General features: G+C 63.7%; 74 protein-coding genes and 2 tRNA genes. 47 read left to right on the plus strand and 29 right to left on the minus strand.

Annotated features, from left to right (window positions below):
• Positions 1 to 980: 980 nt before the first annotated feature.
• On the plus strand, positions 981 to 1319 hold the full coding sequence (locus JHD59_RS06910; protein ID WP_233163927.1) for a YbaB/EbfC family nucleoid-associated protein: 339 nt from the start codon (positions 981 to 983) through the stop codon (positions 1317 to 1319).
• A 273-nt stretch (positions 1320 to 1592) separates the two neighbouring features.
• Positions 1593 to 2192, plus strand: a complete 600-nt coding sequence (gene recR / locus JHD59_RS06915; RefSeq protein WP_103318772.1) for a recombination mediator RecR — start codon at positions 1593 to 1595, stop codon at positions 2190 to 2192.
• A gap of 105 nt (positions 2193 to 2297) precedes the next feature.
• On the opposite strand, the gene JHD59_RS06920 is transcribed toward recR, so the two are convergent.
• The 5 genes from JHD59_RS06920 to JHD59_RS06940 all read right to left on the minus strand — a co-directional run bounded on the left by JHD59_RS06920 (position 2298) and on the right by JHD59_RS06940 (position 8615).
• Positions 2298 to 3311, minus strand: a complete 1014-nt coding sequence (locus JHD59_RS06920) for a diguanylate cyclase (protein ID WP_199153709.1) — start codon at positions 3309 to 3311, stop codon at positions 2298 to 2300.
• Positions 3301 to 3723 (minus strand): response regulator, encoded by a 423-nt coding sequence (locus tag JHD59_RS06925; protein ID WP_199153710.1) that lies wholly within the window; start codon positions 3721 to 3723, stop codon positions 3301 to 3303. Before JHD59_RS06925 ends, JHD59_RS06920 begins: the two co-directional genes overlap by 11 nt.
• The gene (locus JHD59_RS06930) at positions 3720 to 6086 is read right to left on the minus strand and encodes an ATP-binding protein (RefSeq protein ID WP_199153711.1); all 2367 of its coding nucleotides are present in this window, start codon (positions 6084 to 6086) and stop codon (positions 3720 to 3722) included. The genes JHD59_RS06925 and JHD59_RS06930 overlap by 4 nt, the downstream gene beginning before the upstream one ends.
• A 185-nt stretch (positions 6087 to 6271) precedes the next feature.
• Positions 6272 to 6892, minus strand: a complete 621-nt coding sequence (gene lolA, locus JHD59_RS06935) for an outer membrane lipoprotein chaperone LolA (protein ID WP_199153712.1) — start codon at positions 6890 to 6892, stop codon at positions 6272 to 6274.
• A 130-nt stretch (positions 6893 to 7022) separates the two neighbouring features.
• The gene (locus JHD59_RS06940; RefSeq protein WP_199153713.1) at positions 7023 to 8615 is read right to left on the minus strand and encodes an NAD+ synthase; all 1593 of its coding nucleotides are present in this window, start codon (positions 8613 to 8615) and stop codon (positions 7023 to 7025) included.
• Positions 8616 to 8685: 70 nt separating this feature from the next.
• Between JHD59_RS06940 and JHD59_RS06945 the strand changes: the two genes are divergently transcribed.
• From JHD59_RS06945 to JHD59_RS06955, 3 genes are all read left to right on the plus strand, one after another.
• Positions 8686 to 9813, plus strand: coding sequence for a GNAT family N-acetyltransferase (locus tag JHD59_RS06945; RefSeq protein ID WP_199153714.1), 1128 nt, complete (start codon positions 8686 to 8688; stop codon positions 9811 to 9813).
• 61 nt (positions 9814 to 9874) lie between these two features.
• A tRNA-Ser gene (locus JHD59_RS06950) sits at positions 9875 to 9965 on the plus strand.
• 52 nt (positions 9966 to 10017) lie between these two features.
• A tRNA-Ser gene (locus JHD59_RS06955) sits at positions 10018 to 10108 on the plus strand.
• Between the two features lie 115 nt (positions 10109 to 10223).
• On the opposite strand, the gene JHD59_RS06960 is transcribed toward JHD59_RS06955, so the two are convergent.
• The gene (locus JHD59_RS06960; protein ID WP_103318782.1) at positions 10224 to 10673 is read right to left on the minus strand and encodes a hypothetical protein; all 450 of its coding nucleotides are present in this window, start codon (positions 10671 to 10673) and stop codon (positions 10224 to 10226) included.
• A 343-nt stretch (positions 10674 to 11016) separates the two neighbouring features.
• Between JHD59_RS06960 and JHD59_RS06965 the strand changes: the two genes are divergently transcribed.
• Positions 11017 to 13452, plus strand: a complete 2436-nt coding sequence (locus JHD59_RS06965; RefSeq protein WP_103318784.1) for an EAL domain-containing protein — start codon at positions 11017 to 11019, stop codon at positions 13450 to 13452.
• Between the two features lie 38 nt (positions 13453 to 13490).
• On the opposite strand, the gene JHD59_RS06970 is transcribed toward JHD59_RS06965, so the two are convergent.
• The gene (locus JHD59_RS06970; RefSeq protein WP_199153715.1) at positions 13491 to 15794 is read right to left on the minus strand and encodes an FdhF/YdeP family oxidoreductase; all 2304 of its coding nucleotides are present in this window, start codon (positions 15792 to 15794) and stop codon (positions 13491 to 13493) included.
• 190 nt (positions 15795 to 15984) lie between these two features.
• A complete protein-coding gene (locus JHD59_RS06975) occupies positions 15985 to 16272 on the minus strand; it encodes a hypothetical protein (protein WP_199153716.1) in 288 nt (95 codons plus the stop codon).
• 83 nt (positions 16273 to 16355) lie between these two features.
• Between JHD59_RS06975 and fdhD the strand changes: the two genes are divergently transcribed.
• Positions 16356 to 17156 carry a formate dehydrogenase accessory sulfurtransferase FdhD gene (fdhD, locus tag JHD59_RS06980; protein WP_199153757.1) on the plus strand — a complete coding sequence of 267 codons (801 nt, stop codon included), beginning with the start codon at positions 16356 to 16358 and terminating at the stop codon, positions 17154 to 17156.
• 85 nt (positions 17157 to 17241) lie between these two features.
• On the opposite strand, the gene mobA is transcribed toward fdhD, so the two are convergent.
• The 8 genes from mobA to JHD59_RS07020 all read right to left on the minus strand — a co-directional run bounded on the left by mobA (position 17242) and on the right by JHD59_RS07020 (position 26948).
• Positions 17242 to 17838: a molybdenum cofactor guanylyltransferase MobA gene (mobA, locus tag JHD59_RS06985; RefSeq protein ID WP_199153717.1), complete on the minus strand. Its 597-nt coding sequence runs from the start codon at positions 17836 to 17838 to the stop codon at positions 17242 to 17244.
• Positions 17839 to 17913: 75 nt separating this feature from the next.
• Positions 17914 to 20976 carry an efflux RND transporter permease subunit gene (locus tag JHD59_RS06990; RefSeq protein WP_199153718.1) on the minus strand — a complete coding sequence of 1021 codons (3063 nt, stop codon included), beginning with the start codon at positions 20974 to 20976 and terminating at the stop codon, positions 17914 to 17916.
• An 8-nt stretch (positions 20977 to 20984) separates the two neighbouring features.
• Entirely contained in the window at positions 20985 to 22091 is a 1107-nt protein-coding gene (locus JHD59_RS06995; protein WP_199153719.1) for an efflux RND transporter periplasmic adaptor subunit, read from the minus strand.
• Positions 22092 to 22164: 73 nt separating this feature from the next.
• The gene (locus JHD59_RS07000; RefSeq protein ID WP_368671541.1) at positions 22165 to 23679 is read right to left on the minus strand and encodes an efflux transporter outer membrane subunit; all 1515 of its coding nucleotides are present in this window, start codon (positions 23677 to 23679) and stop codon (positions 22165 to 22167) included.
• 209 nt (positions 23680 to 23888) lie between these two features.
• A complete protein-coding gene (locus JHD59_RS07005; RefSeq protein WP_233163928.1) occupies positions 23889 to 24653 on the minus strand; it encodes a glycine betaine ABC transporter substrate-binding protein in 765 nt (254 codons plus the stop codon).
• Positions 24650 to 25612 carry an alpha/beta hydrolase gene (locus JHD59_RS07010; RefSeq protein ID WP_199153720.1) on the minus strand — a complete coding sequence of 321 codons (963 nt, stop codon included), beginning with the start codon at positions 25610 to 25612 and terminating at the stop codon, positions 24650 to 24652. Before JHD59_RS07010 ends, JHD59_RS07005 begins: the two co-directional genes overlap by 4 nt.
• A complete protein-coding gene (locus tag JHD59_RS07015; RefSeq protein WP_103321041.1) occupies positions 25609 to 25905 on the minus strand; it encodes an antibiotic biosynthesis monooxygenase in 297 nt (98 codons plus the stop codon). The genes JHD59_RS07010 and JHD59_RS07015 overlap by 4 nt, the downstream gene beginning before the upstream one ends.
• 29 nt (positions 25906 to 25934) lie before the next feature.
• Complete coding sequence (locus JHD59_RS07020; RefSeq protein WP_199153721.1) at positions 25935 to 26948, minus strand: zinc-binding alcohol dehydrogenase family protein; 1014 nt, start codon at positions 26946 to 26948, stop codon at positions 25935 to 25937.
• A gap of 109 nt (positions 26949 to 27057) precedes the next feature.
• Here JHD59_RS07020 and JHD59_RS07025 point away from each other — a divergent pair, with 109 nt between their 5' ends.
• From JHD59_RS07025 to JHD59_RS07070, 10 genes are all read left to right on the plus strand, one after another.
• The gene (locus tag JHD59_RS07025; protein ID WP_233163929.1) at positions 27058 to 27963 is read left to right on the plus strand and encodes a LysR family transcriptional regulator; all 906 of its coding nucleotides are present in this window, start codon (positions 27058 to 27060) and stop codon (positions 27961 to 27963) included.
• A 146-nt stretch (positions 27964 to 28109) separates the two neighbouring features.
• The gene (gene pcnB / locus JHD59_RS07030) at positions 28110 to 29477 is read left to right on the plus strand and encodes a polynucleotide adenylyltransferase PcnB (RefSeq protein WP_199153722.1); all 1368 of its coding nucleotides are present in this window, start codon (positions 28110 to 28112) and stop codon (positions 29475 to 29477) included.
• The gene (gene folK, locus JHD59_RS07035; protein ID WP_199153723.1) at positions 29474 to 29962 is read left to right on the plus strand and encodes a 2-amino-4-hydroxy-6-hydroxymethyldihydropteridine diphosphokinase; all 489 of its coding nucleotides are present in this window, start codon (positions 29474 to 29476) and stop codon (positions 29960 to 29962) included. The genes pcnB and folK overlap by 4 nt, the downstream gene beginning before the upstream one ends.
• A gap of 23 nt (positions 29963 to 29985) precedes the next feature.
• Positions 29986 to 30621 (plus strand): deoxynucleoside kinase, encoded by a 636-nt coding sequence (locus JHD59_RS07040; RefSeq protein ID WP_103321037.1) that lies wholly within the window; start codon positions 29986 to 29988, stop codon positions 30619 to 30621.
• A 49-nt stretch (positions 30622 to 30670) separates the two neighbouring features.
• A complete protein-coding gene (panB, locus tag JHD59_RS07045; RefSeq protein ID WP_103321036.1) occupies positions 30671 to 31459 on the plus strand; it encodes a 3-methyl-2-oxobutanoate hydroxymethyltransferase in 789 nt (262 codons plus the stop codon).
• A 19-nt stretch (positions 31460 to 31478) separates the two neighbouring features.
• Entirely contained in the window at positions 31479 to 32312 is an 834-nt protein-coding gene (gene panC, locus JHD59_RS07050) for a pantoate--beta-alanine ligase (protein WP_103321035.1), read from the plus strand.
• A gap of 25 nt (positions 32313 to 32337) precedes the next feature.
• Complete coding sequence (gene panD, locus JHD59_RS07055; RefSeq protein ID WP_199153724.1) at positions 32338 to 32718, plus strand: aspartate 1-decarboxylase; 381 nt, start codon at positions 32338 to 32340, stop codon at positions 32716 to 32718.
• Between the two features lie 236 nt (positions 32719 to 32954).
• Positions 32955 to 34949 carry a bifunctional 2',3'-cyclic-nucleotide 2'-phosphodiesterase/3'-nucleotidase gene (locus JHD59_RS07060; protein ID WP_199153725.1) on the plus strand — a complete coding sequence of 665 codons (1995 nt, stop codon included), beginning with the start codon at positions 32955 to 32957 and terminating at the stop codon, positions 34947 to 34949.
• Between the two features lie 41 nt (positions 34950 to 34990).
• The gene (locus tag JHD59_RS07065) at positions 34991 to 35707 is read left to right on the plus strand and encodes a tetratricopeptide repeat protein (protein WP_199153726.1); all 717 of its coding nucleotides are present in this window, start codon (positions 34991 to 34993) and stop codon (positions 35705 to 35707) included.
• A 272-nt stretch (positions 35708 to 35979) separates the two neighbouring features.
• Entirely contained in the window at positions 35980 to 36327 is a 348-nt protein-coding gene (locus JHD59_RS07070) for a GFA family protein (RefSeq protein WP_233163930.1), read from the plus strand.
• Here the strand turns inward: JHD59_RS07070 and rraA are convergent.
• Positions 36324 to 36809 carry a ribonuclease E activity regulator RraA gene (gene rraA, locus JHD59_RS07075; protein ID WP_199153727.1) on the minus strand — a complete coding sequence of 162 codons (486 nt, stop codon included), beginning with the start codon at positions 36807 to 36809 and terminating at the stop codon, positions 36324 to 36326. The two genes, JHD59_RS07070 and rraA, sit on opposite strands and share 4 nt — an antisense overlap.
• Before the next feature lie 100 nt (positions 36810 to 36909).
• Positions 36910 to 38208, minus strand: coding sequence for an isocitrate lyase (gene aceA / locus JHD59_RS07080; RefSeq protein WP_103321030.1), 1299 nt, complete (start codon positions 38206 to 38208; stop codon positions 36910 to 36912).
• Between the two features lie 444 nt (positions 38209 to 38652).
• Between aceA and grpE the strand changes: the two genes are divergently transcribed.
• The 3 genes from grpE to dnaJ all read left to right on the plus strand — a co-directional run bounded on the left by grpE (position 38653) and on the right by dnaJ (position 42495).
• Positions 38653 to 39198, plus strand: a complete 546-nt coding sequence (gene grpE, locus JHD59_RS07085) for a nucleotide exchange factor GrpE (RefSeq protein ID WP_233163931.1) — start codon at positions 38653 to 38655, stop codon at positions 39196 to 39198.
• Between the two features lie 122 nt (positions 39199 to 39320).
• Positions 39321 to 41246 (plus strand): molecular chaperone DnaK, encoded by a 1926-nt coding sequence (dnaK, locus tag JHD59_RS07090; protein WP_199153729.1) that lies wholly within the window; start codon positions 39321 to 39323, stop codon positions 41244 to 41246.
• A 127-nt stretch (positions 41247 to 41373) separates the two neighbouring features.
• On the plus strand, positions 41374 to 42495 hold the full coding sequence (gene dnaJ / locus JHD59_RS07095; RefSeq protein WP_103319715.1) for a molecular chaperone DnaJ: 1122 nt from the start codon (positions 41374 to 41376) through the stop codon (positions 42493 to 42495).
• 121 nt (positions 42496 to 42616) lie between these two features.
• Here the strand turns inward: dnaJ and JHD59_RS07100 are convergent, their stop codons facing one another.
• Entirely contained in the window at positions 42617 to 43723 is a 1107-nt protein-coding gene (locus JHD59_RS07100) for a porin (RefSeq protein ID WP_199153730.1), read from the minus strand.
• A gap of 486 nt (positions 43724 to 44209) precedes the next feature.
• Between JHD59_RS07100 and hemB the strand changes: the two genes are divergently transcribed.
• The 13 genes from hemB to JHD59_RS07165 all read left to right on the plus strand — a co-directional run bounded on the left by hemB (position 44210) and on the right by JHD59_RS07165 (position 57226).
• Positions 44210 to 45214, plus strand: coding sequence for a porphobilinogen synthase (hemB, locus tag JHD59_RS07105; protein ID WP_199153731.1), 1005 nt, complete (start codon positions 44210 to 44212; stop codon positions 45212 to 45214).
• Positions 45215 to 45283: 69 nt separating this feature from the next.
• Entirely contained in the window at positions 45284 to 45496 is a 213-nt protein-coding gene (locus JHD59_RS07110; protein ID WP_199153732.1) for a hypothetical protein, read from the plus strand.
• Between the two features lie 132 nt (positions 45497 to 45628).
• Positions 45629 to 46828: a glycine C-acetyltransferase gene (locus JHD59_RS07115; RefSeq protein WP_199153733.1), complete on the plus strand. Its 1200-nt coding sequence runs from the start codon at positions 45629 to 45631 to the stop codon at positions 46826 to 46828.
• 169 nt (positions 46829 to 46997) lie between these two features.
• A complete protein-coding gene (gene tdh, locus JHD59_RS07120; RefSeq protein WP_103319725.1) occupies positions 46998 to 48023 on the plus strand; it encodes an L-threonine 3-dehydrogenase in 1026 nt (341 codons plus the stop codon).
• Between the two features lie 180 nt (positions 48024 to 48203).
• Positions 48204 to 49520, plus strand: coding sequence for a protoporphyrinogen oxidase (gene hemG / locus JHD59_RS07125; RefSeq protein WP_199153734.1), 1317 nt, complete (start codon positions 48204 to 48206; stop codon positions 49518 to 49520).
• Between the two features lie 56 nt (positions 49521 to 49576).
• Positions 49577 to 50467: a glycine--tRNA ligase subunit alpha gene (gene glyQ / locus JHD59_RS07130; protein ID WP_043621275.1), complete on the plus strand. Its 891-nt coding sequence runs from the start codon at positions 49577 to 49579 to the stop codon at positions 50465 to 50467.
• A gap of 73 nt (positions 50468 to 50540) precedes the next feature.
• Complete coding sequence (locus JHD59_RS07135) at positions 50541 to 50963, plus strand: surface-adhesin E family protein (RefSeq protein WP_103319730.1); 423 nt, start codon at positions 50541 to 50543, stop codon at positions 50961 to 50963.
• Between the two features lie 15 nt (positions 50964 to 50978).
• Entirely contained in the window at positions 50979 to 53039 is a 2061-nt protein-coding gene (gene glyS, locus JHD59_RS07140; protein ID WP_199153735.1) for a glycine--tRNA ligase subunit beta, read from the plus strand.
• A 111-nt stretch (positions 53040 to 53150) separates the two neighbouring features.
• Complete coding sequence (gene gmhB / locus JHD59_RS07145) at positions 53151 to 53690, plus strand: D-glycero-beta-D-manno-heptose 1,7-bisphosphate 7-phosphatase (protein ID WP_043621266.1); 540 nt, start codon at positions 53151 to 53153, stop codon at positions 53688 to 53690.
• Between the two features lie 16 nt (positions 53691 to 53706).
• Positions 53707 to 54483 (plus strand): 1-acyl-sn-glycerol-3-phosphate acyltransferase, encoded by a 777-nt coding sequence (locus tag JHD59_RS07150; RefSeq protein ID WP_199153736.1) that lies wholly within the window; start codon positions 53707 to 53709, stop codon positions 54481 to 54483.
• Complete coding sequence (locus tag JHD59_RS07155) at positions 54443 to 55153, plus strand: M48 family metallopeptidase (RefSeq protein WP_233163932.1); 711 nt, start codon at positions 54443 to 54445, stop codon at positions 55151 to 55153. Before JHD59_RS07150 ends, JHD59_RS07155 begins: the two co-directional genes overlap by 41 nt.
• A gap of 16 nt (positions 55154 to 55169) precedes the next feature.
• A complete protein-coding gene (gene gloA, locus JHD59_RS07160; protein WP_043621258.1) occupies positions 55170 to 55559 on the plus strand; it encodes a lactoylglutathione lyase in 390 nt (129 codons plus the stop codon).
• A 257-nt stretch (positions 55560 to 55816) separates the two neighbouring features.
• Positions 55817 to 57226: a sodium:proton antiporter gene (locus JHD59_RS07165; protein ID WP_199153737.1), complete on the plus strand. Its 1410-nt coding sequence runs from the start codon at positions 55817 to 55819 to the stop codon at positions 57224 to 57226.
• 68 nt (positions 57227 to 57294) lie between these two features.
• Here JHD59_RS07165 and JHD59_RS07170 read toward each other — a convergent pair whose 3' ends face one another.
• The 3 genes from JHD59_RS07170 to JHD59_RS07180 form a co-directional block, all read right to left on the minus strand.
• On the minus strand, positions 57295 to 59103 hold the full coding sequence (locus JHD59_RS07170; protein WP_103319741.1) for a carbon starvation protein A: 1809 nt from the start codon (positions 59101 to 59103) through the stop codon (positions 57295 to 57297).
• A gap of 131 nt (positions 59104 to 59234) precedes the next feature.
• Positions 59235 to 59954, minus strand: a complete 720-nt coding sequence (btsR, locus tag JHD59_RS07175; protein WP_199153738.1) for a two-component system response regulator BtsR — start codon at positions 59952 to 59954, stop codon at positions 59235 to 59237.
• On the minus strand, positions 59948 to 61648 hold the full coding sequence (locus JHD59_RS07180) for a sensor histidine kinase (protein ID WP_199153739.1): 1701 nt from the start codon (positions 61646 to 61648) through the stop codon (positions 59948 to 59950). Before JHD59_RS07180 ends, btsR begins: the two co-directional genes overlap by 7 nt.
• A 176-nt stretch (positions 61649 to 61824) precedes the next feature.
• On the opposite strand from JHD59_RS07180, the gene mpl reads away from it, so the two are divergent.
• Complete coding sequence (mpl, locus tag JHD59_RS07185; RefSeq protein WP_199153740.1) at positions 61825 to 63195, plus strand: UDP-N-acetylmuramate:L-alanyl-gamma-D-glutamyl-meso-diaminopimelate ligase; 1371 nt, start codon at positions 61825 to 61827, stop codon at positions 63193 to 63195.
• Positions 63196 to 63269: 74 nt separating this feature from the next.
• On the opposite strand, the gene JHD59_RS07190 is transcribed toward mpl, so the two are convergent.
• Entirely contained in the window at positions 63270 to 64205 is a 936-nt protein-coding gene (locus JHD59_RS07190; RefSeq protein ID WP_199153741.1) for a PAS domain-containing protein, read from the minus strand.
• Between the two features lie 531 nt (positions 64206 to 64736).
• On the opposite strand from JHD59_RS07190, the gene JHD59_RS07195 reads away from it, so the two are divergent.
• The 13 genes from JHD59_RS07195 to JHD59_RS07255 all read left to right on the plus strand — a co-directional run bounded on the left by JHD59_RS07195 (position 64737) and on the right by JHD59_RS07255 (position 79325).
• The gene (locus JHD59_RS07195; RefSeq protein ID WP_199153742.1) at positions 64737 to 66056 is read left to right on the plus strand and encodes a sodium-dependent transporter; all 1320 of its coding nucleotides are present in this window, start codon (positions 64737 to 64739) and stop codon (positions 66054 to 66056) included.
• A 90-nt stretch (positions 66057 to 66146) separates the two neighbouring features.
• Positions 66147 to 66848: an ABC transporter substrate-binding protein gene (locus JHD59_RS07200; protein WP_103319753.1), complete on the plus strand. Its 702-nt coding sequence runs from the start codon at positions 66147 to 66149 to the stop codon at positions 66846 to 66848.
• Positions 66849 to 66908: 60 nt separating this feature from the next.
• Positions 66909 to 68144 carry a DUF1615 domain-containing protein gene (locus JHD59_RS07205; RefSeq protein ID WP_199153743.1) on the plus strand — a complete coding sequence of 412 codons (1236 nt, stop codon included), beginning with the start codon at positions 66909 to 66911 and terminating at the stop codon, positions 68142 to 68144.
• Between the two features lie 71 nt (positions 68145 to 68215).
• A complete protein-coding gene (locus JHD59_RS07210; protein ID WP_199153744.1) occupies positions 68216 to 70033 on the plus strand; it encodes a DUF1302 family protein in 1818 nt (605 codons plus the stop codon).
• 122 nt (positions 70034 to 70155) lie between these two features.
• Positions 70156 to 70608 carry a (2Fe-2S)-binding protein gene (locus JHD59_RS07215; RefSeq protein WP_071109402.1) on the plus strand — a complete coding sequence of 151 codons (453 nt, stop codon included), beginning with the start codon at positions 70156 to 70158 and terminating at the stop codon, positions 70606 to 70608.
• 10 nt (positions 70609 to 70618) lie between these two features.
• Positions 70619 to 72787, plus strand: coding sequence for a xanthine dehydrogenase family protein molybdopterin-binding subunit (locus JHD59_RS07220; protein WP_199153745.1), 2169 nt, complete (start codon positions 70619 to 70621; stop codon positions 72785 to 72787).
• 10 nt (positions 72788 to 72797) lie between these two features.
• Positions 72798 to 73343 (plus strand): hypothetical protein, encoded by a 546-nt coding sequence (locus JHD59_RS07225; protein WP_199153746.1) that lies wholly within the window; start codon positions 72798 to 72800, stop codon positions 73341 to 73343.
• A 7-nt stretch (positions 73344 to 73350) separates the two neighbouring features.
• Positions 73351 to 74343 carry an XdhC family protein gene (locus JHD59_RS07230; protein ID WP_199153747.1) on the plus strand — a complete coding sequence of 331 codons (993 nt, stop codon included), beginning with the start codon at positions 73351 to 73353 and terminating at the stop codon, positions 74341 to 74343.
• Positions 74340 to 74909: an NTP transferase domain-containing protein gene (locus tag JHD59_RS07235; protein WP_233163938.1), complete on the plus strand. Its 570-nt coding sequence runs from the start codon at positions 74340 to 74342 to the stop codon at positions 74907 to 74909. Before JHD59_RS07230 ends, JHD59_RS07235 begins: the two co-directional genes overlap by 4 nt.
• A gap of 651 nt (positions 74910 to 75560) precedes the next feature.
• Complete coding sequence (locus JHD59_RS07240) at positions 75561 to 76277, plus strand: ABC transporter permease (RefSeq protein ID WP_199153749.1); 717 nt, start codon at positions 75561 to 75563, stop codon at positions 76275 to 76277.
• A gap of 320 nt (positions 76278 to 76597) precedes the next feature.
• Positions 76598 to 77524: a glycine betaine ABC transporter substrate-binding protein gene (locus tag JHD59_RS07245; protein WP_199153750.1), complete on the plus strand. Its 927-nt coding sequence runs from the start codon at positions 76598 to 76600 to the stop codon at positions 77522 to 77524.
• Between the two features lie 11 nt (positions 77525 to 77535).
• Positions 77536 to 78183 carry an ABC transporter permease gene (locus tag JHD59_RS07250; protein ID WP_199153762.1) on the plus strand — a complete coding sequence of 216 codons (648 nt, stop codon included), beginning with the start codon at positions 77536 to 77538 and terminating at the stop codon, positions 78181 to 78183.
• On the plus strand, positions 78183 to 79325 hold the full coding sequence (locus JHD59_RS07255) for a betaine/proline/choline family ABC transporter ATP-binding protein (RefSeq protein WP_199153751.1): 1143 nt from the start codon (positions 78183 to 78185) through the stop codon (positions 79323 to 79325). The genes JHD59_RS07250 and JHD59_RS07255 overlap by 1 nt, the downstream gene beginning before the upstream one ends.
• A 101-nt stretch (positions 79326 to 79426) precedes the next feature.
• Here JHD59_RS07255 and JHD59_RS07260 read toward each other — a convergent pair whose 3' ends face one another.
• From JHD59_RS07260 to JHD59_RS23300, 6 genes are all read right to left on the minus strand, one after another.
• Positions 79427 to 79885 (minus strand): BON domain-containing protein, encoded by a 459-nt coding sequence (locus tag JHD59_RS07260; protein ID WP_199153752.1) that lies wholly within the window; start codon positions 79883 to 79885, stop codon positions 79427 to 79429.
• Positions 79886 to 80093: 208 nt separating this feature from the next.
• Positions 80094 to 81710 (minus strand): chaperonin GroEL, encoded by a 1617-nt coding sequence (groL, locus tag JHD59_RS07265; RefSeq protein WP_199153753.1) that lies wholly within the window; start codon positions 81708 to 81710, stop codon positions 80094 to 80096.
• Positions 81711 to 81739: 29 nt separating this feature from the next.
• Positions 81740 to 82057 (minus strand): co-chaperone GroES, encoded by a 318-nt coding sequence (groES, locus tag JHD59_RS07270; RefSeq protein WP_043621205.1) that lies wholly within the window; start codon positions 82055 to 82057, stop codon positions 81740 to 81742.
• Between the two features lie 169 nt (positions 82058 to 82226).
• Entirely contained in the window at positions 82227 to 82853 is a 627-nt protein-coding gene (locus tag JHD59_RS07275) for a diguanylate cyclase (protein WP_103317362.1), read from the minus strand.
• A 254-nt stretch (positions 82854 to 83107) separates the two neighbouring features.
• Positions 83108 to 84637: a cryptochrome/photolyase family protein gene (locus tag JHD59_RS07280; protein ID WP_199153754.1), complete on the minus strand. Its 1530-nt coding sequence runs from the start codon at positions 84635 to 84637 to the stop codon at positions 83108 to 83110.
• On the minus strand, positions 84637 to 84795 hold the full coding sequence (locus JHD59_RS23300) for a DUF2256 domain-containing protein (RefSeq protein WP_368671544.1): 159 nt from the start codon (positions 84793 to 84795) through the stop codon (positions 84637 to 84639). Before JHD59_RS23300 ends, JHD59_RS07280 begins: the two co-directional genes overlap by 1 nt.
• Between the last annotated feature and the right edge of the window lie 1141 nt (positions 84796 to 85936).

Here is an 85936-nt window from a genome sequence, read left to right on the forward strand (position 1 = left end):
CCCCCCCCCCCCCCCCCCCCCCCCCCCCCCCCCCCCCCCCCCCCCCCCCCCCCCCCCCCCCCCCCCCCCCCCCCCCCCCCCCCCCCCCCCCCCCTTTTCCCGCCCCCCCCCCCCCCCGCCCCCTCCACCTCCGTGCTGTCGTCGGCAGCGTCAGATGTGTATAAGAGACAGGCGCCGCAGCCCGCATCGCGTCCGGCAGCGGCCGCCGCGTCCGTGACCGCCAGCGCTTCGGTGCCGGTCGCGCGGGGCGTCTCGCCAGCCGCTCGCGCCTTGCAGGCAGCCGGTCTCAGCAGCCCGGCCAAGCCGGCGCCGCGGCAGGAACCGAGCGAACCCGCGGCCCCGGCTGTCGAGCCGGAGCCCGAGCCTGCGCCCCGGCCACAGCCGGTAGCGGTAGCGCCGGCTGCGCCAGCCAAGGTCGAAGCCCGGCCGCAGCCGCCTGTTGCGCCCGTCGTCGTGGCGCCTGAGCCGCAGGACGAGGCCGATGAGCGCGACGAGGAAGAAATCGTCGACGCGCCGTGGTCCGACGACGACGCGATGCCGGCTTACATGCAGCAACCGCCGCTGGAGGACGAGGCGGCGAGTTATCGCTTCGATGGCGACTGGCAGCGGCTGGTGGCCGATTTGGGCGCCAAGCTCGGCGCGGCGCGCATGCTGGCGCATAATGCAGTGCTGAAGAGCTGGAGTCAGAGCCGGCTGGAGCTGGCGGTGCCGGAGAGCTTCCGCCACATGAGCGGCCGCGATTACCAGGATAAATTGAAAGCCGCCTTGGCCGACCGCTTCGGCCATCCGGTGGAGTTGCTGGTGACGGTGGAGGAGCTGGGGATGGAAACCCCGGCCATGACCGATGCCAGGCTGCGGCAGGAACAGCTGGCCGTCGCCCGCGAATGCATGCAAAACGATCCGGTGGTGCAACAGATGGTGCGCGAGTTCGGCGCCACGCTGCTCATCGAGACCATTCAACCCGTACAGGAGTGACCGTAATGTTCGGTAAAGCTGGAATCGCTGGCCTGATGAAACAGGCCCAGCAAATGCAGGAAAACATGAAGAAGGCCCAGGAAGAACTGGCCAAGGTGGAAGTGGAAGGCCAATCCGGCGCCGGCATGGTGAAGGTGGTGATGACCTGCTCCCACGACGTCAAGCGCGTCGCCATCGACGACAGCGTGCTGGAAGACGCCAAGGAAGACAAGGACATGCTGGAAGACCTGATCGCCGCCGCGGTCAACGACGCCGTGCGCAAGGTGGACGCCACCACCCAGGAGCGCATGTCCGGCTTTACCAACGGCCTGAATCTGCCGGCCGGGATGAAGCTCCCGTTCTGACCCCAGGCCCGGCGACGGGCCTTTTTGTTCGGCGCGACATCCAGGCTCTGGCTGCGCTTTCCGTAATATGTGGGGCGCGCAAGCGCTTGAGTAAGCTGAAACCATTTCAGCCACGAAATCCACGAGAAACACGAACCTGACTGGCCGGGCCGGAGTGAGTCGCCGTCGATCGGGCAGCCGGCGCCTGTTGTTTTTCGTGTGGTTTCGTGGATTTCGTGGCAGAAATCCGGTTATTTCTTATCCGTACGATTTCGTGGTGTATGAGGTTTTGGGATGAAAAATCCTCCCGCGCTGGAACAATTGATCGCCGCTCTGAAGGTGTTGCCCGGGGTGGGGCCGAAGACTGCCCAGCGCATGGCTTTTCACTTGCTGCAGCGCGACAAGAAGGGCGCGGACAAGCTGGCGCGCGCGCTGGACAAGGCGCTGACTCAGCTGACCCATTGCCAGCGTTGCAACACCTTCAGCGAGACTGAACTGTGTCCGATCTGCGCCGACGAGGCGCGACGGCAGGATCAGCTGTGCATCGTGGAGATGCCGGCGGACTTGATGATGCTGGAACAGGCCAAGTGTTTCGAAGGCCTGTATTTCGTGCTGATGGGGCGGATTTCGCCGCTGGATAATATCGGCCCCAAGGACTTGAACCTGGACAAGCTGCTGCCGCGAGCCTTGGACGGGCGGGTGAGCGAGGTGGTGATCGCCACCAATTTCACCGCCGAGGGCGAGGTTACCGCCCATATGCTGAGCGAGCTGTTCAAGGACCGCGGCCTGGCGGTCACCCGCATCGCCCGCGGCATGCCGGTGGGCGGCGAGTTGGAGTACGTCGATCTGGGCACGCTGGCCCAGGCGGTGTACGAGCGCCGGGGGGTGTCCTAGGCGCTAGGGCGCAAGCTTTGCCTCGTGTTGGCCAGCTGTCTGGCGACCTTGAATTCCATCTGAGCGGACAATCCGCAATCGCGCCCGCCTGCTGTTCGCGGCGGTTCAGCCCTCCACCCGGTTTCTGCCGCCGCGTTTGGCTGCGTAAAGCGCCCGGTCGGCGCGTTCCATCATGCTGTGGATGTCGTCATGCTCCTGATAGGCGGATACGCCGAAGCTGGCGGTGCAGCGCTCTACGATGGGGAAATCATGGCGTTCGACAGCCTGGCGCAGCTTCTCCGCCAGGATGCGCGCGCCGGGTAGGTGGGTGTCGCTGCAAATGATCAGAAACTCCTCGCCGCCCCAGCGTACGGTGATGTCGCAGGCGCGGATATTGTCGAGGATGATCTTGGCTATGGTTTTCAGCACTTCGTCGCCGGCCTGGTGGCCATAACGGTCGTTGATCTGCTTGAAGTGGTCGATGTCCAGCATGATGAAGGAAAACGGGTTGGAAAAGCGTTTGGCCACCGCAAACTCATGCGGCAGCATCTTTTCCAGAAACAGGCGGTTGTACAGCCCAGTTAGCCGGTCTGTGGTGGCGAGCCGGTTCAGCTCTTCATTTTTTTGTTCCAGCTCGCGGGTGCGGCTTTTGACGATTTCCTCCAGCTCGTCGTTCATCTTTTGCAGCTTGATGATGTAGGAACGGAGCTCTTGGTCCAGCGCATAGGCCTTGATCGCGGACTGCAGGGTCAGAATCAGGTCCTCGTTCTGCCACGGTTTTTCCATGAAGCGGAACAGGCTGGCCTCGTTGATGGCGCGCTTGACCCCCTGCATGTCGCTCTGGCCGGTCAGCATGATCGTGATGGCCGACGGCTGGCTCATGTGCACCCGCACCAGCAATTCATCCCCTTTCATGCCGGGCATGATGTAGTCGGCCACGATGATGGTCAGCGGCATGCCTTCCTGTTGCAGTTCTTCTATCAGGTCCAGCGCTTCTTCCGCGCTTTCGGCGATTTCGATCACGACATCATTGTCAAAATGCTGCGACAACGCATTGCGCAAGGCGTTAAGCACGCCGATATCGTCGTCTACGCAAAGCACGACTTTGTTGGCGGGGCCGTTCTGCCTGTCAGCTGGCATGGTTGTTCCCCATCTTGCGCCAGAAGTCCGCCAGTCCCGCATCAATGCATTGAATCAGCTCCGCCGCGTCCCAGGGTTTGGAAAAGAAATGATTGGCCGATCCGGAGGCCAGCGCCGAATGAACCGAGGCTTCATTGCTCTGTCCGGACAGAATAACGGTGATGATGTGCGGAAAATGGATTCTGGCCTGGCAGAGAAACTCATCGCCATTCATGCCGGGCATGATGAAATCGGAAATGACGACCAGCGGAATCAACCCCTCGGCTGAAAGCTCGTTCAGAATATCCAGGCCTTCCGCTGCGCTTTCGGCGATTTCCACTAGATGGGCGGGATAATTTTTCCTCAATTGATCGCGCAGGGCGATGAGTACGCTGGGCTCGTCGTCCACACATAAGATGACGCCTTTTTTCATCTCGCCTCCTGCTGATAGGGCAAGAAAACCTTGAAGGTCGTTCCGATGCCAAGCTCGCTGAAAACTTCTATTTTCCCTTTGTGCCGTTCAATGATTTTCTTGACGATGTCCAAGCCCAGACCTGTGCCTTCGCCTCTGGGTTTGGTGGTGAAAAAGGGCTCGAAAATGCGTTCTTTTATTACATCGGAGATGCCGCAGCCGGTGTCGCTGATGGACACTACAGCATAGTCACCTTGCTTTTGGATGCCAAGTCGCAGGGTGCCGTGATAATCCATGGCCTGCAGTGAATTGGATATTAAATTGGTCCAGACCTGGTTTAATTGATCAGGCTGGCATTTTATATTGGGTATGTCTTGGTAATTTCTGATGACTTCGACGTTTTGCTTGGTTTTGTTCTGGTAAATGGTTAAAACGGTTTCGATGCTTTCCGATAAACAATGCTCATGCATCTCGCCATCGATATCGAAACGGGAGAAGGTTTTCAGCGCGAAAATGATTTTGCCTACGCGATCCACCGCCATATTGATATTGGATGCGTTCATGATGATGGATGAAATATTATAGGCGGCATTCAAAATGGCAGGGCTGTCGGGATGAACAAGTAGCGGCAGATAGTCCTGATACTGATCATGGGCTTTCAATTGCACCAGCATGGTGGCTTTGACGCGGGCGTCGTCTACCCCATGCTGCGTCAGCTGCTCAGCCAACTGGCGGGAGATGGCCCGTTCCTCCCGGCTGTTGAAGGCCGCCGGTTGCGCCTTGCTGCCGTCCAGCAGGCGTTTGAACAGCTCCAGATGGCTGGCGTCGAGTTGCATCAAGATGGAGGGCAGGCTGGAGAGCGCCAGCTCCAGCGCATCCAGAATATTGTTGCTGCTGGACTTGATCGCGCCGATCGGCGTATTGATTTCGTGGGCGACGCCGGCGACCAGTTGTCCCAGCACCGCCATTTTTTCGGACTGGATCAGTTGCCCCTGCGCGCGCCGCAGGTCTTGCAAGGTTTTGTCGGCATGCTGGCGCGCCGTCTTGATCATGTCGTAGGAAATCGCATTGGTGAGCGCGATGGCGGCATAGGCGGCGATGGAGCGGAAGATTTCCAGCTCGCGCTGCTGGAATGCGTCTGACGCATGGCTCAGCGCCATGGCGATGCCGATGCAGTTGCGGCCGGCGGTCAGCTGATGGATGACGCCCTGCCGCATGGCTGCTTTGGTAGTGTCGCAGCTCGCCGCATCCAGCTGGGCGATGCTGTGTTCGTCCAGCAACTGGACCTCTTCCATCGCCAAGAAGGCATTGACCATAAAGGAATCGGTCTGCTCCAGCGGCAGCAGCACGGATGGTTTTTCCTGGCCGTCGTCGATGCAGTAAATCAGCTCCAGGGCGTTGGCGTCGAATTTCAGCAGCGCGACGGCGAAGCCATCAATCGGCATTAGCTCGCGCAAGTGCTGGTACAGGGCGACGCATATGGCCTTGCTGTCCAGGCTGGCGGTCAGCGCCTTGCCGATGTCGCCCAGCTGCCGCAGGGTTTCGGCCGAGCTTGCCAGGGCCATGTTCGCTTGGTGCAGGTCGGCGGTGCGTTGATGCACGAGGTCGCTCAGATGGTCGCGGTGGGTGGACAGCTCCTCCTCGTATTTGTTTTTCTGTTGCAGGTATTCGGAAAGATTCTGCTGCATGGTGTTGATGCCATGCACCAGCTTGTCCAGCTCATCCTGATAGGTTCGCCGCCGCTCCAGGTGGATCTGTTGATGCAGGGTTTCCGGCGAGAATCGATCCAGGTGCAGCGCAATCTTGCGGATATGCGTGGTGACGTAGCGATTGACGATCAGCATCAGAAATCCGGCCAGCAGCAAGGAATAGATCGCCTGGGTGCTGATGATGTTGACGATTTCGCTTTTCAGTTCGGCGATGAGGATGCGGCTGTCGCCTTCAATTTCCAGGCTGCCTATGGTTTCCGTGGTGCCGGCGGTATGGTCGTGGTGTTTCAGCAGGGAAAAGATTTTTGGCGTCCAGGACGTGTTTTGCCATCCAGATTTGGACAGGCTGAAGGATTCCGCTTCGTAGTATTTCTGGGATTCGCCATTGAGGTTTATCAGCTTGATGGTGACCCTGCCGACGGCCGGCACTTGAAAGCTGCTGCGCAGATGTTCCTCTATCGAGGTGCGGTCCAGATCCCAGATTGCCTTGTTCAGCGTCTGCTGATAGATGCCATTGATCAGGTTAAGCTGATTTTGCATGGTCTGGACGTGGTTGTTCCAGGTCAGCCAGGTTTTGACGATGACGGTGGCGAAGGTGAAGGCTAGGCAGAATAACAGCGTGGCCAGTACTAGGCGGCCTGCTAATGATCTTATGCCGGTCTCGCCATTTTCCATTTTCCCTATCCCGACTTGCGCGTCCTCGCGCCGGATACTTCATTTTTGTAGCGGGCCAGAGGGGGGATTGCAATGCGGCGATGGCGGGGCGGTGAATGCGCTGGCGAGTCCTGGGTCATGCCTGCGCAGGCCGCGCGCCGCAATGGTTTGCGGCCCGGCTGCGCGAGGCCTTGAGTCAGCCGCGATCAGTCGCCATTGACCACATCCACCCCCTTGGGCGGCGTGAAGGCGAAGCGGCTGACCGGCAGATTGACGTTCTGCTGCGGTTGGCTGAAACGGATGCGGGTGTCGTTGCCGAAGCTGTCGGTCAGCTCCATTTCCACCAGCATATTGTTGCGGAAGCCCATGCGGATGGCGCTGAAAGTGTTGTCCTGCTTCTTGGGGCTGGCGGCCAGCCATTCCAGGTCGCCCTGTTTGCCGGCTTCGTTCAGCTTGTAGCTGCGCTCGATTTCATTGCTGCCGGCCAGCAAGGCGGCCGGGCTGGAGCCCAGCGCCGCGCCCTGCGCCTTGCGCGTCACTTGGGCCAGGTCCGGGTCGTAGATCCATAGCGTCTTGCCGTCGCCGACGATCAATTGGGCATACGGCTTGGTGTATTCCCAGCGGAATTTGCCGGGGCGGGAGATTTCCAGTCGGCCGCTGGCTTCCTCGCGTTTGCTCTTGTTGCTGACCGTTTGGGTGAAGTCCGCGCTCAGCGTTTTGCTGCCGGCGACGAAGGCCTTCAGTTGGCCGATGGCGGAGGCGTGGGCGGGCACGGCTAGGCTGCAGGCCAGCGCGGCGGCGCTCAGCAGGGAAAAAGACGGTTTCATCGGATGGATTCCTCAGGGCAGCCTGGCTGCGGTGAAAATGCTATGACTGCCGACGTTGGCGGCGGTTCGGCGCGTTGCGGGCGGAATAGCTTGCGGAATGTCGCATGCAGCCATGGCCGCCCGCGCCGGATCAGCTGAACCGATTGGTGATCGGGTAGCGCCAGTCCTTGCCGAAGCCGCGCTGGGTGACGCGCGGACCCACCGGCGCCTGGCGGCGCTTGTACTCGTTGATCTTGAGCAAGCGCACCACGCGCTTGACGTCGGCCTCGGCGTAGCCGGCGGCGATGATGTAGGCGGCGGATTCGTTGCCCTCGACATAGCGCGCCATGATGGCGTCCAGGATTTCATAAGGCGGCAGACTGTCCTGATCCTTCTGGTCCGGGCGCAGCTCCGCCGACGGCGGCCGGGTGATGATGCGTTCCGGAATCACGTCGGACACGGTATTGCGCCAGCGGCACAGCTCGAACACCAGGGTCTTGGCCACGTCTTTCAGCACGGCGAAGCCGCCGGCCATGTCGCCGTACAGCGTGCAGTAGCCGGTGGTCATTTCGGACTTGTTGCCGGTGGTCAGCACCAGCTTGCCGGACTTGTTGGACAGCGCCATCAGCAGCGTGCCGCGGATGCGCGCCTGCAGGTTTTCCTCAGTGGTGTCCATCTCCAGGCCGGCGAACGACGGGGCCAGCGCGGCCATGAAGCTCTCGTACATCGGCCAGATTTCGATCTCGTCGTACTTCACGCCCAGGCGGCCTATCATGTCGCGGCTGTCGGTGACGGAAATGTCCGCGGTGTAGCGCGACGGCATCATCACGGCGTGCACCTTGTCCGCGCCCAGCGCATCGACGGCCACCGCCAGCGTCAGCGCGGAGTCGATGCCGCCGGACAGGCCCAATAGCGCGCCGGGGAAGCCGTTTTTGCAAATGTAATCGCGCACGCCGACCACCAGGGTGCGATAGACGCTTTCCAGCGGGCCGGGCAGGGCGGCTTGGCGGCCAGCCTGGAAATCGCCGTCGGCGTAGTCCACCAGCAGCAGTTCGTCGTCGAAGGCGGCGGCCTGCGCGGCCACTTCGCCGGCCTGGTTCAGCGCGAAGGAGGCACCGTCGAACACCAGTTCGTCCTGGCCGCCGACGAGGTTGACATAGGCCAGCGGCAGGCCGGTTTCCTCCACGCGGTAGCGCATGACCTCATGCCGTGTTTCAACCTTGTCGCGGTGGAACGGGGAGGCGTTCAGGCTCAGCAGCAACTCAGCGCCTGCGTCGGCCGCCTCGGCCGCCGGCTCCAGTTGCCAGGCGTCCTCGCAGATCAGCACGCCGACTTTGACGCCGTTCTGTTCGAATACCAGCGGCGCGGCGCCGGGGGTGAAGTAGCGGCATTCGTCGAACACTTCATAGTTGGGCAACAGCATCTTGTGATACTGGCCCAGACGGTTGCCGTCGCGCAGCACGGTGGCGGCGTTGAAGCGCTCGTTGCCGATTTTCGCCGGATGGCCGACGATGACCGTGATGCCGTCCAGTTGCTCGATAATGTCCAGGCCCTTGGCCACTTCGCGGTAGAAGCTGTCGCGCAGCAGCAGGTCTTCGGGGCTGTAGCCGGTCAGCGCCAGCTCCGGCGTCAGCAGGATGTCGGCGCCCTGGGCTATGGCTCGCTGCGCGAGATCGACGATTTTCTGGGCATTGCCGGCGATGTCGCCGACCACGGGGTTGAACTGGGCGAGTGCGATACGCATCTTGAGAGAACACCGATGTTTCTTGATCCACACATTTTACCTGAAGACGGCGGCCCCGAAAGGAAAAGCATTGCGTCTGCAACTGTATGACGGCGTGAGCGCCGTTCCGCAACCGGCCTGGCCGGAGGGGGAGGGCGGCGGCGTGTTTGTCGGCCTCGAGTGGCTGGTTGCGCTGGAGGAAACCGGCTGCGTCGGCGGCGCCACCGGCTGGCAGCCCTTGCCGCTGGCGCTGGAGCGCCATGGCCGGGCTGAGGCGCTGGCGCCGGCTTATCTGAAGCAGCATAACCGTGGCGAGTACGTGTTCGACTGGGCTTGGGCCGAAGCCTATGCCCGCGCCGGACAGGATTACTATCCCAAGCTGGTGGTGTCTTCGCCGTTCAGTCCAGTCACTGGCAGCCGGCTGCTGGGGCGGGGCGATGATTCAAGACGGCTGATCGCTGGGCTGCAGCAGGTGGTGGACGACAACCGCCTGTCGTCGGCCCATGTATTGTTTCCGACGCTGGAAGAGGCGGAATGGCTGGCCGCCGCGGGCTGGCTGCTGCGCGACGGCGTGCAGTTCCATTGGAACAACCAGGGCTATGCCGATTTCGAGGCCTTCCTCGCCAGCTTGAGCCGGGACAAGCGCAAGAAGATACGCCAGGAACGGCGCAGGGTGGCGGACGCCGGCGTGCAGGTGCGCGCGCTGGATGCGGGGCAGATAGGCGATGCCGACTGGCGTTTGTTTTATCGCTGTTATCGCCAGACCTATCTTGAGCATCGCTCGGCGCCTTATCTGAATCTGGACTTCTTCCGGCGGATAGGCGAGCGGCTGCCCGGCCATTGCGTGATGTTCGTCGCCCGCCGCGACGGCGAAGATATTGCCGCCAGCCTGTGCATACGCGATGGCGCGGTGTTGTATGGGCGTTATTGGGGCGCGCTGGAGGAGGTGTCTTGCCTCCACTTCGAGCTGTGTTATTACCAGGGCCTGGAATATGCCATCGCTAAAGGACTGCAATGCTTCGAAGGCGGCGCGCAGGGCGAACACAAGCTGGCGCGTGGTTTCGAACCGGTGCGCACGGTATCCGCCCATTACATTGCCGACCCGCGCTTTAGAGAAGCGATCGCCGGCTGGCTGGCGCGCGAGCGCGCCGGCGTGACTGATTATGTGGACCAGTTATTTGCGCATTCCGCTTATAAAACACTTGCGCAAGAAGAATAGGGCTTATATACTGCGCAGCCTCTGTGGCCGAAACGCCGAAGGCGCTTCAGTACAGGGTTCTGGAGAGGTGGATGAGTGGTTTAAGTCGCACGCCTGGAAAGCGTGTTTAGGGTAATACCCTAACGGGGGTTCGAATCCCCCCCTCTCCGCCAGAATTCAATATCGAACCGCATCGCGGTTCCGACAATTTAGCAAGACACCTCCGGAGAGGTGGATGAGTGGTTTAAGTCGCACGCCTGGAAAGCGTGTTTAGGGTAATACCCTAACGGGGGTTCGAATCCCCCCCTCTCCGCCAAATAAAAAGCCCCGATTTTATCGGGGCTTTTTGCATTGCGCGTTCGTTCGCGCAGCCGTTATTGGCTTTGCGATCGCATGGATGGCGGCCGGCGAATTCCTCATCGCCGATTGCCTCAGGTCGCTCGCAGGAAGAATGTGGTCTGCGGCACGGCATTGCCGCCCATCACGCGGCGCGGGTAGGGACATAGCGATTGGCTGTCCGCTACCTCCGGTTCGGCCTGATCGCCGGCGTTGACGACCAGGTACATGTGGTTGTGGCATGTGCTGATCAGCACGCCGATGTCGCCGCTGCTCAGCAGATCATTGCCCGATTCCGCCGTGTCCGGCGTGCGGATCACATCCCAGCCGCGCCGCCGCAGTTCGCAGGTCAGCTCCAGCACGTCATTGATCACCCCGACATTGATTTGCGCCATGTCCAGCAGCAGGCTCAGCGTGGCGGCGCACAGGTTTTCGTCGCCGCGGCGCGCGTGACCGACAATGCCGCCGGCAGCCAGCCGGGCGACGCCCAGACAATTGGGGTTGCTGGCGTAATTGATCAGCAGGGGAATTTGTTGTCTATCCATAGGCCTCCTCATCCTTCCGCCGGCGCGCCGCCGCATGGAGCCATGCCCTTGTCGAGAAAAGACCGCCGAACCGTGCGACAGGCCCGGCGGCGGTTTGGATACCTCTTTTTAATCAGCGATGCTGCTGATTCCACCTAGTACAAACACTTATCTGGAGGCATGGGATGGCGCTGGCCTGCCGCAGCGCAGGCAATACGCAGTTTTGCGAGTGGGCTTGCCTATGGCGCCGTCGGCCAGCTATTCCTGAATGTAGTTTCTGAGCATGGCGGGTGGTGGCGGGCGAGGACCAGGTCTCTTTAATTCAGTTGGTGGCCTGTCTTCTAGGTTGGTGCAGGGAGGGCGAATGTTCAATGAGCGGCTGCGGGAGCCGGAGCGGATTCTGATCATCGACGACTCGCCGAGCAATGCGCGCGTGGTGGCCGAGGCGCTGCGCGGGCAGGCCGAAGTGCATCATGCTTCGGGTGAGCGGGCGGCGCTCGGCATGGCCAGAAGCCTGAAGCCGGATTTGATCTTGCTGGACATCGCCGTGCCTGACCGGGATGGCCGCGCCGTTTACCATGCGCTCAAGGCCATGCCGCAATTGCGGGATGTGCCGATCATCTGCATCACGGGCCAAGACGCGGACGACGAGCAATTGCAAGCCTTGGGCATGGACGGCGCCGACTTCCTGCGCCAGCCTTTGAGCGTGCAGGAGACCCGCGCTCGCATCCAGACGCACTTGACCCTGCAGCGCAAGGCGCGGCTGCTGGAGAGGGCGGCGCAGGACATGTCCGATATGCGGCGTTATTTTCCGGTGTTCATCGCTTACTGGAACGCCGACTTGCGCAATATTTCCTGCAATGACGCGGAAGGCTGCTGGTTTGGGCTGCCGGCGGCGGACATGGCCGGCTTGCACGCGCGCGACGCGCTTGGCGCAGACAATTATCGGGCGATGGCAGAACCGCTGCGGCAAGCGCTGGCCGGCAGCGACGCCTTGTTCGAATCGCGTTTTTCACGCCCAGACGGCGAGGCCTGGTATGGCAGAGTCGCCCTGATCAGCCGCGGAGCGAATGTGCTGATGATGTCGATTTCCGACGTGACCGACGACAAGCGGACCCAGCACGCCTTGTTTGACGAGAGGGAACGCGCTCGCGTCACGCTCAATGCCTTGGCCGACGCGGTGATCGCCACCGACGACGACGGCCGCGTGACTTTCCTGAATCCCATTGCCGAGAGCCTGACCGGGTGGCAGTTTGACGACGCGCTGAACCAGCCAGTCGATAAGGTCCTGCTGCTGCGCAACAGCCAGGGGCGAGCCCTGCCCAGCCCGACGCATCTGGCCTTGGCGGAGCGAAGAACCGTTGGCCTGGCGCTGGACTGCGAGCTGCAGCAGCGAGACGGCGGATTGCTGGCGGTCGTGGGCCGCGCCGCGCCGGTCATGGACCATGCCGGCAGGCCGGGCGGCGCCGTCGTGGTATTTCATGATGTCAGCGAGGCGCGGGCGATGGCCGTGCGGATGACGCATCTGGCCTATCACGACGCGCTGACCAATCTGCCCAACCGCATCCTGCTGCAGGATAGGCTGCTGCAGGCCTTGCAGCAGGCGGAGCAAAGCGGCGAGCGTTTGGGTTTGCTGATGCTGGACCTGGACCATTTCCAACTGATCAACGACTCGATGGGGCACGCGGTGGGCGATCAGCTGTTGCAGTTGGTGGCCTTGCGCCTGCAGCAGGGATTGCGGCCTGGCGATACGGTCAGCCGCCAGGGGGGCGACGAGTTCATCATTCTGATGCCGGGGCTAGGCACCATAGAGCAGGCCGGCATGCTGTCGGAAAAACTGAGGCGGCTTGTCGCCGAACCGTTCCGGCTGGGCGAGTCGCGCTACGATCTGTCCGCCAGCGTGGGAATCAGCCTGTATCCCGATGACAGCCGCGATGCGGATGAGCTGTACCGTCATGCCGACGCCGCGCTGTATCACGCCAAACAGCAGGGGCGCAATCATTGCCGCTTCTTTTCCGGCGAGATAGAGGATGCGTTGTTGACGCGGCAGGCGTTGGAGCGGCATTTCCGGATGGGCGCGAAGCAAGAGAGCTTTTTGGTCTATTACCAGCCCAAGGTGGACGTGGAAGACCTCAGCACTGTCGGCGTGGAGGCGCTGATGCGCTGGCGCAAGGAGGATGGCGATATCCTGGCGCCGGCGGAGTTCATTCCGCTGGCGGAAAAGACCGGCCTGATCCTGCCGCTGGGACAGCTGGTCTTGCGCCAGGCTTGCCTGGACGGCAAGCGTTGGCATGACGCCGGCTGCGATCTGCACGTGGCGGTCAATGTCTCCGCCATGCAGATCGCTGAGGCGGGTTTTTGCGAGCAATTGCGGGCGACGCTGAAGGAAACCGGCATGGCACCGGACCGCCTGCAGCTGGAGCTCACGGAAAGCGTGCTGGCGCGGGATGTCGAGCTGACGATGGCGATGCTGTCCGAACTCAAAAGCCTGGGCGTTTCCATCGCCATCGACGATTTCGGCACCGGTTACTCCAGCCTGTCTTATCTGAAGTCTTTTCCCATCGATGTGTTGAAGATAGATCAGAGCTTCGTGCGCGACATGCTCAGTGATACCAGCAGCGGGGCGATTGTGGCGGCCATCGTCCGGATGGCGCAGGCGATGGGCTTGAGCCTGGTGGCGGAGGGGGTGGAGTCGGCCGAGCAGGCCCATGCGCTGGCCAGGCAGGGGGTGCGGATCATGCAGGGGTTTTATTACGGCAAGCCGATGCCGGTCGAGGAAATGGACCGCCGGCTGAGTTGACCCCGCCGACGGCCCTTCTTGGCAGCCGCGCCACCTGCTCAGCTTGCCGCCGAGCGGCGCAGCAGCACCGGCACTGATTTGGACGTCGGCGTGTTGGAGATGTCGGCCACGCTGTCCAGCGGAATCAGCGGATTGGTTTCCGGGAAGTAGGCGCCCAGGCAGCCGCGCGGGATGTCGTACTCCACCAGCAGGAAGCCATCGGCGCGGCGTTCGATGCCGTCATGCCATACCGTGGAGATATCCACCCGCTCTCCGGCGGCGAAGCCCAGCCGCGCGATGTCGTCGCGGTGTATCAGCAATACCCGGCGCTGGCCGTAGACGCCGCGGTAGCGGTCGTCCAAGGCGTAGATGGTGGTGTTGTACTGGTCGTGCGAGCGGGCGGTCATCAGCACCATCAGCTTGTCGCCATGCAGCGCGCGGGCGCGGGCGATGGGCGTGTCCTTCTCCAGCGCGTTGACGATGAACTGCGCCTTGCCGCTGGGCGTGAGCCAGCGCCGCTCGCGCGAGGCCGGCGTCAGATGGAAGCCGCCCGGCTGGGCCACGCGGGCATTGAAGTCCCGGAATGCATCCAGCACCTTGGCGATTTCGTCGCGGATGCGCGCGTAATCGTTTACGTAGGACAGCCAGTCCACTTTGTCGCTGCCCAGCGTGGCATGCGCCATGCGCGCGGTGATGTCGGTTTCGGACAGCAGCTGTCTGGACGCCGGCGGATTGATGCCGTAGGACAGGTGCACCATGCACATCGAATCTTCCACCGTCACGCCTTGCGGGCCGGTCTGCTGCAGGTCGATCTCGGTGCGGCCCAGCGTCGGCAGGATCAGCGCGTCCTGGCCGTGAATCAGGTGGCTGCGGTTCAGTTTGGTGGAAATCTGCACCGTCAGCGCGCAGTTGCGCAGCGCTTCAAACGTGCGCGGCGTGTCCGGCGTGGCCATGGCGAAGTTGCCGCCCAGGCCGACGAAGACCTTGACCCGGCCGTCCAGCATCGCCTTGATGGTGTCCACTGCGTCCAGGCCGTGTTGGCGCGGCGGCTCGAAGTCGTAAACCTGGGCCAGCCGATCCAGGAATGCCTGGCTAGGCTTGTCCTCGATGCCCATGGTGCGGTCGCCCTGCACATTGGAGTGGCCGCGCACCGGGCACAGGCCCGCGCCGCGGCGGCCGATATTGCCGCGCAGCATCATCAGATTGGACAGCATCTGGATGGCGGCCACCGAATCGCGATGCTGGGTCAGGCCCATGCCCCAGGTGCTGATCACCGCCTTGCCTTTGACGTAGACGCGGGTCAATGCCTCGATGTCCTGGAAGGGCACGCCGGACGCGGCGATCAGGTCCGGCCAGCTCTCGCCGCGCAGATCGGCGGCGAAGTCGTCGAAGCCGCTGCAGTGTTCGGCCAGGAAATCCACGTCCAGCACGCGCTCGCCGCCGCTGGCCACGGCCTCGTCATCGAGCTCCAGCACCCGCTTGGCCACGCCCTTGATCAGCGCGAAGTCGCCGCCCAGGGTGGGGCGGATGAATAGCGAGCTGATCTCGGCCCCGCCGCTCAGCAGGTCCATCGGATGCTGCGGACTGGCGAAGCGGTCCAGTCCTTTTTCCTTCAGCGGATTGATCGAGACGATGGTGGCGCCGCGCTTGGCTGCCGCGCGCAGTTCGTTGAGCATGCGCGGATGGTTGGTGGCCGGATTCTGGCCGAACACCATGATGGTGTCGGCGTGTTCGAAGTCGTCCAGCACCACCGTGGCCTTGCCCACGCCCACCGTCTGCGGCAGCGCGCGGCTGGATGATTCGTGGCACAGGTTGGAGCAGTCCGGGAAGTTGTTGGTGCCGTACAGGCGCACGAACAGCTGGAACAGGAAGGCGGTTTCGTTGCTGGTGCGGCCGGAGACATAGAACGAGGCACGATTGGGATCGTCCAGCGCCTTCAGATGGCGGGCGATCAGCGCGAAGGCGTCGTCCCAGCGGATGGGCAGGTAGCGGTCGCTGGCGGCGTCGTAGGCCAGCGGCTCGGTCAGCCTGCCGTGCTGCTCCAGTGCGTAATCGCTCTGTTGCAGCAGTTCCGTCACGGTATGGCGGGCGAAGAAGTCCGCGCCTATGCGTTTGGAGGTGGCTTCGGCCGCCACCGCCTTGACGCCGTTCTCGCAGAACTCAAACGTGGACGTGTGCTCGCGGTCCGGCCAGGCGCAGCCGGGGCAGTCGAAGCCGTCCGGCTGGTTTTGATGCAGCAGGGTCTTGTAGCGGCTGCCGGGGACTTTTTCCTTCAGCAGCGTGATGGTGGTGCTTTTCAGCGAATCCAGGCCGCCGGCCGGCTGCGGGTAGGGCGCGATGCGTGCCTTGCGCTTGTGATCCATGGTGGGGGTTCCAGATGCGGTGTGCGGTAAAACGCGTACCGCCTGGCATGGCTGCGGGCGGCGCGGTGGCTAAGCTTACTAGGATAATTCGTCGTTGCGGGGCGGGGTCAAGTTTTTATACCTATGACATGGCATGGCTGTGTTGAATCATGCAGCCTGCTGGCTCCGCCGCGCATGCAGGGGGATAATGTCAGCCGTGGCCCGCCGCTGCGAATAGCTGGCGGCACAAGGTTTTTCCGTCGTCGGTCAGGCAAGCCTGGCCATGGCCGGCTTCGTCGATGCGGAGGGCGGCGAGCTCCAGCTGGCTCAGCAGCGTCAGGCTGCGGCGCAAGGTGCTCATGCGCAGGCCGGATTGCTTGCACAGCCGCGGCAGCGACCAAGGGCCGTCGCTGGCGTGCTCGGCGCGCCACAATTGCGCCAGCAGCGCGGCGATGGCCGGGTCCAGTTGTTCTGCCTGCAAAGGGGCGTCGGCGGTCATGGGAATCAGTATTAACGGAAACGACGCGTAGTCTAGCGTATTCCCGTCGCCAAGGCGCGGGAGGGAGAGGGCGAGTGGAAGGGATGAGCGAGCAGGCCGGGGCAGCCCGGTTGGAGGTAAGGCGTCACCGCGATGGCGCGGCGCAGTCCGCTATAGACTGGGTGGCGGAGGAGGTGCCGGTGGCGCTGGTGTTCAATGGCATCTCGCATGCCGTGATGATGGCGACGCCCTGTCATCTGGAGCAATTGGCGGTGGGCTTCGCGCTGAGCGAGGGCATTGTGGCGAGGCGGGCGGAAATTTTCGATGTCGAGGCCGAACGGGTCTGCGGCGGCGCCGAGGTCAGGCTGGAAATCGCCCAGCCGGCTTTCCTGGCCTTGAAGGATCATCGCCGCTCCTTGGCTGGCCGCACCGGCTGCGGCGTGTGCGGCATCGAGAGCCTGGGCCTGCTCGATCTCTCGCCTGACCGGATCACGCCGCCGTCGCGTCCGTTGGTCGCCGACGCCGCGATCATTGCCCGCGCCGCGTCCGAGCTGCCGGCGCAGCAGCATCTGAACCAGCTCACCGGCTGCGCGCATGCGGCCGCCTGGTGCGGCTTGGATGGAGAGGTAAAGGCGGTGTTCGAGGACGTGGGCCGCCATAATGCGCTGGACAAGCTGATAGGCTATCTGGCGCTGCAAGATGCCTCGCCCGGCGATGGTTTCGTCTTCATGTCCAGCCGGGCCAGCTACGAGCTGGTGCGCAAGGCGGCTAGGGTCAACATTCCGATGCTGGCCACCATCTCCGCGCCCACGGCTCTGGCGGTGGACATCGCGCGCCGCGCCGGCGTGGTGCTGGCCAGCTTCTGCCGGCAGAACGGTTTCGTCGAGTACACGGCAGACAGCTAGGGGCGTTGACCTTGTTTGCTGGGTGGATCGCGTTAGCGCCGGCTTAGGCCGGATGCCAGGCGCGCAGCCCGGCCTGGTTTTCCATTCAGCGCTTTTGCAGCGCGGCCAAGTCTTGTGGCGTGTTGAGATTGCGGAACGCCTGCGGCGCGTCGTCGAAATCCACTGCCAGCGCGCCGGCTTGCGCCTGCCACTCGCGCACCCTGCGGCCGCCGCCGCGCAGATAGTCGCGCAGCGACGGCAATAGCGTGATCGATAGCGCCATGCACACCGGATGCGCTTGCCCCGCGCTGCGCGCCACCGCCAGCTGGCTGCGGCCATCGCGCAGCGGCGCCAGCAGCCGCGCGGCCAGGTTTTCCGGCAGCAAAGGCAGGTCGCATGGCGCGGTGAGCAGCCAGGGCGTGGCGCAGGCCGCGAGCCCGGCCTCCAGCCCGGCCAGCGGGCCGCAGTTGGCGAACTCCGCCGCGTCCGTCACCACCTGGCCCAGCGCGGCGTAACGTTCCAGATTGCGGTTGGCGCTGATCAGCAGCGCGTCGGCCTGCGGCCGCAGCCGCGTGGCGACCCGCTCCGCCAGCGCGACGCCATCGAGCTCCACCCATCCCTTGTCCACGCCGCCCATGCGCGAGCCTTGGCCGCCAGCCAAGAGCAGGGCGGTGACGCCTTCATTTTCCAAGTGGGTAGACATTGTTATTTCCTGTTTGGATAAACAAAACAGGCGGCCGGAGGGCCGCCTGTCGAATCATAACGCAGCAAGCGCCGCTTAGTGCGCCGGCTGCGTTTGCTCGCCAGAGGACGCCGCCTCCTTGGCCTCGCGGCGCGAGGCGATGAACATATACATCGCCGGCACCACGAACAGCGTGAACAGCGTGCCGATGGACAGGCCGGTGAAAATCACCAGGCCCATCGCGTAGCGGCCGGCGGCGCCGGCGCCGGAGGCGATCACCAGCGGGATCACGCCGAACACCATGGCGGCGGTGGTCATCAGGATGGGGCGCAGCCGGATCGAGGCCGCCTGTTCGATGGCTTCGCGCTTGGACAGGCCGGTCTTGCGCAACTCGTTGGCCACTTCCACGATCAGGATGCCGTGCTTGCTGATCAGGCCCATCAGCGTCACCAGGCCCACCTCGGTGTAGATGTTCAGCGAGGAGAAACCCAGGAAGATGAAGATCATCGCGCCGAACAGCGCCAGCGGCACCGACACCAGAATCACCACCGGGTCGCGGAAGCTTTCGAACAGCGCCGACAACGCCAGGAACACGATGATCACCGCGAACAGCATGGTCACCAGGAAGCCGCCGGATTCCTGCATGAACTGGCGCGACTGGCCGGCATAGTCGACGGTGTAGCCGCTGGGGGCCACTTGCTGCACGGTGTCGCGCAGGTATTGCAGCACTTCTCCTTGCGACACGCCGGCCACGCCGGAAATGGTGGCGGAATTCAACTGCTGGAAGCGGTTGATCGATTCCGGCTCCACTTCATACTTCAGCTTGGCCACGGTGCCGACGGTAACCATGCTGCCGCTCGGCGTCTTGATGTAGTAGTCCAGCAGCTGCGACGGGTTGAGCCGGTCGGTTTGCAGCACCTGCGGGATCACCTTGTAGGAGCGGCCATCGATGGAGAAGTAGTTGACGTAGCCGCCGCCCAGCGCCGCGGACAGCGCGTTGCCCACGTCCTGCTGGGTCAGGCCCATCGCGGAGATCTTGTCGCGATCCACCACCACGGTAGCCTGCGGTTTGTCTATCTTCAGGTCGGCGTCGAGGAAGTAGAACTTGCCGGAGGCGCGCGCCTTGTCCATCACCTGCTGCGTCACCTGGTTCAGGTTTTCGAACGGTTCGGTGGTGGTGATGACGAACTGCACTGGCAGGCCGGAGGCGCCGGGCAGTGGGGGGAACTGGAACGCCGCCACCCGCGCGCCGGCGATCTTGTTCCAGCGCGCCTGCAGGTCCATCTGGATTTCATGCGCGTTGCGGCTGCGCTGATCCCAAGGCTTGAACAGCACGCCGCCTATGCCGGCGTTGACGGTGGGCACGCCGGTGATCTGGAACATCTGCTGGTATTCCGGCATGCTCTTGCCCACCTGGAACACCTGGTTGGCGTAGGTTTGCATCTGGTCCGCCGTCGCGGTGGGCGCGCCCACCACTTGGGACAGCACGATGCCCTGATCCTCCTCCGGCGCCAGCTCCGACTTCGACATCTTGAACATCACGGCGAGCAGGGCGATCAGGATGGCGCCCATCACGATCAGCACCGGCCAGGTTTCCAGCAGGTTGTGCAGGATGCGCTGATAGCCGTGGCGCACCCGTTCGAAGGTTTTGTCGATAGCGTGGACGAAGGGGCTGTTGTCCATGTCCGACTTGAAGAAACGCGAACACATCATCGGCGACAACGTCAGCGCCACCACGCCGGATACCGTCACCGAGGCGGCCAGGGTGAAGGCGAACTCAGTGAACAGCGCGCCGGTCAGGCCGCCCTGGAAGCCGATCGGCACATACACGGCCACCAGCACCACCGTCATCGCCAGAATCGGGCCGCCCAGCTCGCGGGCGGCGACGATGGACGCCTCGAACGGCGACATGCCGTCGCGCATGTGGCGGTCGACGTTTTCCACCACGATGATGGCGTCGTCCACCACCAGGCCGATGGCCAGCACCAGCGCCAGCAGGGTCAGCAAGTTGATGGAGTAGCCCAGCATCAGCATGATGAAGAAGGTGCCGATCAGCGACAGCGGCATGGCGATCACCGGCACCAGCACCGCGCGGAGGCTGCCGAGGAACAGGAAGATCACCACGGTCACGATGACCAGCGCTTCCAGCAGCGTCTTCACCACTTCATGGATGGAGGTGTTGATGAAGTCGGTGGAGTCGTAGACGATCTGGCCGGTCAAGCCGGTCGGCAGCTGTTTTTGCACGTCCGGGAAGGCCTTGCGCACCCGCTCCGCCACGTCGAGGATGTTGGCCTCCGGCGCCACCTTGATGCCGATGAATACCGAGCGCACGCCGCTGAACGCGACGTTGAAGTCGTAATTTTCCGAGCCCAGCGTCACCGTGGCCACATCCTCCAGCCGCACGATGGCGTCGCCGTTGCGCTTGACCGACAGCTTCTTGAACTCGTCCACGGAGTGCAGGTCGGTGTCGGCCGTCAGCGGAATGGTCACCATCTGGCCCTTGCTGGTGCCCAGCGCGGTCAGGGTGTTGTTGCTGGCCAGCGCGGCGCTGACGTCGGCCGCGGTGACGCCATGCGCCGCCATTCGCGCCGAATCCAGCCAGGCCCGCAGCGCGAACTGGCGCGCGCCGAGGATTTCCGCGGTTTGCACGCCGGGAATGGAGTCCAGCTTGGGCTTGACCACGCGCACTAGGTAGTCGGTGACGTTGTTGGTCGGCAGCGTGTCGCTATAGAAACCCATGTACATCGCGTCGGTGGTCTGGCCGGTCTGCACCGTCAGCACCGGCTGCTGCGCCTGCGGCGGCAGCTGGTTCTTCACCGAGTTGACCTGGGTGTTGATCTCGGTCAGCGCGCGGTTGGCGTCGTAATTCAGCCGCAGCGTGGCGGTGATGGTGGACACGCCGCTGCTGCTGGTGGAGGACAGGTAGTCGATGCCCTGCGCCTGGGCGATGGCGGATTCCAGCGGCTGGGTGATGAAGCCGGCCACCGTCTTGGCGTCGGCGCCGTAGTAAGCGGTGGAGATGGTCACCACCGCGTTCTGCGTGCGCGGGTACTGGTTGATCGGCAGGCCGAACAGCGAGCGCAGGCCGAGCACCACGATCAGCAGGCTGACCGTGGTGGCCAGCACCGGCCGCTTGATGAAAATATCGGTAAAGTTCATGGCGAGCCTCAGTGTTCTTGCGGCGTCGGGTTCGGGCTGTTGGCCGGCTGCACCGAGTTGTTGACGGTGACCGGGGTGCCGGTCTTCAGCTTAAGCTGGCCGCTGGTGACCACTTCCTGGCCTTCCTTCAGGCCGGCGGTGATCGCCACCTGGTCGCCGCGGGTATCGCCGGTGGTGACGAAGGCCTGCTGCGCTTCCAGCCCGTTTTTGCCCTGTTTGACGATGAACACGGTAGAGCCGTACGGGTTGTAGGTGATGGCGGTCTGCGGCAGCGTCAGGTGTTTCTGTTTGCTGCCGACGTCAATGGTGGCGTTGGCGAACATGCCCGGCAGCAGCTTGTGCTTGGGATTGGCGATGGTGGCTTCGATCTGAACATTGCGCGTGGCGGGGTCGATCTTGGGGTTGATCGCGTTGATCTTGCCGTGGAAGACCTCATCGCCAAAGGCATCGCTCTTGACCTTGACCGGCTGGCCCACGCGCACTTGGCCGATCTGGCGCTGCGGCAGGTTGAAGTCGACATACACCGGGTCGATGGTTTGCAGCGTGACGATCTTGTCGCCCGGATTCAGGTACTGGCCGGGATTGACCGCGGTGATGCCCAGGCGGCCGGAGAACGGCGCGCGTATGGTTTTCTTGGCCACCAGCGCGGCTTGTTGCGCCACCAGCGCGGTCTTGCTCTTCAAGTCGGCCATGTCGGCGTCCACCTGGGCTTGGCTGACGCCCTCGATCGCCAGCTGGGCGCGGTCGCGCTTCAGCGTGGTGGCGGCCAGTTCGGCGGCGGCCTGCAGCGAGCGCAGCTGCGCCTGGTCGGAGTCGGCGTTCAATTGCACCAGCACGTCGCCGGCCTTGACGTCCTGGCCGGACTTGAAGTGCAGGCTGCGCACCTGGCCGGCCACTTCGCTGCTGATGTCCACGCCGTGCACGGCGGTGAGGGTGCCGACGGAGCTGAGCTGCGGCTGCCATTCGGCCATCTTGGCGATAGTGGTGGACACCGTCTGCGGGCCCGGCTTGGGCGAGTTGGCGATCAGTTTCTGGATGTGCAGGAAAAAGCCCACGCCCAGCACCACAATCAGCAGCACTACGCCGCCCAACATGATCAACATTCGCTTGGTCATGATTCGTCTTCTTCTTTCAATGGCGATTCGGATTCCGTGTTCCCGCGCCGCGGCGCGAGCCTTGTCTTGCTGCTCAGCCGCCTGTCTGGTCTGTGGCCGCCGGGTGGTTCCACCAGCCGCCGCCCAGCGCCAGGAACAGCGCGGCGGTGTCGGAGTAACGCGCCGCCTGCGCCTGGATCAGGCCGATGCGCGCCTGCTGATAGCTGCGTTGCGCATCCAGCAGCGCCAGGTAGCTGATGCCGCCCAGCTTGTATTGCCGGGTGTTCACGTCCAGCGATTCGCGCGCCTTGGCTTCGGCGTCGGCCTGCGCCCTCAGCGCCAAGGCGTCGGCATCGATGGCGCGCAGGCTGTCGGCCACATTCTGGAAGGCCTTCAGGACCGTGGCGCGGTATTGCGCCTCGGCCTGCTGGTAGGCCGCCTCGGCGGCGCGGCGCTTGGCGCTGAGCGCGCCGCCGTTGAACAGCGGCTGGGTCAGGCCGGCGGTGACGCCCCACAGCGTGTTGCCGATGTCCATCGTGGGCAGCACCGTGTGCTGGGTGCCGTAGCTGCCGTTCAGCGTGATCTGCGGATACTGGTTGGCGGTGGCGACGCCGACTTGCGCGGAAGCCTGGTGCAGCAGGGCTTCGCTGGCGCGGATGTCCGGCCGCTGGCGCGCCAGCGCCGACGGCAACGACACCGGCAATGCGTCCGGCAACTGCAGCGATTCGAGATGGAATTCCGGCAGGCCGCCCTCGCCGGGGAAGCGTCCGGCCAGCACGGCCAGCTGGTGGCGGGTTTGCGCCAGCGCCTTTTCCAGCGGCGGCAATTGGGCGCGGGTCTGCGCCACCAGCGTGCCCTGGGTCAGCGCAACCGCGCGCGGCTGGGCGCCCAGCTCGACTTGTTTCTCGGCAATGCGCAGCTGCGTCTCCTGCGCCTTCAGCAGCTCGCGGGTGGCTTCCAGTTGGCCGCGCAGCGCCGCTTCCTGCACCGCGGTGGTGACCACGTTGCCGATCAGCGTCTGGTAGGCCGCCTCGGTCTGGAAGCGTTGGTAGTCCGCGGCCGCCATCAGGCTTTCCAGCTGGCGGCGTTCGCCGCCGAACAGGTCCAGCGTGTAGGACACGCCGATGGTGCCGCTGTAGACGTTGAATTCGTTGGGCGTCGATCCGCTGAGGATGGCGCGCTGGCGGCCGCCGCCCAGTTGCAGGTTGGCGCTCGGATAGTAGGTGGTGCCGGCCGCGGCGTTGTAGTTTTCCTGCGCCTGGCGCAGCGCGGCCTGGGCGGCGTCCAGCGTCGGGTTGTGCTCCAGCGCGGCGCGGATCAGTTGGTCCAGCGGTTCGGAGCGGAACAGCTTCCACCACTCGGCCGGCAGGTCCTGGCCATTGATCAGCCGCTGGCCGACGCCGGATGGGCCGACGCGGTCGCCATGCGCGCTGACGGTTTCGGATTGCAATGGCGTTTCGGTGTACGGCGCGTCTGCGGCTTTGGGCAGGACGGGCGTCTTGAAATCCGGCCCGACGGCGCAGCCTGCCAGGGCCAGCGCCACGGCCAGCCCGACGGCGACTTGCCGCAGCGGCGGGCGGCTGCGGCTTGGATGCGGTTTGGAATGCACGGCATGCTCCTGGATGTGCGGAAAGCCGACCCGCCGGGCGGGCCCGGCGTCGGCTTCCTGAATGTCTTCCCCTGCAGCGGTGCGCGGGGCGGGTCAGGGGATGAAGTTGCTATGCTCTATGGATTTGCGCCGCATGTCTACTGGGTTGAGGGTAGGGATATCGAAATGTCGTTTTGTGAATACCGCTGTCGCGGCCAGCCTGGCAGGAGTCAGGCCGGCAGCCGGCTGGCCGCCGCGAGAGGATCGAGCCCTTGGCGCGCGACCAGATGATCCAGGTAGGTCAGCGCTTGGTTGCCCAGCCGCAGGCCGCGTAGCTCAGACGCCGCGGCTTCCGGCAGCCTGGCCAGCGCGTCCTTGCGGATCAACAGCGTGGCTTCATCGCGGCCGCGCAGCAAGCCTTCCGGGTCGGCCAGTTCGCGGATGCGGTGGGACCAATGCAGGTATTGCGGCTGCCACAGCGGCACCACTGCCCAGTCGCGGCGGGCGACCGCCTGTTCGAAGGCGGCGACGCAGTCGTCCAGGCTGCCATGCCGGAAGGCGTAGCCGGCCTGTTCCAGCTGGTAGCGCGCCATGATCTCCAGCGAGAAGCGGCTGATGCCGGCGCCGGGATTGATGCCCTGGATGGTCTTGACCATGCGCGCCGCGACTTCGGGTTTTCGCAGGTCCGCCAGCGTGGCGACGGCCTCTGGCGGCACGTAGTCGGGCACGCCCCATAGGGCGTATGGGGTATACAGCACGGTCAGTTTTTCCACTTGCGGCTCGATGGGCGCCAGGTAGGCGCCGTGGCTGCCGGGCAGCCAAGCGCTGCACAGCAGGTCGCCCTGGCCGCTGGCCAGCAGCTCGAAGGCGCGCTCATGCGGCACGCGCCATTCGCTGACGGTGACGCCGTGTTTTTGCAAGACGGCGGCCACCACGCCGGCGCTGGCGGCGTGGAAGGATAGGTCTATCGTGATCAGGGTTAAGTGGACGGTCATGATGGTTCCTGGTCGGAAAGGGTCAGAGCCTGCCGCAGCGCCTGGCCGGCGTGATCGATTACCGCGCGTGCGGCGGGCACCGCGCCGTCAAGGTGCAGGCTGGCGTGAGGCAGGTTCGGCAGCAGAATGGTTTCGGCAGGCACGCCGGCAGCGGCGAGCGCGGCGGCGTAGTTCAAGCCATCGTCGCGCAGCGGATCCAATCCGGCCACGATGATGGCGGCGGCCGGCAATCCGCGCAGCTTGCCGCGCAGCGGCGAGGCGTAAGGCGAGGCGGCGGAGTCATCGTCCGGCAGATACATGCGCCAGCAAGCGCGCATGGCGTCGCGGGTCAGCAGATAACCGTCGGCGTAGCGCGCGTAGGATTCGGTGTCGAAACGGCAATCGGTGGCCGGGTAGATCAGCAATTGGCGGCGTATGGCCGGGCCGCCGTGGTCGCGCAGCCATAGGCAGGCCGCCGCGGCGAGATTGCCGCCGGCGCTGTCCCCGGCCAGCGCCAGGCGGGCCGGGTCGGCGCCCAGCGCGTCGGCATGGGCGGTCGCCCATTCTGCGGCTGCGACGACGTCCAGCAGCGGCGTGGGGAAGCGATGCTCCGGCGCCAGCCGGTAGGCCGGTACCAATAGCAGGCAGCGGCCGGCATTGGCCAGTGCGCGGGCCGGCGCGTCGTACAGGTCGAGCGTGCCGCGCGTCCAGCCGCCGCCGTGGGCGAATACCGCCAGCGGCAGCGGGCCTGCGCCGCTGTTTGCCGGGCGATACAGCCTGGCCGTCAATGTCGCGCCATCGGCAGTCGGGATGGCCAGCGTCTCGACCGCGTCCACGGCTTCCGGCGCCGCTTGCCAGCGGCGCAGGCTCTCGGCCGCCGCCCGCGCCCGTTCCAGCGAGTCCGGTTCGATGTCCAGCGTTCCGGCGGCGCGGGCGCGCGCCAGGAAGGCTTGCATCAGCGGGTCGGGCGGCAGGCTCATAGCGCGGAATCGGGCTGGAAGTGAATCAGTTCCGGCTCGCCGTCGAAGTGATGCCAGAAGCTCTGGGCAAACGGTTGGAAGTCGGCATGAGCCATGAAGGCGCGGTGCGCGTCCAGGCTGTCCCATTCCACGGCCAGCAGGTAATCGCGGTCAGTCTGCAACTGGCGGCCCAGCTTGTGGCCCTGATAACCTGGCTTGCCCAGCAGATAACGGCTGGATGCGGCGCGCCAGGCGGTTTCGAAGTCTTGCAATTGACCCGGCTTGACGCGCAGGCGGACGATTTCGACGATCATTTCGCGTTCTTCTTGATTGGCGGCCGGGCTCAGAAGCCCGACAGCACGATCTTGCCCTTGGCGGTGTTGCTTTCCAGCAGGGCGTGGGCGCGTTTCAGGTTGGCGGCATTGATGGCACCGAAGCGTTCGGCCACGGTGCTTTTCACGATGCCGGCGTCCACCAGGCGGGCCAGTTCGGTAAGCAGCGTGTGCTGGGCGATTTGGTCGTCGGTGGCGAACATCGAGCGGGTGTACATGAACTCCCAGTGCAGCGAGAGGCTCTTCGCCTTTAGCGCGCGGACGTCCAGCGCGGCGGGATCGTCGATCAGCGCGAGCTTGCCCTGCGGCGCCAGCGATTCGACGATCTCGGCGAAGTGCTGCTCGGTTTGGTTCAGGCTGGCCACGTAATCGACGTGCTCGATGCCGATGCGCTTCAGTTCCTGGCTCAGCGGCTGGCGGTGGTCGATGACATGGTGCGCGCCCAGCTCCTTGACCCAGGCCTGGGTTTCCGGGCGCGAGGCGGTGCCGATCACGGTGAGGCCGGTCAGTTGGCGCGCCAGTTGGACCAGGATGGAGCCGACGCCGCCGGCGGCGCCGACGATCAGCAGCTTCTTGCCGGAGGGCTGGTTGTTGGCCAGCACTTGCAGGCGGTCGAACAACAGCTCCCAGGCGGTGATGGCGGTCAGCGGCAGGGCGGCGGCGGTTTCGAAGTCCAGGCTATCCGGCATCTTGCCGACGATGCGCTCGTCCACCGCATGCAGCTCGCTGTTGGCGCCGGGGCGCTGCAAGGCGCCGGCGTACCAGACGCGGTCGCCCGGCTGGAACAGGCTGACCTGGCTGCCGACGGCGAGCACCACGCCGGCGGCGTCCCAGCCCAGCACGCGGGGCTGGCCGGCTGCCGGCGCCATATTGGCGCGGACTTTCACATCCACCGGGTTGACCGAGATGGCTTTCACTTCGACCAGCAGGTCGTGTTCGCCGATGATGGGTTCGGGCAGTTCGACATCCAGCAAGGCTTCGGCGTGGTCGATCGGCAGGTTCTGGTAATAGGCGATGGCTTTCATGGCATTTCCTTTGTGGCTGTGGCGTGAATCAGTGCCTGCATGGTATTGCTATTTGATTTAGAGAAAATCCAGCTATTATTGGAATCAGTTTCAAAATTAAATTGATAAAATGATCAGATTGGACGATTTGCAGGTCTTCATCCGCGCGGCGGACCAAGGCAGCTTGTCGGCGGCGGCGCGCCAGCTGGACCTGAGCCCGGCCGTGGCCAGCGCCGCGCTGAAACGGCTGGAGGCGGAAGTCGGGGCGCAACTGTTGGCCCGCTCCACCCGCAGCCTGAGGCTGACGCTGGCCGGCGAGCGTTACCTGATTCACGCCCGCGCCGCGCTGGATGCGGTGCAGGCCGGCAGCTTGGCATTGGCGCAGGACAGGCAGGCGCTGGCCGGCAGCCTGTCCCTGTCCATGCCGTCCGACCTGGGACGCAATCTGCTGCGGCCGTGGCTGGATGATTTTCTGGCGCGGCATCCGGGCCTCAGCCTGCAGCTGCGCGTCAGCGACCGGGTGGCGGATCTGTACCGCCAGCCAGTGGATGTGGCGGTGCGTTACGGCGTGCCGGATGACTCCAGCCTGGTGGCCCTGCCGCTGGCGCCGGACAACCGCCGCGTGTTGTGCGCGTCGCCGGACTACCTGGCCCGGCACGGCGCGCCGCATGCGCCGCAGGATTTGCGCGGACACCAGTGTCTGCGCCTGGTGCTGGGCGAGGCGGTGCACGAGCGCTGGAGTTTCGAGCGCGACGGCGAGCGGCAGACGGTGGCGGTGAGCGGGCGTTGGATGAGCGACGACGGCGAGATCGTGCGGCGCTGGGCGGCGGCGGGGCGCGGCATCGCTTACAAGTCCAGATTGGACGTGCTGGCGGACTTGCGTTCGGGCGCCTTGCAGGCCTTGTTGCCGGATTGTCTCACGGAGCCGGCCCCGCTGTATCTGGTGACGCCGCACCGCTTGATGCTGTCGCCGGCGGTGGTGGCGCTGCGCGAGCACTTGCAAACTTGCCTGGCCGGCTATCTGGCTGAACCATAATGAAAAGACGGTCGGGACAGTCGGTTCCGGAACAAGTTGCGAGAGGGGGAGGGGGCGATGTGTATTTTCCGTAAAGATTCGGGCTATAATCGCGGCCTTGAATCCTAATTCTTGCGAATCCAGTATTCCAAGTCACAATCTTCCACATGATCCGCAAGCTAATCCGAAAAGTTCTGGAATTGCCGGCCGGCATGGCCAAGCGCCGCGGCAAGCTCCGCGTGTATCCGCTGCCGCAGCACGGCGTTCGCCGCGACCAGTTGAGTTCCGCCGCCCTGCGCGTGACCAGCCGCCTGCAAGAGGCCGGTTTTGCCGCCTACGTGGTGGGCGGCGCGGTGCGCGACCTGATGCTGGGCGTGTCGCCCAAGGATTTCGACGTGGCGACCAATGCCACGCCGGAGCAGGTGCACCACCTGTTCCGCCGCTCCCGCATCATCGGCCGCCGCTTCCGCATCGTCCACGTGATGATGGGGCCGGAAACCATAGAGGTGACCACCTTCCGCGGCGGCAGCGTCGACGACACCAATGAAACCGGCCGCATCATGGCCGACAACAGTTTCGGCAGCCAGGAAGAAGACGCGCACCGCCGCGACTTCACCGTCAACGCGCTGTTCTATGACCCGTCCGACGAAACCGTCATCGACTACCACAACGGCGTCAAGGACTTGCACGCCAAGAAACTGGTGATGATAGGCCAGCCGGCGCGCCGCTATCAGGAAGATCCGGTGCGCATGCTGCGCGCGGTGCGTCTGGCCGCCAAGCTCGGCTTCGAGATCGACGACGCCACCAAAAAGCCCATCCGCGCCCACGCCCATCTGCTGAAGAAGGAGCCGCCGGCTCGTCTGTTCGACGAACTGCTGAAGCTCCTGATGTCCGGCCACGCCTATGCCTGCTTGAAGAAGCTGCGCGAGGAAGGCCTGGCGCGCGGCGTGTTCCCGCTGCTGGACGCGGTGATGGACGACAAGGCCGGCGACGATCCTTTCCTGCGCCTGAGCCTGGACAGCACCGACGCGCGGCTGCGCGCCGACAAACCGATTTCCGTCGGCTTCCTGCTCGCTACCTTGCTGTGGCGCCAGGTGAACCAGGGCTGGCAAAAGCGCATGGCCGCAGGCGAGAAGAGCTTGCCGGCGCTGATGTCCGCCATCGCCGACATCGAGGCGGAACAGGACAACGACTTTGCCATCCCGCGCCGTTTCAGCGTCACCATGCGCGAAATCTGGACGCTGCAGGCGCGTTTCGACAGCCGCACCGGCAGCCGGCCTTATCGCTTCCTGGAACAGCCGCGCTTCCGCGCCGCCTATGACTTCCTGGCCCTGCGCAGCGAGGCCGGCGAAGTGCCGCACGCGCTGGTGGAGTGGTGGGAGCGCTTCCAGCGCGCGGACGGCGCAGAGTGCGAACGGCTGATCGCCGAGGCCAGGGAAAGCGGCGGCGGCGACGAGCCGGCCAAGAAGCGCCGCCGTCGCCGCAGCGGCAGCCGCCGGCGCAGCGAGGGCGCCAGCGAGGGGAGCCCTGAGTGACGCTGGCCTATGTCGCTCTGGGCAGCAACCTGGAGCAGCCGGACCAGCAGGTGAGGGCCGCGCTTGCGGCCCTTGGCCATTTGCCCGGCAGCGCGTTGCTGCGCCACTCTTCTCTGTACCGCACCGCGCCGGTCGGCTACGCCGACCAACCCGATTTCATCAATGCCGTGGCGGCGCTGGATACCCAGCTGTCTGCGGCGGATTTGCTGGAGGCGCTGTTCGCCATCGAACAGCGCTTCGGCCGCCAGCGCAGCTTTCGCAATGCGCCCAGGGTGCTAGACCTTGACCTATTGTATTACCATGGCATGGTTTGCGCCGATGAAGCCCTGACGCTGCCGCATCCGCGCATGCGCGACCGCGCCTTCGTGATGGTGCCTTTGGCTGAGATCGCTCCCGGCGAGATTCTGCCCGGCGTGGGCGACGTTTCCGAGCTGGCCGCCGCGCTGAGCGGCGATGGCATCGAAAAGCTGGACGAGGCCGGCTGAACCCGCTCAAGAACAGGAAAAACATGAGTCAACTGCGATATGTGGTGGTGGAGGGGCCGATAGGCTCGGGCAAGTCCTCGCTGGCCAAGCGGCTGTCCGCCTACTGGGGCGTGCAACTGAAGGCGGAAGATCCTGCCGCCAATCCGTTTCTGCCGCGTTTCTACCGCAATATGCCGGCGCATGCGCTGTCCACCCAATTGAGCTTCCTGACGCAGCGCGCCGACATCGCGCGCGACATGTTGCAGGGCGAACTGATGGCCGCGCCGCTGGTATCGGACTTCCTGTTCGAGAAGGATGATCTGTTCGCGCGGATGAACCTGGACGAGCATGAGCTGGCGCTATATCGCCGCCTGGCCAGGCTGGCGCTGCCGGAATATCCGGTGCCGGATCTGGTGATTTATCTGCAGGCGTCCGAGGAGACGCTGCTGCAGCGCGTGGCGGCGCGCGCCATCGACTACGAGGTGAACTTCCCCGAGGGCTACCTCAAGCGCGTCCACGCCGGTTATAACGAATTTTTCCATCAGTACGAGGCCGCGCCGCTGCTGATCGTCAACACCGATCATTTGAATCTGGTGGACGGCGACGAGGACTTCGAGTTATTGATCCGCTGCATTGCAGAAATGCGCGGCCAGCGCAGTTATTTCAACAAGAGCGTCTGACCGGGTTCGTCCCGCGCGGCGCCGCGATGGAACACGAGGAAGTCGAGAAATGAAAATAACCGTCAATACCTTGCACAAGCTGGCGGCTGAAGGCCAGAAAATCACCATGCTGACCTGCTACGACGCCAGCTTCGCCAGCCTGCTGGACGAGGCCGGCGTGGAAATCCTGCTGGTTGGCGACTCGCTGGGCCCGGTGATGCAGGGCATCGATTCCACGCTGCCGGTCAGCGAGGACGAGATGGCCTATCACATCCGCTGCGTGGCGCGCGGCGCCAAGAACGCGCTGATCCTGGGCGACATGACTTTCGGCGCCTATCAGCAAAGTCCGCAGCAAGCCTTCGCCCACGCGGCGCGCCTGCTGCAGGCCGGCGCGCATATGGTGAAGCTGGAGGGCGGCGCTTACATGGCCGAAACCACCCGCTTCCTGGTGGAGCGCGGCGTGCCGGTGTGCTCGCATATCGGCCTGACCCCGCAGTTCGTCAACGCCTTCGGCGGCTACCGCGTGCAGGGGCGCGGCGATGATGGCCAACGTGTCCTCAACGACGCCAAGGCGCTGGCCGAGGCCGGCGCCAGCCTGATCGTGATGGAGTGCGTACCGGCTGCGCTGGCCAAGGAAATCACCGAAACCGTCAATGTGCCGACCATCGGCATCGGCGCCGGCGTGGATACGTCGGGCCAGGTGCTGGTGCTGCACGACATGCTGGGCGTGTATCCGGGCAAGAAGGCGAAGTTCGTCAAGAACTTCATGGAGGAGGCGGGCAGCATCCAGGGCGCTGTCCAGGCCTATATCAAGGCGGTGAAGGACAAGACCTTCCCGTCCGCTGAGCATACCTACTGAGCCCGGGAGACAATAAGCGATGGAAATCATCCGTAGCGTGGCCGACATGCGCGCCTGGCGCAAACAGGCCGGCAAGCTGGCGTTTGTGCCCACCATGGGCAATCTGCACGAAGGGCATTTGAAACTGGTCAAGGCCGCGCGCGAGCAAGCCGACAAAGTCGTGGTCAGCATCTTCGTCAACCGGCTGCAGTTCGGCCAGGGCGAAGACTTCGACGCGTATCCGCGCACCTTTGAATCCGATTGCGAAAAACTGCGCGCCGCCGGCGTGGACGCGCTGTTCTTCCCGGACGAGCGCGAACTGTATCCGCGGGTCAAGCAGGATTTCAACGTGGAGCCGCCGCATATCCAGAACGAGCTGTGCGGCGCTTTCCGCCCGGGGCACTTCCGCGGCGTGGCCACGGTGGTGACCAAGCTGTTCAATATCGTGCAGCCGGACGTTGCCTGTTTCGGCAAGAAGGACTACCAGCAGCTGCATGTGATCCAGGCCATGGTGGACGATCTGAACTCGCCGATCGCCATCGTGCCGGTCGATACCGGCCGCGCCGACGACGGCCTGGCCTTGTCCTCGCGCAACGGCTATCTGTCCGCCGACGAGCGCGCCGAAGCGCCGCGTCTGTATCGCAATCTGTGCGCCATCCGCGACGGACTGCTGGCCGGCAGCCATGACTACGCCGCGCTGGAAAAGACTGCCCGCGACGATCTGAGCGCCGCCGGCTGGGTAGTGGATTATGTGGAAGTGCGCCAGGCCGACACGCTGGAAATCGCCCATGCTGGCGAGAAGCGCCTGGTGGTGTTGGCCGCCGCGCGCCTGGGCAAGACCCGTCTGATCGACAATATCGAAGTGTTCCGTTAAATCCGGAACAAGAAAGAAAGCTGTCATGCAACGCAATATGCTCAAGTCCAAGCTTCATCGGGTGACCACCACGCATGCCGAGCTGCATTACATCGGCTCCTGCGCCATTGATGAGAACCTGCTGGAAGCGGCGGACATTCTCGAATACGAAGAAGTGCAGATCTGGAACGTCACCAACGGCGAGCGTTTCGCCACCTACGCGATCAAGGCGGAGCGCGGCTCCGGCGTGATCTCGGTTAATGGCTCGGCCGCTCGCCGCGCCGCGCCGGGCGATCTGCTGATCATCGCCTCCTTCGCGCTATACGAAGACGCCGAGCTGAAAAACCATTCGCCTAAGCTGGTGTTTGTCGACGGCAATAACCAGCTCACTGAAATTAAAGGCGCGACGCCGACGCAGCCGGCTTAAATACGCAGCCGTTTATATCGAATACATGCCGCCCAATTGGCGGCATTTTTTTGATATAGCTTCGCCGATCACGGGAAGCGGCAGTAATTGTCAGTCAATCGCACAGTGCGATTTGGTATTTTTCACGATTTAACCTTTTGGTAATGCAAAATTCATTTTGTATTATATTTCAAACGCTTGAACGAGAATAAAATGCCGACGGCGCTTTATGCCGCATAATAAAGAAAGGCACTGTGATGACGATGAAGCATCTTGCGCTGTCAGCGATTGCGCTGGCAGCATTGGCTGGCTGTTCCAGCACGCCCAACAATCAGCCGGCAGAGGGCAGCAAGGTCGATGTGACTTTGCTGGAAACGACTGATATTCATCAGAATTTGCTCAGCTATGATTATTACAAGCTGGCCGCGAATCCCTCATTTGGCCTGGAGCGCGCGGCCACGCTGATTCAACAGGCACGTGCCCAATATCCAAATAACCTGCTGCTGGACGACGGCGACCTGATTCAAGGCACCGCGCTGGGCGATTATCAGGCAGCCGTGAATCCAGTGAAGTGCGCCGACACGCTGGCCGTGCATAAGGTGATGAATTACCTGAAGTATGATGCCGGCACCATCGGCAACCATGAATTCAATTACGGCCTGCCATTTTTGTCTCAGGTAACCAATACCGATTTTCGCATGGCCGATATCGGCAAGCCTGCCGGATGCGGCGCCCCGTCTTATCCACAAGTGCTGGCGAATGTGAATAATCTGGCCGACGCCAAGCCGATTTTCCAGCCGTATACGTTGTTGAAACGGACCTTTACCGGCACGGCGCCGGATGGTTCCAGCATCCAGGTGCCGTTGAGTATCGGCGTGATCGGCTTCACGCCGCCCACCATCATGGATTGGGACAAGAAGAACCTGCAGGGCAAGGTCATTACCGCTGGCTTGTTGGAAACCGCCAATACCTACATCCCGCAAATGCGCCAGCAAGGGGCCGATCTGGTGGTGGCGCTGTCGCACGGCGGCCTAGACCCGTCCAGCTACAGCCCGACCATGGAAAACGGCAGCTGGCACTTGACCAAGACCGGCATCGACGCGCTGCTGATCGGCCACTCGCACGATATCTTCCCCAATCCCGGTTCCGCCAGCTCCCAGTTCAACAATATGCAGGGCGTGGACAATACCAAGGGTCTGGTCAACGGCGTGCCCACCGTGATGGGCGGCAACTGGGGCAATCGTCTGGGCTTGATCCACCTGACGCTGAAGTTCACCGGCGGCAAATGGGTGGTGCAAAACGACAAGAGCGCGGTGGAAACCCGTTCGATCAAGAATGCCGATGGAACATATGTGCCGGCCGATCCGAATGTGGGACAACTGGTCGCCGCCGAGCATCAAGGCACCATCAACTACGTCAAGACGCCGGTCGGCAGCACCGATTTCGAAATGAATACCTACTTCGCCCTGCTGGGGGATGTCAGCGCGATTCAAGTCGTCAACATGGCGCAGCAGGATTATGTGACCAAGTACATCAAGACCAACCTGCCGCAATACGCCTCGCTGCCGGTGTTGTCGGTGTCGGCGCCGTTCAAGGCCGGACGCAATGGCTCCAGCGACTTTACCGATGTGAAGCAGGGATCGATCGCCATCAATAACGCGGCCGATCTGTATCTGTATCCGAACACGGTGCAGGCGGTGAAAGTGACGGGCGCAGACCTGAAGAACTGGCTGGAGCGATCGGCGCAGATGTTCAACACCATCGATCCGACGGCGGCTGCCACGCAGGACCTGATCAACCCCAACTACCAGGTATTCAATTTTGACGTCATGTGCGGCGTGCAGTATCAGATCGACGTCACTAAGCCGGTGGGCAGCCGCATCGTCGGGCTGAGTTATAACGGCGCGCCGGTCGATCCTGCCCAGCAGTTCGTGGTGGCCACCAACAACTACCGCGCCAGCGGCGGCGGCAATTTCCCCGGCATTGACGGCACCAAGACCATCATCCAGGCGCCGGATGCCAACCGCGATGTGTTGATCGCCTACATCAAGGCCAATGGCAATCTGACGCGCGCCCAGTATGGCTCGACCCAGCCGTGGAGCTTCGTCAAGGTCAGCACGGCGGCGCCGGTGCGTTTCAAGAGCATCGCGGGCCAACTGCCGCTGGCGCAACTGGCCGGTCTGAAAGGCTTGAGCGGCGGCAGCGACAACGGCGACGGCACCGGCGATTATCTGCTGGACCTGAGCAAGTAAGGCAGGGAGAGGGGGCGGCTTGCGCCGTCCCCGTCACGCATATGCAGAAAATCATATGGATCGCGCTGGCGGGGTTCTGCCTGGCGCTGTGCGGGTGCGCCGGACGCCCTGGCCAGGCGGAGCTGGATGCCGCCAAGCAGCAGGCGATATACGCCAGCGACGGCGCCGCCTGGACCCGGCTCAACGATTGGGCACGCCAGCATGACCCGGCTGCGGCGCGCAGTCTGGCCGAGGCGTATGCCGCGAGCGGCACGCCGCAAGCCTGGTCTCGGGCCGCGCCGTGGTTTCAGCGCGCCGCGGAGTGGGGCGATGGCTTGGCGGCGTTCCGGCTGGCTAAACTGTACGCCAAAGGCTTGGGCGTGAAGCCTAGCCGCGCCCTGTCCAATCATTGGCTGCACGTCGCGGCGGAAAGGCAGCAGGCGGACGCCGCCTGCGTCCTGGGGCTGCGCGCCAAGGATGCGGGCGACGTGATGGCGGCGAAGCAATGGTTCGAGCAGGCCGCCGCCCACGGCAGCGCCGAGGCGATGTTCCAGCTCGGCATCGCCTATCAGGAGGGGATAGGTGTCCAGGCCGACGCCAAGCGGGCGCTAGACTGGTACGAGCGCTCCGCAAAGCTGGAAATGCCCGCCGCGCTGCAAACCCTGGCCATGGCCTATCAGGCTGGCGATCTGGGTTTGCCGCGCGACGAAATCAAGGCTTCGGAGATGTTCAACCTGGCCGCGCATGCCATTCATGACTTTGAGTCTGAGGTTTTTTGACGAAAATGTGACGCGTCTAGGCTGCAATGCGCCGTCCCGGCAGTTGGGCGGCGCAATTTTTTTGCACTTGCAGCATGGCTGCGGCATAGTGAAAGCGTAAGGTTCTCTTATCGATCCTTTTCCGCCGGCGCCGGCAGGAGAAGCCGATAGGCTCTAGGCCGGCCGCTGGCCGGCGCAATCGAAACGGATGAGCGCGGGAAGAGGGAGGCGACATGGTGGTGGGATTGACCGGAGGCTGTTTGTGCGGTGCGGTCAGATACCGATTACGCGGCATGCCCTACCATGTGACGCATTGCCATTGCCGCAGCTGCCGCCGCGCCAGCGGCGCCGCCTTTGTCACCTGGTTCACGGTGCGGGTGCACGAACTGGAGTGGCGCGGCGAAAAACCGGTACAATACCATTCCTCCGCGGCGGTGTCGCGGGGCTTCTGCCCGCACTGCGGCTCCACGCTGACTTATTTTCACGAGTCCGATCCGGAAGAGATCGACGTCACGGCCGCGTCGCTGGACAGCCCGGAGGCCCTGGTGCCGGAGCATCATACCTGGTGGGAGCAGCGGGTGGAGTGGGGCACCGCCAGCGCGCAAAGCTCCTTGCCGGTGCATCAGCGCAGCGGCGGCTAGCCAGTAGTCAGTTCCCGCGGGCTGACGATCACGCCGTCCTCGTCGGCGTACAGCCACTCGCCTGGATGTAGTTCGCAGCCTGCCACGCGTATCGGTAGATCCTTCTGACCGCTTTCCAGCTTCACCGATTTGCGCGGGTGCGTCGCCAGCGCCTTCACCCCCAGCGGCAGCTTGCCCAGCGCCGCGCTGTCGCGGACGCAGCCGTCTATCACCAGTCCGGCCCAGCCATTTTTCACCGCCAGCTCCCCTAGCTGGTCTCCCAGCAGCGCGCAGCGGCGAGAGCCGCCGCCATCGACCACCAGCACTTTGCCGCGCCCATCTTCGCCCAGCGTGGCGCGCACCAGGCTGTTGTCCTCGAACAGCTTCAGCGTGACGATCCGGCCGTGAAAGCGGGCATGGCCGCCATAGGATTGGAAAATCGGGTCCAGCACGCGGATTTCCGCGTCGAATGCGTCGCAAAGATCGGTAGTGGCGAAATCCATAAAATGCTCCCGGGGGATGGCGTGAAAATGCCGCCCGGCCGGGTGGCGGGGCGGCGCTGCCCGCGGGGTATGCGGGCGTTCGCTTGCCGCTTGTGGCGGCTTAGTGGAACTGCTCTTCTTCGGTGGAACCGGTCAGCGCGGTGACGCTGGAGGCGCCGCCCTGGATCACGGTGGTCACGTCGTCGAAGTAGCCAGTGCCCACTTCCTGCTGGTGAGACACGAAGGTGTAGCCGCGGTCGCGCGCGGCGAACTCCGGCTCCTGCACTTTTTCCACATAGGCCGACATGCCGCGGGCGACGTAGTCCTGCGCCAGATCGTACATGTTGAACCACATGCTGTGGATGCCGGCCAGGGTGATGAACTGGTACTTGTAGCCCATCGCGCCCAGCTCGCGCTGGAATTTGGCGATGGTGGCGTCGTCCAGGTTCTTTCTCCAGTTGAAGGACGGCGAGCAGTTGTAGGCCAGCAGTTTGCCCGGATGCTTGGCATGGACGGCTTCTGCAAACTTGCGGGCGAACTCCAGGTCCGGCGTGCCGGTCTCGCACCACACCAAGTCGGCGTAGTCGGCATAGGCCACCGCGCGGCTGATGGCTTGCTCCAGACCCTTCTTGGTCTTGTAGAAGCCTTCGGCGGTGCGCTCGCCGGTCAGGAACGGCTCGTCGTTGGGATCGACGTCGCTGGTCAAGAGGTCGGCCGCTTCGGCGTCGGTGCGGGCGATCACCAGGGTGGGCACGCCGTAGACGTCGGCCGCCAGGCGGGCGGCGATCAGCTTCTGGATGGCTTCCTGCGTCGGCACCAGCACCTTGCCGCCCATGTGGCCGCATTTCTTCACCGAGGCCAATTGGTCCTCGAAGTGCACGCCGGCGGCGCCGGCGCGGATCATGGACTTCATCAGCTCATAGGCGTTCAGCACGCCGCCGAAACCGGCTTCCGCATCGGCGACAATGGGGGCGAAGTAGTCGACATAGCCCTTGTCGCCTTTTTCCAGGCCCTTGGCATGTTGGATTTCGTCGGCGCGGGTGAAGGCATTGTTGATGCGTTCCACCACCTTGGGCACGGAGTCCACCGGATACAGCGACTGGTCCGGATACATGGCCGAGTATTCGTTGTTGTCGGCGGCCACTTGCCAGCCGGACAGATAGATGGCTTTGACGCCGGCCTTCACCTGCTGCATCGCCTGGCCGCCGGTCAGCGCGCCCAGACAGTTGATGTAGGGCTCGGTGTTGACCAGTTTCCACAGCTTTTCCGCGCCGTGGCGGGCCAGCGTGTGTTCCACTTGCAGCGAGCCGCGCAGGCGCTCGACGTCGGCGGCGGTATAACCACGCTTGATGCCCTTCCAGCGCGGGTTTTCGTCCCAGTCTTTTTGGATGGCTGCAATGCGTTGTTCGCGAGTCGTCATGTTAGAACCCTTCTCGATACGTTTCTCTGCTCGCCGGGCGGACCCGGCATCCTCAAATAGCGTTTAAGCGCATCCGGTGTTCCGGATTTTTGTCAAACCAGGCCGGATCGGCATGATTTTCTGGTCCGCGCGCGGTGGCGATTTTGCGCCGTCCGCAACGGTTTCTTCCTTGGTGTGGGGCCATTATAAGCACAAAAAAAATCACTTGTGTGCGGTGCAGCACAGATAAAATTCTTGTGTTTTCATAAGCTAACAAGCCATTCACAAAAACGAATCTTCATAGGTCAGAAATGTTGCCAATGCGAAAAATCGGCAGTTGAAATTTGCGTATCTTCGTTTTCCATCTTCGCGATCAGATGCGTCGACTAGGGCTTGAAATCGCTGCAAAAGGCCCTACCTTGGGTCTGGACATCAATTTAGCCGGTGCAATTCCAAGGAAACGTCATGCAAGAAAATCAGAATCCGGCGGCAGAAGCCGTAGAAAACGAAGTGACCGATGCTGCGCATGAGGCGCATACCGAGCTGGAGCAGACACCCGAGCAGCACATTGCCGGGCTGGAGGCGGAAATCGCAGAACTGAACGACAGCCTGCTGCGCGCCCGCGCCGAGCTGGAAAACCAGCGCCGCCGCGCGCAGGACGAGGTGGCTGCCGCGCATAAATATGCAATCAGCAAGTTTGCCGCCGAGCTGGTGACGGTCAAGGATTATCTGGAAATGGCGCTGCTGGACCAGAGCGGCCAGATCGACACCTTGAAGATGGGCGTGGACATGACGCTGAAGCAGCTGGTGTCGGCCTTCGACAAGGCCCAGATCAAGGACATCGCGCCCAAGGTGGGCGACAAGCTGGACCCGCACCAGCATCAGGCCATGAGCGCGGAAGAGTCCGACGCCGAGCCGAACACCGTGCTGCGCGTGATGCAGAAGGGCTATCTGCTGGCTGACCGCGTGCTGCGTCCGGCCATGGTGGTGGTGGCCAAGGCCAAAGCATAAAAAAAGGCGCATGCCGGCCTCTTGAAAAGATCGGCATAGCCAATATTTATTGAGACAACAGGTTCCGGCTATCGCGAGTGACGCAGCCGAAGCCGAAACGGATCGAAGAAAGGAATTGAATCATGGGTAAAATCATTGGTATCGACCTGGGCACCACCAACTCCTGCGTAGCAGTGATCGAGGGCGGCAACCCGAAGGTGATCGAGAACGCCGAAGGCAACCGCACCACCCCGTCCATCATCGCTTACGTGGAAGACGGCGAGATCCTGGTGGGCGCGCCGGCCAAGCGCCAGGCGGTCACCAATCCGAAGAACACCATCTACGCCGCCAAGCGTCTGATCGGCCGTCGCTTCGAAGACAAGGAAGTGCAGAAAGACATCGACCTGATGCCTTTCGAAATCATGAAGGCCAAGAACGGCGACGCCTGGGTCAAGGTGCGCGACCAGGAACTGGCGCCGCCGCAAATCTCCGCCGAAGTGCTGCGCAAGATGAAGAAGGCCGCTGAAGACTACCTGGGCGAAGAAGTGACCGAAGCCGTGATCACCGTGCCGGCCTACTTCAACGACAGCCAGCGCCAGGCCACCAAGGACGCCGGCCGCATCGCCGGCCTGGAAGTGAAGCGCATCATCAACGAGCCGACCGCGGCCGCGCTGGCCTTCGGCCTGGCCAAGCAGGAAGGCGACCGCAAGATTGCCGTGTACGACCTGGGCGGCGGCACCTTCGACATCTCCATCATTGAAATCGCCGACGTAGACGGCGAGCACCAGTTCGAAGTGCTGTCCACTAACGGCGACACCTTCCTGGGCGGCGAAGACTTCGACCAGCGCTTGATCGACTACATCGTGACCGAGTTCAAGAAGGAGCAAGGCGTCGACCTGAAGCAGGACGTGATGGCGCTGCAACGCCTGAAGGAAGCGGCGGAAAAGGCCAAGATCGAGCTGTCCTCGGCCACCCAGACCGAAGTGAACCTGCCGTACATCACCATGGACGCCACCGGTCCGAAGCACCTGGCAATGAAGATCACCCGCGCCAAGTTCGAAAGCCTGGTGGACGACCTGATCACCCGCTCGATCGAACCGTGCCGCGTGGCCCTGAAGGACGCCGGCGTGTCGCTGTCCGACATCACCGACGTGATCCTGGTCGGCGGCCAGACCCGCATGCCCAAGGTGCAGGACGCGGTTAAGGAATTCTTCGGCAAGGAACCGCGCAAGGACGTGAACCCGGACGAAGCCGTGGCCGTCGGCGCAGCGATCCAGGGCTCCGTTCTGTCCGGCGAGCGCAAGGACGTGCTGCTGCTGGACGTGACTCCGCTGTCCCTGGGCATTGAAACCCTGGGCGGCATCATGACCAAGCTGATCCAGAAGAACACCACGATTCCGACCAAGGCGTCGCAAGTGTTCTCCACCGCCGACGACAACCAGACCGCGGTGACCATCCACGTGCTGCAGGGCGAGCGCGAGAAGGCTGCCGCCAACAAGTCGCTGGGCCAGTTCAATCTGGGCGACATTCCGCCGGCGCCGCGCGGCATTCCGCAGATCGAGGTGGAATTCAACATCGACGCCAACGGCATTCTGCACGTGTCGGCCAAGGACAAGGCCACCGGCAAGCAGGCCAACATCACCATCCAGGCATCCTCCGGCCTGTCCGAAGAGGAAATCCAGCGCATGGTGAAGGATGCTGAGGCCAACGCCGAGGAAGACAAGAAGCTGCACGAGCTGGTGACCGCGCGCAACCACGCCGAAGGCCTGATCCACAGCATCAAGAAGTCGCTGTCCGAGCATGGCGACAAGATCGGCGCCGATGAAAAGGCCAAGATCGAGTCCGCGCTGAAGGAAGCCGAGGAAGTGGTGAAGGGCGACGACAAGGACGCCATCGAAGCCAAGTCCGAAGAACTGGCCAAGGCCAGCCAGAAGCTGGGCGAGATCATGTACGCCCAGGCTCAGGCGGAAGCCGGCGCCCAAGGCGGTGCGCAGCAGGCGGAAGCCGACAAGAAGGACGACGGCAATGTGGTGGACGCCGAGTTCGAGGAAGTGAAAGACAAGAAGTAATCGTCGAATCACGCTGATCGAGGCACAGGGAATGGGGGAGGCATCTCCACCGGCCTCTGTGCCTTTGCCGTATCGAGACGACAGGGTTTGGCCGAACATGGCCGGGCCGACCAGAGAGTGAAAGACAATGTCGAAAAAAGATTATTACGATGTGCTGGGGGTCAACCGCGATGCGTCGGAAGACGACATCAAGAAGGCATATCGCAAGCTGGCGATGAAGTACCATCCGGACCGCAATCCGGACAGCAAGGAAGCCGAGGACAAGTTCAAGGAGGTCAAAGAGGCCTATGAGATCCTGTCCGATAGCCAGAAACGCGGCGCCTATGACCAGTTCGGCCACGCCGGCGTGGATCCGCAAGCCGGCATGGGCGGCGGAGGCGGCGGTTTTGGCGGCTTCGGCGATTTTGCCGACATCTTCAGCGACATCTTCGGCGGCGGCCAGCGCGGCGGCGGGCGTTCCAACGTCTATCGCGGCGCGGACCTGCGCTACAACATGGAGATCACGCTGGAAGAAGCGGCGCGCGGCTGCGAGAAGCAGATCCGCATCCCGTCGCATGAATCCTGCACCACCTGCAACGGCACCGGCGCCAAGCCGGGCACGCAGCCCAAGACCTGCTCCACCTGCGGCGGCCATGGCCAGGTGCGGATGAGTCAGGGCTTCTTCTCCATCCAGCAGACCTGCCCGACCTGCCACGGCAGCGGCAAGCAGATCACCGATCCGTGCACCAGCTGCCACGGCGCCGGCCAGAAGAAGACCACCAAGACGCTGAACGTGAAGATTCCGGCCGGGGTGGACGAGGGCGACCGCATCCGCCTGGGCGGCGAAGGTGAACCGGGCCAGAATGGCGGCCCGGCTGGCGATCTGTATGTGGTGACCCACATCAAGCAGCACGCGGTATTCCAGCGCGACGGCATGGATCTGCACTGCGAAATGCCGATCTCCTTCTCCACCGCGGCGCTGGGCGGCGAAGTGGAAATTCCGACGCTGGACGGCATGGCCAAGGTCAAGATCGCCGCGGAAACCCAGAGCGGCCGAGTCTACCGCCTGCGCGGCAAGGGCGTGAAAGCCGTGCGCGGCACCGAGTACGGCGATCTGCATTGCCATGTGATCGTGGAGACGCCGGTCAAGCTGACCGAGCGTCAGAAGGAGTTGCTGCGCGAGTTCGAGGCGATCAGCCAGGGCGATGTGGCCACCCACAATCCGCGTTCCAAATCCTTCATGGACAAGCTGCGCGATTTCTTCGAATAAGCGCCGCGTCGTTCAAGCCAAAGCCAGCCCGCAAGGGCTGGCTTTTTTATTGATGGTTCATAAAGCAAAACAGCCACCCTAAGGTGGCTGTCTGCACATTCGAAAACCGGGATGGCTTCGCTTAGAAGTTGTGCTTCATCATGGCCCAGGCCAGGGTGGACTTTTCCTGGGAGAATTTGTTGATGGTTTGCGCGTCCTTGTTGTCTTTGCGCTCGCCATAACCCACTTGCAGCAGCGTGTTCTTGCTCATGGTGTAGTCAACAGCGGCGGCCCACTGGCTGGCGCCCAGGCTGTAGCGCGTGCCGTCGATCTTGGCGTCGCCGCGCTTGGAGTACACGATGGACGGCTTGAAGTTGCCGATGGCGTAGGCGGCGTTCAGGGCCCAGGTGGTGTTTTCCACCTTGTTGCCGCCGGTATGAGCGATGGTCGGGAGGTTGGCTATGCCGGGCAGTTTGTAAGAGCCATCATCATTCTTGGCGTAGGCGTCGCCATAAGTGGTCAGCCACTGGTAGCTGGCGGCCAGGTACAGGTTGTTGGCGCTGTAGCCGCCTTCCAGACGATTGGTGGCGCTGTTGCTGCCGCCCTTGGTGTTCAGTTTGGTAGCGTTGGCGATGGCGCCGAAAAAGCCCGAATTTTGATAGGCAAGGCGCAGACCATAGCCATCGCCTTGCTTCATTTGGCCGGCAGCCTGGCTCTCGCCCGCGCCGTATTGCAGCGTGAGGTTGAAGCCGTTCCAGGTCGGGGAGTCGTAGCGCACGCTGTTCTTGAAGCGGGCGTCGCCGTAGGAGAACAGATCGGTGGCCTCGTACAGCGGGAAGTTGGTGCCCATGCCGTCGCGGCGCGGGCCGTATAGGTTGTCGGTGGCTTCGGTGTCGGCCAGCACGTCGTCCAGATGGCCAACGCGCAGCTTGCCGTAAGCGCCATCGATGCCGACATAGCTCTGGCGGTTGGCGAAGGTGCCGGAGGCGGAACCGCTGCCAGCCACGCCGTCCATGGCGAAACCGGTTTCCACCTGCCAGATGGTTTTCAGGCCGTTGCCCAGGTCTTCGCTGCCCTTGAAGCCCATGCGGCTGCCAAAGTCATCCACGCCGAAGGTGGAGTTGTAGTTGTTGGCGCTGTTCTTGGTGATGGACACGCCGGCGCGCAGCGATCCGTACAGGTTGACGTCAGCTTGCGCGAGTGCAGGGATGGCCGCGGCAATGGCCGCAACGATAATAGTTTTCTTCATGTTTCTCTAAAGCCCTTTGTTGTCATCAGCCGTGTCGGCTGCTGGTCGGCGATGTGGTTTTTTATTCCGCCGTCGTTGGGAGGCTCAGTTTTATCTGTGTCTAAATTGTTGTCAAGAAATACAAATTAACAGTAGGTGATCTTGTATAAATTATGCGATTGAAATTTTAAATACTTATTTTGATGCATTTTGCAATGTTATGTAAATCATTGGCTTATTTATAGTATTTTCCTTTTGCTATAGCCGTTTATCATATTTATGAGTTTTGAATGAAAATTCATTTCAATTTTTATTGAAAACAGCTGTGACATTTTTTCCAATACCCTGATCGCAGGCTTTCAAGTTCATGCATTGTCGTGAGCTTGCAGAATAGAGCAATGAGTAAAACTCAACTATTGCGCCAAGTCGGCTCATGTCTTGGCCATGCTGTCTGCGAGTGGGGAATGGGCGTACAATTGCCGTTGTCTTTTTGGGGGTATTGTCGACATGATTTTTGCTAATCGTTATTTTCCCGCCACCCGCATGCGCCGCATGCGCAAGGATGAATTCAGCCGCCGCCTGATGCGAGAGAACGTGCTGACCGCCAACGATCTGATCTACCCGGTGTTCGTGATGGAAGGCAGCAACCAGGTGGTGGACGTGCCGTCTATGCCGGGGGCGCCGCGGCTGACGCTGGACAAGCTGTTGTTTGTGGCGGAAGAGGCGCTGGAACTGGGCATTCCGATGTTGTCCTTGTTCCCTGTGATCACCGGCTCCAAGGACAATGAGGGCAGCGAGGCCTATAACCCGGAAGGCCTGGTGCCGCGCGTGGTGCGCGAGTTGAAGAAGCGCTTTCCGGAGCTGGGCGTGATGACCGATGGCGCGTTGGACCCGTACACCATTCACGGCCAGGACGGCGTGATCGACGCCAACGGCTATGTGCTGAACGATGAGACGACGGAAATCCTGATCAAGCAGGGCCTGTGCCATGCCGAGGCCGGCGTCGATGTGTTCGGCCCGTCTGATATGATGGACGGCCGCATCGGCGCCATCCGCGAGGCTTTCGAGGAAGAAGGCTATATCCACACCAAGATACTGGCCTATTCCGCCAAGTATTCGTCCGGCTTCTACGGCCCGTTCCGCGATGCGCTGGGCTCGTCGGCCAATCTGGGCAAGGCCGACAAGAACAGCTACCAGATGGATCCGGCCAATATCGAGGAAGCCATCCAGGAAGTGGCGCAGGATCTGGAAGAGGGCGCCGACATGGTGATGATCAAGCCGGGCATGCCGTATCTGGACGTGATTCGCCGCGTCAAGGACACCTTCCGCGTGCCCACCTTCGCCTACCAGGTGTCAGGCGAATACGCCATGCTGAAGGCGGCGTTCCAGAATGGCTGGCTGAACGAGGAAAAGTGCATGATGGAAAGCCTGCTGGCGTTCAAGCGCGCCGGCGCCGATGGCATTCTGACCTATTTTGCGATGGATGCCGCGCGCCTGCTGCGCCAGCGCTAAAATGAAAAGGTAAGCCGCGCCCCCTGCCCGGAATGGGGTCGGGGGCGTTTGTTTTTGAGGGAAGACATCATGGACGTGCTGCATTCCACTTGGTTTTGGGTGGCGATCATCGCCGCGCCGGCCATTACCGTGGTCGGCGTGCTGGCCAGGCTGGCCAAGCGCGAACCGCCGATCCAGCTGCCGCCCGGCGTGGCGCCGCTGGCTTGGGATGATGAAGAAGATGCGCCGGCTGGCGAAGCGGAAAAGTTGCGGGAAGGTGACAGAGTCCCGCCAAAACAATGATAACTGTCACTGCTGGCGATGAGTGCGCTGGGCTAGAATGGCTACAGTTTTCGTGGCGCGCCGCCGCGGGCGGGGCGCGGTGCCTTCGGACGCGGGTTCGATTCCCGCCTCCGGCCTATGCAAAGGATTGTCATGAATCACACTTACCTGGCCCATCTGCAGGCCACGCTGGCCCAAATCCGGGCCGATGGTTACGAAAAACCGGAACGCGTGATCGCTACGCCGCAAAGTTCCGACATCGCGCTGGCCGGCGGCGAGCAGGTGCTGAACTTCTGCGCCAACAACTACCTGGGCCTGGCCGACGACAAGCGCCTGGTGCTGGCCGCCAAGACCGGCATGGACCATTACGGCTACGGCTGCGCCTCGGTGCGTTTCATCTGCGGCACGCAAACCATCCACAAGCAGCTGGAAAAATCCATTTCCGAATTCCTGGGCACTGACGACACCATTCTTTACTCCAGCTGTTTCGACGCCAATGGCGGCGTGTTCGAAACGCTGCTGAGCGAAGAGGATGCGGTGATCTCCGACGAGCTGAACCACGCCTCCATCATTGACGGCGTGCGTCTGTCCAAGGCCAAGCGTTTCCGCTACAAGAACAACGACATGGCCGATCTGGAGGCGCAATTGATCGCCGCCGAAGAGGCCGGCGCGCGCTTCAAGCTGATCGTCACCGACGGCGTGTTCTCGATGGACGGCATCATCGCCAACCTGAAGGGCCTGTGCGAAGTGGCCGACCGCCACAGCGCCATCGTGATGGTGGACGACTCCCATGCCGTCGGCTTCATCGGCGAAACCGGCGCCGGCACGCCTGAGCTGTGCGGCGTGGCCGAGCGCGTGGACATCTATACCGGCACGCTGGGCAAGGCGCTGGGCGGCGCGTCCGGCGGTTACGTGGCCGCGCGCCAACCCATCGTCGACCTGCTGCGCCAACGTTCGCGTCCGTATCTGTTCTCCAACACGCTGGCCCCGGCCATCGCCGCCGCCAGCGTGGAAGTGCTGAACATCCTGAAGAGCGGCGAAGGCGCCGAGCTGCGGGCCAAGGTGCGCCGCAACGCCGAATTGTTCCGCAAGGAAATGTCCGCCGCCGGCTTCATGCTGGTGCCGGGCCAGCACCCCATCATCCCGGTGATGCTGGGCGATGCCCGCCTGGCTGGCGAAATGGCCGCCAAGCTACTGGCCGAAGGCGTGTACGTGATCGGCTTCTCCTATCCGGTGGTGCCCAAGGGCAAGGCGCGGATTCGCACCCAGATGTCCGCCGCGCACAGCGAAGAGCAAGTGCTGAAAGCGGTGGCCGCGTTTACCAAGGTAGGCCGCGAACTGGGCGTGATTTAAATTATTGAGCTGAAAGAACAACGAGTTTGTGCCACGAAAAACACGAAATGACACGAAATGCAAATCAAGGGCGGATTTCCTGTAATGGATCGGTCGCCTCGTTTGTTCGTGTCGTTTCGTGGGTTTCGTGGCAAAGATGGCTTGTGGTTCTCGCTGCATAGAGGTTTCCATGAAAGCACTAGCCAAACTGCAGGCCGCTCCCGGCCTGACCATGACCGATGTTCCGATGCCGGAAGTCGGTCACAACGATCTCTTGATCAAGATCACCAAGACCGCGATCTGCGGCACCGACATCCATATCTGGAACTGGGACGAGTGGTCGCAAAAGACCATCCCGGTGCCGATGCACGTTGGCCATGAGTACGTCGGCGTCGTCGCTGGCATGGGGTCGGAAGTGCAGGGCTTCAAGATCGGCCAGCGCGTCTCCGGCGAAGGCCATATCACCTGCGGCTACTGCCGCAATTGCCGCGCCGGCCGCCGCCATTTGTGCCGCAACACCACCGGCGTCGGCGTCAACCGCGAAGGCGCGTTCGCCGAATACCTGGTGATTCCGGCCTTCAACGCCTTCCCGATTCCGGACGATATTTCCGACGACCTGGCGTCTATCTTCGACCCGTTCGGCAACGCCGTGCACACCGCGTTGAGCTTCAACCTGGTGGGCGAGGATGTGCTGATCACCGGCGCCGGCCCGATCGGCATCATGGCGGTGGCCATCGCCAAGCATGTCGGCGCGCGCCATGTCGTGATCACCGACGTCAATGATTACCGCCTGGAGCTGGCCAAGAAGATGGGCGCCACTCGCGCCGTCAACGTCGCCAAGCAGGATCTGAAGGCGGTGATGCAGGAACTGCACATGACCGAGGGCTTTGACGTGGGCCTGGAAATGTCCGGCAATCCGCAGGCCTTCCGCCAGATGCTGGAGACGATGAACCACGGCGGCAAGGTGGCGCTGCTGGGCATCCCGCCGTCCAACACCGCCATCGACTGGAACCAGGTGATCTTCAAGGGCCTGGAGATCAAGGGCATTTACGGCCGCGAGATGTTTGAAACCTGGTACAAGATGGTGGCGCTGATTCAGTCCGGCCTGGACATCCGCCCCATCATCACCCACCACTTCAAGGTTGACGAGTTCGAGCAGGGCTTCGCCGCCATGCTGTCCGGCCAGAGCGGCAAGGTGATTCTGGACTGGCAGTAAATCCCCGCCTGTCCATACCGGAAGGCCGCCCGATTGCCGGGCGGCCTTTTTGTTTTCCTGCGCACAAGGATTGGGCGCGCAGGCTCATGGCAAAGCCCTCGGCTTGACCGCCATCAACGAGCGCCGGACCGCTAGCTGGATAATCAGAAGCTAATAAATATCCTGTTCAAGGAGAGGCTGATGATTGCGGTGATAGGCGCCGGAGTGTCCGGCTTGTCGTGTGCCTGGTGGCTGCAGCGCCAGGGGGCGGCGGTAAGCGTGTTCGAGGCCGCCGATAGCGTCGGTGGCAAGGTCAGGACGGAGCAGGGAGAGGCGCTATGCGAAGCGGGGCCGCATACCCTGCTGGCGGATGAGGAGCTGTTGCAATGGCTGCCGTCGCTGGGGCTGGAGCCGGTGTGGCCGCATAGCGACGGCCGGCAGCGCTACATCCTGCTCAATGGCCGCTATCGGCGGCTGCCCGCCGGCCCCTTGCAGCTGCTGGGCGGCGATTTGCTGAGCTGGCGCGCCAAATGGCAGGTCGTAGCCGGCATGCTCAGGTCCGGCGAGGAGACGGCCGGCCTGGATAGCGTCGCCACCTTCTGCGATTCGCGCTTTGGCCGCGAAATGCTGTCGCGAGTGATGGAACCCATGGTGGGCGGCATTTTCGCCGGCGATCCGCGCGAGCTAAGGCTGGAGGAAACCCTGCCCGATCTGGCCGAGGCGGCGCAATGCCGCGGGCCCTTCTTGGGCGGCTTGATGCGGATGAACCGCCGGTTGGGCCGCCGCCGCAGCTGCACCCTGCGCGGCGGCTTGCAGCAATTGCCGCGCCAGTTGGCGCGGGATCTCGATGTCCGTCTGAATACCGCGGTAACCGCGCTCAGGCGGGAGGGCGCCGGCTGGCGCCTGCGCACCCATTCCGGCTGGACTTATGCGGAACAGGTGGTGCTGGCTTTGCCGGCCACCCAGGCCGCCATGCTGCTGCACCCGCTGGCGCCGGCATTGGCCGATGCCTGTCGGCGCATTCCCTATGCGCCGCTGGCGGTGGTGTCTACCTTGCTGGATGCCGATGCCTTGGCCAGCCCCTTGCCCGGAGGCGGCGCGCTGCATCCGCATGGCGAGGACACCTTGACGCTGGGTTATCTCTCGGTCAGCGCCAACTATCCGCATGTCTGCCAAGACGATAAACGGCTCTTGACCTGTTTCATCGGCGGGCGGCGTCGTCCCGACTTGCTGCGCCTGAGCGACGAAGACTTGTTGTCTCGGGTCAATGCCGAGCTTGACGAGTTGTTCGGTTTGCGCGCGCCGCCGTTGTCGCAACGGATTACCCGCTGGTCTGAGGCGCTGCCGCAAGGCACGGCCTTGCAGGGGAGGGTGCGGCGTCTGGCGCAGCCGCTGGCGGCGCAGGGACTGCATGTCTGCGCCAACTGGCTGGACGGCGTTTCGCTGGCGGATTGCCTGCGCAAGGGGCGTCGTCTGGCGGACCGCTTGGGCGGCGTCAGCCCGTCCGGCTTTGCGTGAGCGGCGGCAGGCGGTAGAATCGACGTTTATTTGTCAATTCTTCCAACGACACATTTATGCTTACCTTCCAGGAAATCATTCTCAAGCTCCAGCACTACTGGAACCGCCAGGGCTGCGCGCTGCTGCAGCCCTACGATACCGAAGTCGGCGCGGGCACCTCGCACACCGCCACCTTCCTGCGCGCGCTGGGTCCTGAGCCCTGGAACGCCGCCTATGTGCAGCCTAGCCGCCGTCCCAAGGACGGCCGCTATGGCGAAAACCCTAACCGCCTGTTCCAGCACCACCAGTTCCAAGTCGTCTTGAAGCCGTCCCCGTCGAATATCCAGGAGCTGTATCTGGGTTCGCTGCAGGAGCTGGGTCTGGACCCGACGCTGCAGGATATCCGCTTCGTCGAGGACGACTGGGAAAACCCGACGCTGGGCGCCTGGGGCCTGGGCTGGGAGGTGTGGCTGAACGGCATGGAAGTGACCCAGTTCACGTACTTCCAGCAAGTGGGCGGCCTGGATTGCAAGCCGGTGCTGGGCGAGATCACTTACGGCCTGGAGCGTCTGGCGATGTATCTGCAGGGCGTGGAGAACGTCTACGACCTGATCTGGACCCATCTGCCGGACGGCCAGCCGGTGACCTACGGCAATGTGTTCTACCAAAATGAAGTGGAGCAGTCGAAGTACGCTTTCGAGCACAGCAATGTCGAGCTGCTGTTCCGCCAATTCAATGATTACGAGGCGGAAGCGAAGAAGCTGCTGGAAGCCAGCCTGCCGCTGCCCGCCTACGAGATGATCCTGAAAGCCGGCCACACTTTCAACCTGCTGGACGCCCGCGGCTCCATCTCCGTGACTGAGCGCGCCGCCTATATCGGCCGCATCCGCAATCTGTCGCGCGGCGTGGCGCAGGCGTATTACGACGCGCGCGAGGCCCTGGGTTTCCCGATGTGCCGCAAGGACTGACGCGGCGGCGGCGCGGCGATCGCCTATGCTGTTAAGGCCGGTCAAACCGGCCTGATCAACTAGGAGAGTGAAGATGAAAGCCTGCGCTGCAACCTTGTTCCTGGCTAGCCTGCCGGTCTGGGCTGAGTCGCCCGCCGATTGGGTGGTGTATCAGGATGGCAGCCAGCTGCAGCTGGCGGTGGACGGCAACTCGCTATGGCTGGGCAAAGACGGACTGGTGCACTTCATCAACCAGGAGCGTTTCGCCAAACAGCGCTACGAGAAGCCGTACAAGCTTCACTACTACATCCGCCGCACCACAGGCTACGCCGATTGCAAGCAGTACCAGTATGTGTTTGTCGGTTCCGAGTATTTCGACCAGAACAACAAGCACCTGTTTTCCACGATGTTCCCGGTGCCGCGCTATGCCTGGAAGTGGCAGCCGGTGAACGAGGATTCCGTCGCCCACGCCATGATGAAGGTGATCTGTGACGCGGCGGGAAACGCCTCCCAATAATTGAAATCGAAGAGAATGAACGCAACCCTGCTGATCGAACTCCTGACCGAGGAGCTGCCGCCCAAGGCCCTGCCGCGTCTGGCTGCGAGCTTCGCCCAGACCATCTCCGAAGAACTGAAGAAGGCGCAGTTCGCCGCCGCCGATGTCGAGCCGGTGGTGTACGCCTCGCCGCGCCGCCTGGCGGTGCAGCTGCCCGGCGTGCTGGCCGTGCAGCCGGACCAGCACATCACTCGCCAAGGTCCGGCCGTGGCCGCCGGCATGAAAGATGGCCAGCCGACCCCGGCCCTGGCCGGCTTTGCCCGCTCCTGCGGCGTGGATGTGTCCGAACTCTCCATCGTCAACAACGGCAAGCAGGATGTGTACGCCTATTCCAGCACCAAGACCGGCGAAGCGCTGTCCGCCGTGCTGGCCGACGTGGTAGCGCTGGCGCTGAAGAAGCTGCCGGCGCCCAAGCTGATGCGCTGGGGCGATTCCGACGTGCAATTCGTCCGTCCGGCGCATGGCCTGATCATGCTGCATGGCGACAAGGTCATCGCCGGCGAAGTGCTGGGCCTCAAGAGCGGCAACGCCACCCGCGGCCACCGTTTCTTGTCGCAGGGCGAGGTGTTGGTTGCCCACGCCGACGATTACGCCCGCACCCTGCATGAAGCGGGCAAGGTCATCGCCAGCTTCGCCGCCCGCCGCGAGCTGATCGGCCACAAGCTGGCCGAGGCCGCCGCCCGGCTCGGCGCCACCATCGCCGCCCCGGACGCGCTGTTCGATGAGGTGACGGCGCTGGTGGAATGGCCGGTGGTGCTGGAAGCCGGCTTCGAGGCCGAGTTCCTGCAAGTGCCGCAGGAATGCCTGATCCTGACCATGCAGCAAAACCAGAAGTATTTCCCGCTGCTGGACAAGAACGGCAAGCTGATGAACCGCTTCCTGCTGGTGTCCAATATCGCGCCGCAGGATCCGTCTTTCGTGGTCGGCGGCAACGAGCGCGTGCTGCGCGCCCGCCTGTCCGACGCCAAGTTCTTCTTCGAGCAGGACAAGAAACATCGCCTGGACAGCCGCCTGCCGCGTCTGGCCAATGTGGTGTACCACAACAAGATCGGCACCCAGCTGGAGCGCGTGGAACGCCTGCAGAGCATCGCCGGCGCCATCGCCCGCGAGCTGGGCGCTGACACCGCCCTGGCCGCCCGCGCCGCCTACCTGGCCAAGGCCGACCTGGTGACCGACATGGTCGGCGAATTCCCGGAGCTGCAGGGCATCATGGGCATGTACTACGCCCTGCACGACGGCGAGCACGCCGATGTGGCCGCCGCCATCGAGGGACACTACCACCCGCGTTTCGCCGGCGACACGCTGCCGGCAGGCAAGATCGCCACCGCCGTGGCGCTGGCCGACAAGCTGGAAACCATCGTCGGCATCTGGGGCATCGGCCTGATCCCGACCGGCGATAAAGATCCGTTCGCGCTGCGCCGCGCCGCGCTGGGCGTGGTGCGGATGGCGCTGGAAGCGGACCTGGACCTGAAGCAGCTGCTGGCCATCGTGGCCACCGCCTTCCCCGAAGGCAAGCTGTCCTCCACGGTGGCCGACGAGGTGTTCGGCTTCATGATGGACCGCCTGAAGAACTTCCTCGCCGCCGATTGCAAGGGCGACGAGATCGACGCCGTGCTGGCCCTGGCGCCCAGCCGCATCCACGAAGTGCGCGCCGTGCTGGCCGCCGTGGCGCAGTTCAAGGCGCTGCCGGAAGCGGCCGCGCTGGCCGCCGCCAACAAGCGCGTCAACAACATCCTGAAGAAGGCCGAAGGCGGCATTGGTGAGGTCAATCCCGCGCTGCTGCAGGAAGCCGCCGAACAGGCGCTCTACGCCGCAGTGCAGGAGCTGGCGCCGGCGGTGGAGGCCAAGTTCGCCGCCCACGACTTCGCCGGCGCGCTGGCGCAGCTGTCCAGCCTGAAGGCGCCGGTGGACGCCTTCTTCGACGGCGTGATGGTGATGGCCGAGGACGCCCAGGTCCGCGCCAACCGCATCGCGCTGCTGGCTCGCCTGGCCGCCTTGTTCAACCGCGTGGCGGACATCTCGCTGCTGGCGGAGTAAGCGTAGGGCGGAAGCCCGGCCATGCCGGGCGTTCCGCCAAGCCGCCAGTCGGAAAGCGTGCAAACGGCGGAACGCCCCGGCGGGGCTTCCGCCCTACTCATTGGAGAAACCGTGAAGCTAGTCATTCTGGACCGGGACGGCGTGATCAATCAGGATCGCGACGATTTCGTCAAGAACAGCGTGGAATGGGTGCCGATCGAGCATAGCCTGGAAGCCATCGCCAATCTGACCCAGTCGGGCTGGCGCGTGGTGGTGGCCACCAACCAGTCCGGCATCGGCCGCGGCCTGTTCGACATGCACGCCTTGAACGCCATGCACGAGAAAATGCACCGGCTGGTGGGGCAGGCGGGCGGCCGCATCGACGCGGTGGTGTTCTGTCCGCACGCGGCGGACCACGGCTGCGAATGCCGCAAGCCGCTGCCGGGCATGGTGCTGGAGATCGCCGAGCGCTTCAACGTCAAGCTGGAAGGCTTGCCGCTGATCGGCGACAGCCTGCGCGATCTGGAAGCGATCGCCGCGGTCGGCGGCCAGCCCATGCTGGTGAAGACCGGCAAGGGCGTCAAGACGCTGGCGGCCGGCAAGCTGCCGGAAAACACCCTGGTGTTCAACGATTTGTACGATGCCGCCGAGCATCTGATCAATCATCACTGAGGTAGATACTGCAAGCATGATCAGTCTTTTGATACGCAACCTGCTGTACTGGCTGGTTCTCATCGTCATTACGCCGCTGTTTTTCTGTCTATTGCTGCTGGCCGCGCCGCTGCCGCGCCGCGCGCGCCACGTATTCGGCGTCAGCTGGGCGCTGACCTTGCTGTGGATGCTGGAGCACGTTATCGGCCTGAAATACAAGGTGCTGGGAAGCGAAAACATCCCGACGGAGCCGTCGGTGATCTGCTCCAAGCATCAATCGGGCTGGGAAACGCTGGCGCTGCAAAAAATCTTCCCGTGGCAGGTGTATGTGGCCAAGCGCGAGCTGGCCTGGATACCGCTGTTCGGCTGGGGCCTGGTGTTGATGAACCCGATCATGATCAACCGCTCGGACCGCTCCCGCGCCAATCAGCGTTTGCTGGAGCAGGGGCTGGAACGCAAGCGCCACGGCTTTTGGATCACCGTGTTCCCGGAGGGCACCCGCACCAAGCCGGGCCGCATCGGCAAGTACAAGCTGGGCGCGGCGCGCATGGCCAAGCAGTTCGACATGCCCATGGTGCCGGTGGCCCATAACGCTGGCGAATTCTGGCCGCGCAACGCTTTTCTGAAATATCCGGGCGAGGTCACCGTGGTGGTGGGCCCTGCCATCCGTCCGTCCGAAAGCGTCGGCCCCGAATCCATGATGGCCGAAGCCGAGGCCTGGATCGAAGCCCGCCAGCGCGAAATCGGCGGCGTCGGTCCGTTTGCCGATCCCGATGAAAAACGCCAGCGTCTGGCATCGCCTGCCTCTGCCTGACGGCGACGTGCCGGTGCTGCTGACGCGGCGGACGCGTCAGAGCATAGGCATACGGGTGCGCGACGGCGTGGTCGAGCTGATTGCCGCGCCCGGCGTCAGCCAGGAGCGTCTGCATCAGGTGCTGCGGCAGCGCCACGACTGGATCGTCGGCCATGTGCTGCGCCAGCGCAGCCAACTGGCCAAGAGCGACGATCTGAGCCGGCTGACGCTGCTGGGCGAGGCGCTGGGCTTGCGCCTGATCGGCGGCGGCCGCAAGACGGTGCGGCGCGACGGCGACGTCCTGCTGGTGGCCGGCGTGGCAGAAGGCGACGCCGAGGCGCTGAAGGCCGTGCTGGCCAAATATCTGAAACGCGAGGCGGCGATACTGTTTCCCGGCCGCCTCTCCCTGCTGGCGGCGCGTTGCCGCCGCAAACCGAGCCGATTGCAGCTGTCTTCCGCGCGCACGCGCTGGGGCAGCTGCAGCGCGGAAGGCGGCATCCGCCTGAATTGGCGGCTGGCGCAGGCCCCGTTGGCGGTGGTCGATTACGTCATCGCCCACGAACTGGCTCATCTGGAACACATGAATCACTCGCCGGCGTTCTGGGCTGAGACCGAGCGTCTTTGCTCAGGCTGGCGCGAGTCTCGCCGCTGGCTGCGACAGCATGGCGGCGAGTTGTTTGCCTTTGGCTGATTTTGAGGATTTTGTCATGAGAATGCTCCACACCATGTTGCGCGTCGGGAACCTTGAACGCTCGATATCGTTCTATCAGGAAGTACTCGGCATGAAACTGCTGCGCCGTTCCGATTTTCCGGAGGGCCGTTTCACGCTGGCCTTCGTCGGCTATGGCGACGAGGCCGATCACACCGTGCTGGAGCTGACCCATAACTGGGACACCGAATCCTACGAGCTGGGCAACGGCTATGGCCACATCGCCATCGAAGTGGAAGATGCCTATGCCGCCTGTGACATGGCGCGCGCCAAGGGCGGCAAGGTCACCCGCGAGGCCGGCCCGATGAAGCACGGCACCACCGTGATTGCCTTCATCGAGGACCCGGATGGTTACAAGATCGAGTTCATCCAAAAGGGTAGCCGCTAAGCGCGGCTGACAAAAATCCTGGTGCCGCGTTGCGCCGCCTGGCCGTACTTGCGTGTGCGGGCTCAGGCGGCGCGTTTTGCCTCCGGCGCTTTGCGGGTTTTTGTCAGCCACTCCAAGTTTTCGCGCGTCTGGCAGGACTTGCGACACGCACAGGCCGGCACCCGGAAGCCCGGCCTGTGCCGACAAGCACAACCGGGAATGCTCTGGCAGCTTCGCGCTGCGTTTTTATCTACGGGCCATGCCCGCGGGAAGGACTGATGAAAAATAAACTGATTACCCTGGCGGGCGCCATGCTGTTGCCCGCCGTCGCCCAGGCAGCGGATCTGGATGGCGCCTCGCTGAGCCTGGGTTGGGCGGTGCCGTTTGCCGGCATCCTGCTGTCCATCGCCTTGTTTCCGATGCTCGCGCCCGGCGTGTGGCACCATCATTTCGGCAAGATCACCGCCGGCTGGACCGCCTTGTTCCTGCTGCCGTTCGCCGTGATGTTCGGCCTGGGGCAAACCGGCGAACTGGTATTGCACGCGCTGTTCACCGAATACATTCCCTTCATCGTGCTGCTGTTCGCGCTGTACACCGTGTCCGGCGGCATTCTGGTATGGGGCTCGCTGCACGGCTCGCCCAAGCTGAATACCACCATCCTGGCCATCGGCACCGTGCTGGCTTCCATCATGGGCACCACCGGCGCGGCGATGCTGCTGATCCGCCCGCTGCTGCGCGCCAACGAGGGCCGCAAGCGCAATGTGCATGTCGTGGTGTTTTTCATCTTCCTGGTGGCCAATGTCGGCGGCGGCCTGACCCCGCTGGGCGATCCGCCGCTGTTCCTGGGCTTCCTGAAGGGCGTGACCTTCGGCTGGACCTTCCAGCACATGCTGCTGCCGGTGCTGCTGTTGGCGGGCCTGCTGCTGACGATCTTCTACTTCCTGGATCGGCATATGTACGCCAAGGAAGCGGCAGAGGGCACGCTGAAGCCGGTGGACACCAGCCATGACAAGCCGCTCAAGCTGTACGGCAAGCGCAACTTCTGGTTGCTGACCGGCGTGGTGGCCGCGGTGCTGATGTCCGGCCTGTGGAAGCCCGGCATCGTCATCCACCTGCCGGGCGCGCATCTGGAGCTGCAAAACCTGCTGCGCGACGGAATCCTAGTGCTGCTGGCCTTCGCCTCCTTGTGGATCACGCCCAAACAGGTTCGCGCCGGCAACGAGTTCAACTGGCTGCCGATTCTGGAAGTGGGCAAGCTGTTTGCCGGGATTTTCATCACCATCGCCCCGGTGATCGCCATCCTGCGCGCCGGCGAGCACGGGCAACTGGCCAGCCTGGTGCACGCGGTGTCCGGGCCGGAAAGCCAGCCGCTGGAGATCATGTACTTCTGGATGACCGGCATCCTGTCCAGCTTCCTGGACAACGCGCCGACCTATCTGGTGTTCTTCAATCTGGCATCCGGCGACGCCGCCACCATGATGGGCCCGCTGGCCGATACGCTGTTGGCCATCTCCATGGGCGCGGTGTTCATGGGCGCGATGACCTATATCGGCAATGCGCCTAACTTCATGGTCAAAGCCATCGCCGAGCACCGCCACGTCAAGATGCCGGGTTTCTTCGGCTACATGATGTGGTCCGGCGCGGTGCTGCTGCCGTGCTTCGTGCTGCTGACGGTGGTGTTCTTCTAGATCTCCCAGCCAGTGCCAAACAAAAAGCCCGTCGCAATCGCGACGGGCTTTTTGCTGGCTGATCAGAATCAGGCTTCAGACAACGCCGGCTTCAGTTCCTGCTGCGGAGCCGGACGGCTCAGCAGCTGTTTCCAGCGGCGGCAGGCGGAGATCAGAATCACCAGGCCCAGGGCCAGCATCACGATGGAGATGCCGGCGTTGAACAGGTTGTAGCCCTTGGCGGCCGGGTTCAGGTACACGTTTTTGACCATCCAGTAGCCGGCGTAGTTGACGGTGACGTACAGGTAGGCCAGCGGCACCAGGCAGGTCATCATATAGCTGCGCTTGTGCGACAGGCGCAGGATGATGGTGGCGCCGATGATCAGGCCGATGGAGGCCATCAACTGGTTGGACACGCCGAACAGCGCCCACACCGAGTTGATGTCGCCGGAGTTCAGCAGGTATCCCCACATCACGCAGGCCACGATGGAAGCGCCGATCGCGCCGGGCATCCAATCGGTGCGCTTCAGCGGCGCCCACAGATCGCCGACGAAGTCCTGGATCAGATAGCGGGCGACGCGGGTGCCGGAATCGATGGCGGTGAGGATGAACACGGCCTCGAACATCACCATGAACTGGAAGAAGTAGGACGCCAGATTGCTGAACCACGGGATGCGGGTGAAGATGTCCGCCATGCCCACGGCCAGGGTCACGGCGCCGCCGGTACGGCCGTACAGATCGAGGCCGATTTCCTCGGACAGCTTGGGCAGATTCACCACGTCCATGCCCAGGGTGTGGAACACGGCCGGCGCGGAGTTGATGGCGAAGTAATCAGCCGGATGCAAGGCGGTGGCGGCGATCAAGGCCATCACGCCGACTACGCATTCGGCCAGCATGGCGCCGAAGCCCACCGGCAGGATGTCGCTCCACTTGTCGATCTGCTTGGGCGTGGTGCCGGAGCCGATGAAGGCATGGAAGCCGGAAATCGCGCCGCAGGCGATGGTGATGGAGATGAAGGGCCATACCGGACCGGACAGCACCGGGCCGCCGCCGTGGATGAACTGGGTCACAGCCGGGAACTGGATTTGCGGGTTGATGAACACCACGCCGACCACCAGGAGGCCGAACACGCCGATCTTCATGAAGCTGGACAGGCAGGCGCGCGGGGTCAGCAGCATCCATACCGGCAGCGCGGTGGCGAAGAAGGCGTAGATCGGCAGCAGCAGCGATACGGTAGACGCCTTCAGCGACAGCCATTCGCCCAGCGCGGTGTGCTGGATGTAAGGACCGGCGAACACACAGGCCATGATGGCGGCGATGCCGACGTAGCTGGCATTCTTCATGCTGCCGGTCACGCGTTCCCACAGGCCGACGCCGATGGCGATGGGGATGGTCATGAACACGGCGAAGGCGCCCCACGGGTTGCGCTCCAGCGCATGCACCACCACCATGGACAGGCCGGCCATGGTGATGGTGATGATGAACAGCATGGCCAGGCCGGTGCACCAGCCGGCCAGCGGACCGAGCTCGGCCTTGGCCACTTCCGACAGCGACTTGCCGTGGTGCTTCATCGAGGCGAACAGCACCACGGTGTCGTGCACCGCGCCGCCGATGACACAGCCGATCAACAGCCACAGCATGCTGGGCAGGTAGCCGTACTGGGCGGCCAGCACCGGACCCACCAAGGGGCCGGCGGCGGCGATGGCGGCGAAGTGGCCGCCGAAGGCCACCCATTTGCTGGTGGGCACGTAGTCCTTGCCGTCCTTCAGCTCATGGGAAGGGGTGACAGCGCTGTCGTCGACGCCCAGCACCTTGCGCGTGAAGAATACCCCGTACAGGCGGTAGCAGATCGCAAGAATGCACAGGCTGCCGATCACAAAAGTCAATGCGTGATCCATGATCGTGGCTCCGGTGAAATAGTGGCTTCACCTTACGCCTTTAAAGAAAGGGTCTGGGGCGCCGGCTGCGCCAGCGGCAGCCTGGCGGCGCGAGCGGCGGGAAAACGGGGGGCGAGCGGCGCCGCTGCCTTTCAGCCTGGAATCCCCAACGCTTCCTTCAGCGGCTTGAGGAAGCGGCGGCTGACCGGCAGCGTGCGGCCGCCCAAGGTCACGATATCCGCCACGCCATTGTCCCCGAGGCGGATTTCGCGGATGGCGCGCAGATTGACCAGATGCTGGCGATGGCAGCGGAACAGCGGGCTGCGCTCCTCGAAGGTGCGCAGCGTCAGTTCGGTGAAGTGTTCGCGTCCATCGGCGGCCTGCACGAACACGCCGCTGACGCGCGAGGAGACAAACTCCACTTCGTCCAGCCTGAGCAGGGCGATGCGGTTGACGCCGTGGCAGGGCACCAGCTCCAGCGGCGCCAGCGGCAGGCCGTCCAGCGCGCGCGGCGCGGCCTCGCGTTGGAGCCGGCCTATGGTCTTGGCCAGCCGCTCGGGGTCCACCGGCTTCAGCAGGTAATCGAAGGCATGTTCCTCGAAGGCCTGGATGGCGTAGTCGTCGAAGGCGGTGACGAACACCACGCGCGGCATCTTGTCCGGGTCCAGCATGGCCAGCATTTCCAGACCGCTGACGCGCGGCATCTGGATGTCCAGAAACACCACGTCCGGCTGCCGGCGGTGGATGAAGGCGATGGCCTCGATGGCGTTGCCGCATTCGCCGACGATCTCGAAGCCGGCATGCGCCGCGAGGAGCTGGCGCAGTTCGTCGCGCGCCAGCGGTTCATCGTCCACCAGCAGGGTCTTCAGCATGCTTGTTCTCCGGGGCAAGGGCAGGGCACCGTCAGCGTGACACGGGTATAGGCCTCCGGCTGGCATTCCACCGAGACGCCGTAGCCGGCGCCGTGACGGGCGCGGATGCGGCGGTCCACCAGCGACATGCCCATGCCGTCGCTGGGTCCGGCCGGCGCGTACAGGCCGGCGTTGTCCTCCACCGTCACCCGCAGCGCGCCGTCGGCGCAACGCGCGCCAATGCGGATGCGGCCGGGCTCCAATAACTGCGAGGTGCCGTGTTTGATGGCGTTTTCCACGATGGGTTGCAGCGAGAAGGCCGGCAGCTGCACCTGGCGGGCGTCCTCCGCCAACTCGATATCCACATGCAGCCGCCCGGCGAAACGCGCCTCTTCGATGTGCAGATAGGCGCTGACATGTTCGATCTCGTCCGCCAGCGTCGCCACCTCGCTGGAGCGCTTCAGGTTCTTGCGGAAAAAGGTGGACAGATATTGCACCAGCTGGCGCGCGTGCTCCGGGTTGCGGCGGATCACCGCCGACAGCGTGTTCAGCGCGTTGAACAGGAAGTGCGGATTGACCTGGGCGTGCAGCAGCTTGATCTCGGTCTGCGCCAGCAGCTGCTTCTGCTGGTCGTAGCGGCCTTGCAGGATCTGGCTGGACAGCAGGCGGGCGATGCCTTCGCCCAGGGTCAGATTGATGTGGGAGATCAGCTTGTTGCGCGGCTCGTACAGCTTGATGGTGCCGATCACCCGCTCGTCTTCGCCGCGCAGCGGAATCACCAGCGACGACGCCAGCTTGCATTGCGGATGCAGGGAGCAGCGATAGGGCACTTCCTCGCCGTCGGCGTACACCACCTGATTGTGTTCGATGGCGCGGTGGGTGTGCGGCGAGGTGATGGCGGTGCCGGGCTTGTGGTGGTCGTCGCCTATGCCGATGAAGGCGAGCAGATGTTCGCGGTCGGTGATGGCCACGGCTCCGACGCCCAACTCCTCATACAGGATGCGGGCGACGGTCATGCTGTTCTCGCGGTTGAAGCCCTGGCGCAGAATGCCCTCGGCGCGAGCAGCGATCCGCAGCGCCTTGCTGGAGAAGGTGGTGGAGTATTGCGTGGCCAGCGCGCGGCGGTCCAACAGGATGCGCATGAACATGCCGGCGCCCAGCGTGTTGGCGATCATCATCGGCAGCGCGATGCTTTCCACCAGATGCTCGGCCGCATGAAACGGGCGGACCAGCGCCAGCAGGATGGCCATCTGGCACACTTCGGCGGCCAGCGCCGTCAGCGCCACCACCAGCGGGTCGAACAGTTTGGCCCGTTTGCCCTTTCTCACCAGATACAAATGAACCAGCCCGCCCAGCAGCCCTTCCACCATGGTGGAGACCATGCAGGCGCCGGCGGTGAGGCCGCCCAGCGAGTAGCGGTGCAGGCCGCCGGTGAAGCCCACGGCCAGCCCCACCCACGGCCCGCCCAGCATGCCGCCCAGCACCGCGCCGATGGCGCGGGTGTTGGCGATGGAGTCGTCGATGTGCAGGCCGAAATAGGTGCCCATGATGCAGAACATCGAGAACACCACGTAACAGGCCAGCCGGTGCGGCAGCCGCAGCGTGACCTGGGTCAGGGGCATGAACAGCGGCGTCTTGGACAGCAGGTAGGCGATCACTAAGTAGACGCACATCTGCTGCAGCAGCGATAGCACCAGGGACAGTTCGACAAGCATGGGCGTGATTTTGGTTTGGATGTGAACAGTTTAGCGGGCTATCCCGCGGCGCCACTTTGTCCTGGCGCAAGGGTGGACGGTGCAGGCGCGCTTGAGCGGCAGCGCCGGGCGGCGGTGACGGGGCGCCACGCTTTCCGGTATCCTTGCGCTTTCGACGTTTTCCCTGCTGAACCGATATGCACATCCACATTCTGGGTATCTGCGGTACCTTCATGGGCGGCATCGCCGCCATCGCCAAACAGGCCGGCCACAAAGTCACCGGCTGCGACGCCAACGTCTACCCGCCGATGAGCACCCAGCTGGAGGCGATGGGCATTGAGCTGGTGCAGGGCTTCGGCGCGGAACAGGTGGACCTGAATCCGGATGTGTACGTGATCGGCAATGTGGTGACGCGCGGCAAGCCCTTGATGGAGGAAATCCTCAATCGCGGCCTGCCGTATATCTCCGGCCCGCAGTGGCTGGCGGAGAACGTGCTGCAGGACAAATGGGTGCTGGCGGTGGCCGGCACCCACGGCAAGACCACCACCAGCTCCATGCTGGCCTGGATACTGGAAGACGCCGGCCTGGCGCCGGGCTTTCTGATCGGCGGCATTCCGGAAAACTTCGGCGTGTCGGCGCGCCTGCCGGGCAAGCCGGCGCTGGACCCTGCCAGCGTCAGTCCCTTCTTCGTGATCGAGGCCGACGAGTACGACACCGCCTTCTTCGACAAGCGCTCCAAGTTCGTCCATTATCGTCCGCGCACCGCGATTCTGAACAATCTGGAATTCGACCACGCCGACATCTTCGCCGATCTGGCCGCCATCGAGACCCAGTTCCACCATCTGGTGCGCACCATTCCCGGCAACGGCCGCATCGTCAGCAATGGCCGAGAGGCCAATCTGGACCGCGTGCTGGCGCGCGGCTGTTGGACGCCGACGGAGCGCTTCGGCGTGGACGCCGGCTGGCAGCTGGGCGCTTTGCATGACGATGGCGGCTTCGACGTATGGCTGGAAGGCAAGCTGCAAGGCACGGTGCGCTGGGCGCTGCTGGGCGAGCACAACCGCCTGAATGCCGTCGCCGCCATCGCCGCCGCGCGCCATGCCGGGGTGGCGGTCAAGGACGCCATCGATGCCTTGTCCCGTTTCGCCAACGTCAAGCGCCGCATGGAAGTGAAGGGCGTGGCGGGCGGCGTCACCGTCTACGATGATTTCGCCCATCACCCGACGGCCATCGCCACCACGCTGGAAGGCCTGCGCCGCAAGGTGGGCGCGGCGCGCATCCTGGCGGTGCTGGAGCCGCGCTCCAACACCATGAAGCTGGGCACCATGAAGGACGCCTTGCCCAGCTCGCTGGCGCTGGCGGACAAGGTGTTCTGCTCGGCCGTCGGCCTGAACTGGAACCCGGCCGACGCCTTGCAGCCCATGGGCGACAAGGCGCAGACCTTCGCGGACTTTGACGCGCTGCTCGGCGCCATCGTCGCCGAGGCCAAGCCAGGCGACCATGTGCTGGTGATGAGCAATGGCGGTTTCGGCGGCATTCACCAGAAGCTGCTGGATAAGCTGGCCTGATCGGGTCCGCCCGCACGCAACAGAAACGCCGATGATCGATCATCGGCGTTTTTCATTTCCGCTGACGAAACGGATCAAGGCAGGCGGATGATGTAGTTGGCGCCGCCTTCCTGCGCTTTTTGCAGCGCATATTCCAGCCGCTCCAGCATGGGCTTGGGGCCGGCCTCGTCCGGCCGCAGCTCGCTGAGCCCGACGCAGGCCGCCGCCTGGTGTTCCTCGCCCTGATACAGAAAGGTCAGCTGGCGCAGAGAGGTAATCAGCCGGCGCGCCAGTTCGCTGGCGCCGTTCATGTCGGTGCTGGGCAGCAGGATGATCAAGGTATTGTCGTCGCGGCGCGCCACCAGGTCGCTGTCCCGTATGCTTTGCAGGCACAGGCTGGCGGCCAGCCGCAGCAGATGATTGTAGGCCGAGCCGTCGTCCTCCCTTGGCACCATGTCCGGGGCATTGACCAAAACCAGCGCCAGGATGGACAGCGTGCCGCCGTAACGCAGCACGCGGCTGGTTTCGGCATGGGCGGCGGCCATCATCCGGTGCATGCCGGCCACGCCGGTCAGCCTGTCTTCGTCCTGGCTCTGGCTGCCTTCCTCTTTCAGCGTCTTGACGATATTCAGCGAGCGCTGCACCAACTGGCGCTCATAGTCCAGCAACTGGCTCATCACCTTGGCCTCGGTGCGGTCGGAGAAGCTGAATACCAGCATCGCGGCATCGTTCAGGCTGACCTTGCGCACCGAGAGCTGGACGTCGAAGTGGCGGCCGTTGACCGTGCGCAGCTGCATGCCGCGGTTGTAGATCATGCTGTGCGCGTCCAGATCCTGGCGGATGGCGTCGGCGTCGGCGGGGTGGGGCAGGAAGTCGTACATCGAGCGGTCCAGCAACTCGTCGTGCGGGCAAGCCAGCAGGATGCTGGCCAACTGGTTGGCGGAAACGATGCGGCCATCGTCCGGCGAGGACAGCACCAGGCACCCCTGCACCGTGTCGATCAGGGGCTGCAGCGTCTGCAAAGCGGTCATGGCTGTTCCCCCATCCGTGGCAAACAGGCGTGTCATAGCCGCGCGCCGGATGATGCCGTCGCGGGCTAAGTTCTTCTACTTAGTTTATTCGCTGAAAGCGGCGATTTCACGGACGCAATGTGTTGTCGACGCCCGCATCGGCATGCTGGCCGGGTAATTTGCAGGGTCGGTTGGCGAAATAGTAGAAACTGTCCGCAATCGTTGTTACATTTTGAAACGTATCCAGGATACATCTAGAGGACTGCGCGGCGCCACCACCCCCGGCGCAGCAGTAGTGTCGTTCAACCAACGATTCCCTCTCCCGGATTGGACCTGCCAGCGTCTTGTCCGCCGCCGCATCGGCGCGCGGGATGGCGCAGCGAGTCCGGTCATCCCTTTCCGCGGCAGCCTCAATGGGGCCGCTGCCGGAAGACCCTGCCGTCCGCCTTGCGCGGCGGCCGCCATGTCTGCTCCCCGCGCGATGTTTTCGCCGGCCCATGCAGGCATGGCAAGCACCTTCAATAACAGCAATACGACAAAGAAGATTCAAACATGGCTAGATCTCAATGGGGCTCGCGCCTCGGTTTCATACTCGCGGCGGCCGGCTCGGCCATCGGGCTGGGCGCCATCTGGAAGTTCCCTTATGTGGCCGCCACCAATGGCGGCGGCGCGTTTCTGTTCGTTTACCTGGGCATTTGCCTGACGCTGGGCCTGGTGCTGATGCTGTCGGAGATGGCGTTGGGACGCGCCGCCAACGCCGGCGCAGTCGGCTCGTTCCGCAAGCTGGCCGGCGGCTTCTGGCCGGTGATCGGCTATATGGGCGTGCTGGTGTGCTTCCTGATTCTGTCGTTCTACAGCGTAGTCGGCGGTTGGACCATCGCCTACATCGGCAAATCGCTGGACGGCAGCATCCTGACCTCCGACGCCAAGGCGCTGGGCGACATCTTCGGCGGCTTCATCAGCCACCCGTCGCTGCCGCTGGCCTATCACGCGGGTTTCGCGCTGCTGACGTTGGCCGTGGTGGTGGGCGGGGTGCAACAGGGCATCGAGAAGCTGTCCAAGTTTCTGATGCCGGCGCTGTTCGCCCTGATGCTGCTGCTGATCGTCCGCGGCCTGACCTTGCCGGGCGCGATGGATGGCTTGGCCTATTTCGTGGCGCCGGACTTTTCCAAGCTCAGCGGCGCGATGCTGATGGATGCGCTGGGCCTGGCCTTTTTCTCCTTGTCGCTGGGACTGGGCATCATGATCACCTACGGCTCTTATGTCGGCCGCGAGTCCAATCTGGTGGGGTCCGCGCTGTGGGTGATCCTGCTGACGGTGGCCACCTGCTTCCTGGCGGGCTTGATGGTGTTGCCGGCCGTGTTCGCCTTCGGTTTCGATCCGTCGGCCGGCCCTGGCCTCACTTTCATCACCATGCCGGCGGTGTTTGCCCACCTGCCGCTGGGCCAGCTGTTCGCCGTGATGTTCTTCTGCCTGTTGCTGCTGGCGGCGCTGACCTCGTCGGTGTCGCTGCTGGAAGTCATCACCAGCTTCGCCATCGATGAAATGGGTCTGTCGCGCCGCGCCGCCGCTTGCGGCATGGCGGCCGCCACCTTCCTGCTGGGCATTCCGGCTTCGCTGTCGCTGGGCGTATGGGGCGATTACCAGCTGTTCGGGATGAATTTCTTCGATCTGCTGGATTTCGTCACCTCCAAGCTGCTGATGCCGCTGGGCGAGCTGCTGCTGGCGCTGTTCGTCGGCTGGAAGGTCTGGCCGGTAGTGCGCGGTGAGCTGGCCTCGGCCTGTTCGCCGCGCGCGATGATGGCGATGCGCGGTTTCTGCATGGCGCTGGCGCCGGCCTTGATAGGTTGGATTCTGATCAGCGGTTTCTGATCCCAGGCTAGAAGTCCAAGGCAACAGACGGGAGGCGTGAGCCTCCCGTTTTGCTATCGTTGAACCTGAGTCATGTCTGCGGGAGGCGGCATGAAACGATGGTGGGGGTTGCTGCTGGGCTTGCTGGCCTTGCCCGGCCATGCCGAGTCCTTGCGCATGTTGCTGGTGCCGGTGCCAGGCATCATGGAGCCGGGCGCCAATGGCAAAACACAGGGCGGGGGCGCGATAGAACTCATGCGGGAGATATCCCGCCGCTCCGGCATTCCGTTTGCTTATGAGTTTTATCCGCAGGCCCGCGCCATGCTGCTGGTGCGGCAGCAGGCCGACTCTTGCATGCCTATCGCACAGATGCCTGATCTGCGGCCGATGTTCAAGTGGAGCGTGGCCATTCTGCCTATTCAAATCGTACTGATGGCGAAAAGCGGAGATGATAGGCAATGGCCCAGCCTGGAGGGGGCGAAGAGGCTAAGAATCGGCGCGCTGCGCGGCAGCATGGTGGCCGACCGTCTGCGGCAGCTGGGCTTCCAGCCTGAGGAAAGCGCCGACTATCTCACCGGTTTGCGCAAGCTGCAGCTGGGACGGCTGGATTTGTGGGCCATGACGGATGTTGGCGTGGCCTCGGTGTCGTCGCGGCTGGACATGCCGCCGCCCAAGGTGGCGATCGTGGTGGAGAAAAGCGATATCGCCTTTGCCTGCAACCATGAGGTTGGAGACGAAGCGTTGGCCAGCATCAATCGGGCCATTGTCTCCATACATGAGGATGGCAGCATTCATAAGTACCGCTTGCGTTGACGCCCGGCATGTTCCGATGGCGCGCGCTGGGCTACACTCTGGCTTTTGCCCGTTTGCGAGATGCCGTTGAAAGCCCGTCTGACCCTGTTGGCAGGCAGTTTGCTCGTCGCCGCCTGCGCCACGCCGCCCAAGTCTCCCACCGTATCCGCGCCCGTCGCGGCGCCTATCGAGCCGGCCTCCGCTCCGGCGGTTGAGCTGCCGCCGCCAGCGGCCTCCGCGCCAGTTGCGGCTTCCGTTGCAGCCAGGCCAGTGGTCAAACCGGTGCAGCCGCCGCCGGCCATCGCCGAAAGCCAGGGCCGCGCCTTGCTGGACCGTTTGCTGCCGCCCGGCATCCCGGACCGCAAAGGCTGGACCAACGACATCATGGGCGCGTTCAGCCATCTGAAAATCCCGTACACGCCGCAGTTCTTCTGCGCGGTGCTGGCGGTGGCGGAGCAGGAGTCCGGCTTCAGTCCGGACCCGGTGGTGCCCAATCTGTCCAAGATCGTCTGGGGAGAGATCGAGCAGCGCCGGCAGAAATATCTGATTCCGCAGTTTGTGGTGGACGCGGCGATGAGCAAGACCTCGCCGGACGGCCGCACCTTCAAGCAGCGCGTGGACGCCTTGCGCACCAAGCGCGAGATGAACGCGCTGTACGAGGATATGGTGCGCGAGCTGCCGTTTGGCCAGACCATCTTCGAGCACAAGAATCCCATCCGCGACGGCGGGCCGATGCAGGTCAGCGTGGCCTTCGCCGAGACCCACGTCCGCGCCTGGCCGTATCCCTACACCTATTCCAGCCTGCGCGACGAGGTGTTCACCCGCCGCGGCAGCGTCTACTTCGGCACCGCCATCCTGCTGCAATACCCGGCGCCTTACCATGACATGGTGTACCGTTTCGCCGACTACAACGCCGGCCGCTACGCCAGCCGCAACGCGGCCTTCCAGCAGGCGGTGGCCCGGCTGTCCGGCCGCAAGCTGGCGCTGGACGGCGACATCATGCTGTACAGCGACAAGATGAACCGCGTGCTGTCCGGCGCCACCAGCGACACCCAGCGCGCGCTGCAGGGCATGGCGGGACGCTTGGGCATGAGCGACGCCGACATGCTGCGCGATCTGAAGCAGGAAAAGCTGTCCGGCTTCGCCCAGACCCCGCTGTACCAAAAAGTGTTCGCCCTGGCCGGCCCCGCGGCGCCGCGCGAGATCATTCCGCAGATCGTGCTGGTCAGTCCCAAGTTCACCCACAAGCTCACCACCGAGTGGTTCGCGCGCCGGGTGGACGGCCGCTACCAGCGCTGCCTGGCGCGCGGCGGCTGATCCGCCGACGCCCGTCTCCCCGGCGCCGCATGGGCTATCCTGAGACGGATGCCTGAACGGGAGACGGGCGCGTGCGAGCGTGGTGGTGGGTGGTGCCGGCGGGCCTGGCGCTGGGATCGGCGTCGGCCTGTCTGGCCGGAGAGATCGTGTTCGGCGACCGGGCCAGCGGCCTGGGAGATGGCGTGGATGCCGCGCTCGGCGGCGGCTGGACCGCCAAGTGGCAGGGCGCGTTCGGCGTGGGCAATATCTGGCGCGCCGACAGCCCTGCCGCCAGGCTGACCAGCGGCGCTGGCATGGCGACCCGCAATGACGGCGACCTCAATTACGGCAAGGGCGACACCGTATCGCGCAGCGTGGACGCCTATCTGCAATTGCGGCTCGATCATGGCGGCTACGGCGTCTTGCTGAGCGCCAAGGGCTGGTATGACCAAGCGCTGGCCGATGAGTCGGTGCCGCATGGCAACGTGGTCAATGGCTATCAGCCGGGGCCGCTGGGGCAGGCCGGCTTCGCTCCGCTCAGCCGCTTCGGCAATGTGGCGCTGGACGACGCCTATGTCTACGGCCGCTTCAATCTGGCGCAGCAGCCGCTGCAATGGCGGCTGGGGCAGCAGGTGATCCCCTGGGCCACGCCCACCGCCTACGCCGGCGGCCTGCAGCAGGTCAATGCGGTGGATTACCCGGCCACATTGCGCGCCAGCGCGGCGGGGGAGTCCGCCAATGTGCCGGCGCCGGCGCTGTACGGCCAATGGCAGGCCAACAGCCGGCTCAGCCTGGACGGTTTTTACCAGTTCGCCTTCCGCTCCAACGGCTACCCCGGCTGCGGCACCTTCTACTCCATCAACGACTATATCCAACCCGGTTGCGACAAGCTGACGCTGAACGGCGGCCTGCTGACGCTGCTGGACAAAAAACCGGTGCAGACCTCCGATCAGCAGTCGCTGGCCAATCCGCTGGATTACATCCCTCGGGCCGATGATGCGCGGCCGGGCAACGGCCAGTATGGCCTGGGCTGGCATTACCAGCTGCCGCAGGCCGGCACGCTAGGCCTGTTTTACGCCGATTTCACCAGCCGCAGCCCGCTGATCCAGGTGGTGAAGACCGGCCCCGGCACGGTGTTGACCGCGCCAGGACCGGGAGGCGAACAGGTGCCGGTCGCCCCGGCAGGCGAATACCGCGAGGCCTTTTTGCCCAATCGCCGCCTGCTAGCGGTCAACCTGACGCGGGAGAGCGAAAACGGCGCGCGGCTCTATCTGGAGTACAGCCTGCAGCCCAACCGGGCGTTGGCCTGGAACGGCACGGATTTTCTGAACGGCGCGCTGGCCGGCATCGGGCCGTTGGCTTATCTGAACCACCTGCCTGCCGGCAGCGTCATGCGCGGCTATGACGCGTTCCGGGTCGGCCAATGGCTGGCCAGCGCGCGGCAGCCGCTGCCTGCCGCGCTGGGCGGACACGCGATGCTGGAGGCGCAGTTCGCACTGCGCCAGGTCAGCGGCCTGCCCGATCCGTCGGTGATGCGCTATGGCCGCATGGGATTCGGCATGGCGCCGAGCGAGGCCTATCCCGCCTGTTCCAACGACGCCGACACTTGCGCGCTGAAAGGCTTTGTCACGCCCACCGCCTGGGGCTGGCGCGTGAAGTACCAGAACCGCTTTCGGCCCTCGCCCGGCAGTTGGGAGTGGCAGCCGTATCTGTCCTACGCCTATGACGCGGTGGGGTATTCCGACGATGGGCAGTTTTCCGCCGGCCGCCGCGCTGCGGCGCTCGGGCTTGGCCTGGCCTGGAGCAAAGACAGCTGGCTGGATCTGCGCTATGTCCGGACCGGCGGCGGGGGTTACAACCTGCTGCAGGACCGCAGCACGCTGTCGCTCAGCGTCAAAACCCGCTTCTGACCCTGTCTGTGTCGGAGTTTGTCTGCTAGCCGAGACTTTCTATCTATAGTGATTCAACGGCCGGCATGGATAGCCGCGGCGGCGGCTCCGCTACGCATCCGGCTTGCGCACGGGAGGACAGAATGAAGCTAACCATCAATGGCAAACAGGTGGAGGTCCACTCCAGCCCGGACACGCCGCTTTTGTGGGCGCTGCGCGACGAGCTGGGGCTGACCGGCGCCAAGTTCGGCTGCGGCGCTGCCTTGTGCGGCGCCTGTACGGTGCTGAAAAACGGGCTGCCGATCCGCGCCTGCGTGACGCCGCTGTCCACGCTGGCGGCCGACGACAGCCTTACCACCGTCGAAGGCAATGACGACAAGGTGGCCAAGGCGGTCAAGCAGGCCTGGCAGGAGCTGGACGTGGTGCAGTGCGGCTATTGCCAGAGCGGGCAGGTGCTGGCGGCCACCGCGCTGCTCAGCGCCAACCCGCATCCTTCGGATCAGGATATCGATCAGGCGATGAGCGGCAATCTGTGCCGCTGCGGCACCTATCCGCGCATCCGCGCGGCCATTCATGCCGCCGCCAAGCTGCTGTAGGAGAACCGCGATGACCACTACCCGTTTGTCCCGGCGCGCCTTTCTGAAAACCGGCGCCGCCGGCGGGCTGTTGTGCCTGAGCTTTGCGCTGCAGGAAAGCGGCCGCTTCGCCCAGGCCGCTGAGGCCGCGCCGGCGATCCCGTCGCCGAATGCCTTCATCCGCATCGAACGCGACGGCAGCGTCACCATCGTCAGCAACAAGTCGGAAATGGGCCAGGGCATCTACACCTCGCTGGCGATGCTGATCGCCGAGGAGCTGGAGTGCGACTGGAGCCGGGTGAAGGTGGTATCGGCGCCGCTGGGCGCCATCTATGGCCACACGGTATTCCATATCCAGCTGACCGGCGGTAGCACCAGCACCATCAGCAGCTATGACCAGTACCGCAAGATAGGCGCCGCCGCGCGCGACATGCTGATTGCCGCCGCCGCGCAGCGCTGGGGCGTGCCGGCGACGCAATGCCGCGCTGAAAACGGCCGGGTGTTCAACAACGCCAACGCGGCCAGTTTGGGGTTCGGCGAACTGAGCGAGGCCGCCGCCAAGCTGCCGGTGCCGGACACCATAGCCTTGAAGCCGCGCCATCGCTGGAAGCTGCTGGGCACCCGCGTGCACAGGCTGGATGGCCCGGAAAAACTGGACGGCAGCGCGCAGTTTGCCATGGATGTGCGGCTGCCGGGCATGCTGACGGCGCTGATTCTGCGCTGCCCGAGCTATGGCGGCAAACCCAAGCATTTCAACGCCGACGCGGCGCGTGCGGTGCCCGGCGTCAAGGCGGTGTTCGCCGTCAGCAATGGCGTGGCGGTGCTGGCCGATGGCTTCTGGCCGGCCAAGAAGGCGCGCGACCTGCTGCAGGCGGAGTGGGAGCCCGGACCCAACGGCGGGCTGGATTCCACCAAATTGCGCGAGCAATACCGCGCGCTGGCGGCGCGTCCCGGCCAGGTGTACCGCCGCGCCGGCGATGCCGAGGCGGCGTTGAAGGGCGCGGCGAAGAAGCTGGACGCCTGGTACGAGGTGCCGTACCTGTCGCATTCGCCGATGGAACCGCTCAATTGCGTGGTCTGGCTGAAACCGGACGGCATCGAAATCTGGAGCGGCACCCAGTCGCAGACCATAGACGCCGGCCTCGCCGCCGGCATGACGGGGCTGAAGCCGGAGCAGGTAACGCTGCACACCATGCTGCTGGGCGGCGGCTTTGGCCGGCGGGCCGTGCCGGTGGGCTCGGACTGGCTGCGCGAGGCGGTGGAGGTGGCCAAGCGCCACGGCCAGGGCGTGCCGATCAAACTGGTGTGGACCCGCGACGACGATCTGGCGGGGGCGTACTACCGGCCGATGTGGCTGGATAGGGTGCGCGGCGGCATCGACGCCCGCGGCAAGCCGGTGGCCTGGCTGCAGACCGGCGTCGGCCAGTCCATTATCGCCGGCACGCCGTTTGAATCCGCCCTGGTCAAGGACGGCATAGACGCGACGTCGGTAGAAGGCACGGTGGGCATGGCCTATGCCGTTCCGGCGCTGCAACTGGACCTGCATACCCCGAAGTCCGCATTGCCGGTGTTGTGGTGGCGTTCCGTCGGCCATTCGCACAGCGCGTTCTCCAAAGAGTGCTTCATCGATGAGCTGGCTTTGCTGGCGCGGCAGGACCCGGTGGCCTACCGGCTGGCGCTGCTCTCGGGCGCGCCGCGCGAGCAGGGCGTGCTGCGCGAGGCTGCGCGCATGGCCGGCTGGGGACGCAAGCTGCCCAAGGGGCATGGCCTGGGCGTCGCCGTCCACCCGTCTTTCGGCTCCTATATCGGCCAAGTGGTGGAGGTATCGGTCAAGGGCAAGCAGTTGAAGGTGGAGCATGTGTGGTGCGCGGTCGATTGCGGCGTAGTGATCAATCCGGACCAGGTGGCGGCGCAGATGCAGGGCGGCATCGTGTTTGCGCTGTCCGCGGCCTTGTTCGGGGAAATCACCTTCAAGGACGGCGCGGTGGAGCAGAAGAATTTCGATGGCTATCCGCTGGTCAGGATGTTCCAGGCGCCCAAGGTGGACGTGTCCATCATCGCCAGCGAGGAGGCGCCTGGCGGCACCGGCGAGCCCGGCAGCGCGCCGACGGCGGCGGCGCTGGCCAACGCCATTCACGCCGCCAGCGGCAAGCGCCTGCGCGCGCTGCCCTTGAGCCGGCACGGCTACGTAGCGGTGTGAGGAGATGGGCATGAAAACTGTATTCCGACTCCTCGCGCTGGCGGCCTTGCTGCCATTTGCCGCATCGGCGGCCGACGATCCCGCGGCTTCGCGCCAGGCCTTCGGCGAGGTGGCCAAGGTGCTGCAGTCGCCGCGCTGCCTGAACTGCCATACCGTCACCAATTTTCCGCGCCAGGGCGACGACCGCCATCCGCATGCGCAATTGATTCAGCGCGGCGCGGACAATATGGGCGCGCCGACGCTGATGTGCTTCGCCTGCCACCAGGCCGCCAACTCCGCCGACGGCCTGGTGCCGGGCGCGCCCAATTGGCATCTGGCGCCGCTGAGCATGGGCTGGGAAGGGCTCAGCGCCGGCCAGATGTGCCGCAAGCTGGTGGACACGCAAGCTAACGGCAACCGCGATACGGCGGCGCTGGTGGCGCACATGACAGCCGATCCGCTGGTGCAATGGGCCTGGCATCCCGGCGGCAACCGCACGCTGCCGCCGTTGTCGCAGGCGGACTTTCACGACGCGGTGCGGCGGTGGGCCGGCAACGGCGCTTATTGCCCGAAGTGAGGCGGCGATGCGCGGCAACGATGAGGACGTGCTGACCCAGGCCTTGGCCTGGCTGGAAAGCGGCCGGCGCGCCGCCTTGCTGACGGTGCTGGGCACCTATGGCGCGAGTCCAAGGCCGCCGGGATCGATGGCGCTGATTCGCGACGACGGCGCGATTTTCGGCTCGGTGTCCGGCGGTTGCGTCGAGGACGATCTGCGGCGCGAGATCGCCGGCGGCGGTTTCTTCGATGGCGGTCCTGCGGTGCGGGTGCGCAGCTTCGGCGTCAGCGTGGAGGAGCGCCAGCGCTATCGCCTGCCGTGCGGCAACAGCCTGCGGGTGGCGGTGGAGTGCGCGCCGGACGCCGCGCAGCTGGCGGCCCTGCTGCAGGCGGTCCGCGCGCGGCGCCCGCTGTGGCGCCATGTCCGTTACGGCGACGGCTCGGCCAGCTTGGCCGAATCGGGGCCGGATGCGGCATTCGTCGAGGACGAGACGGGTTTCAGCGTGCGGCACGGCGCGCGCTGGCGCTTGCTGATCATAGGCGCGTCGGAGTTGGGCCGTTATCTGGCGCAGATCGCCGTCACGCTGGACTACGCGGTGACGGTGTGCGAGCCGCGCGAGGAGTACCGCCAGGATTGGCCTTTGCCGGATGTCCCGCTGTCGGCCGAGATGCCGGACGATCTGGTGCTGGCCTTCGCTTGCGACCAATACGCCGCGGTGGTGGCGGTGACGCATGATCCCAAGCTGGACGACCTGGCGCTGATGGAGGCGCTGAAGCTGCCGTGCCAGTATGTCGGCGCGCTGGGGTCGGCCACAACCACGCTGAAGCGCAAGGCCCGCCTGGCCGAGCATTTCGGCCTGACGCCAGCGCAGCTGGATAGGCTGCATGGTCCGGTTGGACTAGCGATAGGTTCGCGCACGCCGGCGGAGATTGCGGTATCCATCGCGGCGGATCTGGTCGCCAGCCGCAGCGCCTGGCAGCGCGCAGCGGCCGCCGAGGCGCCGCAGGCGTGTCGAGCATGATCGCCGGACTGGTGTTGGCGGCCGGCAGCGGCAGCCGCTTCGGATCGGACAAGCGCCAGGCCTTGCTGCCGGATGGCCGCTCGCTGCTGGAGGCCAGCGTCGGCGCCTTCATCGGCCAAGTGGGGGAGGTGGGGCTGGTGCTGCCGGAGGACGATGCGTTTGGCTTGGCCTTGTGCGAGCAGTTGGGCGCGCGGCCTTTGCCGTGCGCGCTGAACCGCGCGGGCATGGGCCATTCCCTGGCTTGCGGCGTGGCTTGGGCGCTGTCCTTGCCGGATTGCCGCGGCGTGGTGTTGGGCCTGGGCGACATGCCTGGCGTCCGGCCGCATACCGTGAGCCAGGTGGCGGCGGCCTTGTGGCAAGGCCGGCTGGTGCTGCCGTGCCACGACGGCAGTCCTGGCCATCCGCGCGGCCTGCCCGCGGCCTGCTTGCCCGGTTTGCTGGACCTGAGCGGCGATATCGGCGCGCGCGACGCGCTGGACTGGAGCCAGGCCTTGCGGCTGGATCTGGATGATCCCGGCATCTTGCTGGATATCGATACGGCGGACGATTTGCAGCGCGCCGGTTGACGATTTTGCTAGCCCCCTCCCGGACCGGGTCGCTCAGTGAAGTTGCTGTGATGCCGCAATGTCGTATGAGCGTAAGCGCGCATGGCCTCGGGGAAAATTGCGGACGTGCAGCGGGGCGACGTTCAGCCAAAGGCAATGTCAGAAAAAATTTTCATGCCTTTGGCGAGATGGGCAACGCAAGGCGAGTCAGGCTGGCAAGAGTGACGCGCTGCGTGTCCCGAGCGGGGTGTTGGCATCAGTAGAATCAGGTGGTTAACCAAGTTTTGGCCGGGGCGGTATCCGGTTCTGCCGTCTTGAATGGAGATGGGGCAGGCCATTTTATCCTGCCGCGCTGAAACGGCTTTTCAAAGTACAAATGGATGAATATTTACAGTTTTCGCCTTGCTAATTCTTCAATATCAATATTCTAATGATGTTTCTGAATATTAGATTATTTGCATGTTTAATGGTGAGGTGTTATAGTCTTCGAAAATTCGCCGGTGCTTCATGCGCCACTCAATTGTCGGGCAAACGCCCGCTCCCGCGTTTTACGCATTCCATATCCGGTCTGGCCGGGTGTCTTGAAAATCTACTGGCAGCTCTCTGGTTGTCGCGATCATTACAGCGGATCGCAGACGGTTTGTCCGTCGCTATCCGCCAAGGAGGACGCAGATGCACAAAAGAGCGTTTGGCAAGCGCAGCATGTTTTGGCTGACCTTGGCCGCCCTGGCGGTGGCTGGGTTGTATTACGGCCTTGGCCCGGCCGTGTGGGCGGAATATCGAGAAGATCTGGTCTATCTGGGCCGGCAGCATCTTTATCTGGTTGGCGTGTCGATGGCCTTGGTGCTGGCGGTGGGCCTGCCCTGCGGCGTTTTGTTGAGCCGGCCGCGCTTGCGCCGCAGCGCGGAGTCCTGGATGCAGGTCTTCAATATCGGCAACACCCTGCCGCCGATGGCGGTGTTGGCGCTGGCCATGGTGGTGGTGGGCATAGGCGACGCGCCGGCCATCGTCGCCTTGTTTCTTGCCTCGTTGTTGCCCATCGTGCGCAACACCTATGCCGGCCTGGCTGGCTTGCCGCCGGCCATGCTCGAGGCCGCCGACGCGCTGGGCATGACGCCGCGGCAGCGGCTGTGGAAGGTGGAATTGCCCAATGCCTTGCCGGTCATCCTGTCCGGCGTGCGGGTGGCGCTGGCGCTGAATGTCGGCACCGCGCCGCTGGCCTTCCTGATCGGCGCCAGCAGTTACGGCGAGCTGATCTTTCCCGGCATCTACCTCAATAACCACACCGCTTTGTTGCTGGGCGCCGGCGGCACCGCGCTGATCGCGCTGGCGCTGGACCAACTGGTGGCCGCGGCCGGCCGCTTGGCCGCCGCGCGCGGCATCGCTTGAGCGGTGTGTCGGCAACAGCCCGCCTTGGTGGGCAAGGGGCTGTTGACGTTTGGTGAGTGGATCGCGTTTGAGCCGATTTGGTCCGGAAGCGAGGCGCACAGTCCGACGGATAGTCATTCTATGCAAGGGCTGGGCAACGCGGCTTCCGGCCCAAAGCGGCCAAACCCGCAGGGCCGGGCGCCTTTCGCGCCGACTCTTCGTTGTTCCGCGCTGGCAGAGAATGACTATGCGGCGCGCGAAACGCCTCGATTCGCCGTGAAATGCGCTCCGGCGCGACCACTCAGCAAACGTCAACAGCCCCTAGGCATGGAGGATTCCTTATGAAATTGATTGCGTCTCTGCGCAATAGGCTGGCCGGCATTTGCCTGGCCATCGCCGCTCTGACTCTGTTTTCCGCGCCGGCCGCGGCGGGCCTGGTATTGGGCAGCAAGAACTTCACCGAGCAGCATCTGTTGTCCGAGCTGACCGCGCAGTATCTGCGCAGCAAGGGCTACGAGATCACCCAAAAACAGGATTTGGCTTCTGTGATCATGCGCAATGCGCAAGAGCATGGGCAGCTCGATCTGGTATGGGAGTACACCGGCACCGGGCTGATCGTCCATCACGGCATTCAGCAGAAAATGAGCAATGAGGAGGCTTACGCCACCGTCAAGCGGCTGGACGATGCCAAGGGCCTGATCTGGCTGAATCCGGCCGCGCTCAACAATACTTATGCGCTGGCGATGAAACGCAGCCGCGCCGAAGCCGAGGGCGTGCGCACGCTGTCCGATCTGGCGCGCGCGGTCAACCAGCGCAACGGCACCGATCAGCGCTGGCAGCTGGGCTTCGACATGGAGTTTGCCGGCCGCCCCGACGGCCTGAAGCCTCTGCAGCAGTTGTACGGTATGGAGTTGAGCCGGCCGCAGATCCGGCAGATGGACGCCGGCCTGGTTTACAACGCCATCCGCGATGGCTTTGTCGATGCCGGCCTGGTTTACACCACCGATGGCCGCATTATTGGTTTCGATCTGCTGGTGTTGCAGGATGACTTGAACTTTTTCCCGCCTTACGCCGCCGTGCCCGTGGTGCGCAAGGAGGTGCTGGACCGCAATCCCGGGCTGGCGGATGAATTGAACCGGCTGGCCGCTGTGCTGGACAACGACACGATGTCAGCGATGAACGCCGAGGTGGATATCCGGCACCGGCCGGTCAAGGACGTGGCCGCCGAGTTTCTGCGCAGCCACCAGCTGCTGAAGGAGGGCGCATGATGGAGACGGTCCTGGAAACCGGCCGCTATATCCTGGGCAATCTGCCGTATATCGGCGCGCTGGCGCAGCAGCACCTGTCGCTGGTAGGCATCGCCGTTGGGCTGGCTGTGCTGCTGGGCGTGCCGCTGGGCGTGGCGATCGTGCGTTTCCCCGCACTGGCCGATGCGGTGCTGAGCCTGGCCACCTTGCTGTTGACCATTCCGGCCATCGCGCTGTTCGGGCTGATGATTCCGCTGTTTTCGCTGATCGGCCATGGCATCGGCGCGGTGCCGGCCATTACCGCCGCCTTTCTGTATTCGCTGCTGCCCATCGTGCGCAATACCCACACCGCGCTGACGCAGGTGGAGCCCGGCGTGCGCGAAGCGGGCCGCGGCATCGGGCTGACCTTCTGGCAGCGGCTGCGCTGGGTGGAGCTGCCGCTGGCGGTGCCGGTGATTTTTGCCGGCATCCGCACCGCGGTGGTGCTGAATATCGGCGTGATGGCGATTGCCGCCATTGTTGGCGCCGGCGGCCTCGGCACCCTGATCCTGCACGGCATCAGCCAGAGCGACATCCGCAAACTGATCGCCGGCGCGCTCGCCGTCAGCCTGCTGGCCATCGCCATGGATTGGCTGTTGTTGCGCGCCCAGCGCGCGCTGACACCGAAAGGAATTCGCTGATGATAGAACTGCAAAATCTCTGCAAGCAATTTACCCAAAAGAACGGCCAACTGGTGCAAGCCGTGGACAATGTCAGCCTGAAAGTGGCGGAAGGCGAAATCTGCGTGCTGCTTGGCCCGTCCGGCTGCGGCAAGACCACCACCATGAAGATGATCAACCGCCTGATCGAACCGACTTCCGGCAAGGTGCTGATCGCCGGCGAGGATACGGCCGGCATCGATACCGTGACGCTGCGCCGGCATATCGGCTACGTGATCCAGCAGATCGGCCTGTTCCCGAATATGACCATCGAAGAAAACATCATGGTGGTGCCGCGCATGCTGGGTTGGGACAAGAAACGCTGCCGCGAGCGCGCCCGCGAGCTGATGCACATGGTGGCGCTGGACCCGGACCGTTTCCTGCAGCGCTACCCGCGCGAGATGTCCGGCGGCCAGCAGCAGCGCATCGGCGTGATCCGCGCGCTGGCGGCCGATGCACCGGTGCTGCTGATGGACGAACCGTTCGGCGCGGTGGACCCGATCAACCGCGAGCAGATCCAGAACGAATTCCTGCAGATGCAGCGCCAGTTGGGCAAGACGGTGATGCTGGTCAGCCACGATATCGACGAGGCGATCAAGCTGGGCGACCGCGTCGCGGTATTCCGCCAGGGGCGGATGGTGCAGTGCGCCGGGGCGGACGAAGTGCTGGCGCGCCCCGCCGATGACTTTGTCGCCAGCTTCGTCGGCCATGACCGCATTTTGAAGCGCCTGCTCTTGGTGCAGGCCGGCGAGGTGGCTGATCTGCAGGAGACGCTGACGGCCACGCTGGACACGCCGCTGTCCGCTGCCTACGGCATGATGGACGATGGCGACTTGATGCATCTGACCGTGGTGGACGCGGCGGGCGAGCCGCTGGGCTTCGTCAGGCGGCGCGATGCCAAGGCCGGCGGCGGCCGTTGCAGCGACAAGCTCAACCGGATCGAGGCGACGGCCGGCGCGGGCGAGAACCTGCGCGTCGTGCTGTCGCGCCTGTATGAGCACAACCTGACCTGGATGCCGGTGGTGGACGAGGCCGGGCGCTATTGCGGCGAAGTTTCTCAGGACTATATCGCCGGTTATCTGCATTCCGGCCGCACCCGCAAACGGAATGCCGTGCTGGTGTAATCCGATTTGATGGCAGGCAAAAAGGCGCGAGTTTCGCGCCTTTTTTTGCGGCTGCCGGCGGGTCGGCGCGGTGAAGACTCCGCAGACAAAGGGGGAGGGCGCTATTTCGCCGGCATCACCGGATAGTTCGGTTTGCCTGTTCCAATGATGGTATTCGTCACCACCAACTGCACATCCGGCGTTTGCCTGACAAAGGCGTCAATGCCGGAGGCGGCCTGCTTGTTGCGGGTGCAGCCTTCAACATAAACAAAGCGCCGTTGCACCGTGATCCACAAGCTGGCATCGGCAAACCGGCGAGTCTTGGCAAAGCGGCGCTGCAGATCCTTGGCGATGTCGGCATCGTACAGATAGGCATTGGGCTTCTTGCACTGTCCGGCCCGCCAGCAACTGGTGCCGCGCTCCACCCGCGAATGCGCCTGCGCTTTCATGTCCTCTTCCGTGCAGAATGGGCCAAGCGGCATGGGGCAGCCGGCCACTTGCTTGCGCACCTGAAAGAACGGGTCATGAAACCAGTTCTTGACCGGCTCCGCGGCAAGCGCAGGGCGGGCTAAAAGCGGCATCAGGCAGAGCCGGAGGAGCCAGAGGGCAAGGACTGTGTTGCGCATGGTGAATGCTTCTGTCTGGATGGCGCCGTTGAGAGGATAGCGTGAGCGAGAACTTCCATTTTTGCGGCTTTCCGTTGTCTACCTTATAGCCCACTTTTTGCGGGCGAAAAAAAAGCCCGCGCTTGGGCGCGGGCCAATGATGAAAGAGGACCAGACCGGCGGATCAGTAATCCAGCTCCGCCGGGGCCTTGGCCTTGCTGTCCTGCGCCGCTTCGGCCACGGTGGCGTCGGTGGTCAGGATCAGGCTGGCGATGGAAGCCGCGTTTTGCAGCGCGGTGCGGGTCACCTTGGTCGGGTCGATCACGCCCATTTCCACCAGGTCACCGAACTGGCCGCTGGCGGCGTTGTAGCCATGGCTGCCCTTGCCCTCCAGCACCTTGTTGACGATGACCGACGGCTCGTCGCCGGCATTGGCTGCGATGGCGCGCAGCGGCGCTTCCAGCGCGCGCAGCACGATCTGGATGCCTGCGTCCTGGTCGGCGTTGTCGCCCTTCAGCTCGCCGATGTGGGCGCGGGCGCGCAGCAGGGCCACGCCGCCGCCGGCGACGATGCCTTCCTCCACCGCGGCGCGGGTGGCGTGCAGCGCGTCGTCCACGCGGTCTTTCTTCTCCTTCATTTCCACTTCGGTGGCCGCGCCGATGCGGATCACCGCCACGCCGCCGGACAACTTGGCCACGCGCTCCTGCAGCTTCTCGCGGTCATAGTCGCTGGTGGCGGCGTCGATCTGCGCCCGGATGGCCTGCACGCGCGCGTCGATCTTGGCCTTGTCGCCGGCGCCGTCGATGATGGTGGTGTTTTCCTTGCCGATCTCCACGCGCTTGGCGCTGCCCAGCTCGGCCAGGCCGGCTTTTTCCAGCGTCAGGCCGGTTTCCTCGGCGATGACGGTGCCGCCGGTGAGGATGGCGATGTCTTCCAGCATGGCCTTGCGGCGGTCGCCGAAGCCCGGGGCCTTGACGGCGGCCACCTTCAGGATGCCGCGCATGCTGTTCACCACCAGGGTGGCCAGCGCTTCGCCTTCCACGTCTTCGGCGACGATCAGCAGCGGCTTGCCGGCCTTGGCCACTTGCTCCAGCACCGGCAGCAGGTCGCGGATGTTCGAGATCTTCTTGTCGTAGAGCAGCACCAGCGGATCTTCCAGCGCGGCGGTCTGCTTTTCCGGATCGGTGATGAAATACGGCGACAGGTAGCCGCGGTCAAACTGCATGCCTTCGACGACGGCCAGCTCGTTGTCCAAGGACTTGCCGTCTTCGACGGTGATCACGCCTTCCTTGCCCACTTTTTCCATGGCGTCGGCGATGATCTTGCCGATGGCCTCGTCGGAGTTGGCGGACAGCGCGGCCACCTGGGCGGTTTCCTTGCTGTTGGTTACCGGTTTGGACAGGGTTTGCAGCTCCTTCACCACGGCATGGACGGCTTTGTCGATGCCGCGCTTCAGGTCCATCGGGTTCATGCCGGAGGCGACGTACTTCATGCCTTCCTGCACGATGGCCTGGGCCAGCACGGTGGCGGTGGTGGTGCCGTCGCCCGCCACATCGGCGGTTTTGGACGCCACTTCCTTCACCATCTGCGCGCCCATGTTTTCGAACGGATCTTTCAGTTCGATTTCCTTGGCGACCGACACGCCGTCCTTGGTGATGTGCGGCGCGCCGAAGCTGCGCGCCAGCAGCACGTTGCGGCCTTTCGGGCCCAGGGTGACTTTCACGGCATTAGCCAGCACATTGACGCCATTGACGATGCGTTCACGGGCGTTGTCGTGGAAGCGGACTTCTTTCGCAGCCATGGTTTAACTCCTGTGAGGTATGGGGGAAATCAGGCAGCCTTGCGGCCGGACTCGGATGCGCCTTCGATCACGCCGAAGACGTCTTCCTCGCGCAGCACCAGGTATTCCTGGTCGTCCAGCTTGACGGTCTGGCCGCCGTATTTGCCGAACAGCACCAGATCGCCCACTTTGACTTGCATCGGCAGCAGCGTGCCGTCCTGCAGGCGCTTGCCGGGGCCGACCGCCAGCACTTCGCCTTGTTCCGGTTTTTCGGCGGCGCTATCGGGGATGACGATGCCGGAGGCAGTCTGGCGGACCTTTTCGACCCGCTTGACGATAATCCGGTCGTGCAGAGGACGGATTTGCATATCAATCTCCTGTGCGATTCAGATCATTGGAAACGGTATGTGAGACCGGCTGGCCGCAGGCGCGCAAAGGCCCGCGCTTACCGGTTAAATGCAGCCTGGGTGGCTGACGAATCACGAAGTAAGGGCGGGCCAAACGCTTTTCAAGAGGTTTTTTTCAGAAAAAATCCGGCTACAAAATCAGACGTTCGACGCGGCCGAAACGGTATTCGGTTCTGGCGGACTTGCCGCCGCGGCAGGCGCGCGGCGCGAGCGGGCAGGGAGGCTGGCGCCGGCCTTCCGCGCCCAGGGTGTCGTCTTCGGCCAGTTCGCGCCACACTCCGCCGTGCACCGGCCGAAAATGCCAGGAAACATAGCCGCGGCGAGCCGCCAGCCGCATCAGCTCCGGGCTGTCGGGCGCCTCCGCCACCACGCTTTCCAGGCCGTCTACAGGTGGCAAGTCGCCGAAAGCCTGGCGGCAGGCCAGCGCCTCGCCGGCGGCAGCGCCTATGGTGTTGCAGCCGCGGCGCTCGTCGCGCAACAGACTCCACGCGCCCAGCTGCCAGGCCGCGTCCAGAATCTCTTCCTCCACCAACGATAGCGCGTTCCAACGGCGTGTCAGTTGCAAGGCCGAGGCCGGCACTTGCCGGAAGATCGTTTTGTTCGCTTCCGCATGGCCCGTTTCGGACTGGCGGAAGCCATGCCAATGCAGCATCAGCAGTAGCGGCGTGTCAGGAAAGGGGACGGCGCTGAGGCTGACCGCAAACAAGGGCAGCCGCATATGGTGGATTTGGGCGGATACGGTATCGAACAACTCCATGGCGACACTCCATGACAATGGATGCGAAGACATGTTTGAACGATAAAAAGATTGCCGGCGCAAGGCAAGCGCACACCGCCTGCAAGTTTTGCTCCAAGCGGTGGTCCAGGGGGCGGTTTCGTACCATCGCGCCTAGTCGCTGTCCTGCTGGAAAACTAACGCCGAGCGATGCCGGGCCGCGGCGTGGTGCAGCAGCAGGCAAGGGGCCGGAGAGTAAAGGCGAACCGCGCGAGATGTTTTCCAGCATGGTTTTCTCAAAGTGCGTCGAGATTGGCTTGCAATGCGGCGGCGCGCGCGGCGATGGCGGCGCGCTCGGTTTCCGGGAGCTTATCCAGCTGACGGTAGACCAAGGCCAGCCGCGGATTGGCGGCCAACCGCTCCCGATGGCGCTGGAAGAAATCCCAGTACAAGGCATTGAACGGGCAGGCATCGGCGCCGACGCGCTGTTTGGGCTGGTAGCGGCAACCCGCGCAGTAATCGCTCATGCGGCCGATATAAGCCGCGCTGCCGGCGTAAGGCTTGCTGCCCAGCAGGCCGCCGTCTGCGAACTGGCTCATGCCCAGCGTGTTGGGCAGCTCCACCCACTCGAAGGCGTCGATGTAGACGCCCAAGTACCATTCGTGCAGCGCTTGCGGCGACAAGCCGGCGATCAGCCCGAAATTGCCTATCACCATCAGCCGCTGGATGTGGTGGGCGTAGGCGTCTTCCAGCGATTGGCCGATGGCGTGCGCGAGGCACTGCATGCCGGTGTCGCCATCCCAGAACCAGCGCGGCAGCGGCAGCCGGTGCGCCAGCGCATTGCTGTCGCGGTAGTCGGGCATTTGGGCCCAGTACACGCCGCGCACGTATTCGCGCCAGCCGAGTATCTGCCGCACAAAGCCTTCCACCGCGGCCAGCGGCGCGCGGCCCGAGCGCCAGGCGGCGACGGCGGCGTCCACCGCCTCGCGCGGGTTCAGCATTTTCACATTCAGGGCGAAGGACAGCAGCGAATGGAACAGCCGCCGCGCGCGCGCGTTCATCGCGTCCTGGTAGGCGCCGAAATGCGGCAATGCGTGTTCGACGAAGGCTTGCAGCTGGGCCAGCGCCTCGGCGCGGTTGCGCGGCCAGCGCAGCGCATCCGCCTGCGGCTGGCCGAAGCTGTCCACACCGGCCTTCTGTATGGTTTGCCACAGTTTGCTGTGATCATGCGCCGGCCGCGGGTCTATTGGTTCGGGCGGGTCGCCGGGCCAGCGCTGGCGGTTGTCAGCGTCGAAATTCCAGCGTCCGCCGACAGGCCCGCCATTGTCGTCCAGCAAGACACCGTGTTGGCGCCGCAACTGGCGGTACAAGGCTTCCTGGCGCCATTGCCGCCGCGCGCCGAAAAACGCCGCCGCCTCGCCGCGCGCGGTGTAAAAGTGCTCGCTGTCCGCCATGCGGCAGGGAATGGGCAGGCCCTTGGCCCAGTCTGCCAGTAGGCGGTCCAGCCGCCATTCATCCGGCGCTTGGTATTCCACCGCGGCCGCGCCGTAATGGACGATCAGCGCGTCCAGATTGCCGGTCAGCGACTGGCGGTTGCTGGCGTCGTCGATGGCGACATAGCGCACGCGATGGCCCTGCGCTTTCAACTGGGCGGCGAAATCGCGCATCGCGGCGAAGATGGCCAGGATTTTTTGCGCGTGGTGGCGCACGTAGTCGGTTTCCTGACGGATCTCCATCATCACATGCACCACGTCGGGATCGGTCGATGCGAACCAGCTATGGCAGGGATTGAGCTGGTCACCCAGTATCAGCCGCAATGTAGTCATCAGGCTCTGTCTTTCACGTGCCTGCAGCGTTCGGAGCAAGGCTGGACAGCATCCCTACAGGCGCGCCAAATTGCATGCCAGCTTATCGTCCTATTACAGGCGGCATAGTGCTTGAACGGTAGCGCTGCCGTGTTGTTCATGAATATACGCGTCTCCATCCCCCTGCCCGCATTTTACCGATGCGAAGGGGTTGATTTATACGCAAATTTATTTATTTGCAATAGCAAGGGGCGTGGCGTGCAATCGCTATGCCCCATTTTGGTGCAATTTCAACTGTGTGCAAAGAGTGTGCAGTAACTTTGAAAACCTACTACATGTAGGGAGTCAAAGTTAGTGAAAAAAGCCTTCCTTGCCGGGTAAGGCTTTTTGCACTTTCTTGTCAGCGTAGCAAGACCGATCAGGTGCAGAACCAACTTTTCTGCTTAGTTGTTGAAAAAAACTGTTGGTCAAGGTGTCCCGAATCCTGAAGTGGGGGAAATGGGTGCTTTGAACAGGGTTTTTTCGTCGAAAGCACCCTTCATCTGATGGTGCGCGTCATGCTGTCGCGAGGTTTTCTGAAACGGTTGGATTGTTTGGGGGCTATATAAGATTAGGGCTAAGCTAATCTATTCGAAAAGCTTCTTGCAGGCGGCATCTAAAGCGTTACCATCAAGTCCGCCCAGTGTAGTTCTATTTATTAATTTTCTTGTCTTTAAATTATACACTCCAGGGTACGAGTCGCCGGTGCAGTCGGGATCGCCATTGGCGGAAATATATTGTCCGTCTTTTGAGATGATTCCATTGCCAGTTAGGCTGAATACATTCTCTAGTTGTTTTTTTGCAGGCGTTTTTTTATCAAAAAAACCTTTGGCCTGTATCACGTCTTTTTTTGTTTTTATATCATATAGTTCTGCCAAGTACCCATCGGGGGTGGCTGAATAGATGTCTGCGCTGAGCACTAGTCCTTTGCTTTTGTTTATATCAAATAGAAAGCTCTTTATCGATTGGGCTTTGATTTTGTTGGTGCAGGAGGTAAGTTCATTTTTATCTATATAGTCATGCTCGGATAGTATTACATACTCGCCATCATTGCTTAATCTTGGTGGGAGTCTGGGGTCGGATCCCATTGAGGCCGTTAAGTTTGTGATGGTACATTTCTTGCCAGCTCCCGTCGCCATAACAGTATTGCTCGAGGCCGCAGTGAAAGTATCCCCGCTACTTATCGGTAGTGGATGACTGTCGTCTGCGTAGGCTATTCCAGAGCTGTGTCTTATACACATCTGACGCTGCCGACGACAGCACGGGGGTGGGGGGGGGGGG

The organism is Chromobacterium sp. ASV23 (assembly GCF_016428945.1).
GTDB lineage: Bacteria > Pseudomonadota > Gammaproteobacteria > Burkholderiales > Chromobacteriaceae > Chromobacterium > Chromobacterium sinusclupearum.

Bases quoted from the DNA above. Each gene is read 5' to 3' on its own strand.
- JHD59_RS06910 (WP_233163927.1), top strand. From the start codon at position 981: ATGTTCGGTAAAGCTGGAATCGCTGGCCTGATGAAACAGGCCCAGCAA.
- recR (WP_103318772.1), top strand. From the start codon at position 1,593: ATGAAAAATCCTCCCGCGCTGGAACAATTGATCGCCGCTCTGAAGGTG.
- JHD59_RS06920 (WP_199153709.1), bottom strand. From the start codon at position 3,311: ATGCCAGCTGACAGGCAGAACGGCCCCGCCAACAAAGTCGTGCTTTGC.
- JHD59_RS06925 (WP_199153710.1), bottom strand. From the start codon at position 3,723: ATGAAAAAAGGCGTCATCTTATGTGTGGACGACGAGCCCAGCGTACTC.
- JHD59_RS06930 (WP_199153711.1), bottom strand. From the start codon at position 6,086: ATGGAAAATGGCGAGACCGGCATAAGATCATTAGCAGGCCGCCTAGTA.
- lolA (WP_199153712.1), bottom strand. From the start codon at position 6,892: ATGAAACCGTCTTTTTCCCTGCTGAGCGCCGCCGCGCTGGCCTGCAGC.
- JHD59_RS06940 (WP_199153713.1), bottom strand. From the start codon at position 8,615: ATGCGTATCGCACTCGCCCAGTTCAACCCCGTGGTCGGCGACATCGCC.
- JHD59_RS06960 (WP_103318782.1), bottom strand. From the start codon at position 10,673: ATGGATAGACAACAAATTCCCCTGCTGATCAATTACGCCAGCAACCCC.
- JHD59_RS06965 (WP_103318784.1), top strand. From the start codon at position 11,017: ATGTTCAATGAGCGGCTGCGGGAGCCGGAGCGGATTCTGATCATCGAC.
- JHD59_RS06970 (WP_199153715.1), bottom strand. From the start codon at position 15,794: ATGGATCACAAGCGCAAGGCACGCATCGCGCCCTACCCGCAGCCGGCC.
- JHD59_RS06975 (WP_199153716.1), bottom strand. From the start codon at position 16,272: ATGACCGCCGACGCCCCTTTGCAGGCAGAACAACTGGACCCGGCCATC.
- fdhD (WP_199153757.1), top strand. From the start codon at position 16,356: ATGAGCGAGCAGGCCGGGGCAGCCCGGTTGGAGGTAAGGCGTCACCGC.
- mobA (WP_199153717.1), bottom strand. From the start codon at position 17,838: ATGTCTACCCACTTGGAAAATGAAGGCGTCACCGCCCTGCTCTTGGCT.
- JHD59_RS06990 (WP_199153718.1), bottom strand. From the start codon at position 20,976: ATGAACTTTACCGATATTTTCATCAAGCGGCCGGTGCTGGCCACCACG.
- JHD59_RS06995 (WP_199153719.1), bottom strand. From the start codon at position 22,091: ATGACCAAGCGAATGTTGATCATGTTGGGCGGCGTAGTGCTGCTGATT.
- JHD59_RS07005 (WP_233163928.1), bottom strand. From the start codon at position 24,653: ATGACCGTCCACTTAACCCTGATCACGATAGACCTATCCTTCCACGCC.
- JHD59_RS07010 (WP_199153720.1), bottom strand. From the start codon at position 25,612: ATGAGCCTGCCGCCCGACCCGCTGATGCAAGCCTTCCTGGCGCGCGCC.
- JHD59_RS07015 (WP_103321041.1), bottom strand. From the start codon at position 25,905: ATGATCGTCGAAATCGTCCGCCTGCGCGTCAAGCCGGGTCAATTGCAA.
- JHD59_RS07020 (WP_199153721.1), bottom strand. From the start codon at position 26,948: ATGAAAGCCATCGCCTATTACCAGAACCTGCCGATCGACCACGCCGAA.
- JHD59_RS07025 (WP_233163929.1), top strand. From the start codon at position 27,058: ATGATCAGATTGGACGATTTGCAGGTCTTCATCCGCGCGGCGGACCAA.
- pcnB (WP_199153722.1), top strand. From the start codon at position 28,110: ATGATCCGCAAGCTAATCCGAAAAGTTCTGGAATTGCCGGCCGGCATG.
- JHD59_RS07040 (WP_103321037.1), top strand. From the start codon at position 29,986: ATGAGTCAACTGCGATATGTGGTGGTGGAGGGGCCGATAGGCTCGGGC.
- panB (WP_103321036.1), top strand. From the start codon at position 30,671: ATGAAAATAACCGTCAATACCTTGCACAAGCTGGCGGCTGAAGGCCAG.
- panC (WP_103321035.1), top strand. From the start codon at position 31,479: ATGGAAATCATCCGTAGCGTGGCCGACATGCGCGCCTGGCGCAAACAG.
- panD (WP_199153724.1), top strand. From the start codon at position 32,338: ATGCAACGCAATATGCTCAAGTCCAAGCTTCATCGGGTGACCACCACG.
- JHD59_RS07060 (WP_199153725.1), top strand. From the start codon at position 32,955: ATGACGATGAAGCATCTTGCGCTGTCAGCGATTGCGCTGGCAGCATTG.
- JHD59_RS07065 (WP_199153726.1), top strand. From the start codon at position 34,991: ATGCAGAAAATCATATGGATCGCGCTGGCGGGGTTCTGCCTGGCGCTG.
- JHD59_RS07070 (WP_233163930.1), top strand. From the start codon at position 35,980: ATGCCCTACCATGTGACGCATTGCCATTGCCGCAGCTGCCGCCGCGCC.
- rraA (WP_199153727.1), bottom strand. From the start codon at position 36,809: ATGGATTTCGCCACTACCGATCTTTGCGACGCATTCGACGCGGAAATC.
- aceA (WP_103321030.1), bottom strand. From the start codon at position 38,208: ATGACGACTCGCGAACAACGCATTGCAGCCATCCAAAAAGACTGGGAC.
- grpE (WP_233163931.1), top strand. From the start codon at position 38,653: ATGCAAGAAAATCAGAATCCGGCGGCAGAAGCCGTAGAAAACGAAGTG.
- dnaK (WP_199153729.1), top strand. From the start codon at position 39,321: ATGGGTAAAATCATTGGTATCGACCTGGGCACCACCAACTCCTGCGTA.
- dnaJ (WP_103319715.1), top strand. From the start codon at position 41,374: ATGTCGAAAAAAGATTATTACGATGTGCTGGGGGTCAACCGCGATGCG.
- JHD59_RS07100 (WP_199153730.1), bottom strand. From the start codon at position 43,723: ATGAAGAAAACTATTATCGTTGCGGCCATTGCCGCGGCCATCCCTGCA.
- hemB (WP_199153731.1), top strand. From the start codon at position 44,210: ATGATTTTTGCTAATCGTTATTTTCCCGCCACCCGCATGCGCCGCATG.
- JHD59_RS07110 (WP_199153732.1), top strand. From the start codon at position 45,284: ATGGACGTGCTGCATTCCACTTGGTTTTGGGTGGCGATCATCGCCGCG.
- JHD59_RS07115 (WP_199153733.1), top strand. From the start codon at position 45,629: ATGAATCACACTTACCTGGCCCATCTGCAGGCCACGCTGGCCCAAATC.
- tdh (WP_103319725.1), top strand. From the start codon at position 46,998: ATGAAAGCACTAGCCAAACTGCAGGCCGCTCCCGGCCTGACCATGACC.
- hemG (WP_199153734.1), top strand. From the start codon at position 48,204: ATGATTGCGGTGATAGGCGCCGGAGTGTCCGGCTTGTCGTGTGCCTGG.
- glyQ (WP_043621275.1), top strand. From the start codon at position 49,577: ATGCTTACCTTCCAGGAAATCATTCTCAAGCTCCAGCACTACTGGAAC.
- JHD59_RS07135 (WP_103319730.1), top strand. From the start codon at position 50,541: ATGAAAGCCTGCGCTGCAACCTTGTTCCTGGCTAGCCTGCCGGTCTGG.
- glyS (WP_199153735.1), top strand. From the start codon at position 50,979: ATGAACGCAACCCTGCTGATCGAACTCCTGACCGAGGAGCTGCCGCCC.
- JHD59_RS07150 (WP_199153736.1), top strand. From the start codon at position 53,707: ATGATCAGTCTTTTGATACGCAACCTGCTGTACTGGCTGGTTCTCATC.
- JHD59_RS07155 (WP_233163932.1), top strand. From the start codon at position 54,443: ATGAAAAACGCCAGCGTCTGGCATCGCCTGCCTCTGCCTGACGGCGAC.
- gloA (WP_043621258.1), top strand. From the start codon at position 55,170: ATGAGAATGCTCCACACCATGTTGCGCGTCGGGAACCTTGAACGCTCG.
- JHD59_RS07165 (WP_199153737.1), top strand. From the start codon at position 55,817: ATGAAAAATAAACTGATTACCCTGGCGGGCGCCATGCTGTTGCCCGCC.
- JHD59_RS07170 (WP_103319741.1), bottom strand. From the start codon at position 59,103: ATGGATCACGCATTGACTTTTGTGATCGGCAGCCTGTGCATTCTTGCG.
- btsR (WP_199153738.1), bottom strand. From the start codon at position 59,954: ATGCTGAAGACCCTGCTGGTGGACGATGAACCGCTGGCGCGCGACGAA.
- JHD59_RS07180 (WP_199153739.1), bottom strand. From the start codon at position 61,648: ATGCTTGTCGAACTGTCCCTGGTGCTATCGCTGCTGCAGCAGATGTGC.
- mpl (WP_199153740.1), top strand. From the start codon at position 61,825: ATGCACATCCACATTCTGGGTATCTGCGGTACCTTCATGGGCGGCATC.
- JHD59_RS07190 (WP_199153741.1), bottom strand. From the start codon at position 64,205: ATGACCGCTTTGCAGACGCTGCAGCCCCTGATCGACACGGTGCAGGGG.
- JHD59_RS07195 (WP_199153742.1), top strand. From the start codon at position 64,737: ATGGCTAGATCTCAATGGGGCTCGCGCCTCGGTTTCATACTCGCGGCG.
- JHD59_RS07200 (WP_103319753.1), top strand. From the start codon at position 66,147: ATGAAACGATGGTGGGGGTTGCTGCTGGGCTTGCTGGCCTTGCCCGGC.
- JHD59_RS07205 (WP_199153743.1), top strand. From the start codon at position 66,909: ATGCCGTTGAAAGCCCGTCTGACCCTGTTGGCAGGCAGTTTGCTCGTC.
- JHD59_RS07215 (WP_071109402.1), top strand. From the start codon at position 70,156: ATGAAGCTAACCATCAATGGCAAACAGGTGGAGGTCCACTCCAGCCCG.
- JHD59_RS07220 (WP_199153745.1), top strand. From the start codon at position 70,619: ATGACCACTACCCGTTTGTCCCGGCGCGCCTTTCTGAAAACCGGCGCC.
- JHD59_RS07225 (WP_199153746.1), top strand. From the start codon at position 72,798: ATGAAAACTGTATTCCGACTCCTCGCGCTGGCGGCCTTGCTGCCATTT.
- JHD59_RS07230 (WP_199153747.1), top strand. From the start codon at position 73,351: ATGCGCGGCAACGATGAGGACGTGCTGACCCAGGCCTTGGCCTGGCTG.
- JHD59_RS07235 (WP_233163938.1), top strand. From the start codon at position 74,340: ATGATCGCCGGACTGGTGTTGGCGGCCGGCAGCGGCAGCCGCTTCGGA.
- JHD59_RS07240 (WP_199153749.1), top strand. From the start codon at position 75,561: ATGCACAAAAGAGCGTTTGGCAAGCGCAGCATGTTTTGGCTGACCTTG.
- JHD59_RS07245 (WP_199153750.1), top strand. From the start codon at position 76,598: ATGAAATTGATTGCGTCTCTGCGCAATAGGCTGGCCGGCATTTGCCTG.
- JHD59_RS07255 (WP_199153751.1), top strand. From the start codon at position 78,183: ATGATAGAACTGCAAAATCTCTGCAAGCAATTTACCCAAAAGAACGGC.
- JHD59_RS07260 (WP_199153752.1), bottom strand. From the start codon at position 79,885: ATGCCGCTTTTAGCCCGCCCTGCGCTTGCCGCGGAGCCGGTCAAGAAC.
- groL (WP_199153753.1), bottom strand. From the start codon at position 81,710: ATGGCTGCGAAAGAAGTCCGCTTCCACGACAACGCCCGTGAACGCATC.
- groES (WP_043621205.1), bottom strand. From the start codon at position 82,057: ATGCAAATCCGTCCTCTGCACGACCGGATTATCGTCAAGCGGGTCGAA.
- JHD59_RS07275 (WP_103317362.1), bottom strand. From the start codon at position 82,853: ATGGAGTTGTTCGATACCGTATCCGCCCAAATCCACCATATGCGGCTG.
- JHD59_RS07280 (WP_199153754.1), bottom strand. From the start codon at position 84,637: ATGACTACATTGCGGCTGATACTGGGTGACCAGCTCAATCCCTGCCAT.
- JHD59_RS23300 (WP_368671544.1), bottom strand. From the start codon at position 84,795: ATGGAGACGCGTATATTCATGAACAACACGGCAGCGCTACCGTTCAAG.